Raw genomic sequence first — 114946 nt, forward strand, 5'->3', positions numbered from 1 at the left:
CGAGGTCGAACGGATCCACGCTGCCGGACAGCAGCGCGGCGGCGCCGACGGCGAGCATGGCGCCGATCGATGTGGCGGTCACCAGCGGGTGCGACCAGGGGCGGTCCCGGGGCACCGCGACGGCGACCTGCAGGGCCGCGAAGACGAGGACGGGCAGGAACGAGAGGAGCGCCGTCTGGTCGGAGCGCAGCTCGATCAGGATCGCAGGCACGGCCGCGGCCGCCATCCCGGATGCCGCGATGGCCGCGGGAAGGATGTCGCGTGCCGACGTCAGACGCTGCATGAGCAGCGCTGCGGCCAGTCCGCCGACGAGTGCGACCAGGCCCCACACCTCGGGTGCCGCCGGCGTTCCGCCCCACGGTTCGGGCTGCCGCAGCGCCGGGTCGATGGCGAGGGCGAGACTGCGGACGCCCGAGGCGCCGATGGCACCGGCCGCCGCGGTCGCGATCGCGATCGTCCGGACGGGCACGGCGTTCAGCGAGCGGGGCACCCAGCGGGCGGCGGCCAGCAGGACGGCGGACACCCCGACCGCCACCAGCGGCCGCAGCGCGGGATCAGCGGACGCCATGATCGACGGCACGACCGCGGTGGCCGCACCCGCCCAGGCGAGCCCTCGGCCGCCGCCGATGATGCCCGACGCGATGAGGGAGGCGCCCACCAGGACCGTGACGACGTCGAACGGGTCCACATCTGCGCGGAGGATCGTCGCGGCCCCCAGCAGCGCGAGCGCGACGACCGAGGTCCACCGCGGCAGGGGGTCGGAGAGCGGCCGCAGCCGGGGCAGCGCCGACGCGACCTGCAGCAGTGCGGCGGCCGTGACGGGTGCGAGCAGCACCCACTGCGGCAGCAGCGGATGCAGGAGCGCGAGGGCCATCGACGGGGCGGCGCCGAGAAGCAGTGCACCGGCCGCAGCGGCTCCGACGACGGGCTTCGGGGTCGGCGTGGTCCGGTCCAGGAGCACGGCGGCGGCCAGGCCCGCTGCGAGCGACACGGCGCCCCATACGTCTGCCGACCAGTCGCCGCGCATCGCGAGGGCCGTGCCGCGCACCGCGGCGGCGGCCGCGGCGGCCGCGCCGCCCGAGGCGATCACGACGGTGCGAACCGGGATCTCGCGCCATCGAGCGACGCACCACGGCGACACGGCGAGCAGGGCGGCGCCCGCGCACACGGCGAGGACGGCCCGCAGTGCGGGGTCGCCGCTCGCCGCGGCGGTCGGGAGCACGGCGGTGGCGGCCCCGGCCCAGACCAGCGCGATTCGGCCTGCGGCCGTACGCGCGGCGTGTGGAGCGCCGTCGCCCGTCGCCGACGCGACCGGCGAGCGGCGGAATGCGAGCAGCACTCCGAGCCCGAGGAGCATGGCTGCGGCAGGCAGCGTGTAGACCTCGACGACCTGGTATCCCGCCTGTGCGAGTGCGGTCCACAGGGCCGCGAGGGCGAGAGCAGGAGTGAGCCAGGCGACATGGCGCCAGTTCGTCCGGCTCGCCGTCGGCTCACCCGTCGCGGCCGCGATCAGGTAGGGGATCGGAGCTACGAGCAGCAGCACGAGCCAGAGCTGATCGGACCCGGTCGCGCCGGCGACCGCAGCCATGGCGACCAGGGCGTTCGATGCGAACCATGCGGCTGCCGCGGGGGCGCCCTTCGGCAGACGGATGAGCAGGCCGGCACCCGTCAGGATCAGCGCGCCCGCGCCGACACCGACCCAGCGGTAGCCATGATCGATGGCGAGCAGAGGCAGGGCGTTCCATACGGTCACCGCGGCCGCGAGCGGAGCAATCGCCGCAAGGCAGGCGCGGAAGGCACGGCGCCGCTCGACAGCGACGCCGATCGCACCCACGACGGCGAGGGGGAGGGTCGCGATCCAGATCGGGGATGCAGGTGCCCCGACGAGGGCCGCGATCGCGGCGAGACCGGTGGCCAGGGCCGGGACCGACGCCGACCACGTGTCGGAGCTCGACAGCGGGCGCGCGGCGATCACGACGGCGAGCACCGCCGCAGCGCCGATCGCCGTGCATGCCCAGGGGCTGGTCCACGGCCGGGTGAGGACCATGCCCGCCGCCCCCGCCCACGCCGGCACCGCGGCTGCGGTGGCGCAGGCTGCGGTCGCGGCGATGGCGAGGTGCAATGCGCGCGAGCGGGCGGGTGCGCCCCCGCCGCCCCACGCGCGCTGTGCGACGGCAGCTCCGGCGACGGCGACACCGAGGAAGGCGGCGGTCGCCGGTATCCACAGTTCCGTCCGTGTGTAGGCGAGGCAGAGCAGGAGAACGGCGGCCACCGACTCGATCGCGGTGAGGACGATCGTGAGCGACCGTCGGCCGGCGAGCGCGCCGATCGCGATGGCGGCCGCGGCGATGGCCGCGTACGCCACTGCGGCGAGGCCGGCAGGGGGATACGTCGCTGCCGCGATCGCAGCCCACCCCAGAGCAGCGACGGGAGCCGCCGACGCCGTGCGAAGCCGTCCGGTCGCGGCGAGCACCGCGGCGACGGCGACGGCGACGGCGACGGGCGCGACGACCGCCGACGGGCCGCCGATGAAGCCGCCGAATGCGCCGCCGCCGATGGGTTCGGCGGAGCCGTGCCACCCCGACTGCGGCCCGGCGGCGATGCTCATGACGCGCAGCACTCCGGCCACGACGCCGAGCAGGCTCGTCGCCGTGGCGACGATCGCCGCCGCCAGGGTGCCGGACTGCGCCGCCAGAGATCCACCCGGGGTCGCGAACCGCGCGGTCCACAGCCGACGGGTCGAGAGGGCGGCGACCACGCAGGTGACGACGCCCGCTCCGGCCGGTCCGATCCACCGCGCATCCCACAGGGACAGCTGCTGCCCGGCGGCGACCATCGGCGCCGCCGCGGCGGCGACCGCGGCGACGGCCGCGGCCGTGGTCCGCATCCTCGATTCGATCCGGCCGCCGCGCAGCGCGACCGCGAAGGCGCCCCACAGCAGCGCCGCCGCACCGAGCGTGATGAGTGCGTGCCACGGCACGACGGGAAGTGCGCCGGGCGCCGCGAAGACGGCGGACAATCCGATCAGCGCGCCCAGGACCAGGACGACCGTGTGCGGGCGGGAGGCGGGCAGCAGCCGCGCGGCCACGATCGCGAGCACGAGCGCAGAGACGCCCGCCACCCACCACCGAGTCGAACCCTGGTCGGGAACCAGGGCGGCACTGCACAGGGCGATCCCCGTCGGGGCGAGCGCGGCAGCTGCATACGCCGTGGTCCGCAGTCCGGTGAGCGCCCGTGCTGCTGCCAGCAGACCGCAGAGCACGAGGGAGGCACCCCCGTAGTAGGCGAGCTGATCGACGGACCCGGTGCCGAACGCATCGTTGGCTCGGATGATCCAGGCATCGAGCATCAACAGGACGACGGCCACCACCCCCACCCCCTCGGCCGTCAGCAAGAGGCCCTTCCGGCGCAGGAACCAGGCGAGCGCAAGCACGCCGATGCTCGCGCCTGCGATGATGAGCGACCGCACTTCGAGTCCCACGACGAGGTACGCCCAGAAGAGGAAGACGATCGCGCCGACCGACGTGAGCACCACGCCGGCGCCGAGGATCGTGAACTGCATGCTGAAGCGGTGCGCGAGCGGCGGGTGCGCCGCGGCACTCGGCCTGTCGGGCGCGGCGGGGGTGGCAGCCGCGACGGCGGCCGGCGGGGTCGCGGCCGCGATCGCCGCGCCGGCGGCGGAGGGTGCGGCCGCCCTGGTCGGCGCCGCCGCCGCGGCGAGCGCTGCGGCGCTTCGAGCGCGCTCGGCCTCGAGGCGGGAGCGGGCGGCCGTCTCGGCATCCACCGTCGCGTGCAGCTGCGCGGTGGTGGGTCGTGCCTGCGCCGCAGCGGCGCGGAGGCGCGCATCCCGCCGCGCCTGCTCGACCCTGATGTCGGCGAGGAGGGCTGTGCGCTCGTCGACGAGTCGGACGATCCGCCGGCTGGACTTCAGCACCTCGGCCAGGTCCGGCATGCCGAGCTCGAGTCCGCAGGTCGGGCACACCGCGGTGGTGATGCCGGTGAAGCACGACGGGCAGCGCTGCCGATCGACCAGCGCCGCCGCGCTCGGGGGCCAGGCGGCGGGGACGTGCTGTCCGGCGCCGACGCGGGGGGAATCCGATGGGGACATGGGGGGACCTCGTTTCTCCATGCGAGAGACTAATGAGCGGAAGGGTGTCCACAGCGGCGGGAGCGCAATCTGTGGATGGACGGCACAGACGGCCCCGGCGATGCCGGCCCCGCGGGCGCCGGCATCCGTCCCGGAGCGTCAGGCGCCCACGCGGGGCCGCAGCCGGGGTCCGCGCGCGGCCAGGGACGGTCGCGGCGCGCCATGACGGCGGTGGGTGAGGAGGACGAGGATGCCTCCCACGACCAGGAAGGACGCGGCGATCACGCCGATGTACAGCATGGGCGTCTGGTATCCCGTGGGGCCGTTCGGGTCGAGGAAGGGGTAGGGGTACCAGTAGGGCGCCGTGCCGTCCGGTGCCGGCGTGAACGGGCCGCGGAGCATCGTGTAGACGGCCCACAGCAGCGGGATGCCGACGATCCCGACCAGCGCGCGCCAGGTCAGCGCGCGGCGCCGCGGTGCGAACAGCACGTCGATCACGATGTAGATCGCCACCACGACATGCAGCGTCTCCGTCGCCCAGCGATCGAGGAAGGCCACCCACCCGGGGTCCGGCGTCGAGAAGTGCGTGGGCAGCCCGCGCAGCATCGCGTTGTACACGATCGAGAGGATGATCATCGCCGTGCTCGTCGTCGCCATCGCGACCGCCAGGCTGCGCGATTCCACGCCGTCCGTCGTCGCGAGCGGCCCGTTGCGGCGCGCCGCGACGAAGAAGACGATGATCGTCGAGATCGCGCTGACGATCGTGAAGAAGCTGAAGTAGTTCGCGATGACGAGGCCGAGGTCCTGCTCCAGCCGGATCGCCCGTGCGATGTTGACCACGAGGCCCGCGGCGACGCCGGTGACGGCGATGCTCGCGGCCACGATCCGCCATGATGACCAGTTCATGTCCTGCTCCTCTGCTGTCGTGCACCTGTTCCGCGGGCCGGGCGGCCCTCGTCATCTCATCGTCGGCATTCCAGATCGTGAGCACGTCAGCCGACCGGTTGATACGCACCGGTTGATATCCGGCGCCGGATGCGAGGATCATTCCCTTCGTGGGGACCCGGAGGCGCCCGCTGGGGAGTGGCGCCGACTCGACGATGCGGATGCCGCGCACCTCTTTCGTGGGCCGCGCCTCCGAGGTGCGCCGGGTCGTGGAGCTGCTCGGCGTCACGCGGATCCTGACGCTCGTCGGGCCGGGCGGCATCGGAAAATCGCGGCTCGCCCTCGAAGCCACCGGGGTCGTGCCGGCGGAGCGCGCGATCGCCGACATCGGCTCGCTCGACCGAGGCGCCCGCGTCGGCGTGCGCGTGGCGGAGCTGTACGGCGTCGGCGAGCCCGAGGACGGGTCGCCCATCGCGTACGCGGTCGCCGGAGCGCTGCGCGGAGAGGCGCTGCTCGTGCTCGACGGCTGCGAGCACGTCGTCGAGGACGTCGCATCCTTCGCCGATGCCCTGCTCGATCGCGCGCCGGGGCTGCGCATCCTCGCCACCAGCCAGCGGCCGCTCGGCCTTGCGGGCGAGGTGACGTGGGCTGTGCCGCCGATGACGGAAGAGGATGCGACGGCTCTGTTCGCCGCGCGCGCTGCGGCGGCCGACCCGGAGCGCTCCTTCGGGGACACCGAGGCGGCGGCGGTCGCGGATCTCTGTCGCGGCCTCGACGGCCTTCCACTCGCGATCGAGCTCGCCGCGGCCCGCACGCGCTCGCTGACGGTGGGCGAGATCGCCGCGGGGCTCGTCCGGCGGTTCGAGCTCCTGGGCAATGGGGTGCAGACGGGCGACAGCCGCCACGCCACGCTGCGCGCCTCGCTGGACTGGAGCTACGAACTGCTCTCGGACCGACTGCGCGTGATCCTGCAGCGCCTCAGCCTGTTCGTCTCGGGCTTCGACGCCGCCTCGGCCGCCGCCGTCGCGGAGGAATCGACGCTCGAGGACCTCGCAGCGCTCGTGGAGCGGTCGCTGGTCGCCTTCGACCCGCATGCACCCTCCGGGTGGTACCGGCTCTCCGACACCGCGCGCGCGTACGCGCTCGACAGGCTCGAGGCATCCGGCGACGCCGAAGAGGCCCGTGCGGGATTCGTGCGCTACTTCCGGGACCTCGTCGAGCATGGCGTCCCGCTCCTCGACGGCCCTGAGCAGGCGGTGTGGATGAATCGCCTGTTCGCCGATCAGGACAACATCACGGCCGCTCTGGCCTGGAGCAGGGCGGCGGGCGACGATGACTCCCTCGCGCGGATCGCGGGTGCGATGGGGACCTTCTGGCTGGAATCGAGTCAGTGGTCGGAATGCCGGGTATGGCTCGAGACGGCCCTGGATGCGCCCGCGCTCGAGCCGCTCGTGCGCGCTCGGCTGCTCGAGGGCCTGTGCCATCTCGACACGTGGACGGGGAACTTCGATTCCGTCGTGGTGAGGGCGGGACAGCTGCTCGAGACGGCGGGCGCCGCGGGCGACAAGTGGTACATCGGTCGCGCGCTCGGCTATCGCGCCGCCGGCACCGCGCTGGCCGTGGGTGCAGAGGCCGCCCGCAACGATTTCACCCGTGTCCGCCGGCTGAGCGTCGAGGGCGCCGACGCGTGGGGCTATGCGAACCTCGCGTGGGCCTTCTGCCTCGCCCGGATGTTCCAGACCGACCCCGACGAGCCGCGGCGGCTCCTCGACGAGGCGATGATGCTGGCCCGCGAGGCGGGGGACGGGCGGACGGCGCGGCTGACCTCGGCCCTCGCCGCGCTTCTCGCGGTGGCGACCGGCCGGCTCGACGACGCCCACCGGCTGGGCTCACGGACGTACGAGGATGCGCGGCAGGCGGGCCATTGGTCGGCGGCCGTGCTGGCGGCCGGCGCTGACGCCTGGCAGCTCGTTCTGCGCGGATCACCCGAGGATGCGGCCGCGCTCGCGGTCGAGGCGATCGCCCTGGCCGACGCATCCAACGAGGATCCGCTGTTCCGCATGCTGGGCCTGACCGTGCTCGGCCTCGCCCGCGACGCCCTGCTCGAGATCGACGAGGCCGAGGATGCGCTCACGCGAGCGGTGGTCGTCGCCCGCGGCAGCCGGATGCGACGCTGGGTGGCGCTTCCCCTCGTGTTCCGCGGCGTCCTGTTCGACGACGAAGCCGCGCTCGCGGAGGCGACCGGCGTCGCGAAGGAGCACGACCTCACGTGGATCCACGCGTACGCCCTGCTCGCACGGGCGCGGCGGCTGCGCGGAGTCGACGACGCCGCTGCGGAGGGCTTCGCTCAGGACGCGCTGGGCCGCCATGTCGAAGCGGGCAACACGATCGGGGTGTGCGACGCGCTCGACGAAGTCGCCTTTCATCGCCGCCGGCGCGGCGCCGCGGACGCCGCCCAGCGGCTTCGCAGTGCGGCGACTGCGGAGCGCGAACGCCTCGGAGTCGCGTCAGCCGAGTGGGTGCCGTACGAGCCCGACGCGGAACGGGGTGCGACGCGGGACGACACCGGGTTCGACGAGGTGGTCCGCTCCGCGCTGCGCACGCGCGCACCGCACGTGGCCGCCGTGCACGGCTGGGAGAGCCTCACGCCCGCCGAGCTGCAGGTCGCGCGGCTCATCGGCGCCCACCTCACGAACCCGCAGATCGCCGAGCGTCTGTACGTGTCACTGGCCACCGTGAAGACGCACCTCGGGCACATCTTCGCGAAGCTCGAGATCGGCACCAGGTCGGAGCTCGCCGTCCTCGTGCGCGCGCACGAGGGCGCACCGGAGGCGACGGACGCGCACAGCTGATGGCGACGCTCGCGCCTGGCGCTGAAATGACCGCGAAACCTCCAGGCGGTACGCTCGGGCCATGTCGGGCTTCGCGGTGCGGGACGCGACTCCACGGGACGGCGCGTTCATCGCCGACATGCTCGTGGAAGCCGCGAACTGGAGAGGCCTGCCCTCGGTCACGCGGGCGGAGGTGCTCGCCGGGATGCAGCGGCGCTACATCGCGGGCTGGCCGCGGCCGAGCGACGCCGGCTTCATCGCGACCGACGACATGGGATCGGCCATCGGCGCGGCGTGGTACCGCGTGCTGCCGCGCAGCGAGCCGGGTTTCGGGTTCGTCGCGACCGGGGTGCCCGAGCTCGTCATCGGCGTGCGTGCGCCATGGCGATCGCGCGGCGTCGGACGCGCGCTCCTGACGGCGCTCATCGCGGATGCGGGGCGCGCAGGGCATGCGCGGCTCGCGCTGAGCGTGGAGCGCGGCAATCACGCCGCGACGCTGTACCGCGACCTCGGCTTCCGCGAGGTCGACTCCTCGCCGGAGCGCGTGACGATGGTGCGCAGGCTGCGCTGAGCATCCCTGGCTGCGCTCGCGTGGGCGGGCCGAGCATCCGTCGCCGTCCGCGTGGTTCCGGGGAAATGTCCGTCCACCGCCGTACGGTGGGGTAATGCCAAGCCGCAGCAGCACGGGTGGGCGCAGCTCCACCGCGAGCGGTCGCGCCTCCGCGAAGGCGACGCCCGCCACGGCGACGTCGCGCGCCGCCAAGCCGAAGAGCGCCCCGGCGCAGAAGCCCGCTCCCGCGCCCAAGGGATATGTCGGCGAGCCGGCCAAGCCGCCCCTCATCGTCCGGATGTGGATGGGCCTCGCCCACGCCACCGGCGGACTCTTCCGCGCCTTCGGACCGGAGACCCTCGAGAAGGAGCAGCGTCGCGACGGCCTGCCCTTCCTCATCGTGCTGCTGGCGATCGCCGGTGGCGTCGTCGAGTGGTTCTTCATCGGCAACCCGACGGCGCAGCTGATCAGCGCCTATACCGCCGGCGGTCTCGTCGGCCGCGTCGCGTTCGTGCTCCCGGTGCTGCTGATCCTGCTCGCGGGCTGGCTGTTCCGGCATCCCGCGTCCGTCCACGACAACGGACGCATCGGCATCGGATTCGTGCTGTTCGTGCTCACGCTCGCCGGCTTCTGCCATGTGTACGGCGGGCGTCCCTCGCCGAAGCAGGGCCTGCCGTCGCTCAGCAGGGCCGGTGGCCTGTTCGGGTGGATGATCGGCGAGCCGCTCGCGATGTTCCTCACGCAGATCGGCGCGGGAGTCGTGCTGGCCCTGCTGTGCGCACTGTCGGTCCTGATCCTCACGAAGACGCCGCCGAACCGCATCGGCACGCGTCTCGGCGACCTCTACACCTGGATGTTCGACGCGGAGCGCGTCGAGAAGGTCCCGGCGCAGGGGCAGACGGATGCGCCTGCCGACGAGGATGCCGATCCCTCGATGCCGTGGTGGCGACGCAACAAGACGGGCCGGGAGAAGGATCCGGATGCCCAGGGCATCGGCTCGCAGGATCTCACGGAGCTGCTCGCACCGAGCCCGGACGCGCACCACGGCGGATTCGAGCAGGCGATCGCGCCCGTGGCTCCCGCGGTGCCTCCGGTGCCGCGGATGCCGGCCGACGCCCTGACCCAGGTGCTCGACGCCGCGGGGCTCGCCGGTGTGCGTCAAGCCGCCAAGGGCGGTAAGACCGACACGTCGATCCACGACGACGCTCCGGCCGGCGACGACGAGCTCCCCGGTCTCAGCGGGATCGGCGGCACGGGTGACCGGATGCCGCCAGCGGCGCCCTACCGGCTGCCGTCGGTCGCCGCGCTCTCCGAGGGCACGCCTCACAAGGCCCGCTCGGAGGCCAACGACGCCGTCGTGCGGGCGATCACGAGCGTCTTCGACCAATTCGGCGTCGACGCCCGCGTCACCGGGTTCTCGCGCGGCCCGACCGTCACGCAGTACGAGATCGAGGTCGGGCACGGGGTGAAGGTGGAGCGCATCACGGCGCTGACCAACAACATCGCTTATGCCGTGGCATCCAACGAGGTCCGCATCCTCGCGCCGATCCCGGGCAAGAGCGCGATCGGCGTCGAGATCCCGAACGCCGATCGTGAGATCGTCACGCTCGGCGACGTGCTGCGCTCGCACAACGCGACCTCGTCCACGCATCCGATGACGATCGGCGTCGGCAAGGACGTCGGCGGCGGCTACGTCGTCGCGAACCTCGCGAAGATGCCCCACCTGCTGGTGGCCGGCTCCACCGGCTCGGGCAAGTCGAGCTTCGTGAACTCGATGATCACGAGCCTCCTGATGCGCGCGAAGCCGTCCGAGGTGCGCATGGTGCTCATCGATCCGAAGCGCGTCGAGCTGACGTCCTACGCGGGTGTGCCGCACCTCATCACGCCCATCATCACGAACCCCAAGAAGGCCGCCGAGGCGCTGCAGTGGGTCGTGAAGGAGATGGATATGCGGTACGACGACCTGGCGTCGTTCGGGTTCCGGCACATCGACGACTTCAACCGCGCCGTGGTCAACGACGAGATCCAGCTGCCCGCCGGCAGCGAGCGCGTCCTCAAGCCGTACCCGTACCTCCTCGTCGTCGTCGACGAGCTGGCCGACCTCATGATGGTCGCGCCGCGCGATGTCGAGGACTCGATCGTCCGTATCACGCAGCTGGCGCGAGCCAGCGGCATCCATCTCGTCCTCGCCACGCAGCGGCCGTCCGTCGACGTGGTGACCGGCCTCATCAAGGCCAACGTGCCGTCGCGGCTCGCGTTCGCCGTGACGAGCGTCACCGACTCGCGCGTCATCCTCGACCAGCCGGGCGCCGACCGCCTGATCGGCCAGGGCGACGGCCTGTTCCTGCCGATGGGCGCCTCGAAGGCGATCCGCGTGCAGGGCGCGTGGGTGAGCGAGCAGGAGATCGAGAAGGTGGTCGCGCACGTCACCGGGCAGGCGCGCCCGGAGTACCGCTCGGACGTCCAGGCCGCCGCGGAGCGCAAGGAGGTCGACGCCGACATCGGGGACGACCTCGACCTGCTGCTGGCGGCCGCCGAGCTCGTCGTCTCGAGCCAGTTCGGGTCCACCTCGATGCTCCAGCGGAAGCTGCGGGTCGGCTTCGCCAAGGCGGGGCGTCTCATGGACCTGCTCGAGTCGCGCGAGATCGTCGGGCCGTCGGAGGGTTCGAAGGCGCGGGACGTCCTCGTCACGCCCGATCAGTTGCCGGGCGTGCTGGCGAGGCTGCGGGGAGAGGACGTGCCGGCCGAGGCCGAGACGGCGCCCGTCGTCGACGAGCGCTACGCGGACGATCCGGTCGAGAAGCAGTTCGAGGGGTATCCGATCCTCGACGAGGAGGGCGACGAGGATGCCTGGGGCCTGACCGGCCGGGACTGACGTCGTCCTTCCGGGCGTCCCTGCGACCGGCCACACGGCCGTCCTGGGCACGCGCCCGCGGAGGCTCCGCCCGGCGCGCCAGCGGCGGGCGGGGTGCGGGTGGGGACGATACTGAAGCGTGGCCGTTCCCCGTCAGCTTCCCAACGCGATCACGATCGTGCGCATCCTGTGCGCACCGGTGTTCCTGTGGATGCTGCTCGCCGACGGCGGGGCGGACGGACCGCTGCGCTGGTGGGCCGCGGTGCTCTTCATCGCGGCGATCGCGACCGACGGCATCGACGGCTACATCGCCCGCCGGTACGAGATCGTCACGGATCTGGGCAAGATCCTCGACCCGATCGCCGACAAGGCCCTGACCGGCTGCGCGTTCGTCGGCCTGTCGATCCTCGGGGAGCTGCCCTGGTGGGTCACGATCGTCGTGCTCGTTCGCGAGATCGGCATCACGGTGTACCGCTTCATCGTGGTCGGCGACCACGTCCTCGCTGCGGCGTGGATGGGCAAGCTCAAGACCCTCGCACAGGCGGTCGCGCTGTCGCTGGCCTTGCTGCCGCTCGCGGGGATCGTCGGGGACTGGATCATCTGGGTCAACATCGTCACGATGTGGATCGCCGTGATCCTCACGATCGCGAGCGGCATCGACTACATCGTCAGCGAGGTGCGCGGGAGGCGGGCGAAGGCGTCGTGAGCGACCTCGGCGACGCCGCCCTCACCGGCCTGGCGGAGGAGCTCCTGGCCGCGCTCGCGCGCCACGGCTGGACGATCGGGGTCGCGGAGTCGTTGACGGGGGGCCTGGTCACGGCATCCCTCGTGTCCGTTCCCGGAGCGTCCGCGCACGTCCGCGGCGGAGTGGTCTCCTACGCGACGGACCTCAAGCACTCGCTGCTCGGGGTGGATGCCGAGCTGCTCGCCGTGCACGGCGCGGTGCACCCCGAGGTCGCGCGCCAGATGGCGGAGGGCGTGCGCCGGCAGACCGGGAGCGACGTCGGCGTCTCGACGACAGGCATCGCCGGGCCGCTGTCGCCGGACGGCCAGCCCGTGGGAACGGTCCACATCGGCATCGCCACGCCCGATCGCACGACGGTCCACTCGTCGGTGCTGGAGGGGGATCGGGATGCGATCCGCCGCGGCACCGTCCGCGCGGCGCTGGAGGCGGCGGTCGCTTCGCTGTGAGCGAACGAGGGCGCCGGGGCGGAATCCGGTGGCGACCCGCTCCGTTACACCGTCGTGATTCCCGCACATTCCCAGCCGCAGGGGATTAGATTGACAGAGACGGGTGCTGTACTGTTATCCACCCAGACAGCGGAGAATTCACGGAGAAGGGGGCCCGCGATGATCCTGGTTCGACAAGAGATCGGCGAAGTCCTCCGCGACCTCCGTCAGCAGAAGGGGCGCACTCTGCGCCAGGTCGCCGGGCGTGCCAGCGTGGCCCTCGGCTACCTCAGCGAGGTCGAGCGGGGCCAGAAGGAGGCGTCGAGCGAGATCCTCGCATCCGTCGCCGAGGCTCTGGACGTTCCGATCTCGACGATCATGCGCGAGGTCGGCGATCGCATCTCCGTCCTCGAGGGTGTGCAGACGCTACCCGACACGGTGCCCGACGAGCTGCTCGCGTCCGTCGAGCCCGAGCTCTCGCTGCGCTGACCCCGCTGCGGCTCACGACCATCGAAGGACGGCGCCGGTAGGCATGCGCAAGAGCGAGTTCGATCGCGCTGTCGAGGATGAGTTCGGCCCGCGCGGGGCCCCACTGCTGCGCGACCTGGTGCTCCCCTCGGTGGGCTATCGGACGGCGACGGAAGCGCTGGCCGCCGGCGTGTCGCCGCGCGACGTGTGGCTCGCACTGTGCGTCGAGGCGGACGTGCCGGAGTCGCGTCGTCACGGTGTCGGGACGCGCGAACCGCGCCGCTGATCCCGCGCTCGTCGACCGGCGTGTCGTCGAAGCTCTGTTCGATGTGGGCGTAGTGTCGTCCCCAGGTGTTGTCGAGCACGCGTTTTCCACGTCACCGGAGGAACGACGGCAGGATGTCGGAGCCCTCTCGTAGCGTGAAGGCCGTCGGATGACACCCACGCCTTGTCGCAGCGTCCGTCCCACCGGGGTCGGAGCGCGACAGCCTACAGGCGACGGAACACGAGCTGAAGGAGCACGTCATGCCCTCACCCGCTGACCGCGAGAAGGCCCTCGAATCGGCCCTCGCCCAGATCGACCGCCAGTTCGGAAAGGGCTCGGTCATGCGACTGGGAAGCGACGAGCGCGCTCCCGTCGAGGTGATCCCGACCGGGTCGATCGCCCTCGACGTCGCCCTCGGAATCGGCGGACTCCCGCGCGGTCGCATCATCGAGATCTACGGCCCGGAGTCGTCGGGTAAGACGACCCTCACGCTGCACGCGATCGCGAACGTGCAGAACGCCGGCGGCATCGCGGCGTTCATCGACGCGGAGCACGCGCTCGACCCCGAGTACGCGCGGAAGCTCGGCGTCGACATCGACCAGCTGCTCGTCTCCCAGCCCGACACGGGTGAGCAGGCGCTCGAGATCGCCGACATGCTCATCCGGTCCGGCGCGATCGACCTCGTCGTCATCGACTCCGTCGCCGCACTCGTTCCCAAGGCCGAGATCGAGGGCGAGATGGGCGACTCTCACGTCGGTCTCCAGGCTCGCCTCATGTCCCAGGCGCTCCGCAAGCTGACCGGTGGACTGAACCAGACCAAGACGACGGCGATCTTCATCAACCAGCTGCGCGAGAAGATCGGCGTGTTCTTCGGCTCGCCCGAGACCACCGCGGGCGGCAAGGCGCTCAAGTTCTACGCGTCGGTGCGACTGGACATCCGCCGCATCGAGACCCTGAAGGACGGCGCCGACGCGGTCGGCAACCGGACTCGCGTGAAGGTCGTCAAGAACAAGATGGCGCCGCCGTTCAAGCAGGCGGAGTTCGACATCCTGTACGGCACCGGCATCTCCCGCGAGGGCAGCCTCATCGACTACGGCGTGGATCAGGGCATCGTCAAGAAGTCCGGTGCCTGGTATACGTACGACGGCGAGCAGCTCGGCCAGGGCAAGGAGAACGCGCGCAACTTCCTGCTGAAGAACGAGGATGTCGCGAACGACATCGAGTCCAAGATCAAGCAGAAGCTCGGCATCGGCGTGCCGCGTGCGGTAGTCGAGGAGGCGACCGACGAGCTGGCCAAGCGTCGCCCGGCCTGATGTCGGATACCGAAGGTGACGGGCGCGAGCGACTGGCTCCCGTCACCTATCTGCCAGGTGCCGAGAGGTCCGTTCGCTGGGCCGTCCCCCTCGAGCAGTCAGCCGCCGAACCGCCGGACGCGGACGGGGTGCGACCATACGCTTCACCACTGGACCCCCTCGAGGATGACGCATCGTCTGACGCAGAATCGCTGTCGCAGGCCGAGGATGCACTCGCTCGAAGGTTGCGTCATAGCGCTCTGTCCGCGCGAGAGGCCCGCGCGTTCCTCCTTCAGCGCGACTTCGATGTCTCGATCATCGATGTCCTGATCGACCGGTTCACAAGCCGCGGCTGGATCGACGATGCCGCGCTCGCCGAGCAGCTCGTGTACATCGGCACCAGCCGCAAGAGTCAGGGTCGGAAGGCGATCGCGCTGACGCTGGGGCAGCGCGGCATCCCCCGGGAGATCGTGGATGCTGCGCTGGTGTCGCTTCCCGATGATGACGCCGAGCGGGCCCTCGAGTACGCTCGCACCAAGGCGTACGGACTGCGCGACGTCGACTTCGACACCGCTCTGCGGCGGCTGATGGCCCAGATCGGCCGCCGCGGGTACTCCGGGTCGATCGCATCGACCGCCGCTCGCACAGCCTTGACCGAGCAGCGTGGCATCGGCGGTGTGAGGTTCCGTTGACTCGACTCCACGTCGGCGTGCCCGACGCCGGAGGGGCGCAGTTCGTGTCGATCGCGGCACAGGACGGGGGACGCAATGGCGATCGAGGTCCGAGGACTGACGAAGAGATACCGCGAGAAGGTCGCGGTCGACGACATCTCCTTCTCGGTGGATGACGGAGGGGTGTTCGCCTTCGTCGGAACGAACGGGGCCGGCAAGTCCACGACGATCGGATGTCTCACGACAGTGCTCCCGTTCGACGCCGGGGACGTGCGCGTGAAGGGGTTCGATGTGCATCGCGAAGGAGAGCGCGTGCGCCAGACGATCGGCGTCGTCTTCCAGGAGTCTCTGCTGGATCCGATGCTGACAGTGCGGGAGAACCTGCGGCTGCGCGGGCGCCTCTCGCGCGTCGATGCGGCATCCCTCGACGCCAGGATCGCCGAACTGTCCGGTCTGATCGGACTCGAGGAGTTCCTCGAGCGCCGCTACGGGGCGTTGTCCGGTGGGCAGCGTCGCCGGGTCGACATCGCCCGCGCGCTCCTCCAGGAACCAGCGGTGCTGTTCCTCGACGAGCCGACGGCGGGACTCGATCCGGCGAGTCGGGCACTGGTGTGGCGCACTCTTCACGAGCTGAGCTCGCGGGGCGACCTGACGATCTTCCTCACCACGCACTATCTCGAAGAGACAGAGGAAGCAGCCCGGGTCTGTGTGATCGACGACGGACGGATCATCGCCGACGATACGCCTGCACGTCTACGAGCGATGTACAGCCGGAGCATCCTCACCGTCACGACCGCGGATCCGGAGAGCCTGATCGCCTCGGCGCGCGCGGCGGGCGCCGATCCTGTGAGGGATGCCGAGCGAGTGGTCATCGGTGTCGCGGGCGCCGACGACGCGCGAATGCTCCTCGCCGCTCACGGGGATCATGTCCGCGACTTCGAGTTCCGGCACGGACGGATGGATGACGTGTTCCTCGCGCTCACCGGACGCTCCGCCGAGCAGATGGACGCCGCATGAGCGTCGTCCTCGCGATCGTGGGCCGCAACCTGCGCATCTTCTTCCGCGATCGTCTGAACGTGTTCTTCTCGCTGCTCGGAGCGATCATCCTGTTCGCTCTCTACACGCTCTTCCTCGGAAACCTCCAGACGGCGAACCTGGCCGCGTCACTCCCCGGGGCGACGACCGCCGACGTGCAGACGTTCGTGGACAGTTGGATGTTCGCGGGCATCGTCCTCATCACGACGGTCACCACCGGATTGGGCGGACTGGCCGTGCTGGTGGACGATGACCAGTCCGGGCGGTTCCGGGACTTCCTGGTCGCACCGTTGAGAAGGGGTCAACTCGTGCTCGGCTACCTGCTCTCCGCTGTCGTGGTGGCCGTCATCCTCTCGCTCGTCGTCCTCATGGTCAGTGTCCTGTATCTCGGGCTGGTGCGCGGCAGCTGGCTGGGCGTGCCCGCGCTCCTGCGCATCGTCGGGATCGTGGTGCTCTCGTGCATCGCGTTCACGTCGATCTCGGCTCTCATCGTCTCCTTCGTCCGCACCAGCGGCGCGTTCTCGGGTCTCGCGACGATCGTGGGCACGGTGCTCGGTTTCATCGCCGCCGCCTACATTCCCATCGGGGCGTTCCCCGCCACCGTCGGGTCGGCCCTCGCGGCGCTGCCCTTCGCACAGGCCGGCATGCTCCTGCGGCGCGAGTTCTCGGAGGGCACACTCACCGTGATCACCGTCCATGCTCCCGGAGCGCGGGAGACGCTGCGCGCCCTGTACGGCGTGGATCTGACTGTCGGCGACTGGGCGGTACCGACGTGGTTCATCGTGCTGCTGCTCGTTGGCATCACGGTGGTGTGCACGGCTCTCTCGGCCGTGCGCATGCGACGACGCATCAGCTGACCAGGCGGCCGACGCGGCGGACCGCCTCGTAGAATGGCATGCATCATGACCACTCCGTCTCCAGCGCCGACGATCATCGCGCCCTCGCCCGCTGCGCTCGCTCCCGACGGTCGTGCCCGCACGTACGAGGTGCGCACGTTCGGCTGTCAGATGAACGTGCACGACTCGGAGCGACTGTCGGGCTCGTTGGAGAGCGCCGGCTACGTCCCGGTCGAGGCCGGCGGCGAGGCCGACATCATCGTGATCAACACCTGCGCGGTGCGCGACAACGCAGCCGGGAAGCTCTACGGCACGCTCGGACACCTGAAGTCCCGCAAGGAACACCACGCGGGGATGCAGATCGCCGTCGGCGGCTGCCTCGCCCAGATGGACAAGCAGACGGTCCTCGACAAGGCGCCATGGGTCGATGTCGTGTTCGGCACGCACAACATGGGCTCGCTCCCGCGCCTGCTGGAGCGCGCACGCCACAACGAGGAGGCCGAGCTCGAGATCCTCGAGTCGCTCGAGGTCTTCCCGTCGACCCTGCCCACCAAGCGCGACAGCGTGCACTCCGGCTGGGTGTCGATCTCGGTGGGCTGCAACAACACCTGCACCTTCTGCATCGTGCCGAGCCTGCGAGGCAAGGAGAAGGACCGCCGGCCCGGCGACATCCTGAGCGAGATCGGCCTTCTCGTCGAGGACGGCGCGATCGAGGTCACCCTGCTCGGCCAGAACGTCAACTCCTACGGCGTCGAGTTCGGCGACCGGCAGGCCTTCGGCAAGCTGCTGCGCGCGGCGGGGCAGATCGAGGGACTCGAGCGCATCCGCTTCACGAGCCCGCATCCGGCCGCCTTCACCGACGACGTGATCGACGCGATGGCCGAGACGCCCGCCGTCATGCCGCAGCTGCACATGCCGCTGCAGTCGGGCAGCGACCGCATCCTGCGGGCGATGCGGCGTTCGTACCGCAGCGAGAAGTTCCTCGGCATCCTCGACCGCGTGCGGGCGAAGATCCCGAATGCGGCGATCACGACCGACATCATCGTGGGGTTCCCGGGCGAGACCGACGAGGACTTCGAAGAGACGATGCGCGTCGTCGAGGCCGCGCGGTTCACCGCGGCCTTCACGTTCCAGTACTCGATCCGTGAAGGCACCCCGGCCGCGACCATGGATGACCAGGTGCCGAAGCATGTGGTGCAGGAGCGGTACGACAGGCTCATCGCCCTGCAGGAGCGCATCTCGCTCGAGGAGAACCACAGGCAGGTGGGCCACGAGGTCGAGGTGCTCGTGTCCACGGGCGAGGGCAAGAAGGATGCGGCGACCCACCGCCTGACCGGCCGTGCCGAGGACAACCGGCTCGTGCATTTCGAGGTGCCGGAGGGATCGGACGTCCCGCGTCCGGGCGATGTCGTCTCGGTCGTGATCACCCACGCCGCTCCGTTCCATCTGCTCGCCGATGCTCCCGACGGCGCACCCCTGCGCATCCGCCGCACGCGCGCCGGCGACGCGTGGGACCGTTCGCAGGCCGAGTCCTGTGCGGTCCCCGCGCACGGCTCGACGCCCAGTGGCGCGGTGTCGCTCGGACTGCCGACACTCCGCATCGGCGTGTGACCCCGGCACCCTCACGCGGGGGACGAGGATGAGCGTGCGCGTGTGGGCCGTCGTCGGGGCGACCGGCACAGGCAAGTCCGCCCTCTCGCTCGACCTCGCCGAGGTCCTGGACGCTCGCGGGCGACCGGCGGAGATCGTGAACGCGGATGCGATGCAGCTGTACCGCGGCATGGACATCGGCACCGCCAAGCTGCCGCTCGCCGAGCGTCGCGGCATCCCTCATCACCTTCTCGACGTGCTCGACGTCACCGAGGAGGCGGCCGTCGCCTGGTACCAGGAGGCGGCGCGGGCCGCGATCGGCGGCATCCACGAACGCGGCAAGGATGCGATCCTCGTCGGAGGGTCGGGGCTCTACGTGTCGAGCGTCATCTTCGACTTCCGTTTCCCGCCGCACGACGACGAGCTCCGGGCACGACTCGAGGCCGAGCTCGACCGCGAAGGTCCGGGTGTGCTGTACGCGCGGCTGCGCTCGCTGGACCCGGACACCGCGGAGCGGGTCGATCCGCGAAACGGCCGTCGCATCGTCCGCGCCCTCGAGGTCCTCGCTCAGGGCGAGGCGACCCACGGCGCAGCCCTTCCGGACGAGCCTGTGCTGTGGCACCCCGACACGCGCATCGTCGGAGTGCACACCGACCGCGAACAGCTCGTTCCGCGCCTGGATCGACGGGTCGAGCGGATGTGGGCGGACGGGCTCGTCGACGAGGTCTCCCGCCTGCGCGGGGAGGGACTCGAGCGGGGCGTCACGGCCAGACGCGCGATCGGATATGCGCAGGCGCTGTCGCAGCTGACCGGTGAGAAGGCCGAGGACGCGGCGATCGGCGAGACGCAGGCGCTCACGCGTCGCTATGCGCGGCGGCAGGTCTCGTGGTTCAAGCGCTACCCGGGCATCGAGTGGGTCGCGACGGGCGCCTCCGCCGCCGAGCTGGCCGACCGGGCCGGCGCCCTAGACTGATCGCATGTCCACGACCGTCCCCTTCACGAAAGGTCACGGCACGGGCAACGACTTCGTGATCGTGGCGGACCCCGAAGGCGCCCTCGATCTGTCCGCGGATCAGGTCGCCGTGCTCTGCGACCGGCGCTTCGGCATCGGCGGGGACGGCATCCTCCGAGTCGTGCGTTCGCGCGCGATCCCGGACGGTGCGCAGACGGCCGGCGCGGAGTGGTTCATGGACTACCGGAACGCCGACGGCTCCATCGCCGAGATGTGCGGCAACGGCATCCGCGTCTTCGCCAAGTACCTCGAGGAGACCGGCCTCGCGTCGTTCGAAGCGCCCGTCCCGATCGGCACGCGTGCGGGCATCAAGGTCGTCAGCCGGAGCGAGCGCGGCTACGAGGTCGACCTGGGCGAGTTCCGCACCGAGGAGGGCGACATCCTCGTGCGCGCACGCGGACTCGACGTCCCGCGGCCCGGCCTCGGCGTCGATGTCGGCAACCCGCACGTCGTCGTCGCGCTCCCGAGCGACGAGGAGCTCGACGGCCTGGACCTCACCGCGCGCCCGCAACTGCACCCCGAGCCGCCCGCCGGCGCCAACATCGAGTTCGTCGTGCCGGCGGATCCGCTCGTCACCGACGGCGTGGGCCGCATCCGCATGCGCGTGTTCGAGCGCGGTGTGGGCGAGACCCTCAGCTGCGGCACCGGAGTCGCCGCATCCGCTCTCGCCGTCCGCGACTGGGCGGGACGCGCCGCACCCGACCACTGGGTGGTCGGCGTGCCCGGCGGCGAGCTCGGCGTGCGCGTCGCCGACGGGCACGTCCACTTGTCCGGACCCGCCGCTCTCGTCTTCACCGGCGAGGTCGCCCTCGCCTGAGAGGCCCGCGGCGACGACGTCGTCGTGGTCCGAGACCGAGGCTTCGGCGCGGCTTACGGCAGCGGAATGGCGTCTGTCGGCGGCGTGCCGTGTCGGCGGACCTTGAGGACGCGGTATCCCTTCGCCGTGGCCGAGCGGAAGACGCCGTAGCCGTGGTCGAAGCTGCTCGCGAGCCAGCGCTGCAGCGAATCGGAGCCGAGGTTGCGCTGTACGACGAACCAGCCGTCGCTGCGCTCGTCGAGGCGCGGGATCCAGCGCTCGAGCAGGCCGTGCAGCTCGTGCTTGCCGACGCGGATCGGCGGGTTCGAGCGGATCGTGCGGAACGTGATGTCGTCGGGAACATCGTCCGGCGTCACGGCGTTGATGTTGTGGAGGCCGAGGGACGCCGCGTTCCGACGGACGAGATCGAGCGCACGTTCGTTCACGTCGACGGCCCACACGGTGGAGTGCGGCGCGTCGAGCGCGAGCGAGATCGCAACGGGGCCCCACCCGCAGCCGAGGTCCAGCAGCTGCCCCCCGGCCGGTGGCGGGGGAGTGTTGGAGAGGAGCACCTGGGTGCCGGTGTCGAGCCGATCGGGGCTGAAGACACCGCCTGCCGTGGTCACCTCGAGTGCGCGACCGCCCAGGGTCACGTGCAGCGTGCGGAGATTCTCGGGGCTTGCGGGTGACGACGTGAAGTAGTGGTCGCTACCCATAGGTGCGAGCGTAGCGGAGGAGGAGGCTCGCGCGGGAGGCTAGAGTTCAAGGATGCCCGAGAGGGCCTCGAGAGGAGAACATGACGGAGACGTCGAACGACAGCATGCAAAAGGACCGCATCCCCGTGGATGCCGTCCCGACGGATGCGGTCGAGCGCGTGCTGGGGCACGCCGAATCGCGGGCGACCGCGCGGACGTTCGGAGCAGCGCAGGCGCTGCAGGATGCCGGCACGGTGGGCACCGCCGACACCGACGGCGAGCAGTGGGATCGTGAGGAGCGCGCGGCGCTGCGGCGCGTCCCCGGTCTGTCGACCGAGCTGGAGGACGTCACCGAGGTCGAGTACCGCCAGTTGCGTCTCGAGAACGTCGTGCTCGTGGGCGTGCACCCGCAGGGTGCGACCGAGGATGCCGAGAACTCTCTGCGCGAGCTCGCAGCTCTCGCCGAGACTGCCGGCGCGGTCGTGCTGGATGCCGTGCTGCAGCGGCGCCCGCATCCCGACCCGGCCACCTATGTGGGACGCGGCAAGGCGGACGAGCTGCGCGGGATCGTCGCGGCTGTCGGGGCCGACACGGTGATCGCCGACACCGAGCTCGCGCCGAGCCAGCGCCGTGCCCTCGAGGACGTCGTCAAGGTCAAGGTCATCGACCGGACGACGGTCATCCTCGACATCTTCAGCCAGCACGCGAAGAGCCGTGAAGGCAAGGCTCAGGTCGAGCTCGCCCAGCTCGAGTACCTCCTTCCCCGCCTGCGCGGCTGGGGTGAGTCGATGAGCCGGCAGGCCGGCGGTCAGGTCGGTGCGGGCGGTGCGGGCATGGGTTCGCGCGGACCCGGTGAGACGAAGATCGAGCTCGACCGTCGACGCATCCGTACCCGCATGGCGCAGCTGCGCAGGCAGATCCGCGACTTCGCGCCCGCGCGCGAGGCCAAGCGCGCCGAGCGCAAGCGGAACACGATCCCCTCGGTCGCGATCGCCGGGTACACCAACGCCGGCAAGTCGTCGCTGCTGAACCGGCTGACGAGCGCGGGCGTGCTGGTCGAGAACGCCCTGTTCGCGACGCTGGATGCGACGGTCCGCCGCGCCGAGGCAGCCGACGGCCGCGTGTACACGCTGACCGACACCGTGGGCTTCGTGCGCAACCTCCCGCACCAGCTCGTGGAGGCCTTCCGGTCGACCCTCGAAGAGGTGGCGGACGCCGACATCGTCGTGCATGTGGTCGACGGGTCGCATCCCGATCCGGCTGCCCAGCTGGCGACCGTGCGCGACGTGATCGGCGAGGTCGGTGCCCGTGACATCCCCGAGATCGTGGTCTTCAACAAGGCCGATCTGGTGGACCCCGACACCCGGCTCGTGCTGCGCGGCCTGGCGCCGAACGCGCTGTTCGTGTCATCGCGCACCGGCGAGGGCATCGACGAGCTGCGGGCGAGCATCGAGGCGACGCTGCCGCTGCCGGCGGTCGAGATCCACGCGCTCGTGCCGTACGACCGCGGCGACCTGGTGTCGGCCGCGCACGAGTCGGGCCACATCGTCTCGCAGGAGCACGAGGAGGGCGGCACCGCGCTGCATGCCTACGTGTCCGAGCGTCTGGCCGCCGACTTCGCCCCGTTCGCCGTCAATCGGCGCATCGACTGACGCGTCGGCTCACGGGCCTCAGCCGAGGTCGAGGGACGGCAGTCCGTCGGGCGTGAAGCCGAAGACGATGCCGAGGAAGGCGACCTCGGCCTCCAGGGTGCGGACGATCGTCTCGGCACGGCGGAAACCGTGGCTCTCACCCTCGAACGCGAGGTAGGCGTGCGCAACGCCGCGGGCCGCCAGCGCGTCCCGCACGGCCTCGGACTGCGACGGCGGGACGACCGGGTCGTCGAGCCCCTGCTCGATGAGCAGCGGCACGGCGATCCGGTCGAGGTGGGTCAGGGGAGATCGCTCCGTGTAGAGCGCCGACGCCTCGGGCAGCGGCCCCACCAGGCCGTCGAGATACCGCGATTCGAAGTCGTGCGTGTCGTCGGCGAGCGCACGCAGGTCGCCGACCCCGTACCGGCTGATGCCTGCGGCGAAGCCGCCGCCGCGGACGAGGGCGCTGAGCACCGTCCATCCGCCGGCCGATCCGCCGGCGATCGCGATGCGTGCCGGGTCGGCGATGCCGGCCTCCCCGAGGCCCCGCGCGGCGGCGATGACGTCGTCCACGTCGACGATGCCCCACTGTCCGAGCAGACGCTCGCGGTACTCGCGTCCGTAGCCTGTGGATCCGCCGTAGTTGACGTCGAGGACGCCGATGCCGCGGCTCGTGAGGTACGCGATCTTGGCGGATGCCGCGCCCCCGACGTGGGACGTCGGGCCACCGTGGACGAAGACGACGTAGGGCGGGAGCTCGTCGTCCCCCGCCGCGGCAGCGGGATTCGTCGGCGGGTACGCGAACGCGTGCACGTCGCCGTGGGCGCCGGCGAACGTGACGGCGCGGGAGCGCGGCATCCATTCGTCGCCCCATCGGGAGACGCCGCCCGCGACGGTCTCGACGCGCCGGGCGTCGACGTCGACGAGCCAGAGGCCCGGCCCTTCTGACCCGACTCCGGAGACGAGCACCTGCGCGCCCCGGACGTCTTCCACGACGAGCTCGGCGTGCGCGGGGACGGCGACGGGGCGCACACCGTCTGCGGTGACCAGGACGAGCTCGTCGGAGCCGTTCGTCCGCACGGCGACGATCCGCCCGTCGGCCAGCGGCGCGTACCAGCGCTCGCCGAGCACCCACAGGGCGCCGCCGGTGTCCGCGTCGGCGGGTGCGACGGGCTCGATGACCCCATCGCGCCGGCGGTAGAGGTTCCAGCGCCCTTCCGGGTCATCGGCGAACAGCAGCTCGCCGCGGTCCCACTCGGGCTGCAGCGGTGCTCGGCTCGGTCCGGACGACACGACCGTCCACTCCGACGCCCCGGGCGTGGCGAGCCGCAGCTCGGTGCGGTCCCAGGGCATATCGGGATGGTTCCACGCGATCCACGCCAGTTGCGTGCCGTCGGGGGAGAGCGCAGGCTGCGCGAGGAAGTCGCTTCCGCCGGCAAGGGATGCGAGGGCGCCCGGATCCTCGGCGGCCGAGCCGTCGAGCGGGATCGACACGATGTCGTGGCGCGGCACGCGCACGCCGTCCACGTGGGTCTCGCGCACCGCGAGCAGTCGCGACGACTGGAAGACGAGCCCGCCGAAGCGCATGCCCCGGCCGGCCGGAGTCAGCGGCTGAGGCTCGCCTCCGGTTGCCAGCATCCACACGCGCTGATCGGACTTCTGCACGAAGACCAACGCGCCCTCGGCGACCGTCCACGCCCCGCCGCCGTACTCGTGCACTCGGGAGCGCGCGTCCCAGGGCGGGGGGAGCAGAGATCCGTCCGCGCGGCTCATGATCGTCGTCCGTCCGCCCTCGGACGGAACCGTCTGCCCCCACCAGACGTCGGAGCCCGCGAACCGCGCGCCGTCGATGCGCGGAGAAGACTCGGCGACCTCCGCGGCGGAGAGGGGAGAGGGCCACGAGCCGTAGGGGAGCGTCAGCGACATGCGCTCCACGGTACGCGGTGAAACAGTCCGTCACACCGATCTGCCGCCCGGCCCCGTCCGCTACCGTGGAGTCACATCCGGCCCCGCGCCGGATGGGAGCGACAGCCGAGCCCGGCACCCGCCCGCGACAACACGCACTCCTGTGCCCAGCTCAGAAGCGCGCCGTCCGCGGCCGCCCGGCCTCCGCCTTCCGAAGAGGATCCATGTCCCTCGTGTCGCCCACGCCACACAACGCCACCCACGGCGGTGATCCCGCCGGCGCGCCCGTCTCGTTCGAGATCTACCCGCCGCGCCCGGGCGTGCCGCACGACCGGCTCCATGCGACGATCGCCGCGCTCGCGGCGGTCGACCCGCGCTTCATCTCGGTCACGTTCGGCGCCGGCGGCTCGACCGGCGGCCGCTCACTGGAGGTCCTGCGGCACATCCTCGAGTCCACGGACGTCGAGCCTCTCGCACACATCACGTGCGTGGGGAACTCGTACGGCGGCGCGAGCGCGCTCATCCGGGAGTTCCTGGATGCCGGCATCCTGAACTTCCTCGCCCTCCGCGGCGACCCGCCGGTCGGCACCACGCCGGACGACGTCTATACCGGCGACCTCGAGAGCGCGGCGCAGCTGGTCCAGCTGATCGACCGCGTGCAGGCCGAGCACTCGCCGTACGCGGAGGAGGGCGTCCTTCCCGGCGCTGTCCGCGTCGCCCGGCGACACGAGGTGCAGATCGCCGTCGCAGCCTTCCCCAACGGGCATCCGCGCTCCCGCCGGGCGCGGGACGACATCGACACGCTCCTCGCCAAGCAGGCCGCGGGTGCGACCTTCGCCATCACTCAGCTGTTCTTCCACGCCGACCAGTACCTCGGCTTCGTCGAGCGCTGCCGCGCGGCGGGCGTGACGATCCCGATCCTTCCGGGGCTCATGCCGATCACCTCCCCCCAGCGTCTCCGGCGCGTGCTCGAGCTGACCGAGGAGTCGCTGCCGAGCGACCTCGCCATCGCGCTCGACGTCGAGCCGACGGCCGAGGGACAGCGTGAGATCGGCATCGCCCACTCCGCTCGGCTGGCGCGCGATGTGCTGGCCGGCGGTGCGCCCGGCGTCCACCTCTTCGCGTTCAACAACCACGACACCGTCCTGGCCGTCCTGGGGGAGGCCGGCATCCTGGCCACCGCCTGACGAACAGGCGGTCGAGCGATCCGTCGGCCCTCCGACGGGTCTGTTCGGCGACCCCGGAAGGCGACTCGGGACACCGCACATCCGACCCGACCTCCCGCCCCGACACCGATCCACCGCAGTGAAAGAGAGACAGATCATGACCGACTTCCCCGCCGGGACGATCCTCGGCTACCCGCGCATCGGCCGCCGCCGCGAGCTCAAGCGCGCCATCGAGCAGCACTGGGCCGGAGCCATCGACGAAGCCGCGCTCGAAGCTGTCGGCGCCGACCTGCGCCGCGCGACGCGCACCCGCCTCGCCGAGCTCGGACTCGGCCGCGGGGACTCCGCCATCCCCGAATCGTTCTCCTTCTACGACCAGGTGCTGGATGCGGCGGCCGCTGTGGGTGCGCTGCCCGAGCGGTTCGATGACCTGCGCGGAGCCGATGGCGCGATCGGTCTCGTCGCGTACTTCGCGGCGGCGCGCGGCGACGGACGGCACGCCCCGCTCGAGATGACCAAGTGGTTCGACACGAACTACCACTACCTGGTTCCCGAGATCGGTCCCGAGACGGTCTTCGCGGCATCGAGCGACCGGTTCGCGCGGCAGGTCGCGGAGGCGCGCGCCGAGGGCTTCACGACCCGTCCGGTCGTGGTCGGTCCCGTGACGCTTCTCGCGCTGGCGAAGGCGTCCGACGCCGCTCCGGACGGCTTCGCCCCCCTCGATCGGCTCGGTGACCTTCTGCCGGTGTATGCGCGGCTGCTCGCCGACCTCCGTGCGGCGGGCGCCGACTGGGTGCAGCTCGACGAGCCGGCGCTGGTGAGCGAGAGCCTCGCTGCGACTCCAGAGGCGCTGGCTGCGGCAGCCGCCCGGGCGTACGACGTGCTCGGCGCGACAGCGGACCGCCCCCGCATCCTCGTCGCAGCGCCCTACGCGCAGCTGACGGATGCCGCGTGGCCGGTGCTCGCGGAGGCACCCGTCGAGGCGCTCGCCGTCGATCTCGTGCGGGGCGCAGCGCCGGCCGCGCACCCGGGCCTTGCCGGCAAGACCCTCGTCGGCGGAGTCGTCGACGGCCGGAACGTCTGGCGCGGCGATCTCGCCGGCGCCTTCGAAGCACTCGAGCAGCTGCGCCGGCACGGCGCCGCCGCCGTGTCGGCGGGGACGTCGACCTCGCTGCAGCACGTGCCGCACGACGTCGCCGACGAGACCGCACTCGACGCGCGCCTCGCATCGTGGCTCGCGTTCGCCGACCAGAAGGTGGGGCAGGTCGTCACGCTCGCCGGCGGACTGGCCGAGGGCCGGGAGGCGATCGCCGACGAGCTGGACGCCGCATCCCTCGCCCTCGCCGATCGTCGCGAGGCACCCGGCGTGCGCGACGGCTCCGTGCGCGAGCGTGCAGCGGCTCTCACGCGCGACGACTTCCGGCGTGCCGAGTACGAGGTGCGCGTGGCGGCCCAGGATGCGGCGCTCGACCTGCCCGTCCTTCCGACCACGACCATCGGATCGTTTCCCCAGACCGGTGACATCCGGCGCGCCCGCGGTCGTCTCGTGCGCGGCGAGTCCACGGTCGAGGAGTACGAGGGCTTCCTGCGCCGGGAGATCGCGCGCGTCGTCGCCCTGCAGGAGGACCTCGGCCTCGACGTGCTCGTGCACGGCGAACCCGAGCGCAACGACATGGTGCAGTATTTCGCCGAGAACCTCGACGGCTTCGCGGTGACGCAGCACGGCTGGGTGCAGTCCTACGGCTCGCGGGCGACGCGCCCGTCGATCCTGTGGGGAGACGTGTCGCGCCCGGCGCCCATCACGGTGGAGTGGGCGACCTACGCCCAGTCGCTCACCGCCCAGCGGATGAAGGGGATGCTGACCGGTCCCGTGACGATCCTCGCGTGGTCTTTCGTGCGCGACGACCAGCCGCTCGCGGACACCGCACGCCAGGTGGCCCTGGCTCTGCGCGACGAGATCGCCGATCTGGAGCGCGCGGGGATCGCCATCGTCCAGGTGGACGAGCCGGCGCTGCGCGAGCTGCTGCCGCTGAAGGCCGACGCACAGGCCGACTACCTCGACTGGTCGGTGGGTGCGTTCCGGCTGGCGACGGCCGGCGCCGCCGACGCCACACAGGTGCACACCCACCTGTGCTACTCGGAGTTCGCCGTGGTCATCGACGCGATCGCGGCCCTCGACGCCGACGTGACGTCGATCGAGGCCGCGCGCAGCCGCGGCGAGGTGATCGCCGACATCGCCGAGTCCGGGTTCTCGCACGGCGTGGGTCCCGGGGTGTGGGACATCCACTCGCCGCGGGTGCCGAGCGTCGAGGAGATCTCGGGCCTGCTCGAGCGTGCCGTGGAGGGCATTCCGGCGCGCCAGGTCTGGGTCAACCCCGACTGCGGGCTGAAGACGCGCGGCTACGACGAGACCGTGGCGGCGCTGCGGAACCTCGTCGAGGCGACGGATGGCGTCCGGCAGCGTCTGCGCGTCACGGCGTGAGACAGGCAGGGGGGCTGGCGCGATGCGCCGGCCTCCCTGCCCGGTGCCGCTAGGTCTTCGCCGCCGGGGTGTCCTTGGTCGCCGCCGGGGTGTCCGGAGCATCCGGGATGACGGCGGTGTCGGTCGCGTCCGCGTCCGGGATGACGGCGGTGTCGGCGGAGGTCGCGTCCGGGATGACCGCCTCATCCACCGATCCCGCACCGGCCATCGCGGGCACCGGCACCGTCGACTGCTCGGCGAGGCTCTCGTCCTCGGCGACGTGGGCGGCTGCCTCGCGCTCCACGTCGTCGGGGCGCTTCTGCAGCAGCTCGAGCACCCAGGTGACGAGCAATGCCACGATCAGCACCAGCACGACGTCGCCCGCAGAAAGGGGCCGCAGGGCGATCAGCCAGATGACCGCGAGCACGACGATGATCGTGCGGACCAGGATCCGCTGCCGGCCCATCCACAGTCCGAACCGCCCGGTGTCCATGCCCCGGGCGGCCAGCGACGTGCGGGCGCTCGCATTGAGACCGCCGAACAGCCCGCGGATGCGGCGCGCCGGTGCCCAACGCCCGGTCACCCAGCCGAGGACCGCGATCAGCCCGCCGAGCAGGGCGATCACGAGGGCCGTGCGCTGCATGTCGTCGATGAGCGTGGTGTAGATGACGTCGAGCGCGGACGGGGAGACCTTCAGCGCCGTCGCAGCCCCGTTGACCGCGATGTCGCCGGCGGAGAAGACGCCGGCGAGGATGGCGCCGCTCAGCAGGAAGGCGAGGCCGACGCCGAGCACCGCCGTCGAGCGGCGCCGCGCGATCAGGATGCCGGCGGCGAAGAGCGCCAGCGTGACGAACGGGAGCCAGAGCCCGGCGAAGTCGGCGATCGCATACACGGTGCGGATCGTGCCGACCGCCGAGCCGTCGCCGATGATGATCGTCTTGTCGATGGCGGGGATGAGGGATGCCGCGCCCACCCCGCTCGCGACGAGCTTCTGCTTGACCTGGTCGACGATGGGTCCGAGCCTCAGGCCGAGGCCCTGGTCGGAGAGGACGAACGCGCCGTTGCCGTCGGACGTCGCCGTCGTGACGAGCGCCCGGTGCGCGCCGCGGACGGCGGTCGCCCACACATCGGCGAACTGATCCGACTGCACGACCTTCGTGATGCCGGTCTGGACGAGGTTGTGCAGACCGTCGGCCGCGGGCTTCTGGAGGAGCTTGAGGGCGTCGGTCGCGCGCGGACCGAGGCCGAGACCCGAGATGCCGTCGATGACGTTGCCGGTGAGTTCGTTGAAATCGACCTTGGCGTCGATGGCGTCCATGGCCTCGCTGATGACGAGGTTCTGCACGTGGACGTCTTTCGCGAGCGGCGCCAGCGTGGCGACGAACGTCTGCTCGTCCACGAGCTGTGTGCGCGCCCACACGCTCACGATCGAGACGGGCACGAGGATCGCCGCGATGACGATGCACAGCGCCGAGACGAAGGCCCGCCAGCGGCCCCCGCCGGGCTTCGCCTTCGTGTCGTCGCTCGCGCCGTCACTCCCGCCGGCCGCAGCCAGTCGCGCGTTCTCTGCTTCCAGCTGTGCGATGCGCCGCTCGAGCTCCGCCGTGCTCGGCGTCGCGACGGGCGGTTCTGTGGTCGTGTCGGTCACCGGGTGCCCCTCTCCTCGGCGCTGATCGCGCCGGTCCCCACCTGTCCCCGACGCTCGACGGGGGCGCTTGCGACCATTGTGGCGGACGAGGGGCCGCCGCGGCATCCATCGATCAGGATGAGATCGGGACGCGACCGCCGGTTCCTGACGGTTCAGACGGCCCGCAGCACCGCCACGACCTTGCCCAGCACCGTCGCGTCGTCGCCGAGGATCGGCTCGAACGCGGAGTTGCGCGGCAGCAGCCACGTGTGGCCGTCGCGCTGGCGGAACGTCTTGACGGTCGCCTCGCCCTCGAGCATCGCTGCGACGATGTCGCCGTTCTCGGCCGTCGCCTGCGAGCGGATGACGACCCAGTCGCCGTCGCAGATCGCGGCGTCGATCATCGACTCGCCCGCCACCTTCAGCATGAACAGGTCGCCCTTGCCGACGAGCTGGCGGGGGAGGGGGAAGATCTCCTCGACCTGCTGCTCGGCGGTGATCGGCACGCCAGCCGCGATGCGGCCGACGAGCGGGACGAGCGCGGCATCGCCGACCGCGGGCGCCGTATCGGCCGGGTTCTCGCTCGCGACGCCCGGGATGTCGATCAGCACCTCCATGGCGCGGGTCTTGCCCGCATCGCGGCGGAGATAGCCGCTGAGCTCGAGCTGGTTGAGCTGGTGGGTCACGCTCGACAGCGACTTCAGGCCCACCGCATCCCCGATCTCGCGCATGCTCGGCGGGTAGCCGTAGCGCGCGATCGAGCGCTGGATGACCTCGAGGATCGCCATCTGCTTGTCACTGAGGCTCTTGCGACGACGCGTCTGCGGCCGCTCGGCGCGTTCGCGCTGAGTGCTCGGAGTGTCGGTCATGAGGCTCTCCTGTCTTCTGCCGCCTGGCAGTCGTCTTCGAATGTCGGAGGTCGGTGATGTGCTCTTCCTGTCGAAACCGTATCCGGTGACCGCGGCAACACCGCCGAAGCCGGCGCGTGTCGCTCCGGATCCGCATCCGATTCGACGTCGTGCTTGACAGTTTAGATCATCGAAAGTAACTTCGGAAGAGAAGTTCGCACCCGGCGCTCCCGGCCGAGCGCCCGGTGCGAACCTCTCGCCACCAGGAGGACGACATGACCACCATCGGGATGACTGCAACCGGCGTCCGGGGCGCGGTGCCGCGCGCGGAAGGGTCCGTGCACCGGACGCGTCTGCGGCTCACGCTCCGGGGTCGTCGCGTCGTCGCCGGACTGGCGGCCCTTCCGGCGGTGGCCGGCATCGTCGTCGCACTGGTCGCCGGCGGGGGAGCGGCGTTCGCCGCGAAGGATGCGAGCGCCCCGGTCCACTTCCGCACGGTCACCGTCGAGCCGGGCCAGTCGCTGTGGTCCGTCGCCGAAGAGGTGGCGCCGCAGGCGGACCCGCGCGACGTCGTCGACAGCATCATCCGCCTCAACGCACTCGACAGCGTGACGGTCGACCCGGGGCAGGAGCTGGCGATTCCGGCGCAGTACTCTTCCGGGCGCTGACGGACCGACCCACGACGAAACACCCCGTGTCTCGGCCCGTACGATGGGATGGGTGAGCCCACTCGAAGACTTGCCCATCCGGGACGATCTGCGCGGCCTGAAGCCGTACGGCGCGCCGCAGGTTCCGCTCCCGGTCGCCCTCAACGTCAACGAGAACACGCATCCCGTGCCGCAGGATGTGGCAGACGACATCCTCGACTCGGTCGCCATCGCCCTGCGCGACGTGAACCGGTACCCGGACCGCGAGTTCACCGCACTGCGTGAGGGGTTCGCCGACTATCTCGGCCACGGCCTCGAGCGCGACCAGATCTGGGCAGCGAACGGCTCCAACGAGGTTCTGCAGCACGTCCTGCAGGCCTTCGCCGGCCCGGGCCGCACCGCGTTCGGCTTCGGCCCCACCTACTCGATGTATCCGCTCCTGACTCGCGGCACGGGAGCATCGTGGCTCGCGGGAGAGCGCGAGCACGACTACACGCTGACTCCCGGCTTCGCCGCAGCGCAGGTCGCCGATGCGCGGCCGGATGTCGTGTTCCTGTGCTCGCCGAACAACCCGACGGGCACTCCGCTCTCTCTGGAGGTCGTCGAGGCGGTCTACGACGCGTCCGACGGCATCGTCATCGTGGATGAGGCGTACTGGGAGTTCGCGCCCAAGGACGAGCGCTCCGCGCTGACGCTGCTGCCCGACCGTGACCGGCTCGTCGTGTCGCGCACGATGAGCAAGGCGTTCGCGTTCGCGGGCGCGCGTGTCGGCTACCTCGCCGCTGCGCCCGATGTCATCGACGCCCTGCGACTCGTGCGCCTGCCGTACCACCTCAGCGCTCTCACACAGGCCGCGGCCAGCGCGGCCCTCCGGCATGCGCCGGAGATGATGCGCGCCGTCGATGAGATCGTCGAGCAGCGTGACCGCATCTCGGCGACGGTGGAGGCGCTCGGCTACACCGCGTACGAGTCGTGGACGAACTTCGTCCTGTTCGGCGACGTCGACGATCCGCACGCCACATGGCAGCAGCTGTACGACCGCGGCGTGCTGATCCGCGACATCGGGATCCCGCACAGCCTGCGCGTCACGGCGGGAACGGAGGAGGAGACGACCGCGTTCCTCGATGCCCTCGCCTCGCTAGAATCGGCGTCATGACGTCCGCCCGCACCGCCTCCGTCCGCCGTGCGACGAGCGAGTCCACGGTCGAGCTCGAGCTCAATCTCGACGGCACCGGTGTCAGCCGCATCGACACCACGGTGCCCTTCTTCGACCACATGCTGACGGCGTTCGCGAAGCACTCCCTGACCGACCTCACGGTGCGCGCCTCGGGCGATACCGACATCGACGCTCACCACACCGTCGAGGACGTCTCCATCGTCCTCGGGCAGGCGATCCGCGAGGCGCTCGGCGACAAGTCGGGCATCTCGCGCTACGGCGACGCGATCGTCCCCCTGGACGAGGCGCTCGCGCAGGCCGTCGTCGACATCAGCGGACGTCCGTTCCTCGTCCACGAGGGTGAGCCCGCCGGGTTCGAGTACCACCTCATCGGCGGCCACTTCACCGGTTCGCTCGTGCGCCACTCGTTCGAGGCCATCGCGTTCCACGGCGGCATGACCGTGCACGTGCGCGTGCTCGGCGGCCGCGACCCGCACCACATCGCCGAGGCCGAGTACAAGGCCCTCGCGCGCGCCTTCCGGCAGGCCAAAGCCCTCGACCCGCAGGTCGTCGGCATCCCGAGCACCAAGGGCGCCCTGTGAGCTCCCGCCCGCTCGTCGCCGTCCTCGACTACGGCAGCGGCAACGTGCACTCCGCCGTGAAAGCGCTCGACGCCGCGGGTGCCGACGCGCGCCTCACCGCGGATCGCGCCCTCATCCGGGATGCCGACGGGCTCGTCGTCCCCGGCGTCGGAGCCTTCCGTGCCGTGATGGACGCGCTGCGCGCGATCCGCGCCGACGAGATCATCGACCGCCGCCTCGCCGGAGGCCGTGCCGTCCTGGGCATCTGCGTCGGGATGCAGGTCATGTTCGATCGCGGCGTGGAGCGCGGGGACGACACCGAGGGCCTCGGCGAGTGGCCGGGCGTCGTGACCGAACTGGACGCGCCGGTGCTCCCGCACATGGGCTGGGACACGGTGCGCGCGGGCGACGACTCGAGGCTGTTCGCGGGCATCGAGGACGAGCGCTTCTACTTCGTGCACTCGTTCGCAGCGCAGCAGTGGCACCTCAACGACACCGCGCCGCTGCGTGAGCCGATCCTGACGTGGTGCGACTACGGCTCGCCGTTCCTCGCCGCCGTCGAGAACGGGCCGCTGTCGGCCACGCAGTTCCACCCCGAGAAGTCGGGGGATGCCGGCATCCGTCTGCTGACCAACTGGATCGCGACGCTCTGACGTCGCGCGGCGACGAGTCGCCGCATCCATCGCCTGAAGAAACACGAGAGACTCCATGACCCTGTTCTCCGACACCCCGCGTCTCGTCCTGCTGCCCGCCGTCGACGTCGCCGACGGCAAGGCCGTGCGCCTGACACAGGGCGAGGCCGGCAGCGAGACGAGCTACGGAGACCCCGTGGATGCCGCGCGGGCCTGGGCGGATCAGGGCGCGGAGTGGATCCACCTCGTCGACCTCGACGCCGCATTCGGCCGCGGAAGCAACGCGTCGATCCTCCGCCGCGTGATCCACCAGGTGCGCGGAGTGCGGATCGAGCTGTCCGGTGGCATCCGCGACGACGATTCGCTCGAGGCGGCCCTCGAGGCCGGCGCGACGCGCGTGAACCTCGGCACCGCGGCGCTGGAGAACCCGGAGTGGGCGGCCGACGTCATCAACCGCTACGGCGAGGCGATCGCAGTCGGTCTCGATGTGCGCGGCACGACCCTCGCCGCGCGCGGCTGGACCCGCGAGGGCGGGGACCTCTGGGAGGTGCTCGCGCGCCTCGAGGAGGCCGGATGCGCCCGCTACGTCGTGACCGACGTGACCAAGGACGGCACGCTCCGCGGCCCGAACCTCGAGCTCCTGCGCGAGCTGGCGAACCGCACCGACAAGCCGGTCGTCGCCTCCGGCGGCATCTCGAGCCTCGACGACATCGCTGCGCTGCGCGAGCTCGTGCCGCTCGGGGTCGAGGGCGCGATCGTCGGCAAGGCGCTGTACGCGGGTGCATTCACGCTGCCCGAGGCGCTGGATGTCGCAGGACGCTGACGCCCGGCATCCGGGCCCCGCGCACGACCATCGGGCGCACTCCACCGACTCCGCGGGACAGCCGTGGCAGGGCCGCTCGTTCGAGCCGAACCCGCACGCGGCAGACGACGGCTCCGCCGACCCGGCGCTGCTCGCGGCGCTGACGGCGTTCCGCGCCGGTGAGGGTGACGAGGTCGCGATCGTCGACGCGTACCGCGCGGCGCGCCTGCTGATCCCCCTGGTGGCCGAGAAGGGCGCGATTCCACAGGCTCAGGGACCGGATCACGAATCGCTCGAGGTGGGTGCGCACGGCCTGCCCGTCGACAAGACGCAGGAGCTGTCGATCGTCACGGTGGCGGCCCCCGACGGCCGCCGCATCCTCCCCGTCTTCACGTCGGTCGAGACCCTCGGACGATGGGATGCCGCGGCCCGGCCGATCCCCGTCGAGGGCGTGCGCACGGCGCTGGCGGCGGCGGGCGACGAGACCGACCTCATCGTGATCGACCCGGCCTCGGACACCGAGTTCGTGCTACGCCGCCCCGCGGTCTGGGCGATCGGCCAGAGCCTCACATGGGAGCCGTCCTACCGCTCGCCGGAGGTCTACGCGGCACTCCAGCGGAGCATCGCGGGCGAGCTCGCCGTCATCGACCTCGCGGTCGCCCCCGGAGACCCGACCGGCCGCCTGCGCGGACCCGAGCTCGTCGTCGAGCTGCAGCTCATGGCGGGCCTCGATCAGGCCGAGCTCGATGCCGTGCTGGCCCGGCTCGCGCACCGCTGGGCCGCCGACGACCGCATCGCCGTGCTCGTCGACTCGCTGACCGTCAAGCTCCGCAGAGGCGCCTAGCCGCTGCCGGCGCCGCCCGTGTCGCCGCAGGGCCGCACGGAGTAGCGTGCGGATGGATGCTGCGGAGGTGGGGCACATGGCCGATCCGTCGTGGGGCGAGATCGATCGCGCCGTGCTGGCGCTCGTGCACGAGCGTGCGGTGGAGTGGCGGCGCGGCCTCGCTGACCGTCCCATCGCACCACGCGTCGACGCGGAGGACGTGAAGGACGCGCTCGGCCGCGAGCTTCCGGAGAACGGGGAGGATGCCGAGGCCGTCGTCGCACGTCTTGCCGACGCCGCCGAGCCGGGGATCATGGCGATGGGCAGCCCGCGGTTCTACGGCTGGGTGATCGGCGGTGCGCAGCCCGCGGCCCTCGGGGCGGACTGGCTGGTGTCGACGTGGGATCAGAACACGGCGATGCGCGCGGTGACGCCGGGCGTCGTGGCGGCGGAGGAGCTCGCGGCGGAGTGGATCCTGGATCTGCTCGGCCTGCCGCCGACCGCCGACGTGGGCTTCGTGACCGGTGCGACGATGGCCAACTTCACGTGCCTCGTCGCGGCCCGCGACGAGGTCCTGCGCAGGGCCGGCTGGGACGCCGCCGTGCACGGGCTCGCGGGGGGACCCCGCATCCGTCTCCTCGTCGGCGCCGAGCGTCACGACACCGTCGATCACGCCGCCCGGATGGCGGGTCTCGGTGCACCGCGGGTGGTGGATGCCGATGATCAGGGGCGGATCGCGCCGGCGGCGCTCGCAGCGGCGCTGACGGACGGGGAGGGCCCGGCGATCGTGGCGCTGCAGGCCGGCAATCTGCACTCCGGCGCCTTCGATCCGCTCGCCGAGTCGATCGCCGTCGCGCACGCAGCCGGAGCCTGGGTGCATGTCGACGGAGCCTTCGGGCTGTGGGCGGCGGCCTCGCCGCGCACCCGACAGCTCACCGAGGGTCTCGTGGGCGCGGACTCGTGGGCGACGGATGCGCACAAGACGCTCAGCGTGCCGTACGACTGCGGTGTCGCGATCGTCGCGGATCCCCGGGCGCTGCGCGCGGCGATGGGGATGTCGGCCGCCTACCTCGCGACGGTGGCGAGCGCCGACCACGCGGACCCGCACGACCGCGTTCCCGAGCTGTCACGCCGGGCGCGCGGGGTGCCGACGTGGGCCGCGCTGCGGTCGATGGGCCGCGCCGGCACGGTCGCCCTGGTGGATCGGCTCGCGCGCAGCGCGACGCTCATCGCCGCCGGACTGGCGGAGATGCCCGGTGTGGAGGTCCTCAACGACGTCGTGTTCACCCAGGTGTGCGCGGCGCTCGACACGGACGAGCGCACGGACGCGTGGGCGGACGCATTGCGGACGGCGGGGGAGGCGTTCGCGTCGTCGTCCCGCTGGCACGGACGCTCTGTGCTGCGCTTCTCGGTCAGCAACTGGGCGACGGACGACGACGAGGTCGCGCGCACGCTGGCCGCCGCATCCCGAGCACTTCCCTGAGCGGGGTGGTCAGGTGACCGGGCCGGTCCACTTCTCGCCCGGGCCCTTCCCGATCGGGTCGGGCACGACCGACGCCTCCCGGAACGCCAGCTGCAGCGAGCGGAGGCCGTCGCGCAGCGAGCGCGCGTGCATGTCGCTGATCTCGGGCGCGCCCGCGGTGATGAGGCCGGCGAGGGCGTTGATGAGCTTGCGCGCCTCGTCGAGGTCGGTCTGGGTCCCGGGGTCGTCGGCGAGGCCGACCTTCACGGCTGCCGCGCTCATGAGGTGGACGGCGGCCGTGGTGATGACCTCCACAGCGGGCACATCCGCGATGTCGCGGGTCGCGGATGCCGCCGCCCGCTCCCGCTCTTCCCACTGCGCCTGACGGCCGTCCTCACCCTGAATCGTGTCCACGTCACACTCTCTGATAGACTTGTGCGGGCTCCGGAGCGTTCTGCTCCGAGACGAAAGAGGATCACATCCCACCCGCGCTTGCCGTTCCAGGCTACCGGGTCGAGCACTCCGCCCCTTCCGGGGGGTAGCCAGGGTGCAGGAGCCGGTGCGCAACGCACCGCGCCCGGGTGGAGTGTTCCTTCTTCCGCCCGCGACGCTCCCTGTGCCGCGGTGGCTCATCCACCCGCACGAAAGAGGAGTTCCGCATCAGCGATCCCCGCACCAATGAGCGCATCCGTGTGCCTGAGGTCCGACTCGTCGGGCCGAACGGCGAGCAGGTCGGCGTCGTCAGCATCCAGGTTGCGCAGCGTCTGGCTCAGGAGGCCGACCTCGATCTCGTCGAGGTCGCGCCCAACTCGAAGCCGCCCGTCGTCAAGATCATGGACTACGGGAAGTTCAAGTACGAGGCCGCGCAGAAGGCCAAGGAAGCCCGCCGCAACCAGGCGAACACGGTCCTCAAGGAGGTCCGCTTCCGGCTGAAGATCGAGGCCCACGACTACACGACCAAGCTCAAGCGCGCCGAGGGCTTCCTCCAGTCCGGCGACAAGGTGAAGGCGATGATCCTGTTCCGCGGTCGCGAGCAGTCGCGTCCCGAGCAGGGTGTGCGTCTGCTGCGCAAGTTCGCGGAGGACGTGGCCGAGTTCGGCACCGTCGAGTCCAATCCGACGATCGATGGTCGCAACATGGTCATGGTCATCGCCCCGCACAAGAACAAGTCCGAGGTGAAGACCGAGCAGAACGCCGCGCGTGCCGCCAACAAGGAGGCCGCACGTCAGGCGCGCGGCGGTACCGCACCCGAGTCCGGCGAGGCCCCCGCGGCCGCCGCCCCCGCTGCCGAGGCGGCGGCGGAGTAGGACTCCCCCCAGATTCCCGCACCCGCGGGTTGAGGCTCCCGCACGGCGGGAAACACCACGAAGCCCCTCCGGGGGCCCACCACCGAAGGAACGACATGCCGAAGCAGAAGACGCACTCCGGTGCCAAGAAGCGCTTCAAGATCACCGGCACCGGCAAGCTCATGAAGCAGCAGGCGAACCTCCGCCACAACTTCGAGGGCAAGCCCACCCGCCGCACCCGCCGTCTGTCGCAGGACCAGGTCCTCGCGCCCGGCGACGCGAAGGTCGCCAAGAAGCTTCTCGGCCGCTGAGCGGCCCGCACAGGTTAGGAACGAAAAGAAATGGCTAGAGTCAAGCGGGCCGTCAACGCCCACAAGAAGCGTCGCGTCATCCTCGAGCGCGCCTCGGGCTACCGCGGACAGCGTTCGCGCCTGTACCGCAAGGCGAAGGAGCAGGTCACCCACTCCCTCGTCTACGCGTACCGGGACCGTCGCAAGCGCAAGGGCGACTTCCGCCGCCTGTGGATCCAGCGCATCAACGCTGCGAGCCGCGCCAACGGCATCACCTACAACCGCTTCATCCAGGGCCTCGGCCTCGCGGGTGTGCAGGTCGACCGTCGCATGCTCGCCGAGCTGGCCGTGAACGAGCCGAAGGCCTTCGCCTCGCTCGTCGAGGTCGCCAAGAAGGCGCTGCCCTCGGACGTCAACGCTCCCAAGGCGTAAGCACTTCCTCGAAGGGGCGTCTCCCGCGGTTCTCGCGGGGGACGCCCCTTCGTCGTTCCCGCCGCACACCTCGATCGCGGGTGCGGACCGACCACGCCGGAGGATGCCGCGACCCTAGACTGAACGCGTGCTGGAGAATCCGCGTTCGCCGCGTGTGCGCGCCGTCGCCAAGCTGACGAAGCGCAGCGCGCGGGACGAGACCGGGATGTTCCTCCTCGAAGGGCCGCAGGCGGTCCGCGAGGCGCTGGCGTCCCGACCCGAGGCGATCGTCGACCTGTTCGCGACGCCGACCGCGATGGAGCGGCATCCCGATCTGCGCACGGGCGCTGCCGCCGCCGGACGCGAGGTCGTGTACGCCACCGAGGCCGTCCTCGATGCGATGGCCGACACCGTCACGCCGCAGGGCGTCGTCGCCGTCGCGCGGCAGTTCCCGGCATCCGTCCGCGACGTGTTCGCCGAGCGGCCGCGCCTGGTCGCGATCTGCGAGGAGGTGCGCGATCCGGGCAATCTCGGCACCATCATCCGGGCGGCGGATGCGGCGGGCGCCGATGCCGTGGTGCTCACCGGACGCACCGTCGACCCGTACAACCCGAAGGTGGTCCGCTCGACCACCGGATCGCTGTTCCACGTGCCGATCACGGTCGGCGGCGACCTCGCGGATGTGGCGAGCCGTGCGCGAGCGGCGGGAATGCGGGTGATCGCGGCCGACGTGAAGGGCGACGACCTGCTCGAGGCGCGCGCCGGGGGCCTGCTGGCCGAGCCCACCGCATGGCTGTTCGGCAACGAGGCGCGCGGACTGGCCGACGAGTCCCTGGCTCTCGCAGACACGGCGCTGCGCCTGCCGATCTTCGGCCGTGCCGAGTCGCTCAACCTCGCCACCGCGGCGAGCGTCTGCCTCTACGAGTCCGCCTTCGCGCAGCGCTCCTGACCCGGCCCGACGCACGAATCGGGCCGCGCACCCGAAGAGATGCGCGGCCCGACCGTCGAGCGCGGGATCAGCCGTTCGCGCCGGCCGCCTTCGTCGTGATCGAGGTGCCTTCGAGCTTGTTGGCGTTCTCGGCGTACGTCTGCGTGAAGGTGTTGGACAGCTTCACGCTCGAGATGTCGAGGCCGAGGGCCTTGTCCATCGCGGCGATCGTCGCGGGACCGCCGGCGGGCATGATGCCGTCGGGGAGGAACTGCCCCTTGTCGGTGGTCAGGCCCGCGATGTAGTCGGCCTTGGAGATGGTCGCGTTCTGCACGTACTCCGCCGGCAGCTTGTCGGCGATCTCCGCGGCCGAGTGGTCGTGGATCCAGTGCATGGTCGCCACCAGGGCGTTGACGACGCGCTGGGTCGCATCCTTGTGCGAGTTCACCCAGTCCGCGTTGCCGAGCAGACCCGCGGCCGGCCAGGCGCCGCCGACGGCCTTCGTCGCACCTGCCGTCGACGCGAAGTCGAAGGCGGTCGTCGCCAGCTTCTGGCTCGTCAGCGCGGTGACGGTCGGCTGCGTGGTCATGACGCAGTCCACCGCTCCCTGCTTGATCGCTGCGATCGCGGTGGCTCCGGCGTGCACGGCCACGGTGGTGTAGTCGTTCTTGGTGAGGCCCGCCTGGTGGGCGACGAACTGGGTCAGGGTGTCGGTGCCCGAGCCGAGGTCCGTGACGCCCATCTTCTTGCCCTTGATGTCGGCCGCGGTCTGCACATGGCTGCCCGGGGTGCACATGAGTCGCTCGCCGGGAGCTCCGGAGAGCTGGACGACGTTGATGACGTCCTTGCCCTTGGACTGGAAGTCCAGCGTGTGCAGGTACCACGCGCCGGCGAAGTCGACCTGGCCGGAGGCCATGGCGTCCTCGGCTCCGACGCCACCGTTCTGTTCGGTGGTGAGCTCGACGTTGACGCCGTACTTCTTGTAGAAGCCGAGCTGATCGGCGAGCTTGTACGGCAGGTAGATCTGCTTGTCGATGCCGCCGACCATGATCCTCACGGTCGGCATCGGCGTCGACGATCCGCCGGCGGCTGCACCGGTCGTGGTGCCGCTGCTGCAGGCGGCGAGGCCGAGCGCCAGTGCTCCGACCACCGCGACGCTCGCGATGCGCTTGTTCATGGGTTTCCTTTCGCTGTGCCGAGGACACTCGGCGTTTCTTGGGGGTGAGACGTTTCTCGGGTGAGGGGAGGGTCAGATGGATGCGGCTTCGCTGCGGTTCGGCGGCCGCCACTTGAGCACGGCGCCTTCGAACAGCGAGATCAGGTACTCGGCCGCGAGGGTGAAGACGGCGATGATGACCATGCACGCGAAGACCGTGTTGGGGTCGAAGCTGCCCTGCGCCTGGCTGATGATCAGTCCGATGCCCTTCTGGGCGCCGAGCACCTCGGCGACGAGCGCGCCGATGATCGCGAAGCCGAACGCGGTGTGCAGGCTCGCCACGATCCAGGTCATGGCCGACGGGATGGTGACGTGGCGTGCGATCTGGAGCGGGGAGGCGCCGAGCACCCGGACGTTGGCGATGAGGTTCGGGTCGACCTCGCGCACGCCCTGGAAGGCGTTGAAGAAGACGGCGAAGAACACCAGCACGGCGGCCAGGTACACCTTGGCCGGCATCCCGAGCCCGAACGCCACGATGAAGATCGAGCCGAGGACGATGCGCGGGATCGCGTTGAGGATCTTGATGTACGGCCCGCCGACCTCCGCGAGGTAGCGGTTGCTGCCGAGGAGGATGCCGAAGATCACACCGAGCGCGGTTCCCAGCGCGAATCCGAGGAGAGCCTCCTGGATGGTGACCCACAGGTTCTCCCAGATGGATCCGAACGCGGTGCCGACCGTGAACAGGTGCACCAGGCTGTCCCAGATGGCCGTCGGCTGCCCGAAGAAGAACGAGTCGACGATCGCGTGCTTCTTGTCGGGGAGCGAGGTCAGCAGCTGCCAGCCGCCGAGGACGACGACCAGGAGCATGATGCGTCCGACCCAGACCAGCGCGATGTGCCGCGCACGCTGACGCCGGCCCTTCGCCTGGAGTTCGTGCTCGGATTCGGGCGGCAGGACCGCCTGCGCCTCGCTCGAGCTGGAGAGCTGCCCGCCGTAGACATCCGCCTGCGGCCTGGTCGAGAGATAGCTGGTCATGCCGCGACCGTCCTTTCATAGGCGCGCGTGACTTCGTCACGCAGCGACTGCCAGATCTCGCCCTGCAGTTCGAGGAACCGCCGCTCGTGACGGATGTCCTGCACGTTGCCGCGCGGCCGCGGCAGGTCGATGTCGAAGACCTTCTTGATCGAACCGGGGCTGGAGGTCATGACGGCCACCCGGTCGGAGAGCGCCACGGCCTCGTCGAGGTCGTGGGTGATGAACAGCACCGAGGGGCGCAGCTGCTCCCACAGCTGCAGCAGCTCGCCCTGCATGATCGACTTCGTCTGCACGTCGAGGGCGCCGAACGGCTCGTCCATGAGCAGGATGCGCGGGTTGTTGATGAGTGCGGCCGCCATCGCGACACGCTTGCGCATGCCGCCCGAGAGCTGGTGGGGGTAGCGGTCTTCGAATCCGTTGAGGCCGACCCGGCGCAGCCAGTCCCGGGCGAGATCGATCGCCTCGCGCTTGGGGGTTCCGGTCAGCAGCGGGCCCATCATCACGTTGGCGAGCACGGTCTTCCAGGGGAAGAGCGAGTCGGCCTGGAACATGTAGCTGACGCCTGCGGTGATCCCCTCCACCGTCTGCCCGCCGACGCGCACGGCGCCGGCGCTCGGCCGCTCCAAGCCGGAGACCTGCCCCAGCGTCGTCGACTTGCCGCAGCCTGTCGGACCGACGATCGCGCAGAACTGTCCGGGTTCGACGGTCAGCGTCACGTCCTTGATGGCCGTGAACGGCTCGCCGTTCGGCGTGAGGAAGCGTTTGGTGAGTCCCACGATCTCGATCCGCGCGGAGGTGTCCGCGGCGGGAGACGGGGGCGCGTCGGCGGTGAGCGCGTCGCCCATGATGTTCAGACCTCTCTGTCCGTGTGGTGGTGCGATCTCATGGTGCGCGGGCCACCCCCTGGGTGTCGCGCTTGTGCGCCATCCGTGCGTTGTGCCCTTTTGCACGCCTTCTGCGCGTTCTGCTCAGCGCCCAGATGGCTCCGGGGTGCGGTCCGGTCGGCGACGGGTGGGAGAATCGGTGTCCATGCGACGAAGCATGCGGAAGATCTCGACGCAGATCTTCCTGGCCCAGCTGGTCATCCTGACCGCGTCGCTCGCGCTCGGATTCGTGCTGTTCACGGCGACTGCCCGGGCGCAGATCGACGAGGACTTCCAAGCACGCGCCGCCGTCATCGGGCAGGCGGTCGCCGTGGTTCCCGAGATCCAGGCATGCATGGCACATCCCGCACCCGGCTGCGATCGCGCGATCCAGGACTTCGCCACCGCGACGACGAGGTCCACCGGCGCCCGCTATGTCGTCGTGATCGACATGGATCGCGTCCGGCATTCCCACCCCGACCCCGCCCTGATCGGACAGAAGGTGAGTGAGCCGATCGTCACGACGGACGGCCAGGTGCATCTGCGTGTCGACCACGGCTCGACGGGCGACACCGCGAACGCGCGTGTTCCGCTGTACGCGCCGGACGGCACGACGATGGCCGGCGAGGTGTCGGTCGGCATCCTCGAAGACACGGTGTCCAGCGAACTGCTCGCCGAGTTGCCGTCCTACGCGGCCTGGTTCCTCCTGGCGCTCGGTATAGGCGCCCTCGCATCGTGGCTGCTGGCACGCCGGATGAAGCGCCGGACGTTCGGCCTCGAGCTCGACGAGATCGCGCAGCTGCTGCAGGAGCGCGAGGCGACGCTGCACGGCATCCGCGAGGGCGTCGTCGGCATCGGGCCGGACGGGCGCATCACCGTCATGAACGACGAGGCCCAGCGACTGCTCGGCGTCGCGCCGGGCACCGGTCGCCGCCTCGAGGAGGTCATCCCGGAGGGGCCGCTGCGCGACGCACTGACCGATCGCGACAGCGGCAAGGACGAGATCGTCCTGACGGATGACCGCTGGCTGGTCGTGAACCGGATGCCGGTCACCCTCGCCGGCGCATCGCACGGCATCGTCGTCACCCTGCGCGACCGCACCGACATCGAAGGCCTCACGCGCGAGCTCGACGGTGAGCGCAGCCTCACCGACTCCCTCCGGGCCCAGCAGCACGAGTTCTCCAACCGCATGCACGCGCTCGCAGGGCTGCTGGAGCTCGACCGCTCCGACGAGGCCCTCGAATACCTCACGGAGCTGCGCGGACTGTCCGCCGACCTCGATCAGACCCTGCGCACCCGCATCCGGGCCCCGCACATCGTCGGACTCCTCCTGGGCAAGGCCGCCGAGGCGAGCGAACGGGGGTTCGAGCTCGTGATCGCGCCCGAGACCTCGATCAGCGAGGCGCCGGAGCGTCTGCGGCTGCTGACCACCGTCATCGGCAACCTCGTCGACAACGCCTTCGACGCCCTCGCCGGGGCTCCCGCGCCGCGGCGCGTGACGGTCTCGGCGGTCGAGTCGCCCGAGGACATCGTCGTGACCGTGTCGGACAACGGTCCCGGAGTCCCGCCGGGGGAGATCGCGCACATCTTCCGGAACGGCTATACGACCAAGCGCGGCTCCACCGTGCGGCACAGCGGCCTCGGGCTCGCACTCGTCCAGGATGCCGTGGTCAAGGCGGGCGGCACGGTGACCGTCGACAACGACGAGGGCGCTGTCTTCCGCGTCGTCATCCCGCGCGCAGACGAGTCGGCGGCGGTGACGACATGAGCGACGACATCACCGTCCTCGTCGTCGACGACGACTACCACGTGGCGAGTGTCCACGCGGGATTCGTCGGGCGCGTCCCCGGGTTCCGCGTGGTAGGCGAGGCGCACACCGCCGCGGAGGCCCTTGCCGAGACCGCGCGACTGCATCCCGACCTCGTCCTCATGGACATCTATCTGCCCGACGGCGACGGTCTCGACGTCACGCGCACCCTGCTCTCGCGCGCGGATGCGCCGGCCGTCATCGTCGTGTCGGCGGCGAGGGATGCGGCGTCCCTGCGCACGGCGGTGCAGCTGGGAGCCGTGCACTACCTCGTGAAGCCGTTCGGCTTCGCCGATCTCGCCGACCGTCTGAACGCCTTCCGTGAGGCGCATGCCCAGTGGGGACGGATGCCGGACGAGGCGACCCAGGCCGACGTCAACCGGATCTTCGGGCTGCTGCGGGGCACCGCATCCACTCCCGCCACCGTCTCGCCCGACACCTCCCGGCTCGCGCCCACCCTGCGCCTCGTGTACGAGGTCGTCGCGGCGACGGGGCCGATGTCGGCCGTCGAGGTCGCGACGGCCGTCGGCATCAGCCGGGCCACCGCACAGCGGTATCTCGCCCAGCTGGAGCAGTCCGGGCTCGTCCGCCTGGACCTGCGCTACGGCTCGACCGGCCGACCGGAGCACCGCTACTCCCTGCGGGGATGACGGGATGCGGGCGCGGGGGAGCGCCACCGCCCCCCGGTAGACTCGGTTCTCGTGTCCGACGCACTCCAGATCACCCCAGAAGCGGTCGCCGATGCCGTCGACGCCGCGCTCGCGGCCATCGCCGCGGCATCCGGCACCGCCGAGCTGAAGGCCGCCCGCAGCGAGCACTCCGCCGAGGGCTCGCCGCTCGCGCGCCTGAACGCGAGCCTGCGCGACGTCGCCCCGGAGCACAAGGCCGAGTTCGGCAAGCTCGTCGGCCAGGCCCGCGGCCGGGTGAACCAGGCGCTGGCGGCACGCGAGGTCGAGCTCGCCGAGGCCGAGACGGCCGCGCGCCTCGAGGCCGAGCGCGTGGACATCACGGCGCTGGCGCAGCACGCGCGCGTCGGGGCGCGGCATCCCGTGTCCCTCCTTCAGGAGGAGATCTCGGACATCTTCGTGGGCATGGGATGGGAGATCGCCGAGGGCCCCGAGCTCGAGCACGAGTGGTTCAACTTCGACGCGCTGAACTTCGACGCCGACCACCCGGCTCGCCAGGAGCAGGACACGTTCTACGTCGACCCCGTCAGTCGCCACCTGGTGCTGCGCACGCACACGAGCCCGGTGCAGGTGCGCTCGATGCTCGAGCGCGAGCTGCCGGTGTACGTGCTGTGCCCCGGCCGCGTCTACCGCACCGACGAGTTCGACGCCACGCATCTGCCCGTGTTCACCCAGTTCGAGGGCCTCGTCGTGGACAAGGGCATCACGATGGCGAACCTCAAGGGCACGCTCGACCACGTCGCCCGTCAGCTCTTCGGTCCCGAGGCGAAGACCCGGTTCCGCACGAACTTCTTCCCCTTCACCGAGCCGTCCGCCGAGCTCGATCTGTGGCACCCGACCTTCAAGGGCGGCGCCCGCTGGATCGAGTGGGGCGGCTGCGGGATGATCAACCCCAACGTGCTGCGCGCCGCGGGGATCGACCCCGAGGTGTACTCCGGGTTCGCATTCGGGATGGGCGTCGAGCGGGCGGTCATGTTCCGCTCCGATGTGCAGGACATGCGTGACATGGCCGAGGGCGATGTCCGCTTCAGCGAGCAGTTCGGGATGGTGGTGTGATGCGGGTCCCGCTTTCGTGGCTGCGTGAGTACGTCGAGGTTCCGGCGCAGACGACCCCCGAGGACGTCCTCGCCGCGCTCGTGCGCGTCGGGTTCGAGGAGGAGGACGTCCACCGCTTCGAGCTGTCCGGTCCGATCGTCGTCGGACAGGTGCTCGAGTTCGTCGAGGAGCCGCAGTCCAACGGCAAGACCATCCGCTGGTGCCAAGTCGATGTCGGCCCCTCGACCGGCGCGGGGACCGATGTCGCCGCAAGCGGCGACCACGACATTCGCGGCATCGTGTGCGGTGCGCGCAACTTCTTCGAGGGCGACAAGGTCGTGGTGAGCCTTCCCGGTGCCGTACTGCCCGGACCGTTCCCGATCGCCGCCCGTAAGACGTACGGTCACGTGTCCGACGGCATGATCGCCTCGGCGCGCGAGCTCGGCCTCGGCGAGGAGCACGACGGCATCCTGCGTCTGGCCCAGCTCGGCATCGACGCCCCCGTCGGCACGGATGCGATCGCACTCCTCGGCCTCGACGACGTCGCGGTCGACATCAACGTGACACCCGACCGCGGCTACGCCCTGTCGATCCGCGGCGTGGCCCGCGAGTACTCGCACTCGACCGGCGCGGCGTTCCGCGACCCTGCTGAGCGCCTGTGGGAGGAGCTCGTCCCGGGCTCCGGCTTCCCGATCTCCGTCGTCGACGACGCGCCCATCCGCGGCCGGGTCGGCGCATCCGAGTTCGTCGCGCGCGTCGTGCGCGACGTCGACCCCGCCAAGCCGACGCCGGCGTGGATGATCGCGCGCCTGACGCTCGCCGGCATCCGCTCGCTCGGCATCCTCATCGACATCACCAACTACGTGATGCTCGAACTCGGCCAGCCGATCCACGGCTACGACCTCGACAAACTGCAGGGCGGCATCACCGTCCGTCGGGCGACGCCCGGCGAGACGATCGAGACGCTCGACGGCAAGGTGCGCACCCTCGACCCCGAGGACCTGCTCATCACCGATGACTCCGGCCCCATCGGTCTCGCCGGTGTCATGGGCGGCGGCACCACCGAGATGAGTGACACGACACGCAACGTGCTCGTGGAGGCCGCGGCCTTCGACACGGTGTCGATCGCCCGCACGGCGCGCCGGCACAAGCTGCCCAGCGAGGCCTCCCGCCGCTTCGAGCGCGGCGTCGACCCGCTCATGCCGTTCGTGGCCGCCCGTCGCGTGGCCGACCTCATGGTGGAGTACGCCGGCGGGACGAGCGACGAGGAGTACGGCGGGGCCCTCTTCGCCGAGGTGCTCATCCCGGGGATCGTGCTGCCGCCGGACTTCGTCCAGGGGCTCATCGGCGTCGATTACACCGCGGGCGAGATCGAGGCCGCGCTGCGGCTGATCGGATGCGAGGTGGCCGCGGCCGACGAGCAGGGCTGGCACGTCATCCCGCCGACCTGGCGCCCCGACCTCACCGACAAGTGGACCCTCGCCGAGGAGGTCGGGCGCATCGAGGGGTACGACCGCATCCCGTCGATCCTGCCCACCCCGCCCTCGGGCCGCGGCCTCACCGCCGCTCAGAAGGGCCGCCGCCGCGTCGCCAACGCCCTCGCCGCGGCAGGCCTCGTCGAGACGCCCTCGTTCCCCTTCACGACCCAGGAGCAGAACGACCTGCACGGCTCCGCGTCCGGTGAGCCGCTGCCCAGCGTCAAGCTCGCGAACGCGCTGGACGGCCAGGCGCCGTACCTGCGCCGCTCGCTGCTGCCGGGCCTGCTCCAGGTCGCGCACCGCAACGTGTCGCGCGGCTTCACCGACCTTGCGCTGTTCGAGACCGGCACGGTGTTCCTTCCGGAGCCCGGCGTCGAGTACGGCACCGAGGCCGTTCCGCCTCTCGCGGTGCGTCCGGATGACGAGACCCTCGCGCGGCTGGATGCCTCGCTGCCGCCCCAGCCGCGGTATGCGGCGGTGCTCTTGACCGGCAACCGCATCGCCAAGCAGCCGGGGCAGTCGCCGGTCGCCGCCGACCTCTCCGACGCCCTCGACGCCGTGCGCACGATCGCGTCGGCGGCCGGTGTCGCGATCGACGTCGCGCAGTCGCAGCGGGCCGCCCTGCATCCCGGTCGCGCCGGCGTGCTGAGCGTCGCCGGCACCGAGGTCGGTTATGTCGGCGAACTGCTGCCCGCGGTCTCCGAGGCTGCCGACCTCCACGGCCGCGTGGTCGTCGCCGAGCTGAACCTCGACCTCGTGCTCTTGCTCGCGGGCGAGCGCGTCGTCGCCGCATCGCTGTCGGGCTTCCCGGCCGCGACGCAGGACGTGTCGCTCGTCGTGCCGGCCGACGTGCCGGCGGCGGATGTCGCGGCCGCGCTCGTCGAGGGTGCGGGTTCGCTGCTGGAGTCTCTGCGCGTGGTCGACGACTACCGGGGAGCCGGCCTGCCGGAGGACGCCAAGAGCCTGACGTTCGCCCTGCGCTTCCGCGCCGCTGACCGCACTCTGACCGCGGCCGAGGCGACGGATGCGAAGCTCTCCGGGGTCGCGGTCGCGCAGGAGCGCTTCAACGCCAAACTCCGCGACTGACGCCCCGCCTTCCAGTCCCCGCCGCTTCCGCCGGTCCCCGAGCTTGTCGAGGGGCGGTCCCCGAGCCCGTCGAGGGGTGGTCCCCGAGCCCGTCGAGGGGCGGTCCCCGAGCTTGTCGAGGGGTGGTCCCCGAGCTTGTCGAGGGGTGGTCCCCGCCCGTCCGCCGGTCCCCGCCCGTCCGCCGGTCCCCGAGCCCGTCGAGGGGTGGTCCCCGAGCCTGTCGAGGGGTGGTCCCCGAGCCTGTCGAGGGGTGGTCCCCGAGCTTGTCGAGGGGTGGTCCCCGCCCGTCCGCCGGTCCCCGCCCGTCCGCCGGTCCCCGAGCCCGTCGAAGGGCGGTCCCCGAGCCCGTCGAGGGGTGGTCCCCGAGCCCGTCGAGGGGTGGTCCCCGAGCCCGTCGAGGGGCGGTCCCCGAGCTTGTCGAGGGGTGGTCCCCGAGCCCGTCGAGGGGCGGTCCCCGCCCGTCCGCCGGTCCCCGCCCGTCCGCCGGTCCCCGAGCTTGTCGAGGGGTGGTCCCCGAGCCCGTCGAGGGGTGGTCCCCGAGCTTGTCGAGGGGCGGTCCCCGAGCCCGTCGAGGGGCGGTCCCCGAGCCCGTCGAGGGGTCGCGTCCAACGAAGTCGGTGGTTCCTCCACCCGCCGCGAGCATCGGCCCGCTCTCCCCAGGACGGCCGCCGGCGACCCTACGATCAGGCCCGCGGTGGAAAGTCCGGGTATGCCATTCATGTACATTCTTCGCTGCCGTGATGGTTCGTACTACACGGGCAGTACGGACAAAGACCCCGAGTTGCGCCTGTGGGAGCACAACCACGACGAGCACCTCGCCGCGCGCTACACGATCAAGCGACGTCCGCTGGTGCTCGTGTACCTCGAGGAGTTCGAGCGGATCGACGCCGCGTTCGCTCGTGAGAAGCAGGTGCAGAGGTGGAGTCGTGCCAAGAAGCAGGCGCTGATCGACGGCCGTGGCCACGATCTCCCGGTGCTGTCGCGCACACGGCGTGAGCCGCCCGCGCGTTGAGCCATCTTGGTCGCGCGGCCTTTCCCGGTCGTGTGACCCGTCCTGGCCGCCGAGCGCGTCGAGGCGTGATCGAGGAGGCATCGTGGCTGGGACCCCTCGACGGGCTCGAGGACCGGGGCCGGGCGGCTCGGGGGGCCGGGCGGCTTGGGGGCTGTCGGCGGCGCTCGAAAACTGGACAGTAGCGGCGCTCGAAAAGTGAACACTCAACGATTGGAGAGTGATCACTTTGGAGGATTGGGCGTTGATCCGCAGGCTGGCTGCGGAGGGTGTTCCGAAGGCGCAGATCGCGGCGCGGCTGCAGATCTCGAGGACCACGGTCATCAAGGCGGTGGGTTCGGGTTCGCCGCCGCGGTATGAGCGGGCGGCGAGGCCGACCTCGTTCACGCCGTTCGAAGCGCGAGTCCGGCAGCTGTTGGTCGAGACTCCGGATATGCCGGCGACGGTGCTGGCCGAGCGGGTGGGGTGGACGGGGTCGATCCGCTGGTTCCGGGACAACGTGCACCGGCTGCGGCCGGAGCAACGGCGTATCGATCCCGCGGACCGGCTCACGTGGGAGCCCGGGGACGCGGCGCAGTGTGATCTGTGGTTCCCGCCGGAGAAGATCCCTCTGGAGGACGGCACCCGGAAGCTGCTGCCGGTGCTGGTGATCACGGCCGCGCACTCGAGGTTGATGCTCGCGCGGATGATTCCGACGCGGAAGACGGAGGATCTGCTGCTGGGGTCGTGGGAGCTGATCCAACAGCTCGGGCGGGTGCCGCGGCGGCTGATCTGGGACAACGAACCCGGCATCGGGCGCGGCAAACGGCACGCCGAGGGCGTTGACGCGTTCATGGGCACGCTGGCGACGAGGCTGGTGCTGCTTCCGCCGAAGGACCCGGAGTCCAAGGGCGTCGTGGAGCGCCGCAACGGCTGGTTCGAGACCTCGTTCATGCCGGGCCGGTCGTTCACTTCCGCTGCGGACTTCGACGCCCAGTTCCGGGACTGGCTGGGGCGGGTCAACGCCCGGGTGGTGCGCACCACAAAGGCGTCACCGCTGCAGCGGGTCGACGTGGACCGGGCGGCGATGCTGCCGTTGCCGCCGATCCCGCTGCACTTGGGTTGGCGCAACCGGGTCCGGCTCGGCCGGGATTACTACGTCCGTCTCGACACCAACGACTACTCCGTCGACCCGCAGGTAATCGGCCGGCTCGTGGACGTGACCGCGGACTTGGAACGGGTCAGAGTCCGCGCGGACGGGCGGATCGTGGCTGACCACGCGCGGGTCTGGGCCAGAGGGATGACGATCACCGATCCTGCCCATGTCGAGACCGCCGCGAGGCTGCGGAAACAGTTCCAACAGCCCCGCGCCGCCGCCGCCGGTGACGACCTGGCCCGTGACCTCGCGGACTACGACCGGGCCTTCGGGATCATCGATGGAGAGCTCAGCTGATGGCTACCACGAAGACGACCGAGTCGGTCAAGCAGCTCACGTATCTCGCCGGCGCGTTGAAAGCACCCCGGATCACCGAAGCCGCGACCCGGCTCGCCGACCAAGCCCGCGACGCGGGCTGGTCGTTCGAGGACTACCTCGCCGCCGTCCTGGAACGCGAGGTGTCGGCGCGCAACGCGTCCGGCGCGGAGCTGCGGATCAAGGCCGCCGGGTTCCCGGCACGGAAGACACTGGAGGACTTCGACTGGGACGCGCAGCCCCCAGCCCGGCAGCAGATCGCGCAACTCGCCTCCGGCGGGTTCCTCCTGGAAGCGCAGAACGTGGTGCTGCTCGGCCCGCCCGGAACGGGGAAGACGCATTTGGCGATCGCGTTGGGGATCGTCGCCGCCCGGCACGGGCATCGGGTGCTGTTCGCGACCGCGACGGACTGGGTCACCCGCCTCACCGACGCGCACCGGCAAGGCCGGCTCCCCCAAGAGCTCGCGAGGCTGCGGCGTTACGGGCTGGTCATCGTCGACGAAGTCGGCTACCTCCCGTTCGAGCAAGACGCGGCGAACTTGTTCTTTCAGCTGGTGTCCTCCCGCTACGAGCACGCGTCGCTGATCCTCACCTCGAACCTCCCGTTCTCCGGGTGGGGAGGGGTGTTCGGAGACCAGGCCGTCGCCGCTGCGATGATCGACCGGATCGTGCACCACGCCGACGTCCTCACCCTGAAAGGCGCCAGTTACCGGCTCCGCGGACGCGGCATCGACAGCCTCCCCAGCATCCGCACCACAACCGACGAAACCCCTGGCTAGACTGCCCGCAACCGTTCACAATTCGAGCGCCGAAAGCGACCAGGATTCAGGCGCCGCCGACAGGGGCCCCTCGACAGGCTCGGGGACCGGTGCGGCTCGGGCCGGGCGGCTCGGGGGCCGGGCGGCTCGGGGCCCCTGGACACGGGGGCGTGGCTCGGGGGCCCCTCGACGGGCTCGGGGGCCCCTCGACAGGCTCGGGGACCGGTGCGGCTCGGGCCGGGCGGCTCGGGCCGGGCGGCTCGGGGGCCGGGCGGCTCGGGACGGGGCGTGGCTCGGGGCCCCTCGACAGGCTCGGGGACCGGTGCGGCTCGGGCCGGGCGGCTCGGGACCCGGGCGGCTCGGGGACACGGCTCCGGGCGCGGGACGCCACGGGAGACGGGACCGCCCGGCGGGCGTAGCGTGAAACCATGAGCGAGACGATGGTGCTGCGCGCGGCCGACGGCAGCGATTTCGATGTGTACACCGCCCGACCGGAGGGCGTCCCGCGCGGGGGGCTCGTGCTCATCCACGAGATCTGGGGACTCGTCGACCATATCCGGGATGTCGCCGACCGGTTCGCGGCGCAGGGGTACCTCGTCGCTGCGCCGGACATCCTGAGCCACGGCGGCATCGCGCCTGCGCTCGGCGCCGAGCTCTTCGCCCTCTTGAACGACCCGGACGAGAACGTGCGACTCGAGGCTCAGCCGCGCATGCGGGAGGCGATGAGCGAGATGCGCTCGCCCGGTTACGCGGCGTGGGCCGTCGGCGCCCTGCGCACTGTGGTCGACTGGCTCGAGACGCAGGAGGGCGTGGACGGCCGCATCGGCGCCGTCGGCTTCTGCTTCGGCGGGACCTACGTGTATCTGCTCGCCGCCTCGGATGACCGCATCCGCGCCGCCGTCCCGTTCTACGGGACCGCGCCGAGCCCCGAGCGCATCGCGGACATCTCCGCTGCCGTCCTCGCCCTCTACGGGCAGCACGACCCCGCCCTCATCGACGCCCTGCCCGACGTGTGGGAGCGGATGACGCAGGCCGGCGTCGACTTCGAGACCGTCGTCTATCCGGGGGCGGGGCACGCGTTCTTCAACGACACCGGATCCCGCTACCGTGCCGGCGAGGCGGCCGACGCCTGGGAGCGCGTCAACACCTTCCTGCCGGAGCACCTCGACGCACGATGACGCTGGATTTGCGGATGCCGCGGCCCTGCCGGTATGGTCGCGGCATGGCCTCGGCGACCCAGGGACTCTCGATGCTCGTCACGAGCGTCGCTCCCGCGCGCCGACGTCTGGGCGGGCGCCGACTCTAGGCGACCCTGCGCGCGGCCCGTCGGGGTCATGGGTGGGCGTCGCCGTCGCCTCCTGAGCCCCGTCGAAGGGCCCGCACCCAGACTCTAAGGTTGATTCATGCCCTATTCGGTTGCCGTCTCCGGCGCCTCCGGCTATGCGGGCGGTGAGATCCTCCGCATCCTGGCCGCTCACCCCGATGTCGAGATCCGCACCGTCACCGCGCACTCCAACGCCGGCCAGCCGCTCCTCGACCACCAGCCGCACCTGCGCTCGCTCGCGCACCTCACGCTGCAGCAGACGACGCCCGAGGTCCTCGCCGGTCACGACGTCGTCTTCCTCGCGCTGCCGCACGGACAGTCCGGCCGATACACCGACGCGCTCGGCGACACGCCGCTGGTGATCGACGCCGGCGCCGATCACCGGCTGACCTCCTCGGCGGCCTGGGATCGGTTCTACGGCGGCGACTTCCACGACCCGTGGGCGTACGGCGTGCCGGAGCTGCCGGTCGGCGACGGCAAGCAGCGCGCGCGGCTGGCGTCGGCATCCCGCATCGCCGCACCCGGATGCAACGCCTCGACCGTGAGTCTCAGTCTCGCGCCGGGTGTCGCGGCGCGGGTCATCGAGCCGGGCGACATCGTCAGCGTGCTGGCGGTCGGGCCGAGCGGCGCAGGCAAGAGCCTCAAGCCCCACCTCCTCGGCAGTGAGATCCTCGGCACGGCGAACCCCTACGCGGTCGGCGGCGTGCACCGGCACATCCCCGAGATCCGCCAGGCGCTCGTCGCGGCCGGTGCCGGCGGCGATGTGCGCATCTCGTTCACGCCGGTGATCGTGCCCATGGCGCGCGGCATCCTCGCCACGAGCTCCGCGCCGATCGCGGCGGGGGCGACCGATGAGCAGATCCGGGATGCCTGGGAGCAGGCGTATGCCGGCGAGAGCTTCGTGCACGTGCTCCCCGCCGGCAGCTATCCGCGCACGGCGGACGTCCTGGGCGCGAACACCGCGATCATGGGGCTCCACATCGACCGTGAGGCGAACCGCGTCACGGTCGTCACCGCCGTCGACAACCTCGTGAAGGGCACGGCGGGTGCCGCCGTGCAGTCCATGAACATCGCGCTCGGCCTGCCCGAGGACCGCGCCCTCACCGTCAACGGAGTCGCGCCGTGAGCGCCGCGCGCACTCAGAGCCCAAGGAGACCCGCCTCGTGACCGTCACCGCCCCTGCAGGATTCGAGGCGGCCGGTGTCGTCGCCGGCCTGAAGTCCACCGGCAAGCCCGACGTCGCCGTGGTCGTGAACCGCGGTCCGCTGAAGGTCGGCGCCGCCGTCTTCACGAGCAACCGTGCGCAGGCGAACCCGATCATCTGGTCGAGGCAGGCGATCGCGGACGGCGTCGTCGAGGCGATCGTCCTGAACTCCGGCGGGGCCAACTGCTTCACCGGGCCGTTCGGCTTCCAGACCGCGCACCAGACCGCCGAGAAGGCGGCCGAGCTGCTGGGCGTGAGCGCGGGCGATGTCCTCGTCTGCTCCACCGGCCTCATCGGCACGGGCGACGAGGTGTTCCGGGCGAAGGTGCTGGACGGCACGATGCGCGGCGTCGCGCAGCTCTCCACCGACGGAGGAGAGTCCGCGGCGCAGGCGATCATGACGACCGACACCATCGCGAAGACCGCGGTGCGCCAGGGCGACGGGTGGACGATCGGCGCGATGGCGAAGGGCGCCGGGATGCTGGCGCCCGGCCTCGCGACGATGCTCGTCGTCATCACGACCGACGCCGTGCTCGACGCCCCGCAGGCCGACGCGCACCTGCGCGCGGCGACGCGGACGACGTTCGACCGCCTCGATTCCGACGGCTGCATGTCGACGAACGATCAGGTGTCGCTGCTTGTGAGCGGTGCCAGCGGCGTGACGCCGGACGAGGCCGAGTTCGGCGCGGCCCTCGCCGACCTGTGCCGGGAGCTCGCGGTCAAGCTGCAGCGCGACGCCGAGGGCGCGAGCCACGACATCACGATCCGCGTCGAGCACGCCGCATCCGAGTCCGACGCCGTCGAGGTGGGGCGCTCCGTCGCGCGGAACAACCTCTTCAAGGCCGCGATCTTCGGCAACGATCCCAATTGGGGGCGCGTCCTCGCCGCGATCGGCACGACGACCGCGCACTTCGACCCCTATGACGTCGACGTGTGGATGAACGGCGTCCGCGTCTGCACGGCGGGCGGTCCCGACCGCCCGCGCGAGGAGGTCGACCTCACGCCCCGTGCCACCGATCTGCTGATCGACCTGAAGACCGGCGACGCGGCGGCGACGGTCCTCACCAACGACCTCACCCACGACTACGTCCACGAGAACAGCGCGTACGCCTCATGACCGAGCTTCAGCAGACGAATCCCGCCGAGGCATCCGCCAAGGCGGCGACCCTCATCGAGTCGCTGCCGTGGCTGCGCCTCTACCGCGACCAGATCGTCGTCATCAAATACGGCGGCAACGCGATGATCTCGGACGAGCTGCAGGACGCCTTCGCCGAGGACATCGCGTACCTCCGCTACGTGGGCGTCAAGCCGGTCGTCGTGCACGGCGGGGGTCCGCAGATCTCGCACATGCTCGACCGCCTCGCCATCCCGAGCGAGTTCAAGGGCGGCTACCGCGTCACGAGCACGGAGGCGATCTCGGTCGTCCGCATGGTGCTCACCGGACAGATCAATCCGCAGCTCGTCGCCAAGATCAACGCGCACGGCCCCCTCGCGGCGGGACTGTCGGGCGAGGATGCGGGCCTGTTCAGCGGTCGCCGGCGCGGGGTGGTCATCGACGGCGTCGAGCACGACCTCGGTCGCGTCGGCGACGTGGTGGAGGTCGATCCGCAGCCGGTGCTCGACCAGCTCGCGGCGGGACGCATCCCCGTCGTCTCGAGCATCGCGCCGGACCGCGACAAGCCCGGCCACTCGCTGAACGTCAACGCGGATGCCGCCGCCGCCGCTCTCGCGACGGCGCTGCGCGCCTCGAAGCTCGTCATCCTGACGGACGTGCCGGGGCTGTATGCGGACTGGCCGAACCGCGATTCGCTCGTGTCGCATCTGACGAAGGCCGAGCTGCGCGAGATGCTGCCGAGCCTCGAATCGGGGATGATCCCGAAGATGCAGGCCTGTCTCGATGCCGTCGAGGGCGGTGTCGAGACTGCGGCGATCATCGACGGGCGTGTCCCGCATTCGGTGCTCGTCGAGATGTTCACCGAGAAGGGAATCGGAACAGAGGTGGTCGCATGACATGGCGTGAAGACGTCGAACGGGATCTCATCAGGAACGTCGGCCCGCGCATGGAGCTGTTCGTGCGCGGCGAAGGTGCGTATCTGTGGGATGGCGACGGCCGACGCTACCTCGACTTCCTCGCCGGCATCGCGGTGAACTCCCTGGGTCACGCGCACCCGGTGTTCGTCGAGGCGATCTCGCGCCAGGCGGCGACCCTCTCGCACGTGTCGAACTACTTCGCGACGCCGCCGCAGCTCGAACTCGCCGCGACCCTGAAGCGGCTCGCCGGCACAGGCGACCACGGTCGCGTGTACTTCGCGAACTCCGGCGCCGAGGCCAATGAGGCGGCGTTCAAGCTCGCGCGGCTGCACGGGCTCGAGTCGGGGGGCGCCGTGGTGCGGCCCCGCATCCTCGCCCTCTCCGGCGCCTTCCATGGCCGCACGATGGGCACGCTCGCCCTCACCGGCAAGCCGGCGATGCAGGAGCCGTTCGCCCCGATGACTCCCGGGGTCGAGCACATCGACTCGACGGTCGAGGCCCTGGAGGCCGCGATGGACGACCGGGTGGCGGCCTTCTTCGTCGAGCCGATCAAGGGTGAGGCCGGAGTGATCGACCTGCCCGACGGCTACCTGCAGGCCGCGCGCGAGCTGACCTCGCGGCACGGTGCGCTCCTGGTCGTCGACGAGATCCAGACGGGTGCGGGCCGCACGGGCGACTGGTTCGGGTTCCAGCACGCGGGCATCGTGCCGGATGCCATCACGGTGGCCAAGGGCATCGGCGGCGGGTTCCCGATCGGGGCTCTCGTCACCTTCGGCGACGCGAGCGACCTCTTCTACCCGGGTACGCACGGCTCGACGTTCGGCGGCAACGCCCTCGGCGCGGCCGTCGCCGTCGCCGTGCTGGGCGAGATCGAGCGCGCCGGGCTCCTCGAGAACGCGTCCGAGCGCGGGCAGCAGATCCGCGAGGCGGTGGCGACGATCGGCTCGCCGCTGGTCACGGGATGCACCGGCCGGGGCCTGCTCATCGGCGTGCGCCTCACGGCTCCCCTCGCGGGCAAGGTCGTCGCAGCCGCGCAGGAGCGCGGGCTCATCGTCAACGCCGCCAACGACGCGACCGTGCGCATCGCGCCGCCGCTGAACATCGGCGATGTCGAGATCGACGAGTTCGCCCGTCTCTTCGCCGACGCCCTGGCATCCGTCTCTTCTCTGGAGGTCCCCGCATGACCCGTCACCTGCTCCGCGACGACGACCTGAGCGCGGCCGAGCAGGCCGAGATCCTCGATCTCGCCGTCGAGCTGAAGAAGGACCGCTGGGCCAACAAGGACCTCGCGGGGCCTCAGACGGTCGCCGTGATCTTCGACAAGTCGTCGACCCGAACGCGGGTGTCGTTCGCGGTGGGCATCGCCGACCTCGGCGGATCGCCCCTGGTCATCTCGACCGCCAACAGCCAGCTCGGCGGAAAGGAGACGCCGGCCGACACCGCGCGCGTGCTCGAACGCCAGGTGGCCGCCATCGTGTGGCGGACGTATGCGCAGGCGGGCCTGGAGGAGATGGCGCGCGGCACGCGGGTGCCCGTGGTCAATGCGCTGAGCGACGACTTCCATCCGTGCCAGCTGCTCGCCGACCTTCTGACGATCAAGGAGCACAAGGGAGAGCTCACGGGCCTGACCCTCGCGTTCTTCGGCGACGGCCGCTCCAATATGGCGCACTCGTATGTGCTGGCCTGCGTGACGGCGGGGATGCATGTCCGTGTGGCGTCTCCGGTCGACTACGCTCCGCGCGAGGACGTCATCGCGGATGCCGATCGCCGCGCGGCCGAGACCGGCGGTTCGGTGACCCTCTACACCGATCCCAACGAGGCCGCCGCCGGCGCGGACGTCGTGGTCACCGACACGTGGGTCTCGATGGGCAAGGAGGAGGAGAAGCTCGCGCGCCTGCGGGACCTCGGTGGCTACAAGGTCACGAACGAGCTCATGGCGCTCGCCCACGACGACGCGATCTTCATCCACTGCCTGCCCGCCGACCGCGGCTACGAGGTCGACGCCGAGGTCATCGACGGACCGCAGTCGGTCGTGTGGGACGAGGCCGAGAACCGGCTGCACGCGCAGAAGGCGCTGCTGGTGTGGCTGCTGCGCGCCAGCGCCGCCGAGGGCGAGGCCGCCGCGTGAGCACGTCGCACGGCACGAACGAGGGGTCGCTCTGGGGCGGGCGGTTCGCGTCGGGGCCGTCGCCCGAGCTGCAGGAGCTCAGCCGCTCCACGCACTTCGACTGGACGCTTGCGCTGTACGACATCGCCGGATCCCACGCGCACGCGAAGGCCTTGGAGGCTGCGGGCTACCTGAGCGCCGATGAGGCAGAGGCCATGCACGCGGGTCTCGACCGGCTGGCGGAGTCCGTCGTCGACGGCACCCTCGTCGCGCAGCCCGCCGACGAGGACGTGCACGGCGCGCTCGAGCAGGCGCTCATCGCCGAGGTCGGCTCCGAGCTGGGCGGCAAGCTGCGCGCCGGCCGCAGCCGCAACGATCAGATCGCCACACTGACCCGCATGTATCTGCTGGATCACTCGCGGACGATCGCGCGCGACATCCTGCGTCTCATCGATGCGATCGTGGCGCAGGCGGAGGCCCATCCCGATGCCATCATGCCGGGGCGCACCCACCTGCAGCACGCGCAGCCCATCCTGCTGGCCCACCACCTGCAGGCGCACGCCTGGCCGCTCGTGCGCGACCTGGAGCGACTGCGCGACTGGTCGGCGCGCGCATCCGTCTCGCCATACGGCGGGGGAGCGCTCGCGGGATCCAGCCTCGGACTCGACCCCGCGCTCGTCGCCCGGGAGCTGGGGCTCTCGCGGCCGGCGGAGAACTCGATCGACGGCACCGCGGCGCGCGACGTGGTCGCCGAGTTCGCGTTCGTCGCCGCCATGATCGGGGTGGATATCTCCCGCTTCGCGGAGGACGTCATCCTCTGGAACACGCGCGAGTTCGGCTTCGTCACCCTCGACGACGGCTACTCGACGGGCTCGAGCATCATGCCGCAGAAGAAGAACCCCGACATCGCCGAGCTCGCCCGCGGCAAGGCGGGGCGTCTCATCGGCGATCTGGCCGGCCTGCTCGCGACGCTGAAGGGCCTCCCGCTCGCGTACAACCGCGACCTGCAGGAGGACAAGGAACCGGTCTTCGACGCCGTGGCGACGCTCGAAGTGCTGCTGCCCGCGTTCGCCGGTATGGTCGCGACGCTGCGCTTCGACACCGCGCGCATGGCAGCCCTCGCGCCCGAGGGCTTCTCGCTCGCGACGGATGTCGCGGACTGGCTCGTGCGCCGCGGGGTGCCGTTCCGCGACGCGCACGAGGTCTCCGGTGCGCTGGTGCGGGCCTGCGAAGAGCGGGGGATCGGGCTCGAGGATGCCTCGGATGCGCTCCTCGCGGAGGTCTCCCCGCTGCTGGATCCGTCGGTGCGGGAGGTGCTCACGATCGAGGGATCCGTCGCCTCCCGGTCCGGCATCGGCGGAACCGCGCCGGTGCGTGTCGAGGAGCAGCGCGCCGAGCTCATCGCGCGCTCGCAGAGCGCCGCACACACGCTCGGCCTCTGATTGCGTCACTTATCGAATTCGATCGATAAGTGAATAACTGATTCTCACATGAAATCAGTGTTACCCTTATTGCATGCCGGTTGCTGTGACCGTCGACATCGTCGGCTCGCGTCGGATCCCCGATCGGGATGCGGCGCAACGACTTCTCGACGACGCCATCGCGCGGGTCGCCGACGATCTCCCCGTGGCGGAGGTGGCACTGCATCCCATCGTCGGCGATGAGCTGCAAGGGGTCTACCCGACGCTCGACGCGGCCCTCGCCACGACGCTGCTGCTGCAGCTCGCCCTGCCCGATGTGGTCGAGTGCCGGTTCGGTCTCGGTGTGGGGGCCATGGGGCTCGTGCCGTCGGCATCGGGCGACATCCCGGACGGTCCCGGCTGGTGGGCGGCACGCGCGGCGATCGACCGGGTCCACGCCCTGCAGCAGCGCGCGGTCCCGAGCGCCCGCACGTGGGTGGCGGCGGACGCGAGCGAACCGGATGCGGCGCAGGCCGCCGCCCGCTCCGCCAACGCCTATCTGCTGGCCCGCGACGAGATCGTCGGTGCGATGTCCGAGCGTGCGCGCCGGCTCACGTACGGCCGGTGCTTCGGCGCGACGCAGCGGAGCCTCGCGGCGCAGGAGGGCATCACACAGTCGGCGGTGTCGCAGCTGCTCGCGGCGGCGGGCGCCGCATCCATCGTCGAGGGCTACCGGCTGCTCGAGCCGTAGACGCTCACCAGATCGCGAGGCGGATGAGCCCGCCGACGGCCGCGGCCCACAGGAGGCTCGCGAGCGTGCCGATGATGAATCGCTCGCGCGCCTCGGACGCGGCGAACTCCGGGAACCGCCCGATGCCCTTGACGGCGACGACGACGGCGATGGCCTCCGGGAACCCCGCGATGATCGACACGACCACCGCGACCCGTTCGAGGTAGCCGATCACCGTCCCTCCGCGCATGAGGGTGCGCACGGCCTCTCCGTCATCGGTCGCGGTCCCGGATGCGGGGACCGACACGACGATGCCGCCGTCCTCGGTCTCGCGCACGCGTCCGCCCGTGGCGACCTCGAGCACGCGCCGCGTCGCGGGGTTGCCGCCGAGCACCGCGACGGCGACTCCCAGGAGTCCCAGCATCATCCCGACGAGCACCGGGATCTTCACCGGCGAGATCGCGACGACGACGAGCCCGAACACGACCATGATCCCTGCGATGACGAGGGGCAGGGTCGTGGGCCGGCGCAGACTCACCACGATCAGCACCAGCGCCGCGCACAGGACGAGGAACAGGAAGATCGACAGGATCGCCGCGACGAGCTGCGGGGGGAAGACCAGCATGCGGCTCAGTCTTCCACCGGCGTCGGACTGTCCCGGCGCGCGTCGGCGTGTGTCCGCGAAGTCGCCGCCCGGCGCGGGCCGGCGCATCCGTCGCTGATAATCTGGGCCGGTGTCTGAAACCGTCGTGAGCGCGACCGCTCCCGCCAACGACCCGACGTTCGAGAACGTCTGGGACGAGCTGGTGTGGCGCGGACTCGTGCATGTGTCCACCGACCAGGAGGCGCTGCGCGCCTTGCTCGCCGGAGACCCGATCACGTATTACTGCGGCTTCGACCCGACCGCTCCGAGTCTGCACCTGGGCAACCTCGTGCAGCTTCTCGTGCTGCGCCGCCTCCAGCTCGCCGGGCACAAGCCGCTCGGCCTCGTCGGCGGTTCGACGGGCCTCATCGGCGACCCGCGCCCGAGCGCGGAGCGCACGCTCAACACCAAGGAGACGGTCGCCGAGTGGATCGGCAAGCTGCGCGTGCAGGTCGAGCGGTTCCTGAGCTTCGACGGCGACAACGCCGCACGGATCGTCAACAACCTCGACTGGACGGCGCCGCTGTCGGCGATCGACTTCCTGCGCGACATCGGCAAGCACTACCGCGTCGGGACGATGCTGAAGAAGGATGCCGTCGCCGCGCGCCTGACCTCGGACGCCGGCATCAGCTACACCGAGTTCAGCTACCAGATCCTGCAGGGCTTCGACTACCTCGAGCTGTACCGCCAGTACGACTGCGTCCTCCAGACCGGCGGATCCGACCAGTGGGGCAACCTCACGAGCGGCACGGACCTCATCCACCGCGTCGAGGGCCGGGCCGTGCACGCGATCGGCACGCCGCTGATCACCAACAGCGACGGGACGAAGTTCGGCAAGAGCGAGGGCAACGCGATCTGGCTGGATGCCGAGATGTGCAGCCCGTACGTCTTCTACCAGTTCTGGCTCAACACGGATGACGCCGACGTCATCGAGCGGCTGAAGATCTTCACGTTCCTCACCCGCTCCGAGATCGAGGAGTACGAGCGGCTGGTCGAGGTCGAGCCCTTCCGCCGCGCCGCACAGAAGCGCCTGGCCGTCGAGGTCACGACGCTCGTGCACGGGACGGATGCCACGGCGGCCGTGATCGCGGCATCCGAGGCGCTCTTCGGCCAGGGCGATCTGACCGCCCTGGATCCCCACGTGCTGCGCTCGGCCCTGCGCGAGCTGCCGCACGCCGAGGTCGCCCTCGACACGTCGGTCGTGCAGGCCCTCGTCGACACGGGGCTCGTCTCGAGCCTCAGCGAAGGCCGCCGCGCGGTCGCCCAGGGCGGTGTGACGCTGGACGGCGAGCGCGTGACCGACGAGGGCGCGTTCGTCACGGGCGCGCTCCCGGGCGGCGTCTCGGTGCTGCGCCGCGGCAAGAAGACGCTGGCCGGAGTGTTCGTCGGCCGCTGAGGCCTCGGGGGCCGCTCAGACGACCCGCAGGGCGTCGGCGACGACGCGGCCGTCGTGGATGACCGTGCGATCGCTGCTCCGGTCCATCACGGCGCTCGTGGGCGTCTCGCCGTCGACGAGCACGAGGTCGGCGCGGTCGCCGATACCGAGGCCGGGGCGGTCGCCGACGCCTGTCACGCGCGGCACCGCACGATCCATGATCGAGGCGCCGCCGACCGTGGCGACCGCCAGGGCCAGCTCGATGAGGTCGTCCCGCCGGTAGCCGTTGGTGAAGGCGAGCTGCCACGTGCGGTCGAGCAGGTCGCCGTTGCCGTACGGGCTCCAGTAGTCGCGCTGTCCGTCCTCGCCGAGCCCCACGCGCACGCCGGCCTCGGCGAGCGCGACGAGCGGGAGCTGGCGTGGTGCGGGCGGAGCGACGGTCGTCAGCGAGATGTCGAGCTCCGCGAGCTGCTCGATGAGCCGACGGCTCGCGGCATCCGACACGCCGCCCAGCTCGTACGCGTGCGAGAGATTGACGCGGCCCTGCATGCCGAGCGCGCGGACGCGCTCCATGATCAGCTCGGTGCTGAACACGGCGAGGTGGCTGGGCTCATGCAGATGGATGTCGACATCCACCTGATATTTCTCGGCCAAGCCGAACACGATGTCGAGATGCCGCACGGGGTCGCGGTCGAGCTGGCACGGATCGATGCCGCCCATCACGTCCGCCCCCTCGCGCAGTGCCTCTTCGAGCACCGTCGGCGTGCCCTCCTCGAGGAGGATCCCGGCCTGCGGGAACACCATGATCTGCACGTCGGCGTGATCGCGGAATCTCTCCTTCGCCGCGACGACCGACTCGAACTTCTCCAGGCGGCAGTCGACGTCCACCTGCGCGAACGAGCGCACGCGGGTCGTGCCGTGGGCGATCATCCGTTCGAGCGTCGTCGCGACGATCTGCGCGTGCGGCACGTCGGTGTCGCGCCAGTTCTCGCGGTCGTTCATCATCATCGCCCACACGCCCGGCGCGCCGGTGTGCGGGCGGAACGGCAGTCCGATGCGCGTGGAGTCGAGATGCACGTGCACGTCGCTGAACGACGGCAGCGCGAGGCGCCCGCGTCCGTCGACTCCGCCCACCGTCGACGGGTCGTGGGCACGGATGGATGCGATGATCCCGTCGTCGATCACGAGATCGACGGGGTCGCCGCCCCACGGTCGCACGTCACGGATCAGGAGGGAGTTCTTCATCGCGGCCGTCACACGTAGATGATGCCCTGCTCGAGCTCCGGGCGGATCTCCGTGCCGATCGTGCGGGCCATGAGCTCGTCCAGTCGGTCCAGCGGGCCGATGAGCACCCGGCCGCCCGCACGGGCGACCCGGATCGCCGCATCCACCTTCGGCTGCATCGAGCCCTCCGCGAACTGCAGCTCGGCGATCGCGTCGGCCGAGGCCGTGAGGATGTCCTTCTGGTCGGGCGTGCCCCAGTGCTGGCTCACGAAGTCGCCGTCCGTGAGCATGATGAGCATGTCCGCCTCGAGGTCGGCGGCCAGCGCGGCGCTCGCGAGGTCTTTGTCCACGACCGCCTGCACGCCGTAGTGGCGCTTCTCCGCGGCGTCCGCGCGCACCGGCACCCCGCCGCCCCCGACGCAGACCACGAGATAGTCGGTGTCGAGGAGCTGCTTGACGAGCGGCGCCTGCACGATGCGGATCGGGTTGGGGGAGGGCACGACCCGGCGGAAGGCCTTGCCGTCCTTGGCGATCGTCCAGCGGTATTCCGCGGCCGCCTCGGCGGCGTCGTGCGCCGAATACTGGGGGCCGATCAGCTTCGTCGGCCGCTCGAACGCGGGGTCGTTCTCGTCCACGACCGTCGTCGTGATCACGCCGGCGACCTGGCGCTCGCCGTCCAGCGCGTTCGACAGCTCCTGCTGCACGACGTAGCCGATCATCCCCTGCGTCTCAGCGCCGAGGATGTCCAGCGGGTACGCCGCGACATCGCGGTAGGCGAGGTTCTGCAGCGCGAGCAGACCCACCTGGGGACCGTTGCCGTGCGTGATCACGAGCTCGTGCTCACGCGCGAGTCCGGCGAGGGCCTCGCAGGTCGATCGCACGTTCGCACGCAGCCGGTCGGCCGTCATGGGGTCGCCCCTGCGGGCGAGGGCGTTGCCGCCGAGGGCTACGACGATGCGCATGTGGTGATCTCCGTCTCGGGTTCGCTGATGAGGTAACGGTATACCAAATCGGTCACCGGTACTTGTCCGCCAGCGCGAGGGTGGCCGCGTGGAACGCCTCGATCGGGGGATGCGTCAGCCCCGCGCCGATCATGCCGATACCCGGGTCCTTGTGGGCGATGGCGGTGTTGATGATCGGGAGGATGCCGGTCTCCTCGACCTTGCGGACGTCGATGCCCGTCGCCGTCCCGCGGAAGCCGAGGATCGGGATCGTCAGGTTCGGGTTCGTCGCCGTGGTGATCTCCATCATCGTGCGCGAATATCCGATTGCCTCCTCCACCGTGCCGCCGACCAGCGGAACGATCGCGGGCGCCGCCGCCATCGCGAATCCGCCGATGCCGTAGGTCTCGGTGATGGCGGAGTCGCCGATGTCGCGGCCGCGGTCGTCCTTCGTGAAACCGGGGAACAGCGGGCCCTCGATGTACTGCGCAGGCCCGGTGAACCAGTTCTGCTGGCCGAGCCCGGAGACCCGGATGCCGAACTCGACACCGTTGCGGCACATCGTCGTGACGATGGTCGAGTACTCGATGTCGTGCGCAGCATCCATCGCCGCCTTCGAGGCCGCCATCCAGGTGGGACCGGAGAAGTAGTCCGAGGATGCGACGAACGTGAAGACGTCCTGCTTGTCCTTGGTCGAGAAGCCGGAGTCCAGGATGTGCGGCGCGAGGGCCTGGATGAGCAGAGTCGTTCCGGCGTTGTTGCGGTTGTGTGCCTCATCGCCCATCTGCAGCGCCTGGGCGAGCATCATGCGCAGGTCGATCTCCTTCGCGGACACCATGGCGTCGCGCAGGATCGGCCCGAAGACGTCGCGCATCCAGGTGAGGCGGTCGATGACCGACCGGTCGTTGGCGCCCATCCGCAGGATCTTCGCGAGCTGCTCCGACAGGTTCGTGTACGCGTGGTTTCCGTACGGGCGGTTCTCCACGACGTGCATGAACATCGATGCGCTCGTCACGCCGGCCATCGAGCCGACCGTCTGGTGCTCGTGGCACGGGGAGAAGTCGATCTCGCCCGAGGCGGCGAGTTCGAAGGCCTCATCGAGATCCTGGGCGAGCCCCTCGAACACCAGCGCGCCGGTCACGGCGCCCTTCATGGTGCCCGCCATCCGCTCGAACTCGATCGGCGGACCGGCGTGCAGGATCGTCTTCTTCGTCATGCCCGGGACGACGTCGATCGCCTGGCCGAAGCCGACGAGCACGGGCTGAGAGGTGATGATGCGGTTCACGGCATCGGCGTTGGCCGCCTCGATCCGCTCCGAGAGGTCGGCCCGCGCGAGCGTCGAGAGCGCCGCGACGACGTCCGGTCGCCCGCCGCCCGGGGGCGTCCAGTCGAGGTCGCTCACGGCAGCACCCTGCGACCGGATGTCGTCGGCGAACATCGACGCGCCGATGTTGATCGCCGACAGCGGGCGGTCGAAGATTCCGGCGACCCGGCTCGCGGCCGCGTCTGCGCTCACGGTGCTCATGCGTTCTCTCCCTTGCTGACGAACTCGCGGGCGAGAAGGCCCGTGTTGGTGGATGACGATGCCCACGTGACCCCGGCCTCGGTGAGCTTGCGCACCTGCTCGTCGAAGTCCTGCGCGTCCTCCGGCGTGCCGAGCACGTAAGCCAGCACCTCGAGATGGCGCCCCTGCGCCTCGGCCGCGCGCTTGCCCTCGACGATGGCCGGCAGCATGACACCGACCGGGTCGGGATTCGCGCCGTAGCCGAGCACGAAGTCCATGACGATGACGCCGACCTCGGGATCGGCGGCCTCGACGGCGAAGCGCTCGATGCGGTTCGACGGGTCGATCATCGGGTGGGGCTTGCCGTTGGTGAACTCGTCCTCGCCGAAGTCGAGGAAGGTGTGGGCGCGGGATGCATCGCTGCCCGTGAGCTTCCTCGCCGGATCCTTCTGGATGTTCGAGTACACGTCGGTGTATCTCTCCAGGGCGAGGAACATCGCCTCGTCGCACAGCGTCCCGCCGCAGAACAGTCCCCGGATGTACTTCTGCTCGGGCTTCAGCTTCGCCTGCACCTCGGCGATGAGCGGCAGGTTGAGCGGATGCAGATCGAGGCTCTCCTCGCGCACGCCGGCTGCCGCGACGGCCGCGAGGGCGGCAGGCTTGGTGCGATCGAACACCGGGATGCCGCGCTCCTCCCCGGCCCGCTTCAACTCGTCGCCCGCGCCGAGGAAGCACGCCACCGCGGGCTTGCCCGACGCGGCGAGGCGGTCCAGGACGGCCGTCGCGACCTCGGTGGCCGGCGGCTTGGAGATCACGACGATGACGTCCGTGCCCGCATCCGCGTCGAGCGCGTCGATGCCGTCGAGCATCATGATGGCTCCCACCTCGGCCGACAGGTCGCGTCCGCCCGTACCGATCAGCTGCGAGACGCCGGCCGTGAAATCGTGGATGCGCACGCTCAGCTCCTGCGCGCCCGTCCCCGATGCCGCCACGATCCCGACCCGGCCGCGGCGCACCTCGTTCGCGAAGCAGAGCGACACCCCGTTGATGATCGCCGTCCCGCAGTCGGGCCCCATGACGAGCAGGCCCGCGCCGTGCGCTTTGCGCTTGAGCGCGATCTCGTCGGCGACGGAGACGTTGTCCGAGAAGAGCATGACGTTCAGACCCGCATCCAGCGCCTTGTCCGCCTCGTGCGCGGCATACTCGCCGTTGACCGAGATGACCGCGATGTTCGCATCGGGAAGCCCTGCAGCCGCGGACGCGATCGTCCGGTAGGCGACCTCGGCCGTGTCGCCGGAAGGCTTGCGGTCGAGCAGGGCGATGAGCCCGTCGAGGGCGGCGTCGGCCCCGGCCTCATCGCCGTCCGTCACGACGATGAGCACGAGATCGCCGGGCGTGGCGTCCTCGATCTCCGGTGTGATCAGGCCCTGGTTCGTCAGGATGTCCTTGTTCATCGGCGTCGCCATCGCCGCGACCGCGTTGACCACGCCGTCGAGCTGACCCGCCTTGGTCGAGATCGCCATGAGCGACACCGAGTCGATGTACGTGTTCGGTTTGATGAGTGAGCGCGTCGGCATCACATTCCTCGCATTTCTTCGGTCAGGCGCACGGCCGCCAGGAGCCCGTGGGCCTGGTCCGTGCCGGAGGTGTGGCCGATCCCGGTGAGGGCGACCGTGAGTTCGGGAACGGATGCTCCGGACCTGCTGCCGTCAGCTGGGCCGGTCGTGCACAGCGCGGCGAGCAGATCGCCGAGGGGCTCGACGGCGCGGCCGCGGCACGCTTCGCGCATCGCCGTGAGCGAGATCGCATGGGTTGCACCGGATGCCGCCGCGCGGCGGATCGCCGCCGGGACGAGGGAGAGCGGGCCGCCCAGCTGCGCTGACGCGTAGGCGAGGCCGGTCAGCACGTCGTCGCCGGCCGGGGTCAGGCCGCCGCCGAGCCCGACCAGACGCCCCGCCGCCCGGGTGATGGCATCCTCGTCCGCGCACCGGATGCCGTTGGCGATGTCCTCGAGACCGTCCCGGATGCGTTCGGACACGGCACGCGAGAACGCATCGTCTCCTGCCTGCGCACCCCCCGGGACGCCCGCCTCCGCCAGTGCCGCCTCGAGCTCCTGCACGCGTCGGCTGTCGACGGATCCGTCGATGGTCGGCGGAGCCCAGGATCGTGCACCGTCCAGCGGCACGGTGAGAACGTCGCCCAGGCGAATCGCATCCGACACGGTGACCGCCATGGCCGGTTCCAGGGCGAGGCCATCGAACGATGCGAGGTCGATGCGCACGGTCCTCGGCCCGCAGGCGATGCCGCGCGCTGTCAGACACCAGAGCTCGCCCTCGGGGGCGGAGACGTTGATGACCGAGGCGAACACGGAGTGGATGCGGCCCCCCAGCGCTGACCGCTCGAGTGCGAGCAGCTCCGCATCCGCGGACAGTGCCCGCACCTGCCGCGCCGCCGGCCGGGCCGCGAGCCGGGGTGTGCCGAGGTGGCCCGCCGATGCGCCGCCGTCGCGCGCCGACGCGCCTGCCGGCTTTCGGGGGGAAGGGCGCATGGTCCACCTCGTGTCTGCCTGTCGTCCGCGTTCGGACACCTCGCGACCTGTGTCGCTTGGCATACCATATCTCAGTTTTGGTGTACCAAAGTTGAGTAAGCTGAAGCACCCACCGCACAGCACGCCCGTCGGCCGGGCGTCGGCTAGCGTCTGGGCATGCCGTTCACTCCGAGTCACGCCGTGGTCGCCCTCCCGTTCGCGCACTCGGTGCCCGGCCTCTCGGCCGCCGTCGCGGTCGGCGCGATGACCCCGGATCTCCCGCTGTTCATCCGCCGGCTTCCGGTGACCTACGCGATGACGCACAGCTGGTCGTGGCTCCCGCTCACGGTCGTGCTCGCCGCCGCTCTGCTCGCCCTGTGGTGGATGGTCCTCCGACCCGCCGTGCGGGAGCTGTCGCCGAAGCCGCTCGCCGAGCGGATGCCGGCGGAGTGGGACGGCCGCGTCGGGCTCGCGCGCCCGCTCGTCGCCGTCCCGATCCTGATCCTCGGCCTCGCCATCGGTGTGGCGACCCACATCGCCTGGGACGGGTTCACGCACGAGGGCCGTCCCGGCGTGGTGGCGCTCGGATGGGATGCCCTGTGGGGGCCGCTGCCCGCGTACAAGTGGATGCAGTACGGTTCCTCGGTCGTGGGCCTCGCCGTTCTCGCGCTGGCTGCCGGGCTCTGGCTTCGTCCTCGCCTCCGGTCTCACGTGGCACGCGCTCTGCCGGAGGTCGTCCGCATCGTGTGGTGGCTGTCGCTGCCTGTGGCGCTCGCGGCGGCGTCGGCGGTCGGACTGGTCGCGATGGGGCCGCTCACGCCACGATTCACCGCGCAGCATCTGGCGTATCGGGTGCTGCCGCCGGCCGTGGCGCTGTGGGCGCTGTTCTCCGTGGGGCTGTGCGTCGCGGTCCAGGTGCGTCGTCGCGCGCTCGCCGTAGCCGCGCGCGCTGGGGCAGAAGGGCGTTCGGCGTGACAGTGTCTGCCCGACGAACGGGGTCGAGCGCTTCCGTCCGAACGACGCGGCCGACTCGCCTCGGATCTGCGGCGTGCTGGGCGGCCGGCGGCGCGGCGAAGGGGGCCGACTCGGCGTGACACGCCCGGGATGCGGCTCAGATTTGTGGGGTGCGGTGGGGTCGCGTAATGTTCTTGTTGTTCGCCCCAAAGGGTAGAGCGAAGGGCCGGAAGGCCTTGCTCCCTCAAGCAGCGAACGATCCCCGAAACGTCACCCTGGCCTCAGGTCTGCGGCGGTCGAATCGGGTCTGCTGGTTCGTCCATATGTCGGATGGATCGCCACGGTCTCGGCTGCGGCGCTCGATTTGACTTCCGGTGCGGATCGGCTAAGATAGAGAAGTTGCCCCGCAGGCGGCGCCGAGATGGTGTCACGGCGGGTGCGTCCGATCCTTGAGAACTCAACAGCGTGCACTTGTCATATGCCAAATTATCCTCGTCCAGTGTTTTTTGATGCTGGTTGAGAATTCCTTTGGATCAATTTATATGGATGTCAGCAATGATGTTCGTTTTTTGGTCAGGTTGAACTCGCTGCGTTCTGCTGTTTTCCCGGTGGTTCGTATGCATTCGTTTTTTACGGAGAGTTTGATCCTGGCTCAGGATGAACGCTGGCGGCGTGCTTAACACATGCAAGTCGAACGATGAAGGGGAGCTTGCTTCCTGGATTAGTGGCGAACGGGTGAGTAACACGTGAGCAACCTGCCCCGGACTCTGGGATAAGCGCTGGAAACGGTGTCTAATACTGGATATGAGCCATGACCGCATGGTCTGTGGTTGGAAAGATTTTTCGGTTCGGGATGGGCTCGCGGCCTATCAGCTTGTTGGTGAGGTAATGGCTTACCAAGGCGTCGACGGGTAGCCGGCCTGAGAGGGTGACCGGCCACACTGGGACTGAGACACGGCCCAGACTCCTACGGGAGGCAGCAGTGGGGAATATTGCACAATGGGCGGAAGCCTGATGCAGCAACGCCGCGTGGGGGATGACGGCCTTCGGGTTGTAAACCTCTTTTAGCAGGGAAGAAGCGTGAGTGACGGTACCTGCAGAAAAAGCGCCGGCTAACTACGTGCCAGCAGCCGCGGTAATACGTAGGGCGCAAGCGTTATCCGGAATTATTGGGCGTAAAGAGCTCGTAGGCGGTTTGTCGCGTCTGCTGTGAAATCCCGAGGCTCAACTTCGGGTCTGCAGTGGGTACGGGCAGACTAGAGTGCGGTAGGGGAGATTGGAATTCCTGGTGTAGCGGTGGAATGCGCAGATATCAGGAGGAACACCGATGGCGAAGGCAGATCTCTGGGCCGTAACTGACGCTGAGGAGCGAAAGGGTGGGGAGCAAACAGGCTTAGATACCCTGGTAGTCCACCCCGTAAACGTTGGGAACTAGTTGTGGGGTCCTTTCCACGGATTCCGTGACGCAGCTAACGCATTAAGTTCCCCGCCTGGGGAGTACGGCCGCAAGGCTAAAACTCAAAGGAATTGACGGGGACCCGCACAAGCGGCGGAGCATGCGGATTAATTCGATGCAACGCGAAGAACCTTACCAAGGCTTGACATACACCGGAAACGGCCAGAGATGGTCGCCCCGCAAGGTCGGTGTACAGGTGGTGCATGGTTGTCGTCAGCTCGTGTCGTGAGATGTTGGGTTAAGTCCCGCAACGAGCGCAACCCTCGTTCTATGTTGCCAGCACGTAATGGTGGGAACTCATGGGATACTGCCGGGGTCAACTCGGAGGAAGGTGGGGATGACGTCAAATCATCATGCCCCTTATGTCTTGGGCTTCACGCATGCTACAATGGCCGGTACAAAGGGCTGCGATACCGCGAGGTGGAGCGAATCCCAAAAAGCCGGTCCCAGTTCGGATTGAGGTCTGCAACTCGACCTCATGAAGTCGGAGTCGCTAGTAATCGCAGATCAGCAACGCTGCGGTGAATACGTTCCCGGGTCTTGTACACACCGCCCGTCAAGTCATGAAAGTCGGTAACACCTGAAGCCGGTGGCCCAACCCTTGTGGAGGGAGCCGTCGAAGGTGGGATCGGTAATTAGGACTAAGTCGTAACAAGGTAGCCGTACCGGAAGGTGCGGCTGGATCACCTCCTTTCTAAGGAGCATCTGGAGGTTTCGGCCTTCCAGGCCCCCGATCAGAGCGTTCGTCTCTGCGGGGTGCTCATGGGTGGAACATGTGACAGGGCGCTCATTGTGTCTTTCGGGTCTGAGTACGCTGCTTCGGTGGTAGGAACGGGTTCGGGGGGTGGGGTGGGCGCGTGCACGTTGTTGGGTCCTGAGGGACCGGGCGCCGGCTTTCGGGTCGGGGTGGTGCCTTTTGCAGGCCTTGCCGGCTGGTCACGGGTTGTGGTCAGGGGTGGGGTGCTGTTCGTACTTTGAGAACTACACAGTGGACGCGAGCATCTTAAAGATGGCGACCTTCGGGTTGTCATCACTATTGATCGATAGATCAGCTCATGTGATTTCAAGTCTTTAAGAGCAAACGGTGGATGCCTTGGCATCTGGAGCCGAAGAAGGACGTAGCAATCTGCGATAAGCCTCGGGGAGTTGATAAGCGAGCTTTGATCCGAGGATGTCCGAATGGGGAAACCCCGCCAGGCGTTTGTGCGACCTGGTGACTCCCGCCTGAATATATAGGGCGGGTAGAGGGAACGCGGGGAAGTGAAACATCTCAGTACCCGCAGGAAGAGAAAACAACCGTGATTCCGTGAGTAGTGGCGAGCGAAACCGGAAGAGGCTAAACCTATTGTGTGTGATATCCGGCAGGAGTTGCATGGTGGGGGTTGTGGGACTTTCTTGATCATTCTGCCGAGTGGTCGACGTGACGCGAGCGTATAGGCGAACGGTCTTGAAAGGCCGGCCATAGTGGGTGCCAGCCCCGTAGCCGAAATGCGTGAACGGCGTGGAGAGTATCCCAAGTAGCACGGGGCCCGAGAAATCCCGTGTGAATCTGTCAGGACCACCTGATAAGCCTAAATACTCCCAGATGACCGATAGCGGACAAGTACCGTGAGGGAAAGGTGAAAAGTACCCCGGGAGGGGAGTGAAATAGTACCTGAAACCGTTTGCTTACAAACCGTTGGAGCCTCCTTAGCAGGGGTGACAGCGTGCCTTTTGAAGAATGAGCCTGCGAGTTAGCGATACGTGGCGAGGTTAACCCGTGTGGGGGAGCCGTAGCGAAAGCGAGTCTGAATAGGGCGATTCAGTCGCGTGTCCTAGACCCGAAGCGAAGTGATCTATCCATGGCCAGGCTGAAGCGACGGTAAGACGTCGTGGAGGGCCGAACCCACTTAGGTTGAAAACTGAGGGGATGAGCTGTGGATAGGGGTGAAAGGCCAATCAAACTTCGTGATAGCTGGTTCTCTCCGAAATGCATTTAGGTGCAGCGTTGCGTGTTTCTTGCCGGAGGTAGAGCTACTGGATGGCCGATGGGCCCTACCAGGTTACTGACGTCAGCCAAACTCCGAATGCCGGTAAGTGAGAGCGCAGCAGTGAGACTGTGGGGGATAAGCTTCATAGTCGAGAGGGAAACAACCCAGACCACCAACTAAGGTCCCTAAGCGCGTGCTAAGTGGGAAAGGATGTGGAGTTGCTCTGACAACCAGGAGGTTGGCTTAGAAGCAGCCACCCTTGAAAGAGTGCGTAATAGCTCACTGGTCAAGTGATTCCGCGCCGACAATGTAACGGGGCTCAAGCACGCCACCGAAGTTGTGGCATTGACATTAGTGGTAGGCCTTCGTGGTCCAGCCGTGTTGATGGGTAGGAGAGCGTCGTGTGCCGGGTGAAGCGGCGGGGTGACCCAGCCGTGGACGGCACACGAGTGAGAATGCAGGCATGAGTAGCGAAAGACGTGTGAGAAACACGTCCTCCGAAAGACCAAGGGTTCCAGGGTCAAGCTAATCTGCCCTGGGTAAGTCGGGACCTAAGGCGAGGCCGACAGGCGTAGTCGATGGACAACGGGTTGATATTCCCGTACCGGCGAAGAACCGCCCAAACCAATCCAGTAATGCTAAGTGTCTGAATCCCTTTGACGGATCCCTTCGGGGTGAAGCGTTGGGCCTAGCACACGACCCTATGCTGAGGCGGTTAGCGTATTAACAGGTGTGACGCAGGAAGGTAGCCCAAGCCAGGCGATGGTTGTCCTGGTGCAAGTGCGTAGGCCGACTCCTAGGCAAATCCGGGAGTCATACAGGCTGAGACACGATGCGGATAAAAAGTGGGTGATCCTATGCTGCCAAGAAAAGCATCGACGCGAGGTTCCAGCCGCCCGTACCCCAAACCGACTCAGGTGGTCAGGTAGAGAATACCAAGGAGATCGAGAGAATCGTGGTTAAGGAACTCGGCAAAATGCCCCCGTAACTTCGGGAGAAGGGGGGCCCTCCGCGTATTAGGACTTGCTCCGAAAGCGTGTGGGGGCCGCAGAGACTAGTGGGTAGCGACTGTTTACTAAAAACACAGGTCCGTGCCAAGTCGCAAGACGATGTATACGGACTGACGCCTGCCCGGTGCTGGAAGGTTAAGAGGAGCGGTCAGCCGCAAGGCGAAGCTGCGAATTTAAGCCCCAGTAAACGGCGGTGGTAACTATAACCATCCTAAGGTAGCGAAATTCCTTGTCGGGTAAGTTCCGACCTGCACGAATGGCGTAACGACTTCCCAACTGTCTCAACCGCGAACTCGGCGAAATTGCATTACGAGTAAAGATGCTCGTTACGCGCAGCAGGACGGAAAGACCCCGTGACCTTTACTACAGCTTGGTATTGGTGTTCGGTGTGGCTTGTGTAGGATAGGTGGGAGACTTTGAAGCGTGGACGCCAGTTCATGTGGAGTCGTTGTTGAAATACCACTCTGGTCACTCTGGATGTCTAACTTAGAACCGTGATCCGGTTCAGGGACAGTGCCTGGTGGGTAGTTTAACTGGGGCGGTTGCCTCCCAAAAAGTAACGGAGGCGCCCAAAGGTTCCCTCAACCTGGTTGGCAATCAGGTGGCGAGTGTAAGTGCACAAGGGAGCTTGACTGTGAGACTGACAGGTCGAGCAGGGACGAAAGTCGGGACTAGTGATCCGGCAGTGGCTTGTGGAAGCGCTGTCGCTCAACGGATAAAAGGTACCTCGGGGATAACAGGCTGATCTTGCCCAAGAGTCCATATCGACGGCATGGTTTGGCACCTCGATGTCGGCTCGTCGCATCCTGGGGCTGGAGTAGGTCCCAAGGGTTGGGCTGTTCGCCCATTAAAGCGGTACGCGAGCTGGGTTTAGAACGTCGTGAGACAGTTCGGTCCCTATCCGCTGCGCGCGTAGGAAGTTTGAGAGGATCTGACCCTAGTACGAGAGGACCGGGTTGGACGAACCTCTGGTGTGCCAGTTGTTCCGCCAGGAGCACCGCTGGTTAGCTACGTTCGGGATGGATAACCGCTGAAAGCATCTAAGCGGGAAGCCGGCCTCAAGATGAGACTTCCATACCTACGGGTGAGAGGCTCCCAGCCAGACTACTGGGTTGATAGGCCGGATGTGGAAGCGTGGCAACACGTGCAGCTGACCGGTACTAATAAGCCGATGACTTGATAACACCCTTTTTGAGCTTGATGCTCGCGTCCACTGAGTGGTTCTCGATGTACGAACACAATCGAGAACACAACACACATCTTTTTGTTGTGTTTGTTTGAAACATCAATAGTGTTTCGGCGGCCATAGCGAGAGGGAAACGCCCGGTCACATTCCGAACCCGGAAGCTAAGCCTCTCAGCGCCGATGGTACTGCAGGGGAGACCCTGTGGGAGAGTAGGACACCGCCGGACTTCTTCACCGAAGAGGCCACCCAATGCTGGGTGGCCTCTTCGTCGTTAACGCATTTCCTCCACAGCCGCCACCATATTTCGGCGGGGCGCACATCCGTGTCGGTCGACGGCGTGGCTGCGGGGGGCCTCGGTACGATGGGGGAATGGCGGACGAGCATGACGACCTCGAGCTGATCAGCCGGCTGCGCGTGATCGAGTCGCAGCCGCTCGGCGAACGCGCGGCCGCGTACGCGGCCTTGCACGATGAGCTCGCGCGCACGCTCGAATCCGGCCCTGCCGACGCGCAGTCCGCATGACCGAACGTCTCGATACCGCTCTCGCGGCTCGCGGCCTGGCGCGGTCGCGCACGCACGCCGCCACGATGATCGCGGACGGTCTCGTCACGGTGGACGGGCAGCCCGTGGTCAAAGCATCCCATCGTGTCGCGGAGGACGCCGTCCTCGAGGTGGCAGCATCCGATCACTACGTGAGCCGGGCCGCCCACAAGCTGATCGCCGGGCTCGATGCGTTCCACGTTCCCGTCATGGGTCGGGTCGCGCTCGACATGGGCGCGTCCACCGGCGGGTTCACCCAGGTGCTGCGCGAGCGGGGCGCGGACCCCGTCATCGCCGTGGACGTCGGGCACGGGCAGCTGGCTGCATCCGTCGCCCTCGATTCCGGCGTCGTGAACATCGAGGGCTTCAACGTCCGCGACATGACGCGCGAATCCCTGGCCGCGGCGAGCGGCATCGCATCCACTCCCGACCTCGTCACGGGCGACCTGTCGTTCATCTCGCTGACGCACATCCTTCCTGCCGCGCGACGGACCGCGACCGACGATGCGGATTTCGTGCTGCTGGTCAAGCCGCAGTTCGAGGCGGGGCGCACCGCGGTGAAGGGCGGGCTCGTGACGAATGCGGCCGTGCGGTCGGACGCGGTGATGGGCGTGCTGTGGGCGGCATGGGACCTCGGCCTCGGGACACGCGGCGTCATCGCGTCGCCCATCGCGGGCACGCACGGCAACGCCGAGTTCGTGGCTCGCTTCCGGGCCGGCGACGGCGGCAATCCGACAGAATGGTCAGACATCGTGAACAGACTGGCAGGGGCGTGATGGGGTCCGACATCAGGAACATCCTGGTCGTCGCGCACGCGCTGCGCGACGACACGCGTGAAGCGGCGGAGCGTGTGATCGATGCGCTCGAATCGGCCGGTGCACGAGCTGTCGTCGCTGCCGACGATCGCGAGGTGCTGGTGGATGAGCGCCCCGAGCTGGCGCGTCTGGCCACGCTGGGCGTCGATGTCGCGGTCGAGGACATCGAGCTGGCCATCGTGCTCGGCGGCGATGGCACGATCCTTCGCGCTGCCGAGTTGGTCCGCGGCGGCACCGCGCCCGTCCTCGGCGTGAACATGGGCCACGTCGGGTTCCTCGCAGAGATCGAGCGAGACGACCTGGACGATGCCGTGCGTCGTGTCATCGCCCGCGACTACCGCGTCGAGGAGCGTCTCGCGCTCAGCGTGCGGGTCAAGGACGCCGCGGGCACGATCTTGTACGAGACGTGGGCGCTCAACGAGGCCACCGTCGAGAAGGCGAGCCGCGAGCGGATGCTCGAGGTCGTCATGGAGATCGACGGACTTCCGCTGTCGAGCTTCGGATGCGACGGCGTCGTCGTCTCCACCCCGACCGGCTCGACCGCCTACAACTTCTCCGCCGGTGGTCCGATCATCTGGCCGACGGTGGAGGCGATCGCCATCGTCCCGCTCTCGGCCCACGCGCTCTTCGCCGAGCCTCTTGTCGTCGGCCCGGAGGCGGCCGTCGCGATCGAAGTGCTCGAGCGCACGAACGGCACCGGCATCCTGTGGTGCGACGGTCGGCGGTCGCACGAGCTTCCGCCCGGCGCGCGCGTGGTCGTGCGGCGGTCCCCGACGCCGGTGCGGCTGGCACGACTGCATCCCGTCGCCTTCACCGACCGGCTGGTGCGCAAGTTCAGGCTGCCGGTCGACGGCTGGCGCGGACCTGCGACGGGCACGCTCCCGGCCCTGCGCCGCGAGCGTGCCGCGGGAGAGCTCTCGTGATCGAAGAGATGCGCCTGCGCGACCTCGGCGTGATCGCGGAAGCCACCCTGTCGATCGGCCCCGGGTTCACGGCGATCACCGGCGAGACCGGCGCGGGCAAGACCATGGTCGTCACGGGGTTGGGTCTGCTGCTCGGCCAGCGCGCCGATTCCGGCGCGATCCGCTCCGGCGCGCCCCAGGCATCGGTCGACGGCGTCTGGATCGTGCCGGATACCGGCCGGGTCGTCGAGCGGGTGCGGGAGGCCGGCGGCGACGTGGAGCCCATCGGCGACGGACGTGCGGAGCTCTACGTCGGCCGGACCATCTCGAGCGAGGGGCGCAGCCGGGCGACGGTGGGCGGCCGGTCGGCGCCCGCCGGCGTCCTCGGGGACCTCGCCGACGAGCTGGTGGTCGTTCACGGGCAGTCCGATCAGCTGCGGCTGCGCTCCGCGGCTGCGCAGCGCGACGCGCTCGACCGCTTCGGCGGCGAGGCGGTCGCGGCCGCTCTGGAGGCCTATCGCGGCGACTTCGAGACCTTCCGGGCCGTGGACCGGGAGCTGACGGCGCTCGTCGAGGACCGCGACGCCCGCGCGCGTGAAGCCGCGGAGCTGCGTGAGGCCCTGGCCGAGATCGAACAGATCGATCCGCAGCCGGGGGAGGACCGTGACCTCGCGATCCGCGCCGAACGTCTGGCGAACGCCGAGGAGCTGCGGCTCGCCGCGGCCACCGCGCACGAGGCCCTCTCGGGCGAAGAGGCCGATGCCCCGGACGTGTCGGCGCTCCTCCAGGAGGCTCGCCGCGCGCTGGATCGCGCGGACGACCCGGCGCTCCGCGACCTCTCCGAGCAGATCGCGGACCTCGCCTATCGCACCGCGGACGTCGCCGCGACCCTGTCGCGCTACCTCGCGGACCTCGACGAATCCGGGCCGCACGAGCTCGCCGCCGTGGAGGAGCGCCGCGCGGCACTCGGCATCTTGGTGCGAGCGCACGGTTCGCTCGATGCCGCGATCGCGCTGCTCGGGTCGGGCAGCGCCCGGCTCGCGGAGCTCGATGACGACGGCGACCGCATCGAGCGACTGACGGCGCAACGGGATGCCGCGGCATCCCGACTCGACGACACCGCCGCACGATTGACCGCGGCGCGCACGGACGCGGCGGTGCGGCTCGGGGCCGCCGTCACGAGCGAGCTGACCGAGCTCGCGATGCCGGATGCGCGCGTCACCGTCACCGTGGAACCGGGCGCCCCGACGGCCGCGGGACGGGACGACATCGCCATCCTCCTGTCGCCGCATCCGGGTGCCGATCCGCGACCCGTCTCGCGCGGGGCGTCCGGGGGTGAGCTCAGCCGCGTCATGCTCGCGATCGAGGTCGTCATCGCGGGCGTCGACCCGGTTCCGACCTTCGTGTTCGACGAGGTGGATGCCGGCATCGGCGGCGCGGCCGCGATCGAGGTCGGGCGGCGTCTGGCCCGGCTCGCCGAATCCTCGCAGGTCATCGCCGTCACGCACCTCGCCCAGGTCGCCGCGTTCGCCGGCAACCACCTGTCGGTCGTGAAGGCGAACGACGGGTCCGTCACGGCATCGAGCGTCCGACGGCTGGACGGCGCCGACCGCGAGGCGGAGATGGCGCGACTGCTGTCGGGTCTGGCCGATTCGCCGACCGCCCTGCAACATGCCCGTGAGCTCATCCAGCTTGCCGGCAGATCGGACTGATAAGATGAAAGCCCGTGATGGAAACTTCTGACGCGGCGACTTCGAACGGCACCACCAAGCACATCTTCGTGACAGGCGGTGTCGTTTCCTCATTGGGGAAGGGCCTGACGGCGGCAAGCCTCGGCAACCTCCTGACCGCTCGGGGCCTGCGTGTCGTCATGCAGAAGCTCGACCCGTACCTGAACGTCGACCCGGGAACGATGAACCCGTTCCAGCACGGCGAGGTCTTCGTGACCGACGACGGAGCCGAGACCGACCTCGACATCGGGCACTACGAGCGCTTCCTCGACATCGAGCTGAGCCAGGCCGCGAACGTGACGACGGGCCAGATCTACTCGCAGGTCATCGCGCGCGAGCGGCGCGGCGAGTACCTCGGCGACACGGTCCAGGTCATCCCGCACATCACCGACGAGATCAAGCGCCGCATGCGCCTGCAGGCCGACGAGACCCCGAAGCCGGACGTCATCATCACCGAGATCGGCGGCACGGTCGGTGACATCGAGTCGCAGCCGTTCATCGAGTCCGCGCGACAGATCCGCCATGAGCTCGGCCGTGCGAACGTCTTCTTCGTTCACGTTTCGCTCGTGCCGTTCATGGGCGCCTCGGGCGAGCAGAAGACGAAGCCGACGCAGCACTCCGTCGCGGCGCTGCGGTCCATCGGCATCCAGCCGGACGCGCTCGTGCTGCGCAGCGACCGGCCCGTCACCGAGGCGAACAAGCGCAAGATCGCGCTCATGTGCGACGTCGAGGAGCGCGCCGTCGTCAACGCCGTCGACGTCCCGAGCATCTACGACATCCCGACGATGCTCAACGAGCAGGGACTCGACGAGCACATCGTCCGCACGCTCGGCCTCGGCAAGGCGGCCGACGTGGACTGGACGCGCTGGGGTCACGTGCTGCAGGCCGTCCACAACCCGCGGCACGAGGTCACCATCGGGCTCGTCGGCAAGTACATCGACCTGCCGGACGCGTACCTCAGCGTCACCGAGGCCGTGAAGGCCGGCGGCTTCGCGCACGAGACGCACGTCAACATCCGCTGGATCCCGTCAGACGAGTGCGAGACGGCGGAAGGCGCCGCGCGGGCGCTCGGGGATCTCGACGGCATCGTCATCCCTGGCGGGTTCGGCATCCGCGGCATCGAGGGCAAGCTCGGCGCGCTGAAGTTCGCGCGCGAGCAGGGCATCCCGACGCTCGGCCTGTGCCTCGGCCTGCAGTGCATGGTGATCGAGTACGGGCGGCACATCGCCGGTCTCGAGGGCGCCTCGTCGAGCGAGTTCGACCCCGACACGCGCTTCCCGGTGATCGCCACGATGGCGGAGCAGGTCGAGATCCTCGACCACGGCGACATGGGCGGCACGATGCGCCTCGGGCTGTACCCGGCCGAGCTGCGCGAGGGCTCGCTCGCCGCGGAGCTGTACGGGTCGACGCTCGTCCAGGAGCGCCACCGCCACCGCTACGAGGTCAACAACGCCTACCGCGACCGGTTGTCCGAGTCCGGGCTCGTCTTCTCCGGCCTCTCGCCCGACCGCAACCTCGTCGAGTATGTCGAGCTGCCCCGCGACGTCCACCCGTTCTACATCGCGACCCAGGCGCACCCCGAGCTGCGCTCACGACCGACGACGCCGCATCCGCTGTTCCGCGGTCTGGTCGGCGCCGCGATCGAAAGGCACCAGGCCAGCGAGCTCTTCGACGTCGAGAACGACTGAGCCGCGCATGGATGCCGAGCAGATCGACGACGGCTCCGCCCTGCGCGACGAGCCGGTCGACGTCGAGGTGACCTCGAGCGACCTCGTCTACGAAGGGCGGGTGTGGGACGTCCGCAGCGACACCGTCCGCTACGGCGGCGACGAGATCGTCCGTCAGTACGTCGACCACCCGGGCGCAGCGGCGATCGTCGCACTCGACGACGACGGTCGTGTGCTGCTGATCCAGCAGTACCGGCATCCCCTCCGCATGCGCGACTGGGAGATCCCCGCCGGCCTGCTCGATGTGCACGGCGAGGACCCCGTCGACGCGGCGCGACGCGAACTCGCCGAGGAGGCCGACCTCGACACCGGGTCGATCGAGCACCTCGTCAGTGTCTTCACGACACCCGGCGGCAACGACGAGGTCGTCCACGTCTTCCTCGCGCGCGACCTCTCGCCGCGTGCGGACGAGCACGACCGGGAGGCGGAGGAGGCCGACATCCGGATCGCGTGGATCCCGCTGGAGGACGCGGTGGCCGCCGTCATGGCGGGCCGGATGCGCAACGGCATCCTGGCCATCGGGCTGCTGGCCACCGCCGAGCGTCTGCGCGACGGCGGTGCGTCAACCCCCCGCGGCTGAGCGGGGCTGACAGACTCGGGGCGTGGAGCCCGCACGAGCCGTCGACGCGTACCTGCGTCACGTCGCGATCGAGCGCGGCCTGTCGGAACACACGGTCGCGGCCTACCGGCGCGACCTCGCGGGCTACACGGCGTGGCTGACGGCGCGAGGCATCGCGGACACGGATGAGGTGACGCCGGCCAACGTCGCGGAGTTCGCGGCGGAGCGCGCGTCCGCGCGACCGATGCCGGCGGCATCCAGTCTCGCCCGGCTGCAGTCGTCGGTCCGCGGGCTGCACCGTTTCCTCGCGCGGGAGGGGATGGCGTCATCCGATCCCAGCGGTCGCCTCGTGCCGCCGAAACTGCCCAAACGGCTGCCGAAGGCGCTCACGATCGACCAGGTGGAGCGGCTGCTGGATGCCTCGGGCCCCGCGCCCGGATCCGATGCGCCGGGAGAGCCGGCGCAGTTGCGGGACCGCGCTCTTCTCGAGCTGCTGTACGCCACCGGAGCCCGCGTGTCGGAGGCGGTGCGGCTGGATGTCGACGACCTCGCGCACGGCGACGTGCTGCGGCTGTTCGGCAAGGGCTCGAAAGAGCGGATCGTGCCGGTCGGCTCCTATGCGCGAGCAGCGGTCGACGCATACCTCACGCGGGCGCGCCCCGAGTACGCCCGCCGCGGTACGGCGACACCCCGGCTGTTCCTCGGGGCCCGCGGCGCGCCCCTGTCGCGCCAGAGCGCGTGGCTCGTCATCCAGCACGCCGCCGAGCGCGCGCAGCTGACGGCGCACGTCTCTCCGCACACGCTGCGGCACTCCTTCGCGACGCATCTGCTGCAGGGCGGCGCCGACGTGCGCGTCGTGCAGGAGCTGCTCGGGCACGCGTCGGTGGCGACCACGCAGATCTACACGCATGTGAGCGTCGACGCGCTGCGCGACGTCTACGCGACATCGCATCCACGTGCCCGGTCGTCGAGCCCGATCACCCCACGGGATCGAGAACCCGCACCGCCGGACGATCGGGCATCGCCGATCCGGTGAAGCTCGGCCCGATCGCGTGGGTGCGCCCGGCAGGTGCACGGCGTCCCCCGCGGCGCGGCCGGAGCCACTCGCCGGCCGCGGCGAGCGCGACGCGCCGAGACGGCATGAACCAGTGGAAGAACACCCAGCGTGCGAGCCACGCCGGCCATCCGGTCAGCGGCACGCCGTAGAGCTCGGCGACACCCCGGCCGACGCCGAAGCTCGCGCCCTGACCGAGCCCCGGGAACCGGAAGGGCCGCGGTCGGCGTCCGTCGAGGGCGCGCACGATGTTGTCGCCGATGCGGATGCCGTGGTGGATCGCCCACAGGGCGTTGGCAGGGCAGGCCTCGCCGGTGAACGGATGCGGCACCGCCGCGCCGTCGCCTCCGGCCCACACTCCCGGGGCGACCGCGAGGAACGGATCGGTGACGAGACGTCCGGATGCGTCACGCGCGAGGTCCTCGAGTCCCGCGAGCGGCACCGGCGTCTGTCCGACGGCCGAGACGACCGTCGCCGTGGAGATGAACCCGGCGTCGCCGAGATCGGCGCCGTCGTCGGTCGCTGCCGCGATGCGCGCGTACGGGAGGAACTCCACGCCGGAGGCCTGCGCCAGCGCCGTGGCGTGATCGGCCAGCCGCGCGAAGCGCGGCCGCAGGGAGGGTAGAGCCTCGGCGCCGGAGTGCGCGAGCACCACGCGCGGCTCGTCGGACGAGCGAGCCTCCCGGCGCAGCCGCTGCGCGATCGCCGTGGCGACCTCGACACCCGTGAACCCCCCGCCCGCGACCACGACGGTGAGCAGGCGCCGGCGGGCCGCGGCATCCGTCGGCTGGATCGTCGAGAGCATCTCGGCCTGCCGGACGACCTCGCCGAGGTGCCGGGCGAGCGCCTCGACGCCCGCGGCGTCCTTGAGCGACCAGGCGTGCTCGGCGAGGCCGGGCACAGCTGCGGAGGCGTCACGGCTGCCGGCGCCGACCACGATGTGGTCGCACACGAGCTCACGGGTGCCGCGTGAGGTGCAGACCTCGACCGTCCGGCGGTCGGGATCGATGTGGCGCACCTGCCCGGAGACGAGTTCGACGCCGGGCAGGAGGTCTGCGAGGGGCACACGGGCGTGCTCCGCCCGGACATGCCCGGTCAGGATCTCCGCCGTCCACCCGTGGAACGAGTGGTGCGGACGGTCCGAGACGAGGGTGACGACGGTGCCGCGACGCGCGGTGCGGGCGATGCGCCGCGCCGCCCACACTCCCGTGTAGCCGCCGCCGACGACCACGATGCGGGCCATGTCAGGCCCCTACCCGCGCCGGCGCGGGCCACGCGGTGCGGCGACCGAACGAGAGCGGGTCCGCGAGCGAGAAGCCGAGGTGGGCGAAGCGACGCGCGGCATCCCGCATCCGGAGCGCGTGCTCGACGCTCGCCTGACCGGTCGACGAGGTCGCCTGCCCGTCGAAGGTCATGAGCATGGTCTCGCACAGGCACGCGTACGCGAGGCCGCGCGGCAGGCCGATGTCGCCGCGGATGTCGATGCCGGGGATGGATGCGACGCCCCCGTCGATGACGAGCACGTCGGGCCGCTCCTGCTTCAGGTGCGGGTCGGTGTTGCGCGGCTGCGTGTCGTCCAGAACGAGCGCGCCGTGCTTGAGGTGCTGCGATCCGAGCAGGGCATCGGTGGCGGAGGTCAGGACGAGGACGACATCCGCGTCGCGGACGGCATCCATCGAGGTCGAGCTGCGCACGTCCATGCCGGTACCGCGCACCTCCGCGGCGAGCGCCTCGAGGCGGGGTCCGCCGCGGGAGACGAGGGTGAGATCGCTGCCGAGCGGCTCCTCGGCCAGCATCCGGACGACACACGAGCCGACGCTGCCGGTCGCCCCGACGATCGCGATGTGCGATCCGGATGCGGCGGCGACGAGACGCCGGAGTCCCTCGACGGTGAGGTGGGCGGTGAACGCGTTGCCCGTCGTGACCGTGAGCCCCGGTCGCTCGCGCAGCATCCGTCCCGCGCCCGTCGCGGGAGCGGTCAGCGCGCCGAGTCCGACGATGCTCGCCCCGAGCGCCTGCGCCTTGTCGATCGCGCCCTCGACACGACCGAGCGCCCAGCGCCGGTCCTCCGTCAGGAGCTGACGGGGCGTCGCGGGGACCACGATGATCCAGCCGTCCGGCTCATCGGCCGCCGTGTCGCGGCGGTGTACGGCGGCCAGGGTCAGCGGCGGTACGGGCAGGCGGCGCAGGCCCCGCTCCCACGTGCGTGCGGGGATGCGTCCGAGCGGACGCCACACGCGCGCCATGTCGGCCGCGACGTCGGTGCGCGGGTGGACGAGGAACGCGAACTTCCCGGATGCGGGCGGCTGCTGGTCGGTCATGCGGAGTTTCCTTCCGTCGGCTCTTGCAGGGGGAGAGGGGAGGACCCGCGCGCTGATACCGGGGCACGGATGCGGTTCGGCCTATGGTTTGAAGTCAGACCATTGACAGCGGATGAGGCGGCGGGCCAGAATCAGCGCAACTGCCCCTTCGATCCGAAAGCCAGGCACAAACCCATGAGTGATACGACAAAGGCGCCGGAGTCACAGCTCGACGCCGACGCGGCCGAGCTGGCGAGGCTCGGCTACAAGCAAGAGCTCCACCGCGGGATGTCGGCGTTCTCGAACTTCGCCGTCTCGTTCTCGATCATCTCCATCCTCGCCGGATGCATCACGTCCTACGCGATCGCCCTCAAGTCCGGCGGCCCGTCCGCGATCAACATCGGCTGGCCGCTGGTCGGTGTGTTCGTCCTCCTCGTCGCCCTCGCGATGGCGGAGGTCTGCTCCAAGTACCCGACCGCGGGCGGACTCTACTTCTGGGCCGGCCGCCTCGCGAAGCACAACAAGCGCGAGTGGGCGTGGTTCGTCGGCTGGTTCAACTTCCTCGGCGAAGTGGCCGTCACGGCCGCCATCGACTTCGGCGCGGCGACCACGATGATGGCGTTCGCGAACCTCGTGTGGGGCGTGGAGGTCAACCCGTTCAACACGTTCGGCCTGTTCGTCGTCCTCATCGTCGTGCACGGCCTGCTGAACACGTTCGGCGTCAACCTCGTCTCCATCCTGTCCAACGTGTCGGCGTGGTGGCACATCGTCGGCGTGCTCATCATCGTCGCGGCCCTGTGGATCATTCCGACCCAGCACCAGTCGGTCGCCTGGACCTTCACCGGGTTCTACAACGGCACCGGATGGTCGTTCGCCCCGTACGTGTTCCTCATGGGGCTGCTGATGGCCCAGTACACCTACACGGGCTACGACGCCTCGGCCCACATCGCCGAGGAGACCAAGGGCGCCGCGATCGCCGCCCCCAAGGGCATCGTGATGAGCGTGCTCATCTCGATCATCGGCGGCTGGGTCCTGCTCTACTCGATCACCGCCGCGATCCAGGACTCCTCCGACAAGGGCATCGGCAAGCTGCTCGGGTCGGCGACCGGCCTGCCGCCGGCGCAGATCTTCCTCGACGCGCTCAACAACCCGACGATGGCGAAGTTCCTGCTCTTCATCGTCTGCGGCGCGCAGTTCTTCTGCGGCATGGCATCCGTCACGGCCAACTCGCGCATGAGCTACGCGTTCTCGCGCGACAACGCGATCCCCGGCTCGCGCCTGTGGGCGAAGGTCAACTCCCGCACCGGCACGCCGACCAACTCCATCTGGCTGTGCGTCGCGCTGGCGATCATCCTCACGGTGCCGGCGATGTGGAACCTGACCGCGTATCTGGCCGTCACATCCATCGCGGTCATCGGTCTCTACATCGCGTACGTCACGCCGGTGCTGCTGCGCCGGCTCGACCGGAACTTCGTCCCCGGCCCGTGGAACCTCGGCCGCTGGAGCGCGATCGTCGGATGGCTCGCCGTGATCTGGGTGGCGTTCATCATCATCCTGTTCATCCTCCCGCCGCTGTACCCGATCACCCTCGACACGTTCAACTACGCGCCGGTCGCCGTGGTGGTCGTCATCCTGCTGGCGACGGTCCTGTGGTTCGTCAGCGGCAGGAAGCACTTCATGACGCGCGAAGAGGCCGAGCACCTGACCATTTCGGCGGATCAGCTGCTCAAGGAGTAGGGCGCAGACGATGTCGTCGATGGATTCCCCGCTGGTGGATGCCGTGCTCCACCCGGTCCGCGGGCACATGGCGTTCGAGTCCTGCGTCGAGCAGCTCGGCTCGGCCATCCAGCTCGGGATCTTCCGGGCGGGGAGCAAGCTCCCCGGCGAGCGGGAGCTCGCGGAGCGGCTGAACGTCTCGCGCGCCACCCTCCGGGAGGCCATCAGCGCCCTCCGCGCCGCCGGGTTCGTCACGACGACCCGGGGGCGCGGAGGGGGCACCGTCGTCCTGCCGCTGGCCCAGACCTGGCCCGAGGACCAGCCGACGCCCGTCGATCGGCAGGCCGAGATCGAGGACATCACGGTGTTCCGGGCCGTGATCGAGCCGGGGGCGGCCTACCTCGCGGCCCAGGCCGACCTCACCGACGATCAGCGGGCGCTGCTGCAGGAATGCCTGAGCGACCTGGGGGATGCCGCATCCCCCGCCGACTACCGGCAGGCCGACGCGCGCCTGCACCTGGCGATCGCCACCGTGTGCGGCTCGAACGAGCTGTCGCAGTCGTGCAACGCGGTGCAGATCAAGATCCACCAGTTCCTCGCCGAGATCCCGTTCCTGCAGAAGAACATCGCGGGGTCCGACGAGCAGCACCGCACTATCGTGGAGGCGATCCTCGCGGGCGATGCCGCCCGCGCCCGGGACGTCATGCACGCGCACTGCGATGCGACAGCCGCCCTGCTGAAGGGCCTCCTGACGTGAATGAGAACGAGAGCGACATGACCACACTGAACAACCTCGACAGACTGACCCCCGCCGTCACGACCACCCGCAACGAGCGCATGCTCACGGTCGAGCAGCTGCGCGCCGGCATCCTCGCCGACGAGATCGACACCGTCGTGCTCGGCTTCACGGACATGCAGGGGCGCCTGCAGGGAAAGCTCCTGCACGGCCGGTTCTTCCTCGACTCGGTGCTCGCACACGGCACGGAGGGCTGCAACTACCTGCTCGCCGTCGATGTCGAGATGAACACGGTCGACGGCTACGAGATCACGTCGTGGGAGAAGGGCTACGGCGACATGCTCTTCGAGCTCGACCTCGCGACGATCCGGCTGCTCCCGCACCGGGCGGGCACGGCGCTCATCCAGTGCGACCTCGCACTCACCGACGGGTCGCCGGTTCGGGTGTCGCCGCGCGAGATCCTGCGCGTGCAGGCAGAGCGCGCCGCATCCCTCGGCTTCACGGCGCTCGCCGGCACCGAGCTCGAGTTCGTCGTCTTCGCTACCGGCTACGAGGAGGCGTGGGAGAGGGGATACCGCGGCCTCGTGCCCGCGAACCAGTACAACGTCGACTACTCCCTGCTGGGATCGGCGCGGGTGGAGCCGCTGCTGCGCGAGATCCGCAACACGATGTACCGGGCGGGGATGGATGTCGAGTCCGCCAAGGGCGAGTGCAACCTCGGCCAGCACGAGATCGCCTTCAAGTACGCCGACGTCCTGACGACCGCCGACAACCACACGGTGTACAAGACCTCGGCGAAGGAGATCGCGCACCAGCACGGCCAGTCGATCACCTTCATGGCGAAGCCGAACGAGCGCGAAGGCAACTCGTGCCACGTGCACATGTCGTTGCGCGGGCTCGGGGGCGAGATCGTCTTCTGGGAGGACGGCCGGCGCACCCCGCTCTACGACAGCTTCATCGCGGGCGTCCTCGCGACGATGCGGGAGTTCACGCTGTTCTATGCGCCGAACATCAACTCGTACAAGCGGTTCGTGAAGGGCTCCTTCGCGCCGACCTCGGTCGCATGGGGGCTGGACAACCGCACGTGCGCCGTGCGGCTCGTCGGGCACGGGCCGAGCGCGCGCATGGAGAACCGCCTGCCCGGCGGCGATGTCAACCCGTACCTGACGCTCGCGGCGATGCTCGCCGGCGGACTGCACGGCGTCGAGCGCGGGCTCGGGCTCGAGCCCGAGACGCTGGGCAACGCCTACGAGTCGGGCGCGCCGACCGTGCCGACCACCCTGCGGGACGCGCGCGACGCCCTCGCGGCGTCCGAGGTCGCCGTCGACGCCTTCGGCGAGGACGTCGTCGCCCACTACCTGCACTACGCCGACGTGGAGGTCGAGGCGTTCGACGCCGCGATCACCGATTGGGAGCTGCGGCGCGGATTCGAGAGGCTGTGAGGATGCGCTTCCCCTCGTCCCCCTTCGGCGCGGGCGGCACGACCACCGTGCACGACCCGGCCACCGGTCAGGCGCTCACCGAGGTCGGTCTCGCCGATCTCGCCGAGACGGATGCCGCGATCGAGCGCGCGCATCGGGCCTTCCCCGCCTGGCGGGCCATGGCGCCCGCGGAGCGCGCGCGGCTGCTGCGGGCGTTCTCCGCGGCCGTCGACGCGCACATCGACGAGCTCGCGTGGCTCGAGGTCGCCAACGCGGGCCACACCATCGGGAATGCGCGATGGGAGGCCGGCAACGTCCGAGACGTGCTGATGTACTACTCGGCGGCGCCCGAGCGGCACTTCGGCCGGCAGATCCCGGTGCCGGGCGGGGTCGACATCACGTTCCACGAGCCGCTGGGCGTCGTCGGGGTCATCGTGCCGTGGAACTTCCCGATGCCGATCGCCGGCTGGGGCTTCGCCCCGGCGCTCGCCGCAGGGAACACGGTCGTCCTCAAGCCCGCCGAGCTCACGCCGCTCACCGCGATGCGCATCGGCGAGCTCGCACGGGAGGCCGGCATCCCCGAGGGCGTCTTCACCGTCGTCCCCGGCCGCGGCCGGATCGTCGGCGAACGCTTCGTCACCCACCCGCTCGTGCGCAAGGTGTGCTTCACCGGCTCGACCGAGGTCGGGAAGGGCATCATGCGGGGATGCGCCGACCAGGTCAAGCGCGTCACCCTCGAGCTCGGCGGCAAGAGCGCGAACATCGTGTTCGCCGACGCGGATCTGGAGAAGGCCGCGGCATCCGCGCCCGGCGGCGCGTTCGACAACGCCGGCCAGGACTGCTGCGCGCGCAGCCGCATCCTCGTCCAGGAGAGCGTCTACGACCGCTTCCTCGAGCTGCTGCAGCCGGCCGTCGCGGGGTTCCGCGTCACGCAGCCGGCCGAGGAGGACGCAGAGATGGGGCCGCTGGTCTCGGCGGGCCAGCGCGACAGCGTCGCCGCCTACCTCGATGACGCCGACATCGCCTTCGCCGGTCGGACCGTGTCCGGCACGGGCGGGTACTGGCTCGCGCCCACGGTCGTCCTGCCGCGATCGCTGCAGGACCCCGTCTGGACGCAGGAGATCTTCGGACCCGTCGTCGCGGTCATGCCGTTCACGGACGAGGCTGATGCGATCGCCAGGGCGAACGACACCGAGTACGGGCTGTCGGGCTCGATCTTCACCCGCGATGTCGGCCGCGCCCTGCGTGTCGCACGCGGCGTCGACAGCGGCAACCTCTCGATCAACTCGCACTCGTCGGTGCGCTACTGGACCCCGTTCGGCGGATTCAAGCAGTCCGGGCTCGGCCGCGAGCTCGGACCGGACGCGCCGGACTCCTTCTCCGAGGTGAAGAACGTCTTCATCTCGAGCGACAACTGATCCACGACGGAAAGGCACAGCATGGGAAAGCTCGACGGCAAGGTCGGCGTCATCACGGGCGGATGCAGCGGCATCGGTCTCGCGACGGCGAGGAAGTTCATCGCCGAGGGTGCGACGGTCGTGATCGGGGACGTCGACCAGGTCAACGGACCGCGGCTCGCGGACGAGCTCGGCGGGTCGTTCGTCTTCGTCGACGTCACGGATGCCGAGCAGGTCGAGGGGCTCTTCGCGCACGCGAAGGAGCGCTACGGCCGCATCGACATCGCGTTCAACAACGCCGGCATCTCGCCGGCATCCGACGACTCCATCCTGAAGACCGGCATGGATGCCTGGAACCTGGTGCAGGACGTCAATCTGACGAGCGTCTACCTGTGCTGCAAGGCGGTGCTGCCCTACATGCTCGAGCAGGGGAGCGGGTCGATCATCAACACCGCATCCTTCGTCGCGATCATGGGCGCGGCGACCTCGCAGATCTCCTACACGGCGTCGAAGGGCGGCGTGCTCGCGATGACCCGTGAACTCGGTGTCCAGTTCGCACGCAAGGGCATCCGGGTGAACTCGCTGTGCCCGGGACCGGTCAACACGCCCTTGCTGCAGGAGCTGTTCGCAAAGGACCCGGAGCGCGCCGCCCGCCGGCTCGTGCACGTGCCGATGGGCCGGTTCGCCGAGCCGGAGGAGATCGCCAACGCGGTGGCCTTCCTCGGCTCCGACGAGTCGAGCTTCATCACGGCGACCGACTTCCTCGTGGACGGTGGCCTGTCGAACGCGTACGTGACACCCCTGGACAGCGACTTCGAGTGATGCGTCCTCTCATCGGGCTCACGATGTACCGCCAGCCCGCGTCGTGGGGGACCTGGCGGGATGTCGACGCCGACCTGCTGCCCGCGGACTACGCGCGCGCCGTCCGCGCGGCCGGGGGGCTGCCCGTGCTGCTGCCCTCGCCGTCCCCGGATGGGACAGGGGATGCGGCCACGACGGCGCCGGAGGTGATGGCGCGCCTCGACGGCCTGCTGATCGCGGGCGGAGCGGACATCAATCCCGCGCGCTACGGCCAGGAGCCGGATCCGCACGTGGTGCGCTGGTACGACGACCGCGACGCGTGGGAGCTCGCGCTGCTGGCGGCGGCGGATGCAGTGGCCCTGCCGGTGCTCGGCATCTGCCGTGGCATGCAGCTGTTGGCCGTCGCGGCCGGGGGCTCGCTCGTGCAGCACCTGCCGGACGTCGTCGGCCACGATCGCCACAGCGGCGGTGACGGATACGAGCACGTGCCCGTCGACATCGCGCAGGGCCACCGGATCTCGCAGCTGCTCGGCTCGCACGTCGTGGCGCCGTGCCATCATCACCAGGCGGTGGCGCAGCATCCGGGATACGTGGCGACCGCCCGCGACGCCGACGGCGTGCTGCAGGCGATGGAAAAGGAGGGTGAGCCGTTCCGGGTCGGTGTGCAGTGGCATCCGGAGACCTCCGACGAAGTCGGTCTGTTCTCTGGGCTCGTCGCTGCGGCGGCCGCGTGGGCTCGCGGCCGGGCCGACGCGGCTGGCTAGAATCGAGCAGGCATACGCGAAGGCAGGAGTACCCCGTGGCGGCAGGCGCGACGAAGGCGAAGACCGAAGACGAAGGACCCATCGGTCCGACCGGTCGCCCCTATCACGGGTTCCCCACCCCGCCGCACCTCGACTCCCACGGTCCCGCGCGCATCATCGCGCTGTGCAACCAGAAGGGCGGCGTCGGCAAGACGACCACGACCATCAACCTCGCGGCAGCCCTCGCCGGGTACGGCCGCAAGGTGCTCGCGGTCGACTTCGACCCGCAGGGAGCCCTCTCCGCGGGCCTGGGCATCCAGACGCACGAGATCCCGACGATCTACGACCTGCTGCTGGACGGCAAGCGTCCGGCGCGCGATGTCATCGTCGCGTCGCGCGTCGAGAACCTCGACGTGCTGCCCGCCAACATCGACCTGTCGGCCGCCGAGGTGCACCTGGTCAGCGAGGTCGCACGTGAGACGACGCTGGCCCGCGTGCTGCGCCCGGTCGCCGCGGACTACGACGTCATCCTCATCGACTGCCAGCCCTCGCTGGGCCTGCTGACCGTCAACGCGCTCACGGCGAGCCACGGCGTCGTCATCCCGCTCGAGTGCGAGTTCTTCGCCCTGCGCGGAGTGGCGCTGCTCATCGAGACGATCGACAAGGTGCGTGATCGGCTCAACCCGTCCATCCGCCTGGACGGCGTGCTCGCCACGATGTATGACCCGCGCACGCTGCACTCGCGCGAGGTGCTCGAGAGGGTGGTCGACGCGTTCGGCGACGACGTGCTCGAGACCGTGATCGGCCGCACCGTCAAGTTCCCGGATGCGTCGGTCGCCGGGGAGCCCATCACCGAGTTCGCGCCGGGGCACGCCGCCGCGCAGGCCTACCTGCGACTGGCGCGGGAGCTGGTCGCGCGTGGCGCCGTCGCCTGAGACAGATCCGGCAACCGAGCCCGATCCGGCAACCGAGCCCGAGCCGGAGCCGGTCCCCCAGCCGGAGCCGGTCCCCGAGCCGGAGCCGGTCCCCGAGCCTGTCGAGGGGTTCCGGGTCTCCCTGAGCGTCTTCGACGGTCCGTTCGACCTGCTGCTGACGCTCATCTCGAAGCACGAGCTGGACATCACCGAGGTCTCGCTGTCGAAGGTGACGGACGAGTTCATCTCGTACCTGCGCGATCTCGCCGGCACTGAGCACGAAGGCACCCCCGAGCTCGACGAGGCGTCCGAGTTCCTCGTGGTGGCCGCGACGCTGCTCGACATGAAGGTCGCGGGGCTGCTGCCCCAGGGCGAGCTCGTCGACGCCGAGTCGGTCGCGCTCCTCGAGGCGCGCGACCTGCTGTTCGCGCGACTGCTGCAGTACCGCGCCTTCAAGGAGGTGTCGGCGTGGTTCGCGACGCGCCTGCAGGCCGAGGATCGCCGGCACGCCCGCACCGTGCGATTGGATGCGAAGTACCGCAACACGGTGCCCGAGCTCGTGTGGACGCTGAGCGCCGACGACTTCGCCGCGCTCGCGGTGCTCGCGATGACCCCGAAGGAGATCCCGCATGTCGGGCTCGACCACTTGCATGCGCCGCTCGTGAGCATTCGCGAGCAGGCGGCGGTCGTCGTGTCGATGCTGCGCACGGCCGGCAGCCTGTCGTTCCGGCAGATCGTCGCGGGCGTGACGCAGCCGGGCGTCTTCGTCGCGCGATTCCTGTCGGTGCTCGAGCTGTACCGGCACGACGCCATCGCGTTCGAGCAGCTCGAGCCGCTCGGCGACATCACCCTGCGCTGGACCGCCGAGCGGTGGTCGGAGGAGAACCTGGCCACCTTGGGAGCCGACTATGACAGATGACGTGATCGAAGCCGCCGAACAGATCGAGATGGCACCCCTGACCGAGCGGCTGGAGGCGATCCTCGTGATCGCCGACGAGCCGCTGAGCCTCGTGATGCTCGCGACGGCGACCTCGGCGCCCGTGCCCGCCGTGCGGCAGGCCGTCGAGACGCTCGTCGAGGACTACGACGGCACGAGCGGCGGTCCGCGGCGCGGCTTCGAGCTGCGCGAGGTCGGCGGTGGATGGCGGCTGTACGCGCGAGCCGAGCACGACGGCCTCGTCACGGACTTCGTCAACACCCAGGCGCCGTCGCGGCTGTCGCAGGCCGCGCTCGAGACGCTCGCGGTCATCGCCTACAAGCAGCCCGTCTCGCGCGGGCAGGTGGCATCCATCCGCGCCGTCAATGTGGACTCGGTCGTGCGCACGCTCCTCGCCCGCGGGCTCGTGACCGAGGTGGGGACGGATGCCGAGACCGGCGCCATCCTGTACGGCACGACGGACGCGCTCCTCGTGAACCTCGGGATCAACTCGCTCGACGAGCTGCCGCACATCTCGCCGCTGCTCGACGGACCCGACGACACCGACGTGTTCGAGGCGGCGGCGCGATGACCCCTCGACAGGCTCAGGGACCGGAGGGCGAAGCGGAGGGCGTCCGGCTGCAGAAGGTTCTCGCGAACGCGGGGGTCGCGTCGCGTCGCGTGGCCGAGCAGCTCATCGTCGAGGGGCGTGTGCGCGTGAACGGCGTGGTCGTGACCGAGCTGGGCTCGCGCATCGACCCGGAGACGGCGATCGTGGACGTGGACGGCACCGCGATCCAGCTCGACCAGTCCAAGCGGTACGTCATGCTCAACAAGCCCACCGGCGTCGTCAGCTCGATGAAGGACGAGCGGGGTCGCCCCGACCTGCGGGCATTCACGAAGGACTGGCCGGAGCGCCTCTACAACGTGGGGCGACTGGATGCCGAGACCTCCGGCCTTCTCGTCCTCACGAACGACGGCGAGCTGGCGCACGTGCTGGCCCACCCGTCGTTCGGCGTCACCAAGGTGTACATCGCGAAGGTCGACGGGCGCGTGACGCCGCAGACCATCGCGCGACTCACGCGGGGCGTCGACCTCGAGGACGGCCCGATCGCCGCCGACAAGGCGCGGCTCCTGGATGCGTCGGCCCGAGGCGGTGCGGGCGGCACGAGCCTCGTCGAGCTGACCCTCCACTCCGGGCGCAACCGGATCGTGCGGCGGATGATGGCGGCTGTCGGGCACCCCGTGATCGAACTCGTCCGGCGGCAGTTCGGCCCGCTGCACCTGGGAACCCTCCCGGCGGGCCAGGCGCGCGAGTTGACTAAAGTTGAACGGGGCGCATTGCTGACGCTGTCGCGCCAGGCGACGGGCGCGGGGCCCGAGGGGGATCAGGAGGCCCGGTGAGCGACGTTTCGACCGGCGCAGGAGACGCACGCGTCGGCGCCGACGCGGGCCCGAAGAGCGCCCGTTCCGGACGCGTCGCCGCGCGCACCCGCGGCACGGTGCGCATCGTCGGCGCGGGCCTGCTCGGCTCCAGCGTCGGCCACGCGCTGACCAACCTCGGGGTCGATGTCGCCCTCGACGACACCTCTCCCGCGCAGTTGCGGCTCGCCGTGGACTACGGCGCCGGTCGTGCAGCCCGGCCGGACGACCGGCCGTCGCTCGTCGTCGTCGCCGTGCCGCCGGATGTCACCGCCGACGTCATCGAGCGCGAGCTCGTGGCGCATCCCGATGCCGTCGTGACGGATGTCGCGAGCGTCAAGCTCGAGCCGCTGCGCGCGCTGCAGGGGCGCGGGGTCGACCTCACGCACTACATCGGCTCGCACCCGCTCGCCGGCCGCGAGCGGGGAGGCGCGATCTCCGCCCGGGCCGACATCTTCGTCGGCCGCCCGTGGGTCGTGTGCCGCGACGGCGACACCTCGACCGCGGACCTCGCGATCGTGGAAGGCCTCGCCCTCGACCTCGGCGCCACGCCGATCGAGATGGCGCCCGACGAGCACGACCGCGCCGTCGCGCTCACCTCGCACGTGCCTCAGCTCGTGGCGAGCCTGCTCGCCGGGCGGTTCCCCGAGGCTCCGGAGGGCTCGCTGCGCCTCGCCGGCCAGGGTGTGCGCGACACCACGCGGATCGCGGCATCCGCCCCCGAGTTGTGGGTGCAGATCCTCGGCGCCAACGCGACCCCCGTGGTCGACGTGCTCGATGCGCTCGCCGCAGACCTGGCCCGCGTGTCCGACGCGCTGCGGGCGCCCGACGCCCCGGGTTCCCGGCGCACGGTCGCCGAGACGATCCGGCTCGGCAACGAGGGCGTCGACCTGCTGCCGGGAAAGCACGGCCAGAACCGCCGGTTCGAGCAGATCGTCGTCATGGTCGACGACACCCCTGGCCAGCTGGGACGCCTGTTCGGCGAGCTGGGCGAGCTCGAGGTCAACGTCGAGGACCTGCGCCTCGAGCACTCTCCGGGCGCCCAGTTCGGCCTCGCCGAGATCAGCATCGAGCCGACGGCCGTGCGACGCGCGATCGAAGGTCTCGAAGCGCGCGGATGGAAGATTGCGAGCACCACGAATGACTGACCCGCTCTCCGCGCGCGAGGCCGCGCACGCGAACGTGACGACGCAGCCTGTCGTCGTCGCGATCGACGGACCCGCCGGCAGCGGCAAGTCGAGCGTCTCGAAGCAGGTCGCACGCCGCCTCGGCTACGGCTACCTCGACACGGGCGCCGCCTACCGCGCGCTGGCGTGGCACGCGCTCGAGCACGGCGTCGACACGTCGGACGCGTCATCCGTTCTCGACGTCGTCGGCGATTTCGCCTTCGGCATCGCCCTGGACCCCGACGCATACTCGGTCTGGGTGGGCGAGACCGACGTCACGCGCGCCATCCGCGAGCCGCGCGTGTCCGACGCCGTGTCCGGCGTCGCTCGCGTGCCCGCAGTCCGGCAGTCGGTGAACGCGATGTTCCGCTCGCTCGTCGCCGGCTCCGGCTACGCCGGCGTCGTCATCGAGGGCCGCGACATCACGACGGTCGTCGCACCCGATGCGCCCGTGCGCATCCTGCTCACCGCGGCCCCCGAGGTGCGCGCGGCGCGCCGCGTCGGCGAGGTCGTGTCGCAGGATGCGGCATCCGTCGCGGCGGCGCTGCACCGCCGGGATGCCGCGGACTCGACGGTCGTCGACTTCATGAGCGCCGCTCCCGGCGTCGTCGTGGTCGACTCGACTCAACTGGATTTCGAGGGCACGGTGGACGCCGTGCTCGCTGTTGTGCGCGAGGGGCTCGACGCCGCCCGCGCGGAAAGGCCTGACGCATGAGCCTCGACAATGACGAGTACGAGGGCGGCGAGGATCACCTCGCCGAGTCGCTCGCGAACCTCGACGAGGGGCTCGCCGAACAGCGGGCCGAGACGCTGCGCGCGTCGCTCGCGGACTACGAACTGGACGACGAGGATGCCGCGCTCCTCGCGGGCGTCGCGCTCGGCGAGGACGGCATCGAGATCCTCCCGGCGCTGCCGGTCGTCGCGATCGTGGGGCGACCGAATGTCGGCAAGTCTGCTCTGGTGAACCGCATCCTGGGCCGCCGCGAGGCGGTCGTCGAGGACACCCCGGGCGTCACGCGCGACCGTGTGACGTACAAGGCGGAGTGGATGGATCGCCGCTTCACCCTCGTCGACACCGGCGGCTGGGAGCCCGACGCCAAGGGCATCGACCGCTCCGTCGCCGCCCAGGCCGAGGTCGCGATCGACCTGTCGGACGTCGTGCTGTTCGTCGTCGACGCGATGGTCGGCGCCACGTCGACCGACGAGCACGTCGTGCGACTGCTTCGCAAGGCCGGCAAGCCGGTCTTCCTCGTCGCGAACAAGATCGACGACGCACGTCAGGAGCCCGAGGCCGCGGCCCTGTGGAATCTGGGGCTGGGGGAGCCGCATCCGGTGTCGGCCATCCACGGGCGCGGTGTCGCCGATCTCCTCGACGAGGTCGTCAAGGTCCTCCCCGAGGTGTCCGCCGTGGCGAAGAACGAGATCGGCGGCCCGCGCCGGGTCGCGATCCTCGGCCGTCCGAACGTCGGCAAGTCCTCGCTCCTGAACAAGGCGGCCGGCGAGGAGCGGGTCGTGGTCAACGACCTCGCCGGCACGACCCGCGACCCGGTCGACGAGGTCGTCGAGCTCGGCGGCAAGCTGTGGCGGCTCGTGGACACCGCCGGCATCCGCCGTCGCGTGCACCTGCAGCAGGGCGCCGACTTCTACGCCTCGCTGCGCACCTCCGCCGCTCTGGAGAAGGCCGAGGTCGCCGTCGTGGTGCTCGACGTGTCGGAGCCGATCAGCGAGCAGGACGTCCGCATCATCGACATGGTGCTCGAATCCGGCCGTGCGCTGGTGCTCGCCTACAACAAGTGGGACGTGCTGAACACCCAGGAGTTCGAGAACATCGACCGCCGCCGGTATCTCGAGCGCGAGATCGAGCAGGACCTCGCGCACGTCGCGTGGGCTCCCCGCGTCAACATCTCGGCGCGCACCGGTCGGCACCTCGACAAGCTCGTGCCGGCGCTGGAGACCGCGCTCGCGTCGTGGGATCAGCGCATCCCGACGGGCAAGTTCAACGCCTTCCTCTCCGAGCTCGTCGCCGAGCACCCGCATCCGGTGCGCGGGGGCAAGCAGCCGCGCATCCTGTTCGGCACCCAGGCTTCGACGCGCCCGCCGACCTTCGTGCTGTTCACGACGGGATTCCTGGATGCCGGTTACCGCCGGTTCATCCAGCGCCGCCTCCGCGAGCTCTACGGCTTCGAGGGCACGCCGATCGTGCTGAACATGCGCGTGCGGGAGAAGCGGCAGCGCTGAGCGAGGTCCCCGAATGTCGCCGGCAGGCCGTCCGCCGCGCGCGGTGTGACAGGCTGACAGCGTGACGATCGAGCCCCCCGCCTTCGAACACCGGCGCCCGCTGGGGCCGCGCGATCCTGGCGATGCGTGGGTGGTCGCACCGACGGGGGAGCGCTACTGGGGCGCCTTCGGCGCCGCCGGGCTGCTCGCGTACGACCGGGAGCGCGGCGTGCTGCTCCAGCACCGGGTGACGTGGAGCCACCACGGCGATACGTGGGCGCTTCCCGGCGGTGCGCGTCACGAGGGCGAGTCGGCGTGCGACGGGGCGCTGCGCGAGGCGCAGGAGGAGGCGGGCGTTCCCGACGGGGCGGTCCGCCCGCGGCTCATGAGCGTCCTCGATCTCGGCTACTGGTCGTACTCGACGCTCGTCGGCGACGTCGTGGAGCCCTTCGAGCCCGTGATCAGCGACCCCGAGAGCCACGAGCTCGCGTGGGTGCCGGTCGATGAGGTCGACCGGCGGCCGCTGCATCCGGGATTCGAGGATGCATGGCCCCGCCTGCGTGAGCTCCTGCCGGTGCGTCCCGCCGTGGTCGTCGACGCCGCGAACGTCGTCGGGTCGGTGCCGGATGGGTGGTGGCGCGATCGCGCCGGCGCCGCGGGACGGCTCATCGACCGGATCGGCGGGCTCGTCGGTGCCGGTGTGCCGGCACACGCGCTCGGGCTCCCCGAGACGACGTGGTTCCCGCACGTCACCGTGGTCGTCGAGGGTCAGGCGAAGGCGACGCAGACCTCCGCACCGGACCTCGACATCGTGCGCGCAGCGGGCTCCGGTGACGACACGATCGCCGCGGAGGCGGCGAGGCTCGTCAGATCCGGACGCTCCGTGACGGTGGTCACGAGCGATCGGGGGCTCGCCGAGCGCGCGCGGCATGGGGGAGCCGAGGTGCGCGGCAGCCGCTGGCTGCTTGATCTGCTCGACCTGCTCGAGTAGAGCCCTACGCGCGTCGGCGCCGCCACCCCGTGCGGCGCCGCTGCTGCGCGGCCGCACGGTCGGCGTCCTGCTGCGCGGTGAGCGCGGTGGCCCGTTCTGCGCGACGCCGGCGCCACGCGACGACCTCGGCGTCGACGTCCCGCGTCGGCGTGACCACGGGCGGCCCGCCGAGCAGTTGCCTGCGCGCCTCGATGACGCGGCGGTTGAAGTCCTCGAGCGTCTCCCGCACGTCGGCCTCGCGCGACAGCCCGTCGAGGAGTCCGTCGAGCTCGGCGTTCTCGACCCGCAGTGTGAGCGCCGGCGGACCGAGTCCCCGCAGCTGTTCCCGCTCGATCTTGCGGCGGATCCACCAGTCCGGGTCGTGGTGTTCGCCGAGTCCCGGGATGGGCTTGCCCGCCCCCGGAAGGTCGTCGAAATCGCCACGACGGATCGCCTGCTGGATGGCCATCTCGACCACGGCGGCGCGCTCCTGCTCGGTCATCCCGCGCGGAGCGTCTGTCGACGCTTCCGTCACGGGTGCGACCGCTTCGGGCTCTTCACCGTGCGCTCGCGCCGCGCGTTCGGCGCGCAGCCGCGCCGCCGCGACGCGTGGGTCTTCGCTCATGCATCCTCCCCGGCGATGTCGACGGATGCGGACCCGCACTCGCCGGCTGCCGCATCCATTCTCCCGGCTCTGAACTCACCGGGGCCCAGGCGAGGGATGAACCCGTCCCGCAATCGATTCGAGAAGCGGGAGCTGACGACGCGCTCGCGCGGTGGATCGCCGGTGTCGGCACGGTCCGCCAAGATGGGGAGCGTGCCGGTCCGCAGCTTCAGCCTCTCCGCGATCGTGGATGCGTCGCCCGAGCGCGTCATCGACTTCCTCATGCAGCTCGACGCGCACCGCGGCATGCACCCGTACCTGCAGTCGGCGCAGCTCGTGGGCAGCGGGGTCGACAGCGGCGACCATCCGTGGTGGGACTGGCGGATCGTGGAGCGGCCGGCGCTCGGTCCCCTGCGATACACGATCCGATTCCCCGCGCGGATGACGCGCGAGGCGGAGACGGCGATGCGCGGCCGCGTGCGTGCGGCACGCGGGTGCTGGCTCCTGACGGCGACCTCCGCCGTGGCGGGCGAGCGGGGCACCGAGGTGCACGAGACGACGACCGTCACCGCACCGTGGCCCGTGGTCGGCTACATGACGAAGCACGCGCGGATCGCGCACGCCCGGACGTTCGCCCACCTGCCGGCGGAGCTGTCTCGCACGGTCTCGTGATCACTCCGGCCGGTGGTCATGGGCCACGGCCTCCGCGGCGCCCGTCTGGTCGATGCGGGTGAGGTCGGCGAGGACGTCCAGCCGCACGATCCGCCCGTCGGCGACCGTGAATGCCATGAGCGAGACGACACGGCCGCGTTCGACGACCGCCACGCCCGGCAGCCCGTCGATGAGCACGGGCTGCGAGTGCGCGGCCAGTCGCGCGGCGAGGGCCGCGCGCCCCGCGATCTCCGCGGCTCCGTGCAGCGACTCCGACGACGAGCCGTAGTCCGCGTGCAGGACGGCGCCGTCGCTCAGCAGCGACAGCAGCGCGCCGAAGTCGCCGTCCTGGACGGCGGACAGCCACGCTCGGACGATCTCGCGGCCCGCCGCGCCCGGGCTCGGCGCATCCGCTTCGTCCGGCGCTCCGCGGAGCCTGCGCCGTGCGCGCGAGGCGAGCTGGCGCACCGCCTCGGCGGAGCGGTCGAGCGTGCGCGCGATGTCGTCGAACGGCAGCGCGAACACGTCGTGGAGTACGAACGCGATGCGCTCGGCGGGGCTGAGCTGCTCGAGCACGACGAGGAGGGCGACGCTGACCCGATCCGCGCTGAGCGCCTCCCGCTCGGGGTCGCCGCGGCCGGACGCATCCATCGCTTCCACCGGCCACGCTTCGACCTGCCAGGCACGCTCATGCCGGATGCGTGCGGAGCCCAGGATGTCGAGGCAGATCCGCGACACCACCGTCGTCAGCCAGGCTTCGAGATTGTCGATGGATGCCGCGTCTGCCCGGGCGAGGCGCATCCACGCCTCCTGCACGGCGTCGTCCGCATCGCGATTCGATCCGAGCAGCTGCAGGGCGATCGCCCGCAGGCGCGGGCGCTGGGTCTCGAAGCGCTCCGCCAGCGGAATCTCATCGGTCATGTCACATCCTCCTCGGGAACGTCGTCGTGATCATGACGGGGCAGCGGCCCCGATCGTGACGGAAGGAGACATGATGGCTTCCATTCTCGTGACCGGCGGCACCGGGAACCTCGGACGACACGTCGTTCCGCTGCTGCGCGCCCAGGGGCACGGCATCCGGGTGCTGAGCCGTTCCCCACGTTCCGGAGAGGGCGTCGATCATGTGGTCGGCGACACGGTCAGCGGAGAGGGGCTCGCAGCGGCTGTCGCCGGCGTGGACCGGGTCCTCCACCTCGCGGGCAGCAACAAGGGCGACGACATCGGCACCGGACACCTGGTGGATGCTGCGCACGCCGCGGGCGTCGCGCATCTTGTGATGATCTCGGTCGTCGGCGCCGATCGCATGCCGATCGGTTACTTCCGGGCCAAGGATCGCGCCGAGCGCGTGCTCGCGGGGTCGGGGGTGCCGTTCACGGTGCTGCGCGCCGCGCAGTTCCACGACTTCGTGTGGGGGATGTTCGGCGGCATGGTCAAGATGCCGCTCGTACCCGCGCCTCGTGCGATCCGGCTGGAACCCGTGGATGTGGGCGAGGTCGCGGCGCGGCTCGCCGAACTCGTCGACGAGGCTCCGGCCGGTCGGGTCGCCGACCTCGCCGGGCCCGAGATCCTCGACGCGCCGACGCTGCTGCGCGGCATCGCGGCTGTGCGCGGTGTGCGGCGGCCGTTCGTCCCGATGCGCGTTCCCGGTGCCGTCGGCCGTGCGTATCGCGCGGGCGACAACCTCGCCGGCGACGGCGTGCTGCGCGGTCGGGTCACCTGGGCCGAGTATCTCGAGGGCCGCAAGCCGGTTCCCGTGGGCGTCGCCGGCCGATAGCCTCCTCAGCGGCCGCGGAGCTTGTCGATGTCGCGGCGCTCGCGCTTGGTCGGCCGGCCGGCCCCGCGATCGCGCTGCGCCATGACGGGCGTGGGGTCGCGCGGGGGAGTCCGATCCTCCATCGCCGTGGCGACGAGCGCCGCGCCGACGCGTTTGGCGATCGGCTCGCGCACGACGAGCATCCGGTCGAATCCGTCGATGCGCACGCGCACCTCGTCGCCGGGCTTGACGGTCTGTGCCGCTTTCGCGCGCTCGCCGCCGACGCGGACGTGCCCCGCTCGACAGGCGGTCGTCGCGGCCGACCGGGTCTTGTAGATGCGCACGGCCCACAGCCAGGCGTCCACCCGCGCTGTGGCGCTCATGGTGTCGCGACGACCGGTGCGACCGGTGCGAGCGCCCGGGTGCGCAGGGCGGCGATGGTCCCTGCGGCGATGAGGCCCTGGCCGGCGCAGTAGGTGATCATGACGAGCGGGCTGGTCCAGTGCGCCATCGCCTCGGGGGTGAACAGGCGGAACGCGAGCACGGTGTCGGAGCACAGGAACAGCGCTCCGCCGACGGTCACGACGGGGTGGCAGCGGGCGGCGCTCGCGGCCGTGCCGCCGAGGACGAGCCCGTAGGCGGCGACGGCGAACGACAGCGCTCCCAGGCGCGGCCACAGGATCGCCAGCATCCCGGCCCACCAGAGGACGTAGACGAGGGTCCACCACGGCAGCCGGCGGACGGCGAGGTGGCGGTTGAAGAGCCAGATGTAGGCGAGGTGTGCGACGCCGAAGGCGCCGAGCATCACGGGCAGCTCGGGCAGGAACGGGAAGAACACGGCGGCCTCGTCGCCGATCCACGAGAAGGCCAGGCCGACCCCGAGGATGCGCAGCGCGACCTGCTGGGCCTTCGGGACGTCCTTCGCCAAGATCACGACGGCGCATGCCAGCAGCGGCATGAGCAGCAGCTTCGTGATCGCCGCGATCTCCGTCGCGTCCACGCTGAGCGCCCCGATGTGGATGAGCGAGACGATGACGTAGGGGGCGAAGGCCCACCAGCGCACACGCGGCGACGTTGACACGGGATCCATCGTAGGCGGGCCGGATGCCGCTCATTCGCCCTCGGCGACCGCCTTCTCGACGATCGCGAGATGCGGCTTCGGGCGTGCGACCTCGGTGAATCCGGCGGCGAGGAAGGTGGACAGGATGCCGGTGTACAGCTCGTTCGGGCGCTTGTCCGCGGCGGTGGGATCGATCGGGTATGCCTCGACCACCTTCGCTCCCTGCGCGCGGGCGTAGGCGACGGCGGCATCGAGCAGCTCGGCGGTGAGCCCGGATCCCCGGTGCTCCCGGCGCACGACGAAGCACGACACGGCCCACACCGACGGGTCGTCGAAGGGATGCGGCGACTCCGCGAAGGCGCGCGTCCGCGCGAGCCGCACCTGCGCCGTACGCGGCCCGACCCGGACCCATCCGGCGGCTTCGCCGTCGACGTAGGCGACGAGCGCGGGCGGCGGCCCGGCGTCGACCTCTGCGCGCAGCATCCCCTCCCGCTCCTCCATGGAGGTGCCCTGCCACTGCGCATTCGTGATCATCCACCACTGGCACTGGCAGGAGTGCCCGTCGCCGCCCCCCGACAGCGCGTGCTCCGCATCGGCGAATCGGTCGGCGGTGACGGGTTCGATCGTGATCGTCGGCATGCGCCCGAGACTACGAGCAGGCTCGGACACGCTCAAGGGCTCGCCGGTTCGCGGGCGCTGCGAGGAGCGGCTAAGATGGGGGAGTTGCCCGCGCGCGGGTCAACGGGATGTGGCGCAGCTTGGTAGCGCACTTGACTGGGGGTCAAGGGGTCGCAGGTTCAAATCCTGTCATCCCGACGAAAAAGCCCAGGTGAGAGATCGTTTCTCACCTGGGCGTCGTCGTCTCCGGCGGTTGCCACGTCGCAGAGCGGGGGAGCCGGCATCGCCACCCCGGGCCGCTCACAGGTGACCGGCGTAAGGTGGGGGAACAGCGTCCGGGAGCTCAGCCAGTCCCGACGTGGACCGGATCGCGCCGCCGTCGCCGTGCTCCCACGAGGGATGCCGTCGGCAGACGTCTCGCCACCACCCGCAGCCGCAGGAGCTCGGGCATACCGAGGAGCGCGTCGCCGTGACCCACTATGGCTTTCTGAGCACGTATCCGCCCACCCGCTGCGGTCTTGCGACCTTCACCGAGGCACTCGCGGGCGCCCTGACCGTCGACTCGTCGGACACAGCCGCGATCGTGCGCGTCCTCGAGGCCCCCGACGATGCGCAACCGCGTGGCATCCGCGCATCCGTCCGCGTGGCGGCGGACCTCGTCGCACGCGATCGGCGCAGCATGGCCGTCGCGGTTGCGAGCCTCGACGAGTGCGATGTCGCCGTCGTGCAGCACGAGTACGGCATCTACGGCGGGCAGGACGGCGACGAGATCCTCGACGTGCTCGCTGCCGTGACCACGCCGACCATCGTCGTGCTGCATACCGTGCTCCCGGCCCCGACGTCGCACCAGCGTCTGGTGCTGGAACGGGTCTGCGCCCTGGCCACGAGCGTCGTCGTGATGACGAGCGGCGCGCGTGACATCCTCATCGAGCATTACGCCGTGGATGCCGCGGACGTGCACGTGATCCCGCACGGCGTGGCGAACCTGGCCGTCGAGGTGGGAAGCCCTCACCTGCGCAAGCGCATCCTCACGTGGGGCCTGATCTCGCCGGGCAAGGGGATCGAATGGGGCATCCGTGCGATCGCACAGCTCGGCGACCTCGACCACGAGGTCGAGTACGTCGTCGCCGGGCAGACGCACCCCAAGGTGCTCGCCCACGCCGGCGAGAGCTACCGCACCGGGCTCACGGATCTGATCGGCGAACTCGGCATCCAATCGTCCGTCCACCTCGACGGGCGTTACCTCGACGCGGGCGAGCTCGCGACGCTGGTGGCATCGGCCGACGTCGTGCTGCTGCCGTACGACTCTCGCGACCAGGCCACGTCGGGGGTCCTCGCCGAGGCGGTCGCCGCCGGCATCCCGGTCGTGGCCACGGGCTTCCCCCACGCGGTCGAGCTGCTGGCAGGCGGCGCGGGGATCGTCGTCGCCCACGAGGACCCGCAGTCCATGGCATCCGCCCTGCGGACGATCCTGACGGCCGACGATGTCGCCAGACGCATGCGGGAAGTCGCGCTGCGCGCTGCGAGCAAGACGAGCTGGCCGGCGGTCGCGGACCGCTATCGGCTCCTTTTCGAGGACCTGCGCGCGGCGAAAGCGGCGTGATGGACGGCCCCGCGCGTTACACGCACCTCCTCGCCCTCACCGATCACCACGGGGTCTTCGAGCACGCGCTCCTGGACGCGCCGCGCCGAGAGCACGGATACTGCGTCGACGACGTCGCGCGTGCGCTCATCGTGGTCGCCCGTGACCCGGAACCGAGTGCGGAACTGTCGCGATCGGCCGAGACCTACCTCGACTTCCTCGATGCGGCCATCGGATCGGACGGCTTGGTGCACAACCGCATGGATGCGAGCGGCGAGTGGTCCGACGAGCACGCCATGGGCGATTGGTGGGGACGACTGCTGTGGGCCGCCGGGACCGCTGCGGCGCGGGCATCCGACCCGGCTGTCCGCACCCGCGCGCTGCAGATGTTCCGCCGCGCCGCCCGGCAGCGCTCGAGCGAGCTGCACACTATCGCCTTCGCGGCACTCGGCGCGGCCGAGGTCGCATCCGCGTACCCGGGCGACACGGACGCCGCGCGCATCCTCCGCGATCTCATCGACGCGATCCCCGCGGCGCCGCGGGAGAGCTGGCCGTGGCCGGAGCCTCGTCTGAGCTACGGCAACGCCTCCATCGCCGAAGCGCTGATCGCGGCCGGCACCGAGCTGGGCGACGTGGTCGCGACCGATCGCGGCCTGCTCCTGCTCACCTTCCTGCTGACGCTCGAGACCGCGGACGGCCGCCTCTCGGTGACCGGCACCGGCGGCCGCGGGCCCGGCGAGGTCGGCCCGCAGTTCGATCAGCAGCCGATCGAGGTCGCTGCGATCGCCGACGCCTGCGCACGTGCCTACGCGCAGACGGGCGACACCGCCTGGCGCGCCGGCGTCGACCTCGCGTGGCAGTGGTTCTCGGGTCGCAACGACAGCGGCACCCCCATGATCGACCACGACACCGGAGCGGGCTTCGACGGACTCGAGCGCGACGGCCGCAACGAGAACCGAGGAGCCGAGTCGACGCTGGCCGCGCTCAGCACGCATCAGCAGGCACGACGCCTCGGACTGCTGCGCGCCGCATGACCGAGCAGGGCCGGCTCGTCGTCACGCACGGCGTCGGCCCGATGCGCACCTGTGCGCTCGGCGCGCATCCCGACGCCGCCCGTCAGCCGCGGCCGCGCGCCCCGACCCCCAGGCCGACTCCAAGGAGCGCCACGACGACGATCACGACGGAGAATCCCACTGCCATCGCGCCCACGCCGATGGCCGTCGCGACGAACCCGGCGACGATCGCGGAGCCGCCGAACGTCAAGTAGGCGACGACGAAGATCGCGCTGAACAGTTCCGCCCGCTGGTGCGGCTCGACCTCGGGCACGAGGCCCCGGATGCTTCCGGTGAACGCCATGCCCATGCCGAGGCCCGCGACGGCGGCGCAGATCCACACGAGTGCGAGGGCACCCACGGCCAGGGCGCCGAGGAACAGGGCGATGCCGAGCGCGATGCCGAGGTTGCCGAACAGCCGCAGCCGGCGGGCAGGGATGCCGCCCGTGACGCCGGCAGAGAGTGTCCCCGCGGTGAACATCACGAAGTTCGCCGCGCCGCCGACGATCGGTGTCGTCACGTGGAACACCGACACGAGGATGATCGGCAGCAGCCCGAGGAAGAGCGCGGTCTCGAGGAACGCGGCCACGATCGTGGGCGCGGTCATTCGGAACAGCCGGCGCACGCGCGGCGGGACGCCCACCCGCGGGATGAGCGAGCCCAGCGCGCCCGGGCGGGTCGTCGAGGTCTCGGGGATGAGCACGGCGAGCAGGGTGCCGGCGGCCATGACCACGGCCAGCGCGAGCCAGACCGCGGTCGCTGCGGCGGTGGGGATCGCCAACGCGATCAGGCCGGCCAGCAGAGCACCGATCGCGAGCCCGGCGGTCGTGGCGAGGCTCGACATCACCGCGCCGAGCCGCTTTCGGGACTCGGGGGCGAGCTCGACGATCGCCGCACCGAACGTGCTGGAGGCGACGCCGGTCGCGAGCCCCTGCAGCACGCGGCCCACGATCAGCCAGGAGATCGACGGCGAGAGCAGGAACACGATCATCGACACGAGCTCGAGCGCGAGGGCTCCGATGAGCACCGGCCGACGACCGACGTAGTCCGACAGCGAGCCGAACACGAGGAGCGCCCCGATCAGCGCGAAGGCGTAGACGCCGAACGCGACGGTGAGGAGCGTGGGGGCGAAGCCCCACTCGCGCTCGTACAGGGGCAGGAGCGGTGTGGGTGCACCGGCGGCGACGAAGAATGCGAGCAGTGCCGCGGACATCCCGACGAATCCGACCGCACGCGACACGCGCAGCGTTCTCCTCCGCGCGATCTCGGGGATGGATGCGGCGAGGGATGCGGTGTGTGCTTCAGCCATGGGTGACAGTATGCACTTCAATCAATGAAGTTACAAGCATCAATCATTGAACAATCTGATACGCTCGACCCATGCCTCTCGGAACGGACTACGCGGGTCAGGACTGCGCCGTCGCCCGCGCGCTCGAAGTCGTGGGCGAGCGCTGGACGCTCCTGGTCGTGCGGGATCTCTTCTACGGCATCCGTCGATACTCGGAACTGCAGAAGCACATCGGGCTCCCGCCGGCCACCCTCACGGACCGGCTGAACCACCTCGTCGAGCACGGCGTCGTCGACCGGATTCCCGGCCAGGGCGCACGCGACGAGTACGTCCTGACGCCGAAGGGCGAGACGCTGTGGCCGGTCATCTCGGGCCTGGCGCAGTGGGGCAACGAGAACTACGTCCGGCCCGAGCGCCGCATGGTCTACATGCACCGCCAGGACGGCGCATCCCTCGACGCACAGGGTGCGTGCACGCAGTGCGGCGCGATCCCCGTCGCCTCCGACGTCGTCATCCGCAAACCCGAGCGAGAGGGGATGACGGATCCCGTGGCGCTGGCCCTGAAGGAGCCGCACCGGCTCCTCGAGCCGCTGCGCACCTAGTCGGCGCGCGTACCCACGAGGGCAGCCGAGCGAGCGCGCTCACCGCCCACTTCGCCGAGCTTGACCGTGACGACGCCCGCCACGATGAGCGCGGCGCCGAGCCACTGCCATCCGGTGGGCACGATGCCCAGCAGCACGATCGTCCAGAAGATGCCGAACAGGGCCTCCGAGTAGCCGGTGAAGCTCGACACGATCGCGCCCAGCCGGCGGGCGGCCGCGACGCCGAGGAGATACGACAGCACCGTCGAGATGAGCACCATCCCGGCGACGACGACCGCGGGAGCCAGGGGCGCGCCGGCGATGACGGCGGCGGCGCCCGTCATCGTGAACGGCAGCACGCCGGCGGCGCTCACGATGACGAGGGTGATCGCACCGACCGACAGACCGAGTCCCACGAACGGCAGGGGCGGGATGCCGTGATCGCTCGAGGCGCCGGTCGCATAGTAGGCGGCGTTCCCGATGGCGGCCACGAGGGCGAGCAGGATGCCGAGCGGGTTGAGAGCCTGTCCGGAGGCGACGCCCGAGATCGCGACGAGGCCCACGACGGCGACGGCGGCGCCGAGCAGCGTGAGCTTCGAGGGGGCGATGCGGCTGCGCATCCAGGTCCACAGGACGAGGAGCACCGGGCCCATGAACTCGATGAGCAGGGCGAGACTCGGCGGGATGAACTGCACCGCCATGAAGAACGCGAGCTGGCAGCCCGCGACCGCAAGCAGCCCGAACAGCAGGATCGGTCCCTTCGCCCGCCACACCCGGCCCCACGTGCCGCGCAGGGCGACGACGGTCGGGATCGCCAGCACGATCGCCGCCAGTGCGATGCGTGCGGTGGCCGCCGCGCCGGGCGACCAGCCGGCCGACATCAGCGCGCTCGCGAAGGTGCCGGAGAGTGCGAAGCTCGCCGCGGAGCCGATCGCGAGGGCGAATCCGGCGACGGGGATGCCGCCCCTCGCGTGCGCACTCGTGGACATCGCCGACCCCGTCTCGTGCGCCGCCCCCGTGCGCGGCGCATCCGGCAATCGTACCGGCGGGGTCGGACAGCGGATGCGGCCGGCGCTGGTGCCCGCGTCAGAGCTTGTAGCCGATGGCGCGCAGCAGGTCCTTGCGCTCCTGCACGTCCTTCTCGCTCTCGATGCCGACGGGCGGCTGCCCGTCGATGACCCCGGTGACGCCGCGGCCGGACTCGGTCACGGCGACGAGCATCTGCACGGGGTTCGCCGTCGCGCAGTACACGGTGCACACTTCGGGCACGTTCTTGATCTGGTTCAGGACGCTGACCGGGAACCCCTCGCGGAGCATGACGACGAACACGTGACCCGCGGCGATCGACACCGCCGCCGCGACGGCGAGGTCGACGAGATCCTCGTCGTTCCCTGTGCGCCGGACCAGGCGCGCGCCGGAGGCCTCGCAGAACGCGACGCCGAACCGCAGCGGCCCGCCGACACCCACCAGCACCTCGTGCAGGTCTTCGACGGTCTTGATGAAATGCGATTGCCCGACGATGACGTTCACGTCGTCCGGCTTGTCGATCGGGACGACCTCGATCTCGATGCTCACGGCGGACCTCCTTCGACGGCGTCAGCCTAGTGGCCGCGCGCAGGCGCCACTACGCCTGCGGCCGGACCCTTCCGCGCGAGCCTCACTTGTGTGCGGGGTACGTGTAGAAGCCCTCGCCGGTCGCCACCCCGAGCTTGCCCCGGTCGATGTCGTTCTCCTTGAGCCAGGCCGCGCGGCGCTGAGCCTTCTCGTCGCCGTGGGACATGATGTTGTACGGCGAAGCCGCTGAACGCGGTCTGGTACGCGATCTGCGATCCGAGGACTCCGGTGCCCAGCACGGTCACGCTGCGGATGATGCTCATGGTTCTCCTGTCCCGTGCTCGCCCCCTTCTGAGGCCGACGAGCACGTCACCGCGGCTTGTGTCGTGCGCGTGCGAGTGCGTCGGCCGCGCGTACCAGTGCGAGGTGCGAGAACGCCTGGGGCATGTTTCCGCACTGACGCTTCTGGTTCGGGTCGTATTCCTCCGACAGCAGCCCGACATCGTTCGCGATGGCGCAGAGACGGTCCATGAGCGCCCGGCCGTCGTCGAGCCGGCCCGTGCATGCGTACTGCTCGACGAGCCAGAACGAGCAGGCGAGGAACAGGCCCTCGGTGCCGGGCAGACCGTCGACGTCCGTCGAGGTGCGGTAGCGGCGCAGCATCCCGTCGTACATGAGGTCCTGCTCGATCTTCTCGACCGTCGCGAGCATGCGCGGGTCGTCGGGCGTGCAGAACCCCACCTGCGGCAGCAACAGGAGGGACGCGTCGACCTCGGTCGTGCCGTAGTACTGGGTGAAGTGCCCATCGGCGACCCCGTGCGTCTCGATGTCGTGCTTGATGCGGCGGCGGATCCGGCGCCACTCGTCGGGATGTCCGGGCAGGCCATGATCCTCGACGGCGCGCACCGCGCGGTCGAAGGTGGCCCACACCATGACCTGGGAGTGCGTGAACCGATGCGAGTCGCCCCGGATCTCCCACATCCCCTTGTCGGGCCGATTCAGCTGATCGGCCGCGTACGCGATGAGGTGCCGCTCGAGCGGCCAGGAGAACTCGGACTCCCTGAGCCCGGCCTCGCGTGCGGCGGACAGCGTCACGAGCACCTCGCCGACGACGTCCGCCTGGAACTGGAGTGCCGCCCCGTTGCCGATCCGAACCGGCGAGGATCCCTCGTAGCCGGGCAGTGAAGCGAGCTCCCGCTCGACGAGATCGCGCTCGCCCGCCAGCCCGTACATGATCTGCAGATCGTTCGGATCGCCCGCGACCGCTCGCAGCAGCCAGTCCCGCCAGTGATCGGCGAAATCGACGAACCCGTGATCGATGAGGGCCTCGAGGGTGAGCGCGGCATCCCTCAGCCAGACGTAGCGGTAGTCCCAGTTGCGTTCGCCGCCGAAGTTCTCCGGGAGCGACGTCGTCGCGGCGGCGGCGATGCCGCCTGTCTCGTGGTTCGTGAGCGCGCGCAGGATCAGCAGCGCGCGCACGACGAGGGCGTGGTGTGGTCCGCGGTGGTCGATCTGGTCGCCCCAGCTCTGCCACCAGGCCCGCGTGGTGGCGAGGGCGCCATCGACGTCGAGCGGATCGGGAACGGCGCGATACGACTGGAACCACGTCATGGTGAGGTCTACGGACTCGCCCGTGGAGACGGTCACCGCACCGTGGTGCACGTGATCCACAGCGGTGAGCCTCTCCCCGCGCATCACGATGCCGCTCGGGCCGGCGATGGCGACGAGCTCGGGGTCCGCGTCGGTTCCGGTCTGCCGGACCCAGGGCAGCGCCCGCGAGTAGTCGAAGCGCAGGCGCAGGGTCTCATCGAACTCGACGGCGCCCGCGATCCCGACGACCCTGCGGACGACGTCGATCCGATTCACGTCGACGAACGGATCCGGGTTGATCGGCATGAAGTCGTGGACCTCTGCCACACCGGTCACCGTCTCCCACCGGGTGACGAGGATGAACGTGTCGCCGTCGTAACGCCGAGTGCAGGTGGCGTCGACGTCCTTCGGGCGGAGGCTCCAGCATCCGTTCCTCTCATCGCCGAGGAGCGCTGCGAACAGGGACGGCGAGTCCAGGCGGGGCAGGCACAGCCAGTCGATGCTCCCCTCGCGGGAGACGAGCGCGGCCGTCCGGCAGTTGCTGAGCAGTGCGTAATCTTCGATGGGAACCGACATCCCTTTCACGCTTACACCTGTCGTCCGCAAGATGCGAGGGGGTTGCGGTCGCGGCTGAGAGAACTAACTTGGCCCTCATGCGACCCGCCACTCTGCTCATCCTGGGGGCCTCCGGCGATCTCACCTCACGGCTGCTCCTGCCCGCGCTCGGCCAGCTTCTGCAGCGTGAGCCGGCACGGGAGCTCCGGCTGCGCGGGGCCGGGTCGGACCGCTGGACGCGCAAGCGATGGCAGGATGCCGTGCGCACGGCGTTCGCGAGCGCGGATGCCGAGGACGCCTACGACCGGGTCACGGACACCGACTACACGCACGCCGACATCACGCAGGTGGACGACCTGAAGCAGCTGCTCGAGCCGATCACCGGACCGGTCGTGATCTACTTCGCCGTGCCGCCGGCGGTGACGGTCGCGGCGTGCGAGGCCCTCCGGAAGGTGAAGCTCCCCGACGACACGATGCTGGCTCTCGAGAAGCCGTTCGGCGACGACGAGGCGAGCGCCGCGAGCCTCAACCAGACCCTCCTGCGGCTCGTGCCCGAGGACCACATCTTCCGCGTCGACCACTTCCTCGGCCGGGCGACCACGCTGAACGTGCTCGGGGTGCGGTTCGCGAACCGGGTCGTCGAGCCGCTGTGGTCGGCCGAGCACGTCCGGAGCGTGCTGGTGCGCTTCGACGAGTCGCTCGCGCTCGAGAACCGTGCGCGCTACTACGACCACGCGGGCGCGATGGTCGACATGCTGCAGAGCCACCTGCTGCAGGTGCTCGCGATTCTCACGATGGAGCCGCCGGCCACCCTCGGCGACCGTGATCTGCGGGGTGCCAAGACCGCCGCCCTGCGGGCGACCCGCATCTGGGAGGACAACCCCGTGCGCTTCTCCCGGCGGGCCCGCTACACCGCCGGGACGATCGGCGACGACAAGATCCCGTCCTACGTCGACGAGCCGGGCGTCGACCCGTCGCGCGAGACCGAGTCCCTGGCCGAGATCACGTGCGAGGTCCGCACCTCCCGGTGGGCCGGTGTGCCGTTCACGCTCCGCTCCGGCAAGGCGATCGTGCCGAACACCGCCGAGATCGTGGTCGTCTTCCGCGAGGTGCGGCACCTGCCCGACGGCTTCGGGGGCACCCCGGGGGATGGCGGTGTCCTGCGCTTCTCGCTCGGCCCGGATGCGATGTCCCTGGAACTCAACGTGAACGGCGGCGAGGACCCGTTCGCGCTGCACCGCCGCACGCTGGGCGTCGACCTCGGTCCCGGGCGGACGCGGGCGTACACCGAGGTGCTCAGCGAGCTGCTCGACGGCGATGTGACGCTGTCGGTGGGCGCTGACGCCGCCGAGGAGTGCTGGCGCATCCTCCAGCCGGTGCGCGACGCCTGGCGGCGAGGCGACGTGCCGCTCGAGGAGTATCCGGCAGGCTCGCGCGGGCCGGCCGACTGGCCGACGTCCTGAGGCCCGCGCGCCCCGGCGGCCCCTGGCCGTGACAGGCTGGAGCCATTCACCCGTCTCGAAGGGAGCCCCCATGCAGCAGCGCGCGCTCGCGGACACCGGCCGCGAGGTCTCGGTCATCGGTCTGGGCACCTGGCAGCTCGGCGCGGACTGGGGCGCCGTGAGCGAGGACGACGCGACGGCCGTTCTCGCGGCCTCCGCCGATCGCGGCGTGACCCTGTTCGACACCGCCGACGTCTACGGCGACGGGCGCAGCGAGTCGCTCATCGGGCGGTTCCTCGCGGCGAACCCGGGCCACGGCATAACGGTCGCCACCAAGATGGGTCGACGGATGCCGCAGACCCCGCAGAACTACACCCCGGAGAACTTCCGCGCCTGGACCGACCGCTCCCGCGGCAACCTCGGCGTCGACACGCTCGACCTCGTGCAGCTGCACTGTCCGCCGACGGAGGTGATCGAGGATGACGCGACGTATGCGGCGCTGGACGCCCTCGTCGCCGACGGGACGGTCGCGGCCTACGGTCTGTCGGTCGAGACGTGCGCCCAGGCGCTCGCGGCGATCGCCCGCCCGAACGTGACGAACGTCCAGATCATCTTCAACCCGTTCCGGCTGAAGCCCCTCGACGAGGTGCTGCCGGCGGCGGAGGCGGCGGGTGTCGCGGTCTTCGCGCGCGTGCCGCTGGCCTCCGGGCTGCTCTCGGGCAAATACACGTCCAGTACGACCTTCGCCCCCGACGACCACCGCTCCTACAACCGCCACGGCGAGGCGTTCGACCGCGGCGAGACGTTCTCCGGCGTCGACTTCGAGGTGGGTCTGACCGCCGCCCATCGGCTCGCCGAGGCTCTTCCCGACGGTGTGTCGCTGCCCGCGGCGACGCTGGCCTGGATCGCGTCGCAGCCCGGCGTCACG

At 70.3% G+C, this 114946-nt stretch carries 101 protein-coding genes, 1 tRNA gene and 3 rRNA genes (2 of these 105 cut by a window edge); 77 read left to right on the top strand and 28 right to left on the bottom strand.

Annotated elements, in window-relative coordinates:
- Positions 1–4108: the 5' portion of an SCO7613 C-terminal domain-containing membrane protein gene (locus SM116_RS06960; protein WP_320943729.1), read on the bottom strand. 422 nt of this gene lie to the left of the window's left edge; the window shows 4108 of its 4530 coding nt (coding positions 1–4108); its start codon is at positions 4106–4108; its stop codon lies beyond the left edge, outside the window.
- Positions 4109–4246: 138 nt separating this feature from the next.
- Complete coding sequence (locus tag SM116_RS06965) at positions 4247–4993, bottom strand: Pr6Pr family membrane protein (RefSeq protein ID WP_320943730.1); 747 nt, start codon at positions 4991–4993, stop codon at positions 4247–4249.
- A gap of 200 nt (positions 4994–5193) precedes the next feature.
- Here SM116_RS06965 and SM116_RS06970 point away from each other — a divergent pair, with 200 nt between their 5' ends.
- The 14 genes from SM116_RS06970 (at position 5194) to dapF (ending at position 20363) form a co-directional block, all read left to right on the top strand.
- Complete coding sequence (locus SM116_RS06970) at positions 5194–7824, top strand: helix-turn-helix transcriptional regulator (RefSeq protein ID WP_320943731.1); 2631 nt, start codon at positions 5194–5196, stop codon at positions 7822–7824.
- Between the two features lie 61 nt (positions 7825–7885).
- Positions 7886–8374 (top strand): GNAT family N-acetyltransferase, encoded by a 489-nt coding sequence (locus tag SM116_RS06975; RefSeq protein WP_320943732.1) that lies wholly within the window; start codon positions 7886–7888, stop codon positions 8372–8374.
- 94 nt (positions 8375–8468) lie between these two features.
- On the top strand, positions 8469–11228 hold the full coding sequence (locus SM116_RS06980) for an FtsK/SpoIIIE family DNA translocase (RefSeq protein WP_320943733.1): 2760 nt from the start codon (positions 8469–8471) through the stop codon (positions 11226–11228).
- 118 nt (positions 11229–11346) lie between these two features.
- Positions 11347–11913, top strand: coding sequence for a CDP-diacylglycerol--glycerol-3-phosphate 3-phosphatidyltransferase (gene pgsA / locus SM116_RS06985; RefSeq protein ID WP_320943734.1), 567 nt, complete (start codon positions 11347–11349; stop codon positions 11911–11913).
- On the top strand, positions 11910–12398 hold the full coding sequence (locus tag SM116_RS06990) for a CinA family protein (protein ID WP_320943735.1): 489 nt from the start codon (positions 11910–11912) through the stop codon (positions 12396–12398). Before pgsA ends, SM116_RS06990 begins: the two co-directional genes overlap by 4 nt.
- Positions 12399–12557: 159 nt before the next feature.
- The gene (locus SM116_RS06995) at positions 12558–12866 is read left to right on the top strand and encodes a helix-turn-helix domain-containing protein (protein WP_320943736.1); all 309 of its coding nucleotides are present in this window, start codon (positions 12558–12560) and stop codon (positions 12864–12866) included.
- 43 nt (positions 12867–12909) lie between these two features.
- A complete protein-coding gene (locus SM116_RS07000) occupies positions 12910–13131 on the top strand; it encodes a DUF3046 domain-containing protein (RefSeq protein WP_320943737.1) in 222 nt (73 codons plus the stop codon).
- Positions 13132–13370: 239 nt separating this feature from the next.
- Positions 13371–14423 (top strand): recombinase RecA, encoded by a 1053-nt coding sequence (gene recA / locus SM116_RS07005; RefSeq protein ID WP_320943738.1) that lies wholly within the window; start codon positions 13371–13373, stop codon positions 14421–14423.
- 224 nt (positions 14424–14647) lie between these two features.
- Complete coding sequence (locus SM116_RS07010) at positions 14648–15094, top strand: regulatory protein RecX (RefSeq protein ID WP_320943739.1); 447 nt, start codon at positions 14648–14650, stop codon at positions 15092–15094.
- A 75-nt stretch (positions 15095–15169) separates the two neighbouring features.
- Complete coding sequence (locus SM116_RS07015; RefSeq protein WP_320943740.1) at positions 15170–16090, top strand: ABC transporter ATP-binding protein; 921 nt, start codon at positions 15170–15172, stop codon at positions 16088–16090.
- Positions 16087–16965 carry an ABC transporter permease gene (locus SM116_RS07020; RefSeq protein ID WP_320943741.1) on the top strand — a complete coding sequence of 293 codons (879 nt, stop codon included), beginning with the start codon at positions 16087–16089 and terminating at the stop codon, positions 16963–16965. The genes SM116_RS07015 and SM116_RS07020 overlap by 4 nt, the downstream gene beginning before the upstream one ends.
- Positions 16966–17010: 45 nt before the next feature.
- The gene (gene miaB / locus SM116_RS07025) at positions 17011–18555 is read left to right on the top strand and encodes a tRNA (N6-isopentenyl adenosine(37)-C2)-methylthiotransferase MiaB (protein ID WP_320943742.1); all 1545 of its coding nucleotides are present in this window, start codon (positions 17011–17013) and stop codon (positions 18553–18555) included.
- A gap of 28 nt (positions 18556–18583) precedes the next feature.
- Positions 18584–19507: a tRNA (adenosine(37)-N6)-dimethylallyltransferase MiaA gene (gene miaA / locus SM116_RS07030; protein ID WP_320943743.1), complete on the top strand. Its 924-nt coding sequence runs from the start codon at positions 18584–18586 to the stop codon at positions 19505–19507.
- Positions 19508–19511: 4 nt separating this feature from the next.
- Entirely contained in the window at positions 19512–20363 is an 852-nt protein-coding gene (gene dapF, locus SM116_RS07035) for a diaminopimelate epimerase (protein WP_320943744.1), read from the top strand.
- A gap of 53 nt (positions 20364–20416) precedes the next feature.
- Here dapF and SM116_RS07040 read toward each other — a convergent pair whose 3' ends face one another.
- Complete coding sequence (locus SM116_RS07040; protein ID WP_320943745.1) at positions 20417–21058, bottom strand: class I SAM-dependent methyltransferase; 642 nt, start codon at positions 21056–21058, stop codon at positions 20417–20419.
- Between the two features lie 104 nt (positions 21059–21162).
- On the opposite strand from SM116_RS07040, the gene hflX reads away from it, so the two are divergent.
- The gene (hflX, locus tag SM116_RS07045) at positions 21163–22689 is read left to right on the top strand and encodes a GTPase HflX (RefSeq protein WP_320944118.1); all 1527 of its coding nucleotides are present in this window, start codon (positions 21163–21165) and stop codon (positions 22687–22689) included.
- Between the two features lie 18 nt (positions 22690–22707).
- Here the strand turns inward: hflX and SM116_RS07050 are convergent, their stop codons facing one another.
- The gene (locus tag SM116_RS07050; protein WP_320943746.1) at positions 22708–24594 is read right to left on the bottom strand and encodes a S9 family peptidase; all 1887 of its coding nucleotides are present in this window, start codon (positions 24592–24594) and stop codon (positions 22708–22710) included.
- 203 nt (positions 24595–24797) lie between these two features.
- Between SM116_RS07050 and SM116_RS07055 the strand changes: the two genes are divergently transcribed.
- The gene (locus tag SM116_RS07055) at positions 24798–25760 is read left to right on the top strand and encodes a methylenetetrahydrofolate reductase (RefSeq protein ID WP_425563249.1); all 963 of its coding nucleotides are present in this window, start codon (positions 24798–24800) and stop codon (positions 25758–25760) included.
- A gap of 136 nt (positions 25761–25896) precedes the next feature.
- A complete protein-coding gene (gene metE / locus SM116_RS07060; protein ID WP_320943748.1) occupies positions 25897–28221 on the top strand; it encodes a 5-methyltetrahydropteroyltriglutamate--homocysteine S-methyltransferase in 2325 nt (774 codons plus the stop codon).
- Between the two features lie 49 nt (positions 28222–28270).
- Here metE and SM116_RS07065 read toward each other — a convergent pair whose 3' ends face one another.
- Both SM116_RS07065 and lexA read right to left on the bottom strand, forming a co-directional pair.
- Entirely contained in the window at positions 28271–29848 is a 1578-nt protein-coding gene (locus SM116_RS07065; RefSeq protein ID WP_320943749.1) for a hypothetical protein, read from the bottom strand.
- 152 nt (positions 29849–30000) lie between these two features.
- A complete protein-coding gene (lexA, locus tag SM116_RS07070; RefSeq protein ID WP_320943750.1) occupies positions 30001–30696 on the bottom strand; it encodes a transcriptional repressor LexA in 696 nt (231 codons plus the stop codon).
- A 269-nt stretch (positions 30697–30965) separates the two neighbouring features.
- Between lexA and SM116_RS07075 the strand changes: the two genes are divergently transcribed.
- From SM116_RS07075 to SM116_RS07105, 7 genes are read left to right on the top strand one after another with little or no spacing between them, the layout of a single operon-like run.
- A complete protein-coding gene (locus SM116_RS07075; RefSeq protein ID WP_320944119.1) occupies positions 30966–31343 on the top strand; it encodes a LysM peptidoglycan-binding domain-containing protein in 378 nt (125 codons plus the stop codon).
- Positions 31344–31386: 43 nt separating this feature from the next.
- Positions 31387–32478 carry a histidinol-phosphate transaminase gene (locus SM116_RS07080; RefSeq protein ID WP_425563250.1) on the top strand — a complete coding sequence of 364 codons (1092 nt, stop codon included), beginning with the start codon at positions 31387–31389 and terminating at the stop codon, positions 32476–32478.
- Positions 32475–33080, top strand: coding sequence for an imidazoleglycerol-phosphate dehydratase HisB (hisB, locus tag SM116_RS07085; protein ID WP_320943752.1), 606 nt, complete (start codon positions 32475–32477; stop codon positions 33078–33080). The genes SM116_RS07080 and hisB overlap by 4 nt, the downstream gene beginning before the upstream one ends.
- On the top strand, positions 33077–33712 hold the full coding sequence (gene hisH / locus SM116_RS07090; RefSeq protein ID WP_320943753.1) for an imidazole glycerol phosphate synthase subunit HisH: 636 nt from the start codon (positions 33077–33079) through the stop codon (positions 33710–33712). Before hisB ends, hisH begins: the two co-directional genes overlap by 4 nt.
- Positions 33713–33767: 55 nt before the next feature.
- A complete protein-coding gene (gene priA, locus SM116_RS07095) occupies positions 33768–34514 on the top strand; it encodes a bifunctional 1-(5-phosphoribosyl)-5-((5-phosphoribosylamino)methylideneamino)imidazole-4-carboxamide isomerase/phosphoribosylanthranilate isomerase PriA (protein ID WP_320943754.1) in 747 nt (248 codons plus the stop codon).
- Positions 34498–35337, top strand: a complete 840-nt coding sequence (locus tag SM116_RS07100) for an SseB family protein (RefSeq protein WP_320943755.1) — start codon at positions 34498–34500, stop codon at positions 35335–35337. The genes priA and SM116_RS07100 overlap by 17 nt, the downstream gene beginning before the upstream one ends.
- A 52-nt stretch (positions 35338–35389) precedes the next feature.
- Positions 35390–36799 (top strand): pyridoxal phosphate-dependent decarboxylase family protein, encoded by a 1410-nt coding sequence (locus SM116_RS07105; RefSeq protein ID WP_320943756.1) that lies wholly within the window; start codon positions 35390–35392, stop codon positions 36797–36799.
- A gap of 9 nt (positions 36800–36808) precedes the next feature.
- On the opposite strand, the gene SM116_RS07110 is transcribed toward SM116_RS07105, so the two are convergent.
- Positions 36809–37183, bottom strand: coding sequence for a DUF1844 domain-containing protein (locus SM116_RS07110; protein ID WP_320944120.1), 375 nt, complete (start codon positions 37181–37183; stop codon positions 36809–36811).
- Between the two features lie 209 nt (positions 37184–37392).
- On the opposite strand from SM116_RS07110, the gene infC reads away from it, so the two are divergent.
- The 4 genes from infC to SM116_RS07130 all read left to right on the top strand — a co-directional run bounded on the left by infC (position 37393) and on the right by SM116_RS07130 (position 39714).
- Entirely contained in the window at positions 37393–38085 is a 693-nt protein-coding gene (gene infC / locus SM116_RS07115) for a translation initiation factor IF-3 (RefSeq protein ID WP_425563251.1), read from the top strand.
- Between the two features lie 95 nt (positions 38086–38180).
- The gene (gene rpmI / locus SM116_RS07120; protein WP_320943757.1) at positions 38181–38375 is read left to right on the top strand and encodes a 50S ribosomal protein L35; all 195 of its coding nucleotides are present in this window, start codon (positions 38181–38183) and stop codon (positions 38373–38375) included.
- Between the two features lie 30 nt (positions 38376–38405).
- The gene (gene rplT, locus SM116_RS07125; RefSeq protein ID WP_320943758.1) at positions 38406–38786 is read left to right on the top strand and encodes a 50S ribosomal protein L20; all 381 of its coding nucleotides are present in this window, start codon (positions 38406–38408) and stop codon (positions 38784–38786) included.
- Positions 38787–38913: 127 nt separating this feature from the next.
- Complete coding sequence (locus SM116_RS07130) at positions 38914–39714, top strand: TrmH family RNA methyltransferase (protein WP_320943759.1); 801 nt, start codon at positions 38914–38916, stop codon at positions 39712–39714.
- Positions 39715–39781: 67 nt separating this feature from the next.
- Here SM116_RS07130 and SM116_RS07135 read toward each other — a convergent pair whose 3' ends face one another.
- From SM116_RS07135 to SM116_RS07145, 3 genes are all read right to left on the bottom strand, one after another.
- Entirely contained in the window at positions 39782–40870 is a 1089-nt protein-coding gene (locus tag SM116_RS07135; protein ID WP_320943760.1) for an ABC transporter substrate-binding protein, read from the bottom strand.
- 72 nt (positions 40871–40942) lie between these two features.
- The gene (locus tag SM116_RS07140; RefSeq protein WP_320943761.1) at positions 40943–41884 is read right to left on the bottom strand and encodes an ABC transporter permease; all 942 of its coding nucleotides are present in this window, start codon (positions 41882–41884) and stop codon (positions 40943–40945) included.
- Positions 41881–42729, bottom strand: a complete 849-nt coding sequence (locus SM116_RS07145; RefSeq protein WP_320943762.1) for an ABC transporter ATP-binding protein — start codon at positions 42727–42729, stop codon at positions 41881–41883. The genes SM116_RS07140 and SM116_RS07145 overlap by 4 nt, the downstream gene beginning before the upstream one ends.
- 184 nt (positions 42730–42913) lie before the next feature.
- Here SM116_RS07145 and SM116_RS07150 point away from each other — a divergent pair, with 184 nt between their 5' ends.
- The 15 genes from SM116_RS07150 to SM116_RS07220 all read left to right on the top strand — a co-directional run bounded on the left by SM116_RS07150 (position 42914) and on the right by SM116_RS07220 (position 60873).
- On the top strand, positions 42914–44515 hold the full coding sequence (locus SM116_RS07150; protein ID WP_320943763.1) for a sensor histidine kinase: 1602 nt from the start codon (positions 42914–42916) through the stop codon (positions 44513–44515).
- Positions 44512–45204: a response regulator gene (locus SM116_RS07155; protein ID WP_320943764.1), complete on the top strand. Its 693-nt coding sequence runs from the start codon at positions 44512–44514 to the stop codon at positions 45202–45204. Before SM116_RS07150 ends, SM116_RS07155 begins: the two co-directional genes overlap by 4 nt.
- A gap of 51 nt (positions 45205–45255) precedes the next feature.
- Positions 45256–46296, top strand: a complete 1041-nt coding sequence (pheS, locus tag SM116_RS07160) for a phenylalanine--tRNA ligase subunit alpha (RefSeq protein WP_320943765.1) — start codon at positions 45256–45258, stop codon at positions 46294–46296.
- Entirely contained in the window at positions 46296–48839 is a 2544-nt protein-coding gene (gene pheT / locus SM116_RS07165; RefSeq protein ID WP_320943766.1) for a phenylalanine--tRNA ligase subunit beta, read from the top strand. Before pheS ends, pheT begins: the two co-directional genes overlap by 1 nt.
- 709 nt (positions 48840–49548) lie before the next feature.
- On the top strand, positions 49549–49851 hold the full coding sequence (locus tag SM116_RS07170; RefSeq protein WP_320943767.1) for a GIY-YIG nuclease family protein: 303 nt from the start codon (positions 49549–49551) through the stop codon (positions 49849–49851).
- 217 nt (positions 49852–50068) lie between these two features.
- Positions 50069–51280 (top strand): IS21 family transposase, encoded by a 1212-nt coding sequence (gene istA / locus SM116_RS07175; RefSeq protein WP_320941640.1) that lies wholly within the window; start codon positions 50069–50071, stop codon positions 51278–51280.
- Positions 51280–52077, top strand: a complete 798-nt coding sequence (istB, locus tag SM116_RS07180; RefSeq protein WP_320941639.1) for an IS21-like element helper ATPase IstB — start codon at positions 51280–51282, stop codon at positions 52075–52077. The genes istA and istB overlap by 1 nt, the downstream gene beginning before the upstream one ends.
- 407 nt (positions 52078–52484) lie before the next feature.
- The gene (locus SM116_RS07185; RefSeq protein WP_320943768.1) at positions 52485–53234 is read left to right on the top strand and encodes a dienelactone hydrolase family protein; all 750 of its coding nucleotides are present in this window, start codon (positions 52485–52487) and stop codon (positions 53232–53234) included.
- Positions 53235–53459: 225 nt separating this feature from the next.
- Positions 53460–54506, top strand: a complete 1047-nt coding sequence (gene argC, locus SM116_RS07190; RefSeq protein ID WP_320943769.1) for an N-acetyl-gamma-glutamyl-phosphate reductase — start codon at positions 53460–53462, stop codon at positions 54504–54506.
- Between the two features lie 37 nt (positions 54507–54543).
- Complete coding sequence (gene argJ / locus SM116_RS07195; RefSeq protein ID WP_320943770.1) at positions 54544–55701, top strand: bifunctional glutamate N-acetyltransferase/amino-acid acetyltransferase ArgJ; 1158 nt, start codon at positions 54544–54546, stop codon at positions 55699–55701.
- Entirely contained in the window at positions 55698–56594 is an 897-nt protein-coding gene (gene argB / locus SM116_RS07200; RefSeq protein WP_320943771.1) for an acetylglutamate kinase, read from the top strand. The genes argJ and argB overlap by 4 nt, the downstream gene beginning before the upstream one ends.
- On the top strand, positions 56591–57799 hold the full coding sequence (locus SM116_RS07205; protein WP_320943772.1) for an acetylornithine transaminase: 1209 nt from the start codon (positions 56591–56593) through the stop codon (positions 57797–57799). The genes argB and SM116_RS07205 overlap by 4 nt, the downstream gene beginning before the upstream one ends.
- Positions 57796–58743, top strand: coding sequence for an ornithine carbamoyltransferase (gene argF, locus SM116_RS07210; RefSeq protein ID WP_320943773.1), 948 nt, complete (start codon positions 57796–57798; stop codon positions 58741–58743). Before SM116_RS07205 ends, argF begins: the two co-directional genes overlap by 4 nt.
- Entirely contained in the window at positions 58740–60164 is a 1425-nt protein-coding gene (argH, locus tag SM116_RS07215) for an argininosuccinate lyase (RefSeq protein ID WP_320943774.1), read from the top strand. The genes argF and argH overlap by 4 nt, the downstream gene beginning before the upstream one ends.
- 73 nt (positions 60165–60237) lie before the next feature.
- The gene (locus tag SM116_RS07220; protein WP_320943775.1) at positions 60238–60873 is read left to right on the top strand and encodes a SatD family protein; all 636 of its coding nucleotides are present in this window, start codon (positions 60238–60240) and stop codon (positions 60871–60873) included.
- Positions 60874–60877: 4 nt separating this feature from the next.
- Here the strand turns inward: SM116_RS07220 and SM116_RS07225 are convergent, their stop codons facing one another.
- The gene (locus SM116_RS07225) at positions 60878–61477 is read right to left on the bottom strand and encodes a hypothetical protein (protein WP_320943776.1); all 600 of its coding nucleotides are present in this window, start codon (positions 61475–61477) and stop codon (positions 60878–60880) included.
- Between the two features lie 109 nt (positions 61478–61586).
- Here SM116_RS07225 and tyrS point away from each other — a divergent pair, with 109 nt between their 5' ends.
- Positions 61587–62891, top strand: coding sequence for a tyrosine--tRNA ligase (tyrS, locus tag SM116_RS07230; protein WP_320943777.1), 1305 nt, complete (start codon positions 61587–61589; stop codon positions 62889–62891).
- A 15-nt stretch (positions 62892–62906) separates the two neighbouring features.
- Here the strand turns inward: tyrS and SM116_RS07235 are convergent, their stop codons facing one another.
- The 5 genes from SM116_RS07235 to SM116_RS07255 are packed head-to-tail and all read right to left on the bottom strand — an operon-like array spanning position 62907 to position 69087.
- On the bottom strand, positions 62907–64115 hold the full coding sequence (locus tag SM116_RS07235) for an amidohydrolase family protein (protein ID WP_320944122.1): 1209 nt from the start codon (positions 64113–64115) through the stop codon (positions 62907–62909).
- Between the two features lie 8 nt (positions 64116–64123).
- Complete coding sequence (locus SM116_RS07240; RefSeq protein ID WP_320943778.1) at positions 64124–65056, bottom strand: carbamate kinase; 933 nt, start codon at positions 65054–65056, stop codon at positions 64124–64126.
- Positions 65057–65108: 52 nt separating this feature from the next.
- Positions 65109–66560, bottom strand: a complete 1452-nt coding sequence (locus SM116_RS07245; protein WP_320943779.1) for a YlbE family protein — start codon at positions 66558–66560, stop codon at positions 65109–65111.
- Positions 66557–68116, bottom strand: a complete 1560-nt coding sequence (gene fdrA, locus SM116_RS07250; protein ID WP_320943780.1) for an acyl-CoA synthetase FdrA — start codon at positions 68114–68116, stop codon at positions 66557–66559. The genes SM116_RS07245 and fdrA overlap by 4 nt, the downstream gene beginning before the upstream one ends.
- A complete protein-coding gene (locus tag SM116_RS07255) occupies positions 68116–69087 on the bottom strand; it encodes an oxamate carbamoyltransferase subunit AllH family protein (protein WP_320943781.1) in 972 nt (323 codons plus the stop codon). The genes fdrA and SM116_RS07255 overlap by 1 nt, the downstream gene beginning before the upstream one ends.
- Positions 69088–69243: 156 nt before the next feature.
- Between SM116_RS07255 and SM116_RS07260 the strand changes: the two genes are divergently transcribed.
- The 11 genes from SM116_RS07260 (at position 69244) to xerD (ending at position 82951) form a co-directional block, all read left to right on the top strand.
- The gene (locus SM116_RS07260; RefSeq protein WP_320943782.1) at positions 69244–70041 is read left to right on the top strand and encodes a DUF4184 family protein; all 798 of its coding nucleotides are present in this window, start codon (positions 69244–69246) and stop codon (positions 70039–70041) included.
- Positions 70042–70649: 608 nt separating this feature from the next.
- Positions 70650–72170, top strand: a 16S ribosomal RNA gene (locus tag SM116_RS07265).
- 367 nt (positions 72171–72537) lie between these two features.
- Positions 72538–75640 (top strand): 23S ribosomal RNA (locus SM116_RS07270).
- A gap of 111 nt (positions 75641–75751) precedes the next feature.
- Positions 75752–75868: ribosomal RNA gene (rrf, locus tag SM116_RS07275) — 5S ribosomal RNA — on the top strand.
- Together the 16S, 23S and 5S rRNA genes form the textbook arrangement of a ribosomal RNA operon.
- 143 nt (positions 75869–76011) lie before the next feature.
- Positions 76012–76164 (top strand): hypothetical protein, encoded by a 153-nt coding sequence (locus SM116_RS07280; RefSeq protein ID WP_320943783.1) that lies wholly within the window; start codon positions 76012–76014, stop codon positions 76162–76164.
- Positions 76161–76958, top strand: coding sequence for a TlyA family RNA methyltransferase (locus SM116_RS07285; RefSeq protein ID WP_320943784.1), 798 nt, complete (start codon positions 76161–76163; stop codon positions 76956–76958). Before SM116_RS07280 ends, SM116_RS07285 begins: the two co-directional genes overlap by 4 nt.
- Positions 76958–77920 carry an NAD kinase gene (locus SM116_RS07290; protein ID WP_320943785.1) on the top strand — a complete coding sequence of 321 codons (963 nt, stop codon included), beginning with the start codon at positions 76958–76960 and terminating at the stop codon, positions 77918–77920. Before SM116_RS07285 ends, SM116_RS07290 begins: the two co-directional genes overlap by 1 nt.
- A complete protein-coding gene (gene recN, locus SM116_RS07295) occupies positions 77917–79611 on the top strand; it encodes a DNA repair protein RecN (RefSeq protein WP_320943786.1) in 1695 nt (564 codons plus the stop codon). Before SM116_RS07290 ends, recN begins: the two co-directional genes overlap by 4 nt.
- Before the next feature lie 17 nt (positions 79612–79628).
- Positions 79629–81317 (top strand): CTP synthase, encoded by a 1689-nt coding sequence (gene pyrG, locus SM116_RS07300; protein ID WP_320944123.1) that lies wholly within the window; start codon positions 79629–79631, stop codon positions 81315–81317.
- Between the two features lie 7 nt (positions 81318–81324).
- Positions 81325–81936, top strand: a complete 612-nt coding sequence (locus SM116_RS07305) for an NUDIX hydrolase (protein ID WP_320943787.1) — start codon at positions 81325–81327, stop codon at positions 81934–81936.
- A gap of 22 nt (positions 81937–81958) precedes the next feature.
- Positions 81959–82951 carry a site-specific tyrosine recombinase XerD gene (xerD, locus tag SM116_RS07310; RefSeq protein ID WP_320943788.1) on the top strand — a complete coding sequence of 331 codons (993 nt, stop codon included), beginning with the start codon at positions 81959–81961 and terminating at the stop codon, positions 82949–82951.
- Here xerD and SM116_RS07315 read toward each other — a convergent pair.
- Together SM116_RS07315 and SM116_RS07320 are read right to left on the bottom strand one after the other, a co-directional pair.
- A complete protein-coding gene (locus SM116_RS07315) occupies positions 82893–84212 on the bottom strand; it encodes an NAD(P)/FAD-dependent oxidoreductase (RefSeq protein ID WP_320943789.1) in 1320 nt (439 codons plus the stop codon). The two genes, xerD and SM116_RS07315, sit on opposite strands and share 59 nt — an antisense overlap.
- 1 nt (position 84213) lies before the next feature.
- Complete coding sequence (locus SM116_RS07320; RefSeq protein WP_320943790.1) at positions 84214–85290, bottom strand: semialdehyde dehydrogenase; 1077 nt, start codon at positions 85288–85290, stop codon at positions 84214–84216.
- Between the two features lie 174 nt (positions 85291–85464).
- Between SM116_RS07320 and SM116_RS07325 the strand changes: the two genes are divergently transcribed.
- The 14 genes from SM116_RS07325 (at position 85465) to SM116_RS07390 (ending at position 99709) form a co-directional block, all read left to right on the top strand.
- Positions 85465–87006, top strand: coding sequence for an amino acid permease (locus tag SM116_RS07325; protein WP_320943791.1), 1542 nt, complete (start codon positions 85465–85467; stop codon positions 87004–87006).
- Between the two features lie 19 nt (positions 87007–87025).
- A complete protein-coding gene (locus SM116_RS07330; protein WP_320943792.1) occupies positions 87026–87742 on the top strand; it encodes a FadR/GntR family transcriptional regulator in 717 nt (238 codons plus the stop codon).
- Between the two features lie 17 nt (positions 87743–87759).
- Complete coding sequence (locus tag SM116_RS07335; protein WP_320943793.1) at positions 87760–89163, top strand: glutamine synthetase family protein; 1404 nt, start codon at positions 87760–87762, stop codon at positions 89161–89163.
- Between the two features lie 2 nt (positions 89164–89165).
- Positions 89166–90560, top strand: coding sequence for an aldehyde dehydrogenase family protein (locus tag SM116_RS07340; protein WP_320943794.1), 1395 nt, complete (start codon positions 89166–89168; stop codon positions 90558–90560).
- A gap of 21 nt (positions 90561–90581) precedes the next feature.
- A complete protein-coding gene (locus tag SM116_RS07345; protein ID WP_320943795.1) occupies positions 90582–91361 on the top strand; it encodes a 3-oxoacyl-ACP reductase in 780 nt (259 codons plus the stop codon).
- On the top strand, positions 91361–92104 hold the full coding sequence (locus SM116_RS07350) for a gamma-glutamyl-gamma-aminobutyrate hydrolase family protein (RefSeq protein ID WP_320943796.1): 744 nt from the start codon (positions 91361–91363) through the stop codon (positions 92102–92104). The genes SM116_RS07345 and SM116_RS07350 overlap by 1 nt, the downstream gene beginning before the upstream one ends.
- 35 nt (positions 92105–92139) lie before the next feature.
- Positions 92140–93018, top strand: coding sequence for a ParA family protein (locus SM116_RS07355; RefSeq protein WP_320943797.1), 879 nt, complete (start codon positions 92140–92142; stop codon positions 93016–93018).
- Positions 93002–93916 carry a segregation and condensation protein A gene (locus SM116_RS07360; protein ID WP_425563283.1) on the top strand — a complete coding sequence of 305 codons (915 nt, stop codon included), beginning with the start codon at positions 93002–93004 and terminating at the stop codon, positions 93914–93916. Before SM116_RS07355 ends, SM116_RS07360 begins: the two co-directional genes overlap by 17 nt.
- The gene (gene scpB / locus SM116_RS07365; RefSeq protein WP_320943798.1) at positions 93906–94505 is read left to right on the top strand and encodes an SMC-Scp complex subunit ScpB; all 600 of its coding nucleotides are present in this window, start codon (positions 93906–93908) and stop codon (positions 94503–94505) included. Before SM116_RS07360 ends, scpB begins: the two co-directional genes overlap by 11 nt.
- Positions 94502–95317, top strand: a complete 816-nt coding sequence (locus tag SM116_RS07370) for a pseudouridine synthase (protein ID WP_320943799.1) — start codon at positions 94502–94504, stop codon at positions 95315–95317. The genes scpB and SM116_RS07370 overlap by 4 nt, the downstream gene beginning before the upstream one ends.
- Positions 95314–96483: a prephenate dehydrogenase gene (locus SM116_RS07375; protein ID WP_320943800.1), complete on the top strand. Its 1170-nt coding sequence runs from the start codon at positions 95314–95316 to the stop codon at positions 96481–96483. The genes SM116_RS07370 and SM116_RS07375 overlap by 4 nt, the downstream gene beginning before the upstream one ends.
- Positions 96476–97216 carry a (d)CMP kinase gene (gene cmk, locus SM116_RS07380; protein WP_320943801.1) on the top strand — a complete coding sequence of 247 codons (741 nt, stop codon included), beginning with the start codon at positions 96476–96478 and terminating at the stop codon, positions 97214–97216. The genes SM116_RS07375 and cmk overlap by 8 nt, the downstream gene beginning before the upstream one ends.
- On the top strand, positions 97213–98739 hold the full coding sequence (gene der, locus SM116_RS07385; protein WP_320943802.1) for a ribosome biogenesis GTPase Der: 1527 nt from the start codon (positions 97213–97215) through the stop codon (positions 98737–98739). Before cmk ends, der begins: the two co-directional genes overlap by 4 nt.
- Positions 98740–98800: 61 nt before the next feature.
- Positions 98801–99709, top strand: a complete 909-nt coding sequence (locus SM116_RS07390; protein ID WP_320943803.1) for an NUDIX domain-containing protein — start codon at positions 98801–98803, stop codon at positions 99707–99709.
- Between the two features lie 4 nt (positions 99710–99713).
- Here the strand turns inward: SM116_RS07390 and SM116_RS07395 are convergent, their stop codons facing one another.
- On the bottom strand, positions 99714–100313 hold the full coding sequence (locus tag SM116_RS07395; RefSeq protein WP_320943804.1) for a DnaJ family domain-containing protein: 600 nt from the start codon (positions 100311–100313) through the stop codon (positions 99714–99716).
- A 96-nt stretch (positions 100314–100409) separates the two neighbouring features.
- On the opposite strand from SM116_RS07395, the gene SM116_RS07400 reads away from it, so the two are divergent.
- Entirely contained in the window at positions 100410–100964 is a 555-nt protein-coding gene (locus SM116_RS07400; protein WP_320943805.1) for a hypothetical protein, read from the top strand.
- Here SM116_RS07400 and SM116_RS07405 read toward each other — a convergent pair whose 3' ends face one another.
- Positions 100965–101864, bottom strand: a complete 900-nt coding sequence (locus SM116_RS07405) for a sigma-70 family RNA polymerase sigma factor (RefSeq protein WP_320943806.1) — start codon at positions 101862–101864, stop codon at positions 100965–100967. It abuts the gene before it with no gap.
- 73 nt (positions 101865–101937) lie between these two features.
- Here SM116_RS07405 and SM116_RS07410 point away from each other — a divergent pair, with 73 nt between their 5' ends.
- Positions 101938–102717 (top strand): SDR family oxidoreductase, encoded by a 780-nt coding sequence (locus SM116_RS07410; RefSeq protein WP_320943807.1) that lies wholly within the window; start codon positions 101938–101940, stop codon positions 102715–102717.
- A gap of 5 nt (positions 102718–102722) precedes the next feature.
- On the opposite strand, the gene SM116_RS07415 is transcribed toward SM116_RS07410, so the two are convergent.
- Genes SM116_RS07415 through SM116_RS07425 form a run of 3 tightly spaced genes read right to left on the bottom strand, consistent with a single transcriptional unit; the run spans position 102723 to position 104395 of the window.
- The gene (locus tag SM116_RS07415) at positions 102723–103079 is read right to left on the bottom strand and encodes an RNA-binding S4 domain-containing protein (protein WP_320943808.1); all 357 of its coding nucleotides are present in this window, start codon (positions 103077–103079) and stop codon (positions 102723–102725) included.
- Complete coding sequence (locus SM116_RS07420) at positions 103076–103777, bottom strand: lysoplasmalogenase (protein ID WP_320943809.1); 702 nt, start codon at positions 103775–103777, stop codon at positions 103076–103078. The genes SM116_RS07415 and SM116_RS07420 overlap by 4 nt, the downstream gene beginning before the upstream one ends.
- Positions 103778–103807: 30 nt before the next feature.
- Complete coding sequence (locus SM116_RS07425; protein WP_320943810.1) at positions 103808–104395, bottom strand: GNAT family N-acetyltransferase; 588 nt, start codon at positions 104393–104395, stop codon at positions 103808–103810.
- Positions 104396–104498: 103 nt separating this feature from the next.
- Here SM116_RS07425 and SM116_RS07430 point away from each other — a divergent pair.
- The 3 genes from SM116_RS07430 to SM116_RS07440 all read left to right on the top strand — a co-directional run bounded on the left by SM116_RS07430 (position 104499) and on the right by SM116_RS07440 (position 106990).
- A tRNA-Pro gene (locus SM116_RS07430) sits at positions 104499–104572 on the top strand.
- Between the two features lie 160 nt (positions 104573–104732).
- Positions 104733–105977, top strand: coding sequence for a glycosyltransferase (locus tag SM116_RS07435; protein WP_320943811.1), 1245 nt, complete (start codon positions 104733–104735; stop codon positions 105975–105977).
- Entirely contained in the window at positions 105977–106990 is a 1014-nt protein-coding gene (locus tag SM116_RS07440) for a glycosyltransferase (RefSeq protein WP_320944125.1), read from the top strand. Before SM116_RS07435 ends, SM116_RS07440 begins: the two co-directional genes overlap by 1 nt.
- Before the next feature lie 82 nt (positions 106991–107072).
- On the opposite strand, the gene SM116_RS07445 is transcribed toward SM116_RS07440, so the two are convergent.
- Positions 107073–108317, bottom strand: a complete 1245-nt coding sequence (locus SM116_RS07445; RefSeq protein WP_320943812.1) for an MFS transporter — start codon at positions 108315–108317, stop codon at positions 107073–107075.
- A gap of 71 nt (positions 108318–108388) precedes the next feature.
- Between SM116_RS07445 and SM116_RS07450 the strand changes: the two genes are divergently transcribed.
- Positions 108389–108898, top strand: a complete 510-nt coding sequence (locus tag SM116_RS07450) for a winged helix-turn-helix transcriptional regulator (RefSeq protein WP_320943813.1) — start codon at positions 108389–108391, stop codon at positions 108896–108898.
- Here the strand turns inward: SM116_RS07450 and SM116_RS07455 are convergent.
- The 4 genes from SM116_RS07455 to SM116_RS07470 all read right to left on the bottom strand — a co-directional run bounded on the left by SM116_RS07455 (position 108895) and on the right by SM116_RS07470 (position 112597).
- Positions 108895–109866, bottom strand: coding sequence for an EamA family transporter (locus SM116_RS07455; protein ID WP_320943814.1), 972 nt, complete (start codon positions 109864–109866; stop codon positions 108895–108897). The genes SM116_RS07450 and SM116_RS07455 overlap by 4 nt on opposite strands.
- 97 nt (positions 109867–109963) lie before the next feature.
- Entirely contained in the window at positions 109964–110452 is a 489-nt protein-coding gene (locus SM116_RS07460; protein WP_320943815.1) for an adenosine-specific kinase, read from the bottom strand.
- A gap of 82 nt (positions 110453–110534) precedes the next feature.
- On the bottom strand, positions 110535–110657 hold the full coding sequence (locus SM116_RS07465; RefSeq protein WP_320943816.1) for a hypothetical protein: 123 nt from the start codon (positions 110655–110657) through the stop codon (positions 110535–110537).
- Positions 110658–110800: 143 nt separating this feature from the next.
- Entirely contained in the window at positions 110801–112597 is a 1797-nt protein-coding gene (locus SM116_RS07470) for a glycoside hydrolase family 15 protein (RefSeq protein WP_320943817.1), read from the bottom strand.
- 77 nt (positions 112598–112674) lie between these two features.
- On the opposite strand from SM116_RS07470, the gene SM116_RS07475 reads away from it, so the two are divergent.
- Positions 112675–114039 carry a glucose-6-phosphate dehydrogenase gene (locus tag SM116_RS07475; protein WP_320943818.1) on the top strand — a complete coding sequence of 455 codons (1365 nt, stop codon included), beginning with the start codon at positions 112675–112677 and terminating at the stop codon, positions 114037–114039.
- Between the two features lie 70 nt (positions 114040–114109).
- Positions 114110–114946: the 5' portion of an aldo/keto reductase gene (locus tag SM116_RS07480; protein WP_320943819.1), read on the top strand. 156 nt of this gene lie beyond the right edge of the window; the window shows 837 of its 993 coding nt (coding positions 1–837); its start codon is at positions 114110–114112; the stop codon falls past the right edge of the window.

The sequence above is a fragment of the Microbacterium rhizosphaerae genome, assembly GCF_034120055.1.
GTDB classification, from domain to species: Bacteria; Actinomycetota; Actinomycetes; order Actinomycetales; family Microbacteriaceae; genus Microbacterium; species Microbacterium rhizosphaerae.

Bases quoted from the DNA above. Each gene is read 5' to 3' on its own strand.
- SM116_RS06965 (WP_320943730.1), bottom strand. From the start codon at position 4,993: ATGAACTGGTCATCATGGCGGATCGTGGCCGCGAGCATCGCCGTCACC.
- SM116_RS06970 (WP_320943731.1), top strand. From the start codon at position 5,194: ATGCCGCGCACCTCTTTCGTGGGCCGCGCCTCCGAGGTGCGCCGGGTC.
- SM116_RS06975 (WP_320943732.1), top strand. From the start codon at position 7,886: ATGTCGGGCTTCGCGGTGCGGGACGCGACTCCACGGGACGGCGCGTTC.
- SM116_RS06980 (WP_320943733.1), top strand. From the start codon at position 8,469: ATGCCAAGCCGCAGCAGCACGGGTGGGCGCAGCTCCACCGCGAGCGGT.
- SM116_RS06995 (WP_320943736.1), top strand. From the start codon at position 12,558: ATGATCCTGGTTCGACAAGAGATCGGCGAAGTCCTCCGCGACCTCCGT.
- SM116_RS07000 (WP_320943737.1), top strand. From the start codon at position 12,910: ATGCGCAAGAGCGAGTTCGATCGCGCTGTCGAGGATGAGTTCGGCCCG.
- recA (WP_320943738.1), top strand. From the start codon at position 13,371: ATGCCCTCACCCGCTGACCGCGAGAAGGCCCTCGAATCGGCCCTCGCC.
- SM116_RS07015 (WP_320943740.1), top strand. From the start codon at position 15,170: ATGGCGATCGAGGTCCGAGGACTGACGAAGAGATACCGCGAGAAGGTC.
- SM116_RS07020 (WP_320943741.1), top strand. From the start codon at position 16,087: ATGAGCGTCGTCCTCGCGATCGTGGGCCGCAACCTGCGCATCTTCTTC.
- miaB (WP_320943742.1), top strand. From the start codon at position 17,011: ATGACCACTCCGTCTCCAGCGCCGACGATCATCGCGCCCTCGCCCGCT.
- miaA (WP_320943743.1), top strand. From the start codon at position 18,584: ATGAGCGTGCGCGTGTGGGCCGTCGTCGGGGCGACCGGCACAGGCAAG.
- dapF (WP_320943744.1), top strand. From the start codon at position 19,512: ATGTCCACGACCGTCCCCTTCACGAAAGGTCACGGCACGGGCAACGAC.
- SM116_RS07040 (WP_320943745.1), bottom strand. From the start codon at position 21,058: ATGGGTAGCGACCACTACTTCACGTCGTCACCCGCAAGCCCCGAGAAT.
- hflX (WP_320944118.1), top strand. From the start codon at position 21,163: ATGCAAAAGGACCGCATCCCCGTGGATGCCGTCCCGACGGATGCGGTC.
- SM116_RS07050 (WP_320943746.1), bottom strand. From the start codon at position 24,594: ATGTCGCTGACGCTCCCCTACGGCTCGTGGCCCTCTCCCCTCTCCGCC.
- SM116_RS07055 (WP_425563249.1), top strand. From the start codon at position 24,798: ATGTCCCTCGTGTCGCCCACGCCACACAACGCCACCCACGGCGGTGAT.
- metE (WP_320943748.1), top strand. From the start codon at position 25,897: ATGACCGACTTCCCCGCCGGGACGATCCTCGGCTACCCGCGCATCGGC.
- lexA (WP_320943750.1), bottom strand. From the start codon at position 30,696: ATGACCGACACTCCGAGCACTCAGCGCGAACGCGCCGAGCGGCCGCAG.
- SM116_RS07075 (WP_320944119.1), top strand. From the start codon at position 30,966: ATGACTGCAACCGGCGTCCGGGGCGCGGTGCCGCGCGCGGAAGGGTCC.
- SM116_RS07080 (WP_425563250.1), top strand. From the start codon at position 31,387: ATGGGATGGGTGAGCCCACTCGAAGACTTGCCCATCCGGGACGATCTG.
- hisB (WP_320943752.1), top strand. From the start codon at position 32,475: ATGACGTCCGCCCGCACCGCCTCCGTCCGCCGTGCGACGAGCGAGTCC.
- priA (WP_320943754.1), top strand. From the start codon at position 33,768: ATGACCCTGTTCTCCGACACCCCGCGTCTCGTCCTGCTGCCCGCCGTC.
- SM116_RS07100 (WP_320943755.1), top strand. From the start codon at position 34,498: ATGTCGCAGGACGCTGACGCCCGGCATCCGGGCCCCGCGCACGACCAT.
- SM116_RS07105 (WP_320943756.1), top strand. From the start codon at position 35,390: ATGGATGCTGCGGAGGTGGGGCACATGGCCGATCCGTCGTGGGGCGAG.
- rpmI (WP_320943757.1), top strand. From the start codon at position 38,181: ATGCCGAAGCAGAAGACGCACTCCGGTGCCAAGAAGCGCTTCAAGATC.
- rplT (WP_320943758.1), top strand. From the start codon at position 38,406: ATGGCTAGAGTCAAGCGGGCCGTCAACGCCCACAAGAAGCGTCGCGTC.
- SM116_RS07135 (WP_320943760.1), bottom strand. From the start codon at position 40,870: ATGAACAAGCGCATCGCGAGCGTCGCGGTGGTCGGAGCACTGGCGCTC.
- SM116_RS07140 (WP_320943761.1), bottom strand. From the start codon at position 41,884: ATGACCAGCTATCTCTCGACCAGGCCGCAGGCGGATGTCTACGGCGGG.
- SM116_RS07145 (WP_320943762.1), bottom strand. From the start codon at position 42,729: ATGGGCGACGCGCTCACCGCCGACGCGCCCCCGTCTCCCGCCGCGGAC.
- SM116_RS07150 (WP_320943763.1), top strand. From the start codon at position 42,914: ATGCGACGAAGCATGCGGAAGATCTCGACGCAGATCTTCCTGGCCCAG.
- SM116_RS07155 (WP_320943764.1), top strand. From the start codon at position 44,512: ATGAGCGACGACATCACCGTCCTCGTCGTCGACGACGACTACCACGTG.
- pheT (WP_320943766.1), top strand. From the start codon at position 46,296: ATGCGGGTCCCGCTTTCGTGGCTGCGTGAGTACGTCGAGGTTCCGGCG.
- SM116_RS07170 (WP_320943767.1), top strand. From the start codon at position 49,549: ATGCCATTCATGTACATTCTTCGCTGCCGTGATGGTTCGTACTACACG.
- istB (WP_320941639.1), top strand. From the start codon at position 51,280: ATGGCTACCACGAAGACGACCGAGTCGGTCAAGCAGCTCACGTATCTC.
- SM116_RS07185 (WP_320943768.1), top strand. From the start codon at position 52,485: ATGAGCGAGACGATGGTGCTGCGCGCGGCCGACGGCAGCGATTTCGAT.
- argC (WP_320943769.1), top strand. From the start codon at position 53,460: ATGCCCTATTCGGTTGCCGTCTCCGGCGCCTCCGGCTATGCGGGCGGT.
- argB (WP_320943771.1), top strand. From the start codon at position 55,698: ATGACCGAGCTTCAGCAGACGAATCCCGCCGAGGCATCCGCCAAGGCG.
- SM116_RS07205 (WP_320943772.1), top strand. From the start codon at position 56,591: ATGACATGGCGTGAAGACGTCGAACGGGATCTCATCAGGAACGTCGGC.
- argF (WP_320943773.1), top strand. From the start codon at position 57,796: ATGACCCGTCACCTGCTCCGCGACGACGACCTGAGCGCGGCCGAGCAG.
- SM116_RS07220 (WP_320943775.1), top strand. From the start codon at position 60,238: ATGCCGGTTGCTGTGACCGTCGACATCGTCGGCTCGCGTCGGATCCCC.
- SM116_RS07225 (WP_320943776.1), bottom strand. From the start codon at position 61,477: ATGCTGGTCTTCCCCCCGCAGCTCGTCGCGGCGATCCTGTCGATCTTC.
- SM116_RS07235 (WP_320944122.1), bottom strand. From the start codon at position 64,115: ATGAAGAACTCCCTCCTGATCCGTGACGTGCGACCGTGGGGCGGCGAC.
- SM116_RS07240 (WP_320943778.1), bottom strand. From the start codon at position 65,056: ATGCGCATCGTCGTAGCCCTCGGCGGCAACGCCCTCGCCCGCAGGGGC.
- SM116_RS07245 (WP_320943779.1), bottom strand. From the start codon at position 66,560: ATGAGCACCGTGAGCGCAGACGCGGCCGCGAGCCGGGTCGCCGGAATC.
- fdrA (WP_320943780.1), bottom strand. From the start codon at position 68,116: ATGCCGACGCGCTCACTCATCAAACCGAACACGTACATCGACTCGGTG.
- SM116_RS07255 (WP_320943781.1), bottom strand. From the start codon at position 69,087: ATGCGCCCTTCCCCCCGAAAGCCGGCAGGCGCGTCGGCGCGCGACGGC.
- SM116_RS07260 (WP_320943782.1), top strand. From the start codon at position 69,244: ATGCCGTTCACTCCGAGTCACGCCGTGGTCGCCCTCCCGTTCGCGCAC.
- SM116_RS07280 (WP_320943783.1), top strand. From the start codon at position 76,012: ATGGCGGACGAGCATGACGACCTCGAGCTGATCAGCCGGCTGCGCGTG.
- SM116_RS07285 (WP_320943784.1), top strand. From the start codon at position 76,161: ATGACCGAACGTCTCGATACCGCTCTCGCGGCTCGCGGCCTGGCGCGG.
- SM116_RS07290 (WP_320943785.1), top strand. From the start codon at position 76,958: ATGGGGTCCGACATCAGGAACATCCTGGTCGTCGCGCACGCGCTGCGC.
- pyrG (WP_320944123.1), top strand. From the start codon at position 79,629: ATGGAAACTTCTGACGCGGCGACTTCGAACGGCACCACCAAGCACATC.
- SM116_RS07305 (WP_320943787.1), top strand. From the start codon at position 81,325: ATGGATGCCGAGCAGATCGACGACGGCTCCGCCCTGCGCGACGAGCCG.
- SM116_RS07315 (WP_320943789.1), bottom strand. From the start codon at position 84,212: ATGGCCCGCATCGTGGTCGTCGGCGGCGGCTACACGGGAGTGTGGGCG.
- SM116_RS07320 (WP_320943790.1), bottom strand. From the start codon at position 85,290: ATGACCGACCAGCAGCCGCCCGCATCCGGGAAGTTCGCGTTCCTCGTC.
- SM116_RS07325 (WP_320943791.1), top strand. From the start codon at position 85,465: ATGAGTGATACGACAAAGGCGCCGGAGTCACAGCTCGACGCCGACGCG.
- SM116_RS07330 (WP_320943792.1), top strand. From the start codon at position 87,026: ATGGATTCCCCGCTGGTGGATGCCGTGCTCCACCCGGTCCGCGGGCAC.
- SM116_RS07335 (WP_320943793.1), top strand. From the start codon at position 87,760: ATGACCACACTGAACAACCTCGACAGACTGACCCCCGCCGTCACGACC.
- SM116_RS07340 (WP_320943794.1), top strand. From the start codon at position 89,166: ATGCGCTTCCCCTCGTCCCCCTTCGGCGCGGGCGGCACGACCACCGTG.
- SM116_RS07345 (WP_320943795.1), top strand. From the start codon at position 90,582: ATGGGAAAGCTCGACGGCAAGGTCGGCGTCATCACGGGCGGATGCAGC.
- SM116_RS07350 (WP_320943796.1), top strand. From the start codon at position 91,361: ATGCGTCCTCTCATCGGGCTCACGATGTACCGCCAGCCCGCGTCGTGG.
- scpB (WP_320943798.1), top strand. From the start codon at position 93,906: ATGACAGATGACGTGATCGAAGCCGCCGAACAGATCGAGATGGCACCC.
- SM116_RS07370 (WP_320943799.1), top strand. From the start codon at position 94,502: ATGACCCCTCGACAGGCTCAGGGACCGGAGGGCGAAGCGGAGGGCGTC.
- cmk (WP_320943801.1), top strand. From the start codon at position 96,476: ATGACTGACCCGCTCTCCGCGCGCGAGGCCGCGCACGCGAACGTGACG.
- der (WP_320943802.1), top strand. From the start codon at position 97,213: ATGAGCCTCGACAATGACGAGTACGAGGGCGGCGAGGATCACCTCGCC.
- SM116_RS07395 (WP_320943804.1), bottom strand. From the start codon at position 100,313: ATGAGCGAAGACCCACGCGTCGCGGCGGCGCGGCTGCGCGCCGAACGC.
- SM116_RS07400 (WP_320943805.1), top strand. From the start codon at position 100,410: ATGAACCCGTCCCGCAATCGATTCGAGAAGCGGGAGCTGACGACGCGC.
- SM116_RS07405 (WP_320943806.1), bottom strand. From the start codon at position 101,864: ATGACCGATGAGATTCCGCTGGCGGAGCGCTTCGAGACCCAGCGCCCG.
- SM116_RS07410 (WP_320943807.1), top strand. From the start codon at position 101,938: ATGGCTTCCATTCTCGTGACCGGCGGCACCGGGAACCTCGGACGACAC.
- SM116_RS07415 (WP_320943808.1), bottom strand. From the start codon at position 103,079: ATGAGCGCCACAGCGCGGGTGGACGCCTGGCTGTGGGCCGTGCGCATC.
- SM116_RS07425 (WP_320943810.1), bottom strand. From the start codon at position 104,395: ATGCCGACGATCACGATCGAACCCGTCACCGCCGACCGATTCGCCGAT.
- SM116_RS07440 (WP_320944125.1), top strand. From the start codon at position 105,977: ATGGACGGCCCCGCGCGTTACACGCACCTCCTCGCCCTCACCGATCAC.
- SM116_RS07445 (WP_320943812.1), bottom strand. From the start codon at position 108,317: ATGGCTGAAGCACACACCGCATCCCTCGCCGCATCCATCCCCGAGATC.
- SM116_RS07450 (WP_320943813.1), top strand. From the start codon at position 108,389: ATGCCTCTCGGAACGGACTACGCGGGTCAGGACTGCGCCGTCGCCCGC.
- SM116_RS07455 (WP_320943814.1), bottom strand. From the start codon at position 109,866: ATGTCCACGAGTGCGCACGCGAGGGGCGGCATCCCCGTCGCCGGATTC.
- SM116_RS07465 (WP_320943816.1), bottom strand. From the start codon at position 110,657: ATGTCCCACGGCGACGAGAAGGCTCAGCGCCGCGCGGCCTGGCTCAAG.
- SM116_RS07470 (WP_320943817.1), bottom strand. From the start codon at position 112,597: ATGTCGGTTCCCATCGAAGATTACGCACTGCTCAGCAACTGCCGGACG.
- SM116_RS07475 (WP_320943818.1), top strand. From the start codon at position 112,675: ATGCGACCCGCCACTCTGCTCATCCTGGGGGCCTCCGGCGATCTCACC.